The 115,343-nt window shown below is 51.0% G+C and carries 113 protein-coding genes, 2 tRNA genes, 2 pseudogenes, 1 riboswitch and 1 other annotated feature (2 of these 119 running past the window's edge); of the genes and pseudogenes, 43 read left to right on the top strand and 74 right to left on the bottom strand.

Features of this window, described 5'->3' with window-relative positions; genetic code table 11:
* The 3 genes and pseudogenes from OGY15_RS09760 to OGY15_RS09750 all read right to left on the bottom strand — a co-directional run.
* Positions 1-271, bottom strand: the 5' portion of a protein-coding gene (locus tag OGY15_RS09760) for a YcfL family putative periplasmic lipoprotein (protein ID WP_151220019.1). Its footprint begins 104 nt before the window's first position; the window shows 271 of its 375 coding nt (coding positions 1-271); it begins with the start codon at positions 269-271; its stop codon lies beyond the left edge, outside the window.
* Between the two features lie 2 nt (positions 272-273).
* A complete protein-coding gene (gene hinT / locus OGY15_RS09755; RefSeq protein WP_016156204.1) occupies positions 274-633 on the bottom strand; it encodes a purine nucleoside phosphoramidase in 360 nt (119 codons plus the stop codon).
* A 271-nt stretch (positions 634-904) separates the two neighbouring features.
* Positions 905-1,174, bottom strand: a pseudogene (locus tag OGY15_RS09750) (LysR substrate-binding domain-containing protein); the annotation flags it as partial.
* A gap of 26 nt (positions 1,175-1,200) precedes the next feature.
* Between OGY15_RS09750 and OGY15_RS09745 the strand changes: the two are divergent.
* Positions 1,201-1,899 (top strand): annotated as a pseudogene (locus OGY15_RS09745) (MFS transporter); the annotation flags it as partial.
* A gap of 43 nt (positions 1,900-1,942) precedes the next feature.
* Here OGY15_RS09745 and OGY15_RS09740 read toward each other — a convergent pair.
* Positions 1,943-2,018, bottom strand: a tRNA-Asn gene (locus tag OGY15_RS09740).
* 160 nt (positions 2,019-2,178) lie between these two features.
* On the opposite strand from OGY15_RS09740, the gene OGY15_RS09735 reads away from it, so the two are divergent.
* The 5 genes from OGY15_RS09735 to OGY15_RS09715 all read left to right on the top strand — a co-directional run bounded on the left by OGY15_RS09735 (position 2,179) and on the right by OGY15_RS09715 (position 7,505).
* A complete protein-coding gene (locus tag OGY15_RS09735; RefSeq protein ID WP_278237856.1) occupies positions 2,179-3,666 on the top strand; it encodes an EmmdR/YeeO family multidrug/toxin efflux MATE transporter in 1,488 nt (495 codons plus the stop codon).
* A gap of 99 nt (positions 3,667-3,765) precedes the next feature.
* Positions 3,766-3,841, top strand: a tRNA-Asn gene (locus OGY15_RS09730).
* 260 nt (positions 3,842-4,101) lie between these two features.
* Positions 4,102-5,139: an extracellular solute-binding protein gene (locus tag OGY15_RS09725; RefSeq protein ID WP_151219698.1), complete on the top strand. Its 1,038-nt coding sequence runs from the start codon at positions 4,102-4,104 to the stop codon at positions 5,137-5,139.
* Positions 5,123-6,811 (top strand): ABC transporter permease, encoded by a 1,689-nt coding sequence (locus OGY15_RS09720; RefSeq protein WP_278237854.1) that lies wholly within the window; start codon positions 5,123-5,125, stop codon positions 6,809-6,811. Before OGY15_RS09725 ends, OGY15_RS09720 begins: the two co-directional genes overlap by 17 nt.
* A 10-nt stretch (positions 6,812-6,821) precedes the next feature.
* Entirely contained in the window at positions 6,822-7,505 is a 684-nt protein-coding gene (locus OGY15_RS09715) for an ABC transporter ATP-binding protein (RefSeq protein WP_187252232.1), read from the top strand.
* A gap of 24 nt (positions 7,506-7,529) precedes the next feature.
* Here OGY15_RS09715 and ldtA read toward each other — a convergent pair whose 3' ends face one another.
* The 23 genes from ldtA to pduF form a co-directional block, all read right to left on the bottom strand.
* Positions 7,530-8,459: a L,D-transpeptidase gene (gene ldtA, locus OGY15_RS09710; protein ID WP_151219701.1), complete on the bottom strand. Its 930-nt coding sequence runs from the start codon at positions 8,457-8,459 to the stop codon at positions 7,530-7,532.
* Positions 8,460-8,575: 116 nt separating this feature from the next.
* Positions 8,576-9,640, bottom strand: coding sequence for a nicotinate-nucleotide--dimethylbenzimidazole phosphoribosyltransferase (gene cobT, locus OGY15_RS09705; RefSeq protein WP_151219702.1), 1,065 nt, complete (start codon positions 9,638-9,640; stop codon positions 8,576-8,578).
* Between the two features lie 24 nt (positions 9,641-9,664).
* Entirely contained in the window at positions 9,665-10,408 is a 744-nt protein-coding gene (cobS, locus tag OGY15_RS09700; RefSeq protein ID WP_151219703.1) for an adenosylcobinamide-GDP ribazoletransferase, read from the bottom strand.
* The gene (gene cobU / locus OGY15_RS09695) at positions 10,405-10,950 is read right to left on the bottom strand and encodes a bifunctional adenosylcobinamide kinase/adenosylcobinamide-phosphate guanylyltransferase (RefSeq protein ID WP_187252230.1); all 546 of its coding nucleotides are present in this window, start codon (positions 10,948-10,950) and stop codon (positions 10,405-10,407) included. The genes cobS and cobU overlap by 4 nt, the downstream gene beginning before the upstream one ends.
* The gene (locus OGY15_RS09690; protein WP_252837705.1) at positions 10,947-12,467 is read right to left on the bottom strand and encodes a cobyric acid synthase; all 1,521 of its coding nucleotides are present in this window, start codon (positions 12,465-12,467) and stop codon (positions 10,947-10,949) included. Before OGY15_RS09690 ends, cobU begins: the two co-directional genes overlap by 4 nt.
* Complete coding sequence (locus OGY15_RS09685) at positions 12,464-13,279, bottom strand: energy-coupling factor ABC transporter ATP-binding protein (protein WP_210904628.1); 816 nt, start codon at positions 13,277-13,279, stop codon at positions 12,464-12,466. Before OGY15_RS09685 ends, OGY15_RS09690 begins: the two co-directional genes overlap by 4 nt.
* An 8-nt stretch (positions 13,280-13,287) precedes the next feature.
* A complete protein-coding gene (locus tag OGY15_RS09680; protein WP_286539100.1) occupies positions 13,288-13,965 on the bottom strand; it encodes an energy-coupling factor ABC transporter transmembrane protein in 678 nt (225 codons plus the stop codon).
* The gene (locus OGY15_RS09675) at positions 13,952-14,233 is read right to left on the bottom strand and encodes an energy-coupling factor ABC transporter substrate-binding protein (protein ID WP_003030289.1); all 282 of its coding nucleotides are present in this window, start codon (positions 14,231-14,233) and stop codon (positions 13,952-13,954) included. Before OGY15_RS09675 ends, OGY15_RS09680 begins: the two co-directional genes overlap by 14 nt.
* 2 nt (positions 14,234-14,235) lie before the next feature.
* Entirely contained in the window at positions 14,236-14,973 is a 738-nt protein-coding gene (gene cbiM, locus OGY15_RS09670) for a cobalt ECF transporter S component CbiM (RefSeq protein ID WP_286538989.1), read from the bottom strand.
* Positions 14,970-15,683 carry a cobalt-factor II C(20)-methyltransferase gene (locus OGY15_RS09665; RefSeq protein WP_187252227.1) on the bottom strand — a complete coding sequence of 238 codons (714 nt, stop codon included), beginning with the start codon at positions 15,681-15,683 and terminating at the stop codon, positions 14,970-14,972. Before OGY15_RS09665 ends, cbiM begins: the two co-directional genes overlap by 4 nt.
* Positions 15,680-16,474 (bottom strand): sirohydrochlorin cobaltochelatase, encoded by a 795-nt coding sequence (cbiK, locus tag OGY15_RS09660; RefSeq protein ID WP_187258788.1) that lies wholly within the window; start codon positions 16,472-16,474, stop codon positions 15,680-15,682. Before cbiK ends, OGY15_RS09665 begins: the two co-directional genes overlap by 4 nt.
* Before the next feature lie 10 nt (positions 16,475-16,484).
* A complete protein-coding gene (locus OGY15_RS09655) occupies positions 16,485-17,270 on the bottom strand; it encodes a cobalt-precorrin-6A reductase (protein ID WP_286538988.1) in 786 nt (261 codons plus the stop codon).
* Entirely contained in the window at positions 17,267-17,992 is a 726-nt protein-coding gene (locus OGY15_RS09650; RefSeq protein WP_003030278.1) for a precorrin-3B C(17)-methyltransferase, read from the bottom strand. The genes OGY15_RS09655 and OGY15_RS09650 overlap by 4 nt, the downstream gene beginning before the upstream one ends.
* Positions 17,992-19,047 (bottom strand): cobalt-precorrin 5A hydrolase, encoded by a 1,056-nt coding sequence (gene cbiG, locus OGY15_RS09645; RefSeq protein ID WP_187252226.1) that lies wholly within the window; start codon positions 19,045-19,047, stop codon positions 17,992-17,994. The genes OGY15_RS09650 and cbiG overlap by 1 nt, the downstream gene beginning before the upstream one ends.
* Entirely contained in the window at positions 19,028-19,801 is a 774-nt protein-coding gene (locus OGY15_RS09640) for a cobalt-precorrin-4 methyltransferase (protein ID WP_151219709.1), read from the bottom strand. Before OGY15_RS09640 ends, cbiG begins: the two co-directional genes overlap by 20 nt.
* A complete protein-coding gene (locus OGY15_RS09635; RefSeq protein WP_286538987.1) occupies positions 19,794-20,363 on the bottom strand; it encodes a decarboxylating cobalt-precorrin-6B (C(15))-methyltransferase in 570 nt (189 codons plus the stop codon). Before OGY15_RS09635 ends, OGY15_RS09640 begins: the two co-directional genes overlap by 8 nt.
* Positions 20,353-20,958 carry a cobalt-precorrin-7 (C(5))-methyltransferase gene (locus tag OGY15_RS09630; protein ID WP_151219711.1) on the bottom strand — a complete coding sequence of 202 codons (606 nt, stop codon included), beginning with the start codon at positions 20,956-20,958 and terminating at the stop codon, positions 20,353-20,355. Before OGY15_RS09630 ends, OGY15_RS09635 begins: the two co-directional genes overlap by 11 nt.
* Positions 20,952-22,088 carry a cobalt-precorrin-5B (C(1))-methyltransferase CbiD gene (gene cbiD, locus OGY15_RS09625; RefSeq protein WP_151224675.1) on the bottom strand — a complete coding sequence of 379 codons (1,137 nt, stop codon included), beginning with the start codon at positions 22,086-22,088 and terminating at the stop codon, positions 20,952-20,954. Before cbiD ends, OGY15_RS09630 begins: the two co-directional genes overlap by 7 nt.
* Positions 22,085-22,717 carry a cobalt-precorrin-8 methylmutase gene (locus tag OGY15_RS09620; RefSeq protein WP_151219713.1) on the bottom strand — a complete coding sequence of 211 codons (633 nt, stop codon included), beginning with the start codon at positions 22,715-22,717 and terminating at the stop codon, positions 22,085-22,087. The genes cbiD and OGY15_RS09620 overlap by 4 nt, the downstream gene beginning before the upstream one ends.
* A gap of 10 nt (positions 22,718-22,727) precedes the next feature.
* Positions 22,728-23,687: an adenosylcobinamide-phosphate synthase CbiB gene (gene cbiB, locus OGY15_RS09615; RefSeq protein ID WP_278237849.1), complete on the bottom strand. Its 960-nt coding sequence runs from the start codon at positions 23,685-23,687 to the stop codon at positions 22,728-22,730.
* Positions 23,684-25,063, bottom strand: a complete 1,380-nt coding sequence (locus OGY15_RS09610; RefSeq protein WP_286538986.1) for a cobyrinic acid a,c-diamide synthase CobB — start codon at positions 25,061-25,063, stop codon at positions 23,684-23,686. Before OGY15_RS09610 ends, cbiB begins: the two co-directional genes overlap by 4 nt.
* Before the next feature lie 88 nt (positions 25,064-25,151).
* Positions 25,152-25,326, bottom strand: a riboswitch (cobalamin riboswitch).
* Positions 25,327-25,659: 333 nt separating this feature from the next.
* On the bottom strand, positions 25,660-26,571 hold the full coding sequence (gene pocR / locus OGY15_RS09605; RefSeq protein WP_286538985.1) for a transcriptional regulator PocR: 912 nt from the start codon (positions 26,569-26,571) through the stop codon (positions 25,660-25,662).
* Positions 26,572-26,771: 200 nt separating this feature from the next.
* Positions 26,772-27,581 carry a propanediol diffusion facilitator PduF gene (pduF, locus tag OGY15_RS09600; protein ID WP_286538984.1) on the bottom strand — a complete coding sequence of 270 codons (810 nt, stop codon included), beginning with the start codon at positions 27,579-27,581 and terminating at the stop codon, positions 26,772-26,774.
* A 525-nt stretch (positions 27,582-28,106) separates the two neighbouring features.
* Here pduF and pduA point away from each other — a divergent pair.
* The 21 genes from pduA (at position 28,107) to OGY15_RS09495 (ending at position 44,866) form a co-directional block, all read left to right on the top strand.
* A complete protein-coding gene (gene pduA / locus OGY15_RS09595) occupies positions 28,107-28,388 on the top strand; it encodes a propanediol utilization microcompartment protein PduA (protein ID WP_003030255.1) in 282 nt (93 codons plus the stop codon).
* The gene (pduB, locus tag OGY15_RS09590; RefSeq protein WP_151219718.1) at positions 28,388-29,200 is read left to right on the top strand and encodes a propanediol utilization microcompartment protein PduB; all 813 of its coding nucleotides are present in this window, start codon (positions 28,388-28,390) and stop codon (positions 29,198-29,200) included. The genes pduA and pduB overlap by 1 nt, the downstream gene beginning before the upstream one ends.
* Positions 29,201-29,218: 18 nt before the next feature.
* Positions 29,219-30,883, top strand: coding sequence for a propanediol dehydratase large subunit PduC (gene pduC / locus OGY15_RS09585; protein ID WP_003030249.1), 1,665 nt, complete (start codon positions 29,219-29,221; stop codon positions 30,881-30,883).
* A gap of 10 nt (positions 30,884-30,893) precedes the next feature.
* Positions 30,894-31,568 carry a propanediol dehydratase medium subunit PduD gene (pduD, locus tag OGY15_RS09580; RefSeq protein WP_187252222.1) on the top strand — a complete coding sequence of 225 codons (675 nt, stop codon included), beginning with the start codon at positions 30,894-30,896 and terminating at the stop codon, positions 31,566-31,568.
* 14 nt (positions 31,569-31,582) lie between these two features.
* Complete coding sequence (gene pduE, locus OGY15_RS09575; protein ID WP_151224677.1) at positions 31,583-32,101, top strand: propanediol dehydratase small subunit PduE; 519 nt, start codon at positions 31,583-31,585, stop codon at positions 32,099-32,101.
* Between the two features lie 15 nt (positions 32,102-32,116).
* The gene (locus tag OGY15_RS09570; RefSeq protein WP_151219719.1) at positions 32,117-33,949 is read left to right on the top strand and encodes a diol dehydratase reactivase subunit alpha; all 1,833 of its coding nucleotides are present in this window, start codon (positions 32,117-32,119) and stop codon (positions 33,947-33,949) included.
* Positions 33,939-34,289, top strand: coding sequence for a glycerol dehydratase reactivase beta/small subunit family protein (locus tag OGY15_RS09565; RefSeq protein WP_151219720.1), 351 nt, complete (start codon positions 33,939-33,941; stop codon positions 34,287-34,289). Before OGY15_RS09570 ends, OGY15_RS09565 begins: the two co-directional genes overlap by 11 nt.
* A 19-nt stretch (positions 34,290-34,308) precedes the next feature.
* Positions 34,309-34,584 carry a propanediol utilization microcompartment protein PduJ gene (gene pduJ / locus OGY15_RS09560; RefSeq protein WP_001057752.1) on the top strand — a complete coding sequence of 92 codons (276 nt, stop codon included), beginning with the start codon at positions 34,309-34,311 and terminating at the stop codon, positions 34,582-34,584.
* 24 nt (positions 34,585-34,608) lie between these two features.
* Entirely contained in the window at positions 34,609-35,073 is a 465-nt protein-coding gene (locus OGY15_RS09555) for a BMC domain-containing protein (protein ID WP_151219721.1), read from the top strand.
* Positions 35,073-35,705: a phosphate propanoyltransferase gene (locus tag OGY15_RS09550; protein WP_210904622.1), complete on the top strand. Its 633-nt coding sequence runs from the start codon at positions 35,073-35,075 to the stop codon at positions 35,703-35,705. The genes OGY15_RS09555 and OGY15_RS09550 overlap by 1 nt, the downstream gene beginning before the upstream one ends.
* Entirely contained in the window at positions 35,702-36,193 is a 492-nt protein-coding gene (pduM, locus tag OGY15_RS09545) for a microcompartment protein PduM (protein WP_151219722.1), read from the top strand. The genes OGY15_RS09550 and pduM overlap by 4 nt, the downstream gene beginning before the upstream one ends.
* 3 nt (positions 36,194-36,196) lie before the next feature.
* A complete protein-coding gene (locus OGY15_RS09540) occupies positions 36,197-36,472 on the top strand; it encodes a EutN/CcmL family microcompartment protein (RefSeq protein WP_252837710.1) in 276 nt (91 codons plus the stop codon).
* Between the two features lie 8 nt (positions 36,473-36,480).
* Positions 36,481-37,488, top strand: a complete 1,008-nt coding sequence (pduO, locus tag OGY15_RS09535) for a two-domain cob(I)yrinic acid a,c-diamide adenosyltransferase PduO (RefSeq protein WP_286538983.1) — start codon at positions 36,481-36,483, stop codon at positions 37,486-37,488.
* Complete coding sequence (gene pduP, locus OGY15_RS09530) at positions 37,485-38,870, top strand: aldehyde dehydrogenase family protein (protein ID WP_210904621.1); 1,386 nt, start codon at positions 37,485-37,487, stop codon at positions 38,868-38,870. The genes pduO and pduP overlap by 4 nt, the downstream gene beginning before the upstream one ends.
* A 10-nt stretch (positions 38,871-38,880) precedes the next feature.
* Positions 38,881-39,993: a 1-propanol dehydrogenase PduQ gene (locus tag OGY15_RS09525; RefSeq protein WP_210904620.1), complete on the top strand. Its 1,113-nt coding sequence runs from the start codon at positions 38,881-38,883 to the stop codon at positions 39,991-39,993.
* Positions 39,990-41,345: a cobalamin reductase PduS gene (gene pduS / locus OGY15_RS09520; protein ID WP_151219726.1), complete on the top strand. Its 1,356-nt coding sequence runs from the start codon at positions 39,990-39,992 to the stop codon at positions 41,343-41,345. Before OGY15_RS09525 ends, pduS begins: the two co-directional genes overlap by 4 nt.
* A 2-nt stretch (positions 41,346-41,347) precedes the next feature.
* A complete protein-coding gene (pduT, locus tag OGY15_RS09515; RefSeq protein WP_151224680.1) occupies positions 41,348-41,902 on the top strand; it encodes a propanediol utilization microcompartment protein PduT in 555 nt (184 codons plus the stop codon).
* Positions 41,902-42,252 (top strand): propanediol utilization microcompartment protein PduU, encoded by a 351-nt coding sequence (pduU, locus tag OGY15_RS09510; protein ID WP_032939586.1) that lies wholly within the window; start codon positions 41,902-41,904, stop codon positions 42,250-42,252. Before pduT ends, pduU begins: the two co-directional genes overlap by 1 nt.
* 3 nt (positions 42,253-42,255) lie before the next feature.
* Positions 42,256-42,708 carry a propanediol utilization protein PduV gene (gene pduV, locus OGY15_RS09505; protein WP_151224681.1) on the top strand — a complete coding sequence of 151 codons (453 nt, stop codon included), beginning with the start codon at positions 42,256-42,258 and terminating at the stop codon, positions 42,706-42,708.
* Positions 42,693-43,907: an acetate/propionate family kinase gene (locus OGY15_RS09500; RefSeq protein WP_151224682.1), complete on the top strand. Its 1,215-nt coding sequence runs from the start codon at positions 42,693-42,695 to the stop codon at positions 43,905-43,907. Before pduV ends, OGY15_RS09500 begins: the two co-directional genes overlap by 16 nt.
* Positions 43,908-43,999: 92 nt before the next feature.
* Positions 44,000-44,866 carry an L-threonine kinase gene (locus OGY15_RS09495; RefSeq protein WP_286538982.1) on the top strand — a complete coding sequence of 289 codons (867 nt, stop codon included), beginning with the start codon at positions 44,000-44,002 and terminating at the stop codon, positions 44,864-44,866.
* 40 nt (positions 44,867-44,906) lie between these two features.
* On the opposite strand, the gene OGY15_RS09490 is transcribed toward OGY15_RS09495, so the two are convergent.
* From OGY15_RS09490 to phsA, 7 genes are all read right to left on the bottom strand, one after another.
* Positions 44,907-45,242, bottom strand: coding sequence for a DUF496 family protein (locus OGY15_RS09490; protein ID WP_103771301.1), 336 nt, complete (start codon positions 45,240-45,242; stop codon positions 44,907-44,909).
* A gap of 237 nt (positions 45,243-45,479) precedes the next feature.
* Complete coding sequence (locus tag OGY15_RS09485) at positions 45,480-46,538, bottom strand: FUSC family protein (protein ID WP_210904618.1); 1,059 nt, start codon at positions 46,536-46,538, stop codon at positions 45,480-45,482.
* Between the two features lie 86 nt (positions 46,539-46,624).
* Complete coding sequence (gene sbmC, locus OGY15_RS09480) at positions 46,625-47,092, bottom strand: DNA gyrase inhibitor SbmC (protein ID WP_286538981.1); 468 nt, start codon at positions 47,090-47,092, stop codon at positions 46,625-46,627.
* 123 nt (positions 47,093-47,215) lie between these two features.
* Positions 47,216-48,388: a serine-type D-Ala-D-Ala carboxypeptidase DacD gene (gene dacD / locus OGY15_RS09475; protein WP_151219732.1), complete on the bottom strand. Its 1,173-nt coding sequence runs from the start codon at positions 48,386-48,388 to the stop codon at positions 47,216-47,218.
* 133 nt (positions 48,389-48,521) lie between these two features.
* Positions 48,522-49,295, bottom strand: a complete 774-nt coding sequence (gene phsC / locus OGY15_RS09470) for a thiosulfate reductase cytochrome B subunit (RefSeq protein WP_151219733.1) — start codon at positions 49,293-49,295, stop codon at positions 48,522-48,524.
* Positions 49,292-49,870, bottom strand: a complete 579-nt coding sequence (gene phsB / locus OGY15_RS09465; RefSeq protein WP_151219734.1) for a thiosulfate reductase electron transport protein PhsB — start codon at positions 49,868-49,870, stop codon at positions 49,292-49,294. Before phsB ends, phsC begins: the two co-directional genes overlap by 4 nt.
* A 14-nt stretch (positions 49,871-49,884) precedes the next feature.
* Positions 49,885-52,158 (bottom strand): thiosulfate reductase PhsA, encoded by a 2,274-nt coding sequence (gene phsA / locus OGY15_RS09460; protein WP_286538980.1) that lies wholly within the window; start codon positions 52,156-52,158, stop codon positions 49,885-49,887.
* Between the two features lie 398 nt (positions 52,159-52,556).
* Here phsA and sbcB point away from each other — a divergent pair, with 398 nt between their 5' ends.
* Complete coding sequence (gene sbcB, locus OGY15_RS09455; RefSeq protein WP_151224686.1) at positions 52,557-53,981, top strand: exodeoxyribonuclease I; 1,425 nt, start codon at positions 52,557-52,559, stop codon at positions 53,979-53,981.
* Between the two features lie 59 nt (positions 53,982-54,040).
* Here sbcB and plaP read toward each other — a convergent pair whose 3' ends face one another.
* From plaP to OGY15_RS09440, 4 genes are all read right to left on the bottom strand, one after another.
* Positions 54,041-55,402 carry a putrescine/proton symporter PlaP gene (plaP, locus tag OGY15_RS09450; protein ID WP_151219736.1) on the bottom strand — a complete coding sequence of 454 codons (1,362 nt, stop codon included), beginning with the start codon at positions 55,400-55,402 and terminating at the stop codon, positions 54,041-54,043.
* Complete coding sequence (gene yoeI / locus OGY15_RS24675; RefSeq protein ID WP_099045591.1) at positions 55,392-55,454, bottom strand: membrane protein YoeI; 63 nt, start codon at positions 55,452-55,454, stop codon at positions 55,392-55,394. The genes plaP and yoeI overlap by 11 nt, the downstream gene beginning before the upstream one ends.
* Before the next feature lie 217 nt (positions 55,455-55,671).
* Positions 55,672-56,601 (bottom strand): LysR family transcriptional regulator, encoded by a 930-nt coding sequence (locus tag OGY15_RS09445; protein ID WP_151219737.1) that lies wholly within the window; start codon positions 56,599-56,601, stop codon positions 55,672-55,674.
* Positions 56,602-56,641: 40 nt separating this feature from the next.
* Positions 56,642-57,466, bottom strand: coding sequence for an SDR family oxidoreductase (locus tag OGY15_RS09440; RefSeq protein WP_187252212.1), 825 nt, complete (start codon positions 57,464-57,466; stop codon positions 56,642-56,644).
* Positions 57,467-57,641: 175 nt separating this feature from the next.
* On the opposite strand from OGY15_RS09440, the gene hisL reads away from it, so the two are divergent.
* From hisL to hisIE, 9 genes are all read left to right on the top strand, one after another.
* On the top strand, positions 57,642-57,689 hold the full coding sequence (hisL, locus tag OGY15_RS09435) for a his operon leader peptide (RefSeq protein WP_100250077.1): 48 nt from the start codon (positions 57,642-57,644) through the stop codon (positions 57,687-57,689).
* Positions 57,665-57,787 (top strand) — a sequence feature (His leader region). Its footprint overlaps the gene before it by 25 nt.
* 44 nt (positions 57,788-57,831) lie before the next feature.
* Complete coding sequence (gene hisG / locus OGY15_RS09430; protein WP_003030161.1) at positions 57,832-58,731, top strand: ATP phosphoribosyltransferase; 900 nt, start codon at positions 57,832-57,834, stop codon at positions 58,729-58,731.
* A 5-nt stretch (positions 58,732-58,736) separates the two neighbouring features.
* On the top strand, positions 58,737-60,041 hold the full coding sequence (gene hisD / locus OGY15_RS09425) for a histidinol dehydrogenase (RefSeq protein ID WP_286538979.1): 1,305 nt from the start codon (positions 58,737-58,739) through the stop codon (positions 60,039-60,041).
* The gene (hisC, locus tag OGY15_RS09420; protein WP_151219738.1) at positions 60,038-61,117 is read left to right on the top strand and encodes a histidinol-phosphate transaminase; all 1,080 of its coding nucleotides are present in this window, start codon (positions 60,038-60,040) and stop codon (positions 61,115-61,117) included. Before hisD ends, hisC begins: the two co-directional genes overlap by 4 nt.
* Positions 61,114-62,181: a bifunctional histidinol-phosphatase/imidazoleglycerol-phosphate dehydratase HisB gene (hisB, locus tag OGY15_RS09415; RefSeq protein ID WP_151219739.1), complete on the top strand. Its 1,068-nt coding sequence runs from the start codon at positions 61,114-61,116 to the stop codon at positions 62,179-62,181. Before hisC ends, hisB begins: the two co-directional genes overlap by 4 nt.
* On the top strand, positions 62,181-62,771 hold the full coding sequence (hisH, locus tag OGY15_RS09410) for an imidazole glycerol phosphate synthase subunit HisH (protein ID WP_003844282.1): 591 nt from the start codon (positions 62,181-62,183) through the stop codon (positions 62,769-62,771). The genes hisB and hisH overlap by 1 nt, the downstream gene beginning before the upstream one ends.
* Positions 62,771-63,508: a 1-(5-phosphoribosyl)-5-[(5-phosphoribosylamino)methylideneamino]imidazole-4-carboxamide isomerase gene (gene hisA / locus OGY15_RS09405; protein ID WP_286538978.1), complete on the top strand. Its 738-nt coding sequence runs from the start codon at positions 62,771-62,773 to the stop codon at positions 63,506-63,508. Before hisH ends, hisA begins: the two co-directional genes overlap by 1 nt.
* Positions 63,490-64,266 (top strand): imidazole glycerol phosphate synthase subunit HisF, encoded by a 777-nt coding sequence (hisF, locus tag OGY15_RS09400; protein WP_151219741.1) that lies wholly within the window; start codon positions 63,490-63,492, stop codon positions 64,264-64,266. Before hisA ends, hisF begins: the two co-directional genes overlap by 19 nt.
* Positions 64,260-64,871: a bifunctional phosphoribosyl-AMP cyclohydrolase/phosphoribosyl-ATP diphosphatase HisIE gene (gene hisIE / locus OGY15_RS09395; RefSeq protein ID WP_286538977.1), complete on the top strand. Its 612-nt coding sequence runs from the start codon at positions 64,260-64,262 to the stop codon at positions 64,869-64,871. The genes hisF and hisIE overlap by 7 nt, the downstream gene beginning before the upstream one ends.
* 55 nt (positions 64,872-64,926) lie before the next feature.
* Here the strand turns inward: hisIE and wzzB are convergent, their stop codons facing one another.
* Positions 64,927-65,910 carry an LPS O-antigen chain length determinant protein WzzB gene (wzzB, locus tag OGY15_RS09390; RefSeq protein WP_286538976.1) on the bottom strand — a complete coding sequence of 328 codons (984 nt, stop codon included), beginning with the start codon at positions 65,908-65,910 and terminating at the stop codon, positions 64,927-64,929.
* Positions 65,911-66,308: 398 nt separating this feature from the next.
* Here wzzB and OGY15_RS09385 point away from each other — a divergent pair, with 398 nt between their 5' ends.
* Positions 66,309-67,313 (top strand): NAD-dependent epimerase, encoded by a 1,005-nt coding sequence (locus tag OGY15_RS09385; protein WP_286538975.1) that lies wholly within the window; start codon positions 66,309-66,311, stop codon positions 67,311-67,313.
* Positions 67,314-67,372: 59 nt separating this feature from the next.
* Here the strand turns inward: OGY15_RS09385 and ugd are convergent, their stop codons facing one another.
* The 30 genes from ugd to OGY15_RS09235 form a co-directional block, all read right to left on the bottom strand.
* On the bottom strand, positions 67,373-68,539 hold the full coding sequence (ugd, locus tag OGY15_RS09380) for a UDP-glucose 6-dehydrogenase (protein WP_286538974.1): 1,167 nt from the start codon (positions 68,537-68,539) through the stop codon (positions 67,373-67,375).
* A 205-nt stretch (positions 68,540-68,744) separates the two neighbouring features.
* Positions 68,745-70,151, bottom strand: a complete 1,407-nt coding sequence (gene gnd, locus OGY15_RS09375) for an NADP-dependent phosphogluconate dehydrogenase (protein WP_286538973.1) — start codon at positions 70,149-70,151, stop codon at positions 68,745-68,747.
* Positions 70,152-70,241: 90 nt separating this feature from the next.
* A complete protein-coding gene (locus tag OGY15_RS09370; protein ID WP_286538972.1) occupies positions 70,242-71,060 on the bottom strand; it encodes a glycosyltransferase in 819 nt (272 codons plus the stop codon).
* A gap of 3 nt (positions 71,061-71,063) precedes the next feature.
* Positions 71,064-72,326 carry a TolB-like translocation protein gene (locus tag OGY15_RS09365; protein ID WP_286538971.1) on the bottom strand — a complete coding sequence of 421 codons (1,263 nt, stop codon included), beginning with the start codon at positions 72,324-72,326 and terminating at the stop codon, positions 71,064-71,066.
* Between the two features lie 11 nt (positions 72,327-72,337).
* On the bottom strand, positions 72,338-73,234 hold the full coding sequence (locus tag OGY15_RS09360; protein ID WP_286538970.1) for a glycosyltransferase family 2 protein: 897 nt from the start codon (positions 73,232-73,234) through the stop codon (positions 72,338-72,340).
* A gap of 1 nt (position 73,235) precedes the next feature.
* A complete protein-coding gene (locus OGY15_RS09355; protein ID WP_286538969.1) occupies positions 73,236-73,985 on the bottom strand; it encodes a glycosyltransferase family 25 protein in 750 nt (249 codons plus the stop codon).
* Positions 73,978-75,168, bottom strand: a complete 1,191-nt coding sequence (locus OGY15_RS09350; RefSeq protein WP_286538968.1) for a hypothetical protein — start codon at positions 75,166-75,168, stop codon at positions 73,978-73,980. The genes OGY15_RS09355 and OGY15_RS09350 overlap by 8 nt, the downstream gene beginning before the upstream one ends.
* Positions 75,155-76,426, bottom strand: coding sequence for a polysaccharide biosynthesis protein (locus tag OGY15_RS09345; RefSeq protein ID WP_286538967.1), 1,272 nt, complete (start codon positions 76,424-76,426; stop codon positions 75,155-75,157). Before OGY15_RS09345 ends, OGY15_RS09350 begins: the two co-directional genes overlap by 14 nt.
* Before the next feature lie 313 nt (positions 76,427-76,739).
* Positions 76,740-77,633, bottom strand: a complete 894-nt coding sequence (gene galF, locus OGY15_RS09340; protein ID WP_286538966.1) for a GalU regulator GalF — start codon at positions 77,631-77,633, stop codon at positions 76,740-76,742.
* A 237-nt stretch (positions 77,634-77,870) separates the two neighbouring features.
* Complete coding sequence (locus OGY15_RS09335) at positions 77,871-78,866, bottom strand: SDR family oxidoreductase (protein WP_286538965.1); 996 nt, start codon at positions 78,864-78,866, stop codon at positions 77,871-77,873.
* Positions 78,867-79,014: 148 nt separating this feature from the next.
* Entirely contained in the window at positions 79,015-80,409 is a 1,395-nt protein-coding gene (wcaM, locus tag OGY15_RS09330) for a colanic acid biosynthesis protein WcaM (protein WP_286538964.1), read from the bottom strand.
* Positions 80,410-80,420: 11 nt separating this feature from the next.
* A complete protein-coding gene (wcaL, locus tag OGY15_RS09325; protein ID WP_286538963.1) occupies positions 80,421-81,641 on the bottom strand; it encodes a colanic acid biosynthesis glycosyltransferase WcaL in 1,221 nt (406 codons plus the stop codon).
* Positions 81,638-82,918, bottom strand: coding sequence for a colanic acid biosynthesis pyruvyl transferase WcaK (gene wcaK / locus OGY15_RS09320; protein WP_286538962.1), 1,281 nt, complete (start codon positions 82,916-82,918; stop codon positions 81,638-81,640). Before wcaK ends, wcaL begins: the two co-directional genes overlap by 4 nt.
* A gap of 23 nt (positions 82,919-82,941) precedes the next feature.
* Complete coding sequence (locus OGY15_RS09315) at positions 82,942-84,420, bottom strand: MOP flippase family protein (RefSeq protein WP_286538961.1); 1,479 nt, start codon at positions 84,418-84,420, stop codon at positions 82,942-82,944.
* 1 nt (position 84,421) lies between these two features.
* The gene (gene wcaJ, locus OGY15_RS09310; protein ID WP_252837733.1) at positions 84,422-85,816 is read right to left on the bottom strand and encodes an undecaprenyl-phosphate glucose phosphotransferase; all 1,395 of its coding nucleotides are present in this window, start codon (positions 85,814-85,816) and stop codon (positions 84,422-84,424) included.
* A gap of 53 nt (positions 85,817-85,869) precedes the next feature.
* A complete protein-coding gene (gene cpsG / locus OGY15_RS09305; RefSeq protein ID WP_286538960.1) occupies positions 85,870-87,240 on the bottom strand; it encodes a colanic acid biosynthesis phosphomannomutase CpsG in 1,371 nt (456 codons plus the stop codon).
* A 112-nt stretch (positions 87,241-87,352) separates the two neighbouring features.
* Complete coding sequence (gene cpsB, locus OGY15_RS09300; protein ID WP_187258743.1) at positions 87,353-88,789, bottom strand: mannose-1-phosphate guanyltransferase; 1,437 nt, start codon at positions 88,787-88,789, stop codon at positions 87,353-87,355.
* Positions 88,789-90,015 carry a colanic acid biosynthesis fucosyltransferase WcaI gene (gene wcaI, locus OGY15_RS09295; protein ID WP_252837736.1) on the bottom strand — a complete coding sequence of 409 codons (1,227 nt, stop codon included), beginning with the start codon at positions 90,013-90,015 and terminating at the stop codon, positions 88,789-88,791. Before wcaI ends, cpsB begins: the two co-directional genes overlap by 1 nt.
* Positions 90,012-90,491: a GDP-mannose mannosyl hydrolase gene (locus tag OGY15_RS09290; RefSeq protein ID WP_151219760.1), complete on the bottom strand. Its 480-nt coding sequence runs from the start codon at positions 90,489-90,491 to the stop codon at positions 90,012-90,014. Before OGY15_RS09290 ends, wcaI begins: the two co-directional genes overlap by 4 nt.
* 2 nt (positions 90,492-90,493) lie before the next feature.
* Complete coding sequence (gene fcl / locus OGY15_RS09285; protein WP_252837737.1) at positions 90,494-91,459, bottom strand: GDP-L-fucose synthase; 966 nt, start codon at positions 91,457-91,459, stop codon at positions 90,494-90,496.
* Positions 91,460-91,461: 2 nt separating this feature from the next.
* The gene (gene gmd / locus OGY15_RS09280) at positions 91,462-92,583 is read right to left on the bottom strand and encodes a GDP-mannose 4,6-dehydratase (protein WP_286538959.1); all 1,122 of its coding nucleotides are present in this window, start codon (positions 92,581-92,583) and stop codon (positions 91,462-91,464) included.
* 24 nt (positions 92,584-92,607) lie between these two features.
* Complete coding sequence (gene wcaF / locus OGY15_RS09275) at positions 92,608-93,162, bottom strand: colanic acid biosynthesis acetyltransferase WcaF (RefSeq protein WP_252837739.1); 555 nt, start codon at positions 93,160-93,162, stop codon at positions 92,608-92,610.
* Between the two features lie 9 nt (positions 93,163-93,171).
* On the bottom strand, positions 93,172-93,918 hold the full coding sequence (wcaE, locus tag OGY15_RS09270; RefSeq protein ID WP_187258738.1) for a colanic acid biosynthesis glycosyltransferase WcaE: 747 nt from the start codon (positions 93,916-93,918) through the stop codon (positions 93,172-93,174).
* Positions 93,919-93,923: 5 nt separating this feature from the next.
* Positions 93,924-95,141 carry a colanic acid polymerase WcaD gene (gene wcaD / locus OGY15_RS09265; RefSeq protein ID WP_278237827.1) on the bottom strand — a complete coding sequence of 406 codons (1,218 nt, stop codon included), beginning with the start codon at positions 95,139-95,141 and terminating at the stop codon, positions 93,924-93,926.
* Positions 95,116-96,333, bottom strand: a complete 1,218-nt coding sequence (wcaC, locus tag OGY15_RS09260) for a colanic acid biosynthesis glycosyltransferase WcaC (protein ID WP_151219764.1) — start codon at positions 96,331-96,333, stop codon at positions 95,116-95,118. The genes wcaD and wcaC overlap by 26 nt, the downstream gene beginning before the upstream one ends.
* A complete protein-coding gene (gene wcaB, locus OGY15_RS09255; protein WP_252837742.1) occupies positions 96,330-96,818 on the bottom strand; it encodes a colanic acid biosynthesis acetyltransferase WcaB in 489 nt (162 codons plus the stop codon). Before wcaB ends, wcaC begins: the two co-directional genes overlap by 4 nt.
* 2 nt (positions 96,819-96,820) lie before the next feature.
* On the bottom strand, positions 96,821-97,663 hold the full coding sequence (gene wcaA, locus OGY15_RS09250; RefSeq protein ID WP_151219765.1) for a colanic acid biosynthesis glycosyltransferase WcaA: 843 nt from the start codon (positions 97,661-97,663) through the stop codon (positions 96,821-96,823).
* Positions 97,664-97,740: 77 nt separating this feature from the next.
* On the bottom strand, positions 97,741-99,903 hold the full coding sequence (gene wzc, locus OGY15_RS09245; protein ID WP_286538958.1) for a tyrosine-protein kinase Wzc: 2,163 nt from the start codon (positions 99,901-99,903) through the stop codon (positions 97,741-97,743).
* Positions 99,900-100,349 carry a low molecular weight protein-tyrosine-phosphatase Wzb gene (wzb, locus tag OGY15_RS09240; protein WP_210904585.1) on the bottom strand — a complete coding sequence of 150 codons (450 nt, stop codon included), beginning with the start codon at positions 100,347-100,349 and terminating at the stop codon, positions 99,900-99,902. The genes wzc and wzb overlap by 4 nt, the downstream gene beginning before the upstream one ends.
* Positions 100,350-100,354: 5 nt before the next feature.
* Complete coding sequence (locus OGY15_RS09235; RefSeq protein ID WP_151219767.1) at positions 100,355-101,494, bottom strand: polysaccharide export protein; 1,140 nt, start codon at positions 101,492-101,494, stop codon at positions 100,355-100,357.
* A 655-nt stretch (positions 101,495-102,149) separates the two neighbouring features.
* On the opposite strand from OGY15_RS09235, the gene OGY15_RS09230 reads away from it, so the two are divergent.
* Complete coding sequence (locus OGY15_RS09230) at positions 102,150-103,733, top strand: TerC family protein (RefSeq protein WP_151219768.1); 1,584 nt, start codon at positions 102,150-102,152, stop codon at positions 103,731-103,733.
* A gap of 44 nt (positions 103,734-103,777) precedes the next feature.
* Here OGY15_RS09230 and asmA read toward each other — a convergent pair whose 3' ends face one another.
* The 3 genes from asmA to udk form a co-directional block, all read right to left on the bottom strand.
* Positions 103,778-105,628 (bottom strand): outer membrane assembly protein AsmA, encoded by a 1,851-nt coding sequence (asmA, locus tag OGY15_RS09225; protein WP_252837744.1) that lies wholly within the window; start codon positions 105,626-105,628, stop codon positions 103,778-103,780.
* Positions 105,629-105,654: 26 nt separating this feature from the next.
* Complete coding sequence (dcd, locus tag OGY15_RS09220) at positions 105,655-106,236, bottom strand: dCTP deaminase (RefSeq protein WP_003834269.1); 582 nt, start codon at positions 106,234-106,236, stop codon at positions 105,655-105,657.
* A 91-nt stretch (positions 106,237-106,327) separates the two neighbouring features.
* The gene (gene udk, locus OGY15_RS09215) at positions 106,328-106,969 is read right to left on the bottom strand and encodes a uridine kinase (protein ID WP_151219770.1); all 642 of its coding nucleotides are present in this window, start codon (positions 106,967-106,969) and stop codon (positions 106,328-106,330) included.
* 315 nt (positions 106,970-107,284) lie between these two features.
* Between udk and OGY15_RS09210 the strand changes: the two genes are divergently transcribed.
* Entirely contained in the window at positions 107,285-110,614 is a 3,330-nt protein-coding gene (locus OGY15_RS09210) for a diguanylate cyclase (protein ID WP_151219771.1), read from the top strand.
* Here the strand turns inward: OGY15_RS09210 and alkA are convergent.
* On the bottom strand, positions 110,582-111,451 hold the full coding sequence (alkA, locus tag OGY15_RS09205; protein WP_151224702.1) for a DNA-3-methyladenine glycosylase 2: 870 nt from the start codon (positions 111,449-111,451) through the stop codon (positions 110,582-110,584). The genes OGY15_RS09210 and alkA overlap by 33 nt on opposite strands.
* 136 nt (positions 111,452-111,587) lie before the next feature.
* On the opposite strand from alkA, the gene yegD reads away from it, so the two are divergent.
* Positions 111,588-112,940: a molecular chaperone gene (gene yegD, locus OGY15_RS09200; protein WP_187258730.1), complete on the top strand. Its 1,353-nt coding sequence runs from the start codon at positions 111,588-111,590 to the stop codon at positions 112,938-112,940.
* Between the two features lie 99 nt (positions 112,941-113,039).
* On the opposite strand, the gene OGY15_RS09195 is transcribed toward yegD, so the two are convergent.
* Complete coding sequence (locus OGY15_RS09195; protein WP_151219965.1) at positions 113,040-113,099, bottom strand: type I toxin-antitoxin system Ibs family toxin; 60 nt, start codon at positions 113,097-113,099, stop codon at positions 113,040-113,042.
* Between the two features lie 278 nt (positions 113,100-113,377).
* Here OGY15_RS09195 and OGY15_RS09190 point away from each other — a divergent pair, with 278 nt between their 5' ends.
* Together OGY15_RS09190 and OGY15_RS09185 are read left to right on the top strand one after the other, a co-directional pair.
* Positions 113,378-114,625 carry an MdtA/MuxA family multidrug efflux RND transporter periplasmic adaptor subunit gene (locus OGY15_RS09190; RefSeq protein WP_286538957.1) on the top strand — a complete coding sequence of 416 codons (1,248 nt, stop codon included), beginning with the start codon at positions 113,378-113,380 and terminating at the stop codon, positions 114,623-114,625.
* Positions 114,625-115,343: the 5' end (the start) of an MdtB/MuxB family multidrug efflux RND transporter permease subunit gene (locus tag OGY15_RS09185; RefSeq protein WP_210904581.1), read on the top strand. The gene runs 2,404 nt beyond the window's last position; the window shows 719 of its 3,123 coding nt (coding positions 1-719); its start codon is at positions 114,625-114,627; its stop codon lies beyond the right edge, outside the window. The genes OGY15_RS09190 and OGY15_RS09185 overlap by 1 nt, the downstream gene beginning before the upstream one ends.

Below are 115,343 nucleotides of genomic sequence, written 5' to 3'. Positions count from 1 at the left end.
CCAGAGGATGCATTTCCAGTCCTCTGGTGTCATACCAGTAAAACCGGTAATGAACGGTAACGGGCTCTTGTCTTTCGTTATAAAGTCGAGAGGATGCTGAGGCCTGAATATCAGACGTGGTTAACGTCGGCTGTTCCGCTGTAATGCCCGCCGCAAGAATCGTTGATTCCATCACCAGTGACTGTTCATCACTAACCGGAATTTCAGGATGTGTTCGACAGCCAGCCAGTAGCAGCAAGCTCAGTGAAAGTGCAATGCATCCTCTGGTCATGCTTACAGACCTTTATGCGCAAGCATTGGACCAAGCGCCCGGCCACCCAGCAGGTGCATATGAATGTGATACACCTCCTGACCACCATGACGATTGGTATTCATGATTAAACGGTACCCATCCGCAGCAATGCCTTCCTGCTCGGCTATTTTTGCCGCAACGGTAATCATGCGACCCAACGCCTGCTCGTGTTCCGCCGTCACATCATTGACGGTTGGGATCAATACGTTAGGAATGATGAGAATGTGCGTAGGTGCCTGAGGGGAAATATCACGAAACGCGGTGACCAGTTCATCCTGGTACACGATATCCGACGGAATTTCACGACGGATAATTTTGCTGAATATAGTTTCTTCTGCCACGACGTTTTCCTTTTTCATTAACAGCCCAAGCGTTATGCCATGCTACGCCGGGTAACTCTGCGAGTATAGAGTATGAGCGAGTTACTCACGCTCTTTCAACTTTAACCCTCGATTTTTTAAGCAAAAAGCCCTGTCACTGCTGTTCTTATAACCATTTCCCGTCGCTATTGCTTAAGCATAGTACTGAAATCCTATTTCATTTATACTCAAAGCGGTTTACACGTCAGGCATCAATGCGTGGCCGTTACCTTCTCGTCAGGGCGTATAACGGCTACATGACGATATCGGCCTCTCCGGCCACCGCCAGGCGCAAGAAATCGTCCCGCCGATGGTTTTTAATTTTGGGGTTCCATGCCACACCAATGTTCCAGCGAATTTGTTTTTCAGTGAGCATCAATAGTCTCGCTTCGGCAGGCAAAAAATGCCGGACACTTGTGGGTAAAAAGGCGACTCCGATCCCCCCGGCAACCAATGCCAATAGCGTAGTCATGTCATTTGTTACAGAGACCGGTTCAGCGCTAAGTTGGATGCTTTGTAGAAAGAGTGAGGTTTGTTCCGCAAGACATGGGCTTCATGCACCTGTTTTTAATTAGTGCTATTTCCTTAGCGATCACGCTGTCGGTATATCCACATATCATCAAAGATAAATCGATAAAAATAAAACGGTTAATCAAAGGAAAGCAGCCACATCGCTCATGCACGATCTACTTTATAGGCGTTATTGCCCTGCTCGCCATGATCCCGGAATGTGCTGTTGTGGACTGGTGGTCACGTTATTTATTGAAAAATCTCAATGCGACTACAGAAACGGCAAGCCTTTCCTTTGCCTGCTTTGCGGGAACAATGGCAATCTTTCGCTTCATGGGAGACTTTATTCGCAACCGCTTTAATGCCATTCTCGTGATGCGCTCATCCAGTCTGTTAGCTGGGCTTGGGCTGCTGACAGCCGCAATGGCTAGTCATCCCTGGCAAGCCACCGTTGCCTTCGCTATTGCCGGTATTGGCATAGCCAATCTGGTACCGATTGCTTTTTCCGCTGCGGGAAACCAGCCTGATATTTCGACCAACACGGGAATGAGCATCGTCACCACGATCGGTTATTTGGGTACGCTAATGGCCCCTGCACCTATAGGCCTGGTGGCTGAAATCACAGGTTTTCCTGCTGTATATACCGGGATGGCCGCCATGTTGGGCATGATTATGCTGCTTGCTCCCCTGATTAGGGTAAAGGCCAGCGAAAAATTTGATGCCAATTTGACGCGTTGAAAACAAAAAGCCTGCTTAGTTTCCTGAGCAGGCTTCTTAAATTTGGCTCCTCTGACTGGACTCGAACCAGTGACATACGGATTAACAGTCCGCCGTTCTACCGACTGAACTACAGAGGAATCGTTGTGGAGGCTTATCTTAGCGGCGAAAAAAATTTTGTCAAACCCCATTTCCTCGCATAAGTATCAATTGATGCTTCTCTCGACAGTTTGTTGCATTTCCAGACATTTTAAATGGAAAAAACTTTGCAGCTTTTTGGATTCTCCCTCATCATTTGAAATGAGGTTTCAACTTTCTTCTTTAAGGTCCACTTTGAACGTCTCCGCTGCCTTCCGCCAGGTTGCTTCCCGCACGCCCTGGTATACCAAACGCAAGAGTTATAAGGTTCTCTTTTGGCGTGAAATCACTCCGCTCGCGGTCCCCATTTTTCTGGAAAACACCTGTGTGCTGTTGATGGGCGTTCTGAGTACCTTCCTGGTGAGCTGGTTGGGAAAAGAAGCAATGGCTGGGGTTGGTCTCGCAGACAGTTTCAATATGGTTATTATGGCGTTTTTTGCCGCCATCGACCTGGGTACTACGGTAGTAGTAGCATTTAGCCTGGGAAAACGAGATCGCCGACGAGCCAGATCGGCTGCCAGACAATCGCTGGTGATCATGACGATTTTTGCTACCGTGCTGGCTGCGGTAATTCACTATTTTGGCAAACAGATTATTGACGTTGTCGCTGGTGAAGCAACGCCCGACGTTAAGGCTTTAGCGCTAACCTATCTGGAGCTGACGGTGCTCAGCTACCCGGCGGCAGCCATTGCGCTGATCGGTAGTGGCGCACTGCGTGGAGCTGGAAATACCAAAATACCGCTGTTGATTAATGGCGGCATGAATATTCTGAATATCATCATCAGCAGCATTCTGATCTATGGGATCTTTTCCTGGCAAGGACTGGGATTCGTGGGTGCGGGACTCGGACTGACCATTTCACGCTACATCGGTGCGTTCGCCATTATCTGGGTGCTGATGATTGGTTTTAATCCGGCGCTGCGGATTCCCTTCAAAAGCTATTTTAAGCCGCTTAATCTCGCCATTATCTGGGAGGTTATGGGAATTGGTATTCCGGCTAGTATCGAGTCAGTACTGTTTAATGGCGGTAAACTGCTAACACAGATGTTTGTCTCCGGCATGGGAACCAGCGTCATTGCGGGAAACTTCATTGCATTTTCTATTGCCGCGCTAATCAACCTGCCGGGGAATGCTTTAGGCTCCGCATCGACAATCATTACCGGCAGACGTCTGGGAAATGGTCAAATTGCACAGGCTGAAATCCAGTTACGCCATATCTTTTGGCTATCCACGATCGGCTTAACTGCTATCGCCTGGCTAACTGCGCCTTTCGCCGGCGTCATGGCCTCATTTTATACCCACGATCAGGATGTAAAAGAGGTCATAGTCGTCCTGATTTGGCTCAACGCAGCATTTATGCCGATATGGGCGGCTTCATGGGTGCTACCGTCAGGGTTTAAGGGCGCACGTGATGTACGTTTTGCCATGTGGGTATCGATGTTGGGCATGTGGGGCTGTCGTGTTGTGGCAGGATACACGTTGGGAATCGTATTAGGATGGGGGGTAGTCGGCGTTTGGTTAGGGATGTTCTTCGACTGGGCCGTACGCGCCGCATTATTTTACAGGCGTATGGTCACAGGCCGCTGGCTATGGAAATACCCGCGTCCCGAACAGGAAAAGTGCATAAAACAACCTGTTGCGTCTGAATAATCGGCGAAATGGGGAATATTTCGGCAAACGATTGAATTTATCGATTCAGGCTTTGACAACGCTGAGTGGTATCGCTAATATGCGCCTCGTTCACACGATTCCTCTGTAGTTCAGTCGGTAGAACGGCGGACTGTTAATCCGTATGTCACTGGTTCGAGTCCAGTCAGAGGAGCCAAATTTAAGAAGCCTGCTCAGGAAACTAAGCAGGCTTTTTGCATTTAAATCCGCCTTAAAACATCCCCTTTAAGCGGCCTGCCTGTCATAACATCCCCATTCCACGCCATATCACATCGTTGATTAAAGTTATGTAAATATAAATTATTTACACTTTGCAATGATTGTAAGTGTTAGTGATTATCATTTATTGTACGCAAGCCATAAGAACGAGCCCCTGCTCGGTTCACTGTATGTTCCAATTACTCTGGGATAAAAACGATGAATGCTCTACCTCGCACCGGACTGCGCCGAATCACGCTTGCCTCTGCCCTGATTTTCTCTGTTAGCCTGCCGGCTTTCGCTCAGGAAACATTAACGCTATACACCACCCGCGAACCGGGCCTGATCCAACCTTTACTTGATAGCTGGACTAACACCAGCGGTATCAAAGTGAGTACGGTCTACATCAAGGACGGTATGCTTGAGCGTGTTAAAGCTGAAGGCAAAAACTCCCCTGCCGACCTGCTGATGACCGTCGATGCCGGTAATCTCATTGACTTAGTGGAAGCGGGTGTTACCCAACCGGTAGAATCCGAAGCGCTAAAAACCGCCATACCTGCCAACCTGCGCGGTGCGGATAATCAGTGGTTTGCGCTTTCTATGCGCGCCCGCGTTCTGTATGCCGAGAAGTCGCTGCCAATCGATAACTGGCACTACGAACAACTCGCCAGCCCCGAGTACAAAGGTAAGGTTTGTATTCGTTCCGGTCAGCATCCGTACAATACGGCGCTGATCGCCGCGATGATTGCCCATCACGGTGAAGTCAAAACGGAAGAATGGCTGCGCGGCGTGAAGGCCAATCTGGCACGTAAAGCGACCGGCGGCGACCGTGACGTTGCTCGCGATATCCTCGGTGGAATATGTGATATTGGTCTGGCTAACTCCTATTACGTCGGCCATATGAAAAACGCCAAAGAAGGCAGCGATGCTCGTCAGTGGGGCGATGCCATTAAAGTTGTAAAACCTACCTTTGAAAATGGCGGAACGCACGTTAACATCAGCGGCGCTGCCGTAGCCCGCTATGCGCCAAATAAAGCCGATGCGGTTAAACTCTTGGAGTACCTGGTTTCCGCACCAGCTCAACAACAATATGCGAAAGCGAATTTTGAATATCCGGTACTGAAAGGCGTGACGCTTGACCCGGTTATCAGCGCCACAATTGGTGAAATCGACGTTGATAAAACGCCGCTAATCGAAATCGTGAAGTATCGTAAACAGGCTAGTCTGCTGGTAGATAAAGTTGGATTCGATCAATAAACCTCTGCAGGTTCCGACGTTACGCGGCCTGGTTTCCGGGCCGCAGTCATTATTAACGCCACTGCATCTTGGCGCGCTGTGCATAGCACTTGGCGTCCTGACCCCTATCGTTGCACTGATCTGGCAAGCCACTCAGGCCGATTTATCCCACTGGGATAATCTCATGACATATGTACTGCCTTCAGCGCTAAAAAACACCGTGCTGTTGCTGGCAGGTGTCGCGGTAATGGTCGGCGTCATTGGCGTAGGCAGCGCATGGGCGGTAACGGCATGGGATTTTCCTGGGCGCAAAATTCTCAGTTGGGCGCTGCTGTTGCCGCTGGCGATGCCGACCTACATCGTTGCCTTTGCCTGGCTCGATCTGCTGCACCCAATTGGCCCTCTGCAAACCTTTATTCGTTTCTTATTGGGCTTTGACAGCCCGAGACAGTTTCGCTTGCCCGATTTACGATCCCTTTTCGGCGCAATCCTTCTGCTCGGCTTAGTACTTTATCCTTACGTCTATCTGACAACCCGTGCCATGTTTATCAGCCAGCCGGCCCATTTACTGGAAGCCGCACGTACGTTGGGATGTAGCGCTACCGGAACCTTTTTTCGCGTTGTTCTTCCCATGGCTCGTCCGGCACTGGCCGTTGGGATCAGTCTGGCGCTGCTGGAAACGCTTAACGATATCGGCGCATCGGAATTCCTCGGAGTTCAAACGTTGACCGTTACCGTGTACACCACGTGGATCTCTCGCTCAGATTTATCAGCCGCTGCACAAATCGCCTGTATGATGCTGATGTTTATATTCTTGATTCTGACGTTGGAATTTTACGGCCGTAGAAAGCAGGGATTCAGCAGCAGGAGCCTGCGGGAAATTCAACCCACTCGCGTGCAGGGCTGGCGGGGCTGGCTACTTGGTATCGTTATTTCGCTGCCGGTTGTGCTGGGCTTTTTGGCCCCGGTCCTGTTTTTAATCTGGGAAAGCGCTAAACGCATAGGCGACGAGAACCCTGTTTCCTCCTCGTTACTGTCTGCATTACAAAATACGTTATCACTGGCAGCGGGAACCACGCTGGTGGTGGTTTGCGTCAGTATGTTAGTGGCCTGGAGCGCGCGTCATAGCGCCGCAGACAACACCATGCCAGGATTTCGTCGCGGCGTGATGCGTCTGGCCTCTTTAGGCTATGCGGTTCCCGGTACAATTCTGGCGATTGGGTTTTTAACCCCCGCCATGGCCGTCGACCGTTGGTTAGCAGATTTACTGGATGTTCGCGGCCTGCCGCTGATGTCTGCCGGGATCCTGCTGGTAATTTGCTGTGCCATGCGTTTTCAAGCGATTGCCATCGGCGCTCTGGACTCCGGCCTGGGACGTATTCCGCCATCCCTGGAACAGGCTTCGCGACTGTTGGGTGAGAATGGTATAGGGACATTTGCACGGGTTCATTTTCCATTGCTGCGCCCGGCGTTAGTGAGTAGCGCCCTGCTGGTTTTTGCCGATGCCATGAAAGAGCTGCCCACAACGCTGCTTTTACGACCAGTAAATTTCGAAACGCTGGCAACGTTGCTGTATGCAGAAGCTGCGCGTGGAACCTATGAAGAAGGTGCTATCGCCGCGCTAATGATTGTTTTAGCAGGTACGCTACCGGTTATTTTGTTGGTGCGTCACCAGATGACTCGCCGTGGTTAAGAGATCAACAATGTCAGAAATTGCATTACAACTCCGGGATGTGCATGTTGCCTACGGCAACAGCCAGCAATCGGTGCTGCACGGATTTTCAATGTCGGTACGTAAAGGGGAAATCGCCTGTCTGCTGGGCGCTTCAGGCTGCGGAAAAACCACGGTGTTACGCGCAGTTGCCGGATTTGAACGACTACGCAGCGGAGAGATTTTTGTGTCGCAGCGCCGCGTGGCTGGCCACGGTGTTCATCTGCCACCGGAAAAACGGCATGTCGGCATGGTCTTTCAGGAATACGCCTTATTCCCCCATTTGACGGCGCAGCAAAATGTGGCCTTTGGGTTGCGACGCATGCCGCGTGAAGAGCAAAAGTTCCGTGTGGAGGAGCTGTTAAAAATGGTGGAACTACACAGCCATGCCAGCCGGTATCCGCATGAACTTTCCGGCGGTCAGCAGCAGCGTATCGCGCTGGCACGGGCGCTGGCCCCGCATCCAGAAATCCTGTTGCTCGACGAACCTTTTTCCAGCCTTGATAAGCGTACACGTGAGCGTCTTGGCAACGAGGTGCGGGATATTTTGCGCGCGGCCGGGCAAACGGCACTGCTGGTTACCCACAGCGAACACGAAGCGCAGCTGATGGCAGACCATATTGGCGTGGTAAAAATGGGGCAGTATCAAATAAAAAAAGCGACCCATCCGACCTGAAGGTCACCAGGGTCGCCCTGAAAATTAATAATGTTTCTGTACCAGGCTGATGTTCACCGGCATACCGGAGCGTCTCTCCAGCGCCTGATTGCCGCGACTCACATCCACGTCATTCCCGCTAATGAAAGTGCGCAGCGCGGGAGTGACCGGCAAGGGAACCTTTCTGTCAGACTCGTATTCCGAACGGTTTCTTGACAAGGGTTCGTGCACTTCCACCCAGCGACTCCCGTCCGGCTCTACGCTGTATTTCACCGGTCGGTCTATCAGTTGCACACGCGTCCCTACCGGTACGGTATCAAACAGATATTTAATGTCGTCGTTACGCAAACGGATGCAACCCTGGCTTACCCGCAGACCAATACCGAAATTCGCATTTGTGCCATGAATGGCATAAAGCCTGCCGATATAAATCGCATACAACCCCATCGGGTTATCTGGCCCTGCAGGAACAAATGCCGGCAAACTTTCCCCGCGAGCCGCGTATTCACGTCGAGTATTAGGCGTCGGCGTCCAGCTCGGCGCTTCCTGCTTACGTTCTACCGCCGTCACCCAATTGCGCGGCGTTTCTCTGCCCGCCTGACCAATACCGATGGGCAAAACTTCAACCGTATTGCCGCCAGCGGGATAATAGTAAAGACGCATTTCTGCGACATTGATGACAATCCCCTCGCGTACGGTATCGGGTAATATCAATTGCTGTGGCACAACCAACGTTGAACCAGACTTAGGCAGAAAAACATCCACGCCGGGATTGGCTTCAAGCATGTTACTCAACCCCTGCCCGTACTGCGCGGCAAAGGCTTCCAGCGGTTGAGTATTGCCATCTGGAATAGTGATTGTCAGAGGGGTGCCCACCAGGCGACTGCCTTCTGGCGGCAGCGGATAACTCACTGCTTGTGATCCCTGACTCACAAGCAGTGCAAAAAGCGCAAAAATCAGTTTTACCCGACGCATTTTTTCCTTTCCTTCGTCGCAGCCGATATCCGGTAAGTATAGCTTTTTTATCTGTTTTAGGGAGTTACATCGAGTTGGCTGATGAAAACCCCGCACTCAAACGGGGTTACAGCTGGCTATGCTTCCTTCCCATCCGGAAGCACAATGTTGCTGGCGGCTAACTGCCCCATGTTACTGTACATGGCACAGGCGGCTTCAATAATTGGCATCGCCAGAGCGGCCCCGCTGCCTTCCCCCAAACGCATCCCCATATTGAGATACGGATCCAGTTCAAGATGCGCCAGCGCGGTGCGGGCGCCCTTCTCAGCGGAGAAATGTGACGGTATCAGATAGGGTTTAATCTGCGGCGCAATCTGGCAGGCTGCCAGCGCAGCAGAGTAAGAGAGAAAACCATCCAGCACAACTGGAAGGCCACAGGAGGCTGCCCCCAACATCACACCCGCCATGCCGACAAGATCAAACCCACCAACTTTAGCCAGTACATCAATACCGTCATTGCGATCCGGTTGATTGACGGCAATGGCTCGCCGCACAACGTCTACTTTATTGCCTACTCTTGAAAGCGGCAGGTTAGCGCCGATACCGACCACATTCTCGGCATCGCTTCCAGTCAGCACGCTGACGATTGCCGCCGCGGGTGTCGTGTTGGCCATACCAAGTTCACCGACCCCAAACAGCGTTACGCCGTCCCTGGCCAGTCCATGAGTATAACGGATAACTTCCAGCAGTAGCTCCTCGGCCTGTGAACGGCTCATTGCCGGGCCCTGAGCAATATTGCCGCAGCCGCGCGCCACGCGCATATTTACTACGCCAGGAATAGGTTCAGCATCAATACCGACATCAATCACATGTACCTTTGCCCCCGCCTGAGCAGCCAGCACGCAAACGCCGGTCGTCCCACGCGTCATATTAGCAGCCTGAATAGCCGTGACGATTTTAGGCGAAACGGCAACCCCTTCATCCCACACGCCGTGATCGGCGCACATCACCAGCATCGCTTTGCCATTCACATGCGGAACGCCCTTCAGGCCGGGCATTCCGGCCAATTGCACAGCGAGTGACTCGAGCCGACCAAGACTTCCCGGTGGCTTAAGCAAGCCATCGATATGCTGCTGTGCACGCAGCATCGCGGCACTATCAGGTGAAGGTATGGTGTGGAGTAAAGAGGTTAAAGTCTGCATAGGGGTTCCAGTATGTTGGCTGACTCAGAGCAGAGCCAGCAGGAAAATCAACTCGCCAAGTTCAATGGCTGCGCCCAGCGTATCGCCGGTTTGCCCACCCAACGTGCGTTTTAATAACTGCCCAAGAATGAAAATCGCCACTATCGTGACAACCAGTGCTGCTACGCCGTGCATACCGGGAAGCAGTACGGTGGCAAGGACTGCCGCAAATCCCAACGTAACGCAGGTTTGACGCCCGGAGACTTTGCCGATAAAGACATTGCCCAGCCCTTCTTCGCGAGCGTAACGATGTCGATACATCAGCAAAACAGCGGTACCCCGCCCGGCAACACAAGCCGCAGCAAGCGCCGCCAGCATCGGTGTGCCACGCAAAGCCAGTTCGCTCACCACCAGCACTTTCGCCAACAACACGAAAATCAACGCCAGTCCGCCGTGGGTTCCCAGGCGGCTGTCGCGCATGATTTCCAGCATCCGTTCGCGTCGACGGGCAGAGAAAATACCGTCACAGGTATCCGCCAGACCATCGAGATGAAAACCACCGGTCAGCAGCGCGAGGGTCAACACTGCAAACAGCGCCGCCAGGGGGATACCGCACCAGGCCTGCAGCGCCATAAAGACCAGTCCCGTTATCCCGCCCAGCACCACGCCAATAAGCGGAAACATCACAATGCCACGTGAATAGTGCTCGAAATCCAGTCCTTGCGACCAGCGAGCAGGAACGGGCAAGCGACTGATAAAAGAGAGCATTGCCCAGAACAACTTACTCATTTAATTTTGACTCCAATTCCTGATACCACCAGCCAGACCTCATCGGCTGCTGCTGCCAGTCGCTGATTCACACGTCCTGCAATATCGCGAAAATGCCGTGCCAGACGGTTCTCCGGAACAATCCCCATTCCTACCTCATTCGTGACCAGCACAACCTTTGCCGGGCATCGCTGACAGGCGGCAATCAGCGAACGGATCTCATCCTCGATCGACTGTTCCATCGCCGCGTAATCCCAGTTATCCGGATTGCTGTCACCGCCCAGCGCAAACAGCAGGTTGGTCACCATCGTGGTGATGCACTCCAGCAGAATGGCTTCTTGCGGATCGTTTGCAGCCGTTATCAGTTCATCGAGATGTTGCCAGCATTCGGCTGTACGCCAGTGCGCAGGGCGTCCATCGCGATGATGCTGAATTCGTGCCGCCATCTCCTCATCAAAGATCTGCGAAGTCGCGATATACAAAACGTTTGGAGAATCCGCGATCAGCGCTTCCGCATGTCGACTTTTACCGCTTCGCGCGCCGCCAGTAACCAGAATCATCATACTGGCTCCCGGTGTTGCTGCATGATGGTATAAATTTTCTCAATATCGATGTGTTGCCGCATCGCATCCGCCAGCAGATCAAACTGCTGCGATTTATATTGCGCGTAATGGAAGGTGGAATCCAGCGGTGCTAACCCTTTACGTACGCGCAGGCCATTAACCAGCGCCCGGGTAAATTCATCGCTGTCAAACAGACCGTGAAGATAAGTACCAAACGTCAGGCCATCCGGCGTAACCGCGCCGTCAGCCACGTTGCCACCGTCCTTGCACAGCGTCATCACCGCCCGGCATTCTTCAGTTAAGGTCGTTTCGCCCATGTGAATTTCATAACCACGAACGGATAACCCCGCCGCGCCCGCCAGCCAGTCAGGCAGCGAGGAGGACATTTTTCCCTCAACCAAAGTGGTAGTTTTGTGCTGGGCAAAATGCGTTACAGTATTGAGTAAGCCCAGCCCCGGCAGCGTGCCGAGTCCTGACTCCACTTCATCGATGATCGTATCGCCGAGCATTTGATAGCCACCGCAAATCCCCACCACCGGCACGTTGTTACTATGCAATTGCACGACACCGTGCGCCATCCCGCTCTCACGCAGCCACACCAGATCGCCCAGCGTATTTTTACTGCCCGGCAGAATCACCAGATCGGCCCCCGCCAGTTCTTCAGGCTGACGCACATAGCGCACACGTACATCCGGCTGTGCGGCAAGCGCATTGAAATCAGTAAAATTCGAAATGTGCGGTATTTGCACAACGGCGATGTCGATGTCGCGCTTATCAGTGCGCAAATATTTACCCTTTTGCAGCGCTACGCCATCTTCATCTTCCAGATCCACATCCAGCCATGGCATGACGCCCAGAACCGGCACTCCGGTCAGCGCTTCAATTTGCTCAATACCGGAATACAGCAACGCCACATCACCGCGAAATTTGTTGATGATCACCCCCTTGACCCTGGCGCGTTCATGATCGTGCAATAGCGCCAGTGTGCCGTAAATGGAGGCAAACACCCCGCCACGGTCGATATCCGCCACCAAAATGACAGGACATCGCGCCATTTCAGCCATACCCATATTGACGATATCGCGATCGCGCAGGTTAATCTCTGCCGGGCTTCCCGCCCCCTCCAGCACCAGCACATCGAACTCTTGCGCCAGACTGTTATAAACTGACAGGATTTGATCCCGCAGACGCGGTTTATACTCGTGGTAGCTCACCGCATCCATGTCGGTCGCGACTTTGCCCATCAGCACAACCTGCGCTTTACGGTCGCTGGTTGGTTTAAGCAGCACCGGATTCATACGCACATCTGGCGTAATCCCTGCAGCTTCGGCCTGAAAAATTTGTGCGCGCCCCATCTCCTTGCCTTCTGGCGTAATGCCAGAGTTCAGCGCCATGTTTTGCGATTTGAACGGCGCAGTACGCAGTCCATCCTGATAAAAAATTCGACACAGCCCGGCGACCAACACGCTTTTACCCACATCAGATGCCGTTCCCTGCAACATTATCGCCTGCGTCATGACGCCTCCTTCAGTGCGTTCTCTCGCATACAACTAAAAAATTCAGCCTCTGTTTTACACAGCGGGAAGCCCAGCTCTGTATGCAGCTTCACCAGCCAGGGCTGAGTTAATCCCGCTTGTTCAATCAGTTCCGTACGGGCGAAAACGTCCCCCGGCGTGCCGTGTGTTAGCACCTCGCCCCGGCGTAAAACGTAAACTGCATCACTGACTTCATAGATAAGATCGATATCATGGCTGGAGATAACCACGTGGTTGCCTTGCGCTACGATGCGTTTGATTATCTCAATCATCTGCGTACGGCCTGATGGGTCAAGCCCTGCTGTAGGCTCATCCAGCAACAGGTATTGCGCCTGCAACACCAACGCCCCGGCAATTGCCACACGTTTTTTTTGCCCGTGACTTAAACACTGAATCGGTTGATGGCGAAAATGCTGAGCATCGACCAGCGTCAGCGCATCTTCCACCCGGCGGGCGATTTCAGCTTCATCCACGCCAAGGTTGCGCAGGCTGAAAGCAATGTCACTGTCGATATCGGTGTAAAAGATTTGCTGATCGGGATCCTGAAATACAGTAGCCACCTGCTGACGCAGTGCCAGTAGGCCACGCTTGCTGTAATCCAACGGTTTGCCTTGCCACATCACTGCCCCTTGCTGCGGGCGCAGTAAGCCACTCAGATTCATAAATAGCGTGGATTTTCCGCAGCCATTGGCACCAACCAACCCCGTAACGGCATGCGTAGAAAAGTCCAGCGTTAGCCCCTTGAGGATCGGGTCATCCTGATAGCGAAACCAAAGCGCTGAGGTGGCAAGCATACTTTTCCTTACAGGTGAAAATCACCCTGATAAAGTTTGATATCCAGTGTGGTAGTCATTTGCTGGTAGCGGATCAACACGCGGGTAAACAGCAGTCCCACCAGCATCGCTAGCGAGCGATAGCCCAACGGCAAGCTACGATACCCAAAACGCAGCGTTTGTGCGCGATGAATAGCCAGCGCCTCGTCTAACAGGATAAAAATAAAGCGCCAGGTTAACAGGATCTGCTCAGTAAGCAGGCGAGGAACGTGCGCGCGTTTGAGTAAAATAATCAGCTGCGGAAACGGTAGATTCAGCACCAGCCAGAGCGTTGCCGCCAACGCAGCCAGGCTGCGCCAGAAGGTTTCATTGGCGGTGAAAAGTCCTGAGGCACTAACGCCCAACCAGTAGCTGCCAACGGGAATGCTGGCCAGCAGAGTCTGCGGATCGCGACTAAAACTAAACAGGATGGTCACTACCCCTATCGTCAGAAAACCAAACGGTAATGCCATCAAGCGGCACCAGCGCCAGAACGAAATGCGTAGCAGCCAGCAGCTCAGCGCGGCAATCAGTAACAGCTCGATACCCTGCCCCAACGGGGGCAGAGTAAACGCCAGAATCATCATCATTAGCCAGAGCAGAAATTTCCGCACCGGTGAGACATGAAACCAGCGGCTTTGATAGCTAAGCCTGTCAAGCCCGGTCATCACGACGTTGCCTGCCTTTGGTGTAACCCAGTATGTAGAAAATTACGGCTGCACCCAGCGATCCCTGGAGCGTAAACAACAGGCTTTCAATCTCACCGCTTGCCGGTTCATACAACGGCTGGAACCATGGCTCATAATGCGGGGCAATAGCCTGAATCTGACTCTCTGCTTCACCGTCTGAACCGCCGTATTCTCCACCGTGGTTGATAAAGAACGGCAGGATCACCAGCGCCACTACCATGCCCAATATAATCAGCGTCTTTTTCATCGTTAATGTCCTTGTGCGGTTATTAACTGGCGTTTGGTTAGCTGATCGTAAATCAGCACGGTGAGTAACCCTTCCGCAATCGCGATGGGGATTTGTGTCAGACAGAAAATCCCCATGAATTTAATGATTGAACCGGTAGCGCCAGCAGACGGGTCCGGGAACGCCACGCCCAGTTGCACTGAGGTGACGAAATAGGTGACAAGATCCGCCAACATCGCGCACAAGAAGACGCAAACATCACGACGCAGCCCCGCACGGCAGGCCATTTTCCACACCATGTAACCCGCTACCGGGCCAATCACCGCCATCGACATGCCGTTAGCGCCGAGCGTCGTCAAACCACCGTGCGCCAGCAGCAGTGCCTGGAACAGCAAAACGATCGCCCCGAGGATAGCTACTACACCTGGCCCGAACAGAATAACCGCCAGGCCTACGCCGGTAGGGTGTGAACAACTTCCGGTAACGGAAGGAATTTTCAGCGCCGACAGCACAAAAATAAAGGCGCCGCACAGTGCCAGTAAAACTTTCTGGTGGTTATCTTCCTGCACGATTTGGCGCAGGCGCACCAGCCCGTACCACAGGCAGGGTAAAAACAGCAGCCACCATGCCAGCGCCCACATCGGCGGCAGGAAACCTTCCATAATGTGCATCGCGAACGCTTGCTCAGGAACAATCATCAGTAATAGCGCCGCAGCCAACCCGCTGAAAGACAGCTGTTTTAGCTGTTGTTCAAGCTTCATTGTGCATACTCCCACTGTTTGTTGACCAGAATGGTCGAGAAATAAGGCAGCGGCTGATCGTCGCTCACCTCGTCGAGATGGCGCCAGCACTGCTCGCCCGGCAGCGTGGCTTCAGACATCATCAGCGCGTAGTCCAACAACCCCTCTTGCTGCAGCAACGCTTTGATGCGCGCAAAGCGACCGTAAACTTTCATCAGCACCAGGCTGTCATGCTGCTTTAACGCCTGCTGAATTTCAGCTTCCGGCGCGGTACAGGAGACCACTGCCAGCGATTGTTGCTCCATGGCGAGCGGAGTTTTCGCACGCGCGGCAATCGCAGCGAAAGAGGTCACGCCCGGGACAATTTCTAACCAGTCAGGCGAACCAATGCGCTGCAGTAAAAAGACCCAGGTGCTGAACAGCATGGCGTCACCGAGCGTAATAAAGCCTACCCTCTTCCCGGCTTCAACTTCCTGAACCAGCGCGCTTGCCACCTCATCCCAGACGGCCTCTTTTTCCGCGCTGTCGGCACTCATGGGAAAATGGCAGCAGCGAACCTCGGTCTGCTCGCCGATATACTCCCGTACAATCGACAGCGCCAGGCTATCGCCGCCTTTGCGTCCGGCGGGCGCATAGAGAATATCCAGCATCCCCAACGTGCGTGCAGCACGTACGGTGATCAGATCGGAAGCGCCAGGTCCGGTGCTTAATGCGTACAGTTTTCCGCTCATGCTGCTTCCTCCAGCGCCACATTAAGCGCCTGCTGTAAATGCGCCACAAACATCGCGCGAACCGCCGGGTTTTCCCCCAGTCCGCTGAGCCACGGCGTAGCCGGTATCCCTGCTGCGTTGAACAACGTTTTCCACGAATCGTCTTCGTCGGAGGCCATATCGTTAATCGCATGGTCACCGGCGACTAACATCAGCGGCATCAGATGTACCGCCGTGACGCCTTCCTGAGATAAACTTTCAATCAGCACATCCACTTCCGGGTAGCTTTCCACCGCCCCGACTCGCGCCGGGAAGCACTGCGCCGTCATCATGTGGTCAAGACAGGCATAGGCAGCAAAAGCGTGATGGCTTGCCCCGTGTCCCATAAACACCACTTTTTCTTTTTCACCCAGCGCCGGCATCTGCTGTTGCAACGCCAGCATCAACTGTGCGTAATCTTCAACGCTGCTCAAAAGCGGTACACCCAGCGTCAGGCGAGAAAACAGCGGGCGCATACTTTGTACTTCGCGGACAATTTTTTCGTATTCGTCGCCGTTGATGATGTGCAGCGACTGAATCGCGACATCCTGATACCCCTGCTCCGCCAGCTTTTGCAGCGCCTGCAGCGGTGTGTCGATTTCAATGCCGTCACGCTGTTTGAGCTTGCGGATTATCATCCCTGAGGTAAACGCCCGGAACAGGTCACGGTCAGGGCAACTGGCTGCGAGATCGCGCTCACAGGCCACAATATTTTTCTCACAGGTGTCGTGATAGCTGGTGCCAAAGCTGACCACCAGAAGCGCCTTTTTCATCTCTAACTCCTTAAGCAGCGGCCAGCCAGCGCGTTAAACGCGCCGCAAAGGCGGCCTGACTTTCCAGTAACTCTTCTCCCGTCACCAACGGTGCCGGACGTGTAATCACGATGCAGGGGATACCGGCATCCAGACAGGGTTGCACTTTTTCCTGATCCCCCCCTTCCGCGCCTGATGCCTTAGTAATCACCACATCAGCCTGACACTGTTGATAAAACGCAGCGTTGAACTCGGCGCTAAACGGCCCACACAGAGCAAAGATCTCACCGACGCCAAATCCCAGGTCCGCGCATTGCTGAATGACCTCAGGTACAGGCAGGACGCGCGCCAGCAGCGTTTTCTCTGGCAACTCTTTGCGCCAGATCGCCAGATCTTTACTGCCGGTCGTCAGCAGCACTCGTTCACCGAAACGCCGCGCAACCTCGCTGGCTTGCTGAATACTCTGTACGGTATACAGGTGCGAGTGGGTTAAACCGCTTAACTGTTCGGGGCGCTGATAGCGGCTCAGCAGTACGCCCGCCGCTTCGCAGGCATTCATGATGTTGCGACTCACCACCTCGGCGTAAGGATGCGAAGCATCAATCACCCAGCGCGTCCGATTTTCCTGCAGCCAGGCAATCATTTGCTCACGTTCCAGACGCCCGCAGCGCACCTGACCTTTGATGTCTCCCGCCAGTTGCTTTCCCGTCGGGGTCGCAACTGACAGGGTGTAGGCCACGTTTGCCGCATCCAGTTGCTGGCACAGCATGCGCGCATCGCTGGTGCCGCCCATGACCAGCACATCACCATAATTCACAGCACATAACCTCGGGGTGTGATCATCAGCCCGTCCTGAACATAGGTGGTTTTGTTGCCCACGATCACAAGACTGGTCATATCAACCGGCTCAAAATCCATTTCACCCAGCGTGGTCAGCCATTTTTCCTGCTTTTTACGTCCGGCCGACTTCACAATACCGACCGGCGTTTGTGCACTCTTGCTGGCAGATAACAGCTCAAATGCGCGCGCCAGATGTCCTTCGCGACCCCGACTGCGTGGGTTGTAGAAACAGATAACAAAATCGGCCTCACCGGCGGCAACGATGCGTTTTTCGATAACCGGCCACGGCGTTAACAGATCGCTTAAGCTGATGTGGCAGAAGTCGTGCATCAACGGCGCGCCCAGCAAAGAGGCGGCGGCAATACTGGCGGTCATACCTGGTATCAACCTGACCTCAACGTCCAGCTTTTGCTTGCTGACCAGTTCGAGTACCAGTCCGGCCATACCGTAAATCCCCGCGTCACCGCTGCTGATCAACGCCACATTGTGACCCGCCTGCGCCAGTTCGATCGCCGCCTGACAGCGTTCAATCTCTTTGCACATTCCGGTTTTGATCACCTGCTTGTCGCCTGTGAACGCTTTTACCAGGTGGGTGTAGGTTTTATAGCCAACGATGATTTCCGCTGCCTGCAATGCTTCAACAGCTTCCATGGTCATCATTGCCTGCGAGCCAGGGCCAATTCCAATTACGCTTAACATCAGTGTGAAACTCCCAAAGTGATAGTGACGCCCTGTTCTCGCAGGGTCTCGCCTAACAGTTGTCCGTGGCTAAGCAGCCAGGCTGCAGGACCGGAAACGCTTCCTGTGCCCACCGTTTTGCGCACAAACGATGAAGCCGGAAAACGGTGTTCATGCTCACGCAGCGCGTCAGCAGTAAAGGTTTCGAAAGGAACCCGACAGCACGAAGCTAATTGGATAAGTCCCTGTTCATTTTTTTTCAGCGTGATGCTGCCAATTGCTTTTAACGCCAGCGGATCGAGCTGCTGGGCTTCGAGTTGTCTGGCCAGCAGCGCAGCCAGCAGCGGAAACGGCGTATCGCGACGACAGCCAATTCCGGCGACAACCCGCTGCGGCACCAGCTTCCAGTGAGGAACCGGCAGGTCGGGTAAATTAGTGCGTAAGGTGATGCACACCAGCGCATCCAGTTCAGGAAGCGAGTTGAGATCGGATACCGTGATAAAACCGCGTCGATCGCAATGGCTGACATCCTGCGTCAGTTCGTCATCCCACCACAGGCCTACGCGCTTGTTACTAACCAGCATCTGATTGACGATCTTCACCGCCGAGCGGAAATCGCTCATCCGGGCATTCAACTGAAATGCCAGCGTATCCAGTGCCGCCATATCATTGACATCTGTCGCCGTGGTGATCACCGGGTCAGCGCCCAACATACCCGCCAGATAACGAGCCAGCGCATTCGCGCCCCCGGCGTGACCGGAGAGCAGGCTGATAACGTGCTGGGCACGTTCATCAATGACCACCACCGCCGGATCGCAAAATTTGTCGTTGACCAGCGGGGCCAGCACGCGCACCGCGATACCGGTCGCGCCGATAAAAATCAGCGCCGAATAATTTGCAAACGCTTCGCGGGCGGTATTGGCAAAGCCGTTTTCGAAGGGAATAAACCCCTCCTCCAGCAGCTTTTCACTGGTAAAACAGGTCACCGGCAGCATGGCCGCCAGACGCTTCGCCAGCACGACACCACCGGGCGTCAGGCAAAAAAGCGCAATGGATTCAGGCTTTACGGTATTCATGGCTAAAGTCCGCCGCATAGAGTTTGGAGTAGTGATACTCCGAGCCCAGGAAATTACCGACCAGAATGAGGGCCGTTTTGCGGATACCCGCATCGCGTACCTTGTCGCCAATATCCGCCAGCGTACCGCGCACAGTCTGGCTTTCCGGCCAGGTTGCTTTGTAGATCACCGCCACGGGCGTGGTCGCAGGATAACCGCCTTCAACAAGGCGTTCAGCCACCCGATGAATACGCTGGACGGACAGATAAATCGCCATTGACGTCTGGTGGCTGGCAAATGACTCCAGCTGTTCGCGCTCCGGTACCGGCGTGCGCCCTTCCAGACGTGTGATGATCAGGCTTTGTGAGACCTCTGGCACGGTATACTCAACGCCCAACTCCGCCGCCGCGCCGAGAAATGCGCTGACGCCAGGCACCACCTGCCAGTCAATCCCACGCTTGGTCAGTTCCTCGCCCTGCTCGCGCACGGAACCGTATAGCGAAACATCGCCGGTTTGCAGACGCACGACGGTCTTCCCTGCTTTCACGCCGGCCTCCATCAGGTCGAGGATCTGCTCCAGATGCAGTTCGGCGCTGTCGTGACATTCTGCGCCGGCAGGGCAATATTCCAGCAGTTCGGTGTTAATCAGCGATCCAGCGTAGATAACAACCTGCGCCTGCTGTAGCAACCGGTAACCTTTGAGGGTAATCAGCTCGCGATCGCCAGGACCTGCGCCGACAAACCACACGCTACGGGGATCAAAAATCTCAGACATGGTTTCCTTCCTTCTGACAGGCGATAACAAATACGGGGTTATTCGGTTTGAAATAATGACCATTGCCAAGCGAGGTAAGCGAGGAAACCTGTAGCTGCAGGCAATCCACGCCCTGTACGCCAAGATGGTCCAGATGTGCCAGCGCGATGTTGAGGTTTTCCTGGAGGATAAACGTCATCACCAGCCGCCCTGCGGGATGCAATTGACGCATTGACCAGTCAATCAGTTCGGTCAAATGGCCGCCGCTGCCACCCATAAAAATGGCATCGGCTTTTTCCGCGATAGTCATCGGCGCAACGCCGGGAAAAATATCGATGTTTGCGCAGGCAAAATGCTGACGGTTCTCATCCAGCAGCCTGAGCGCTGCCGGGTTACGTTCAATTGCTGTCACGCGTAATCCAGGGTATTGCAGCGCGGCTTCTATCGACACGCTGCCGGTTCCGGCACCAATATCAATCAGGTGACTGGCGCGGTATAATTCAAGTTTTGAGAGGGCAAGTGCGCGTACCGCTTCTTTGGTCATCGGCACTTTCTCTCCACGCAGAAACAGCTCATCTTTCATCAAGGATCACCACTGCATTCATGTCATAGTCGGCGTTAACTTCACTTACGGGCAGGAAATGGATCCGTTCGTTTTCCATCGCCAGGTTTTCGCCAATCACCATCCAGCGATGTCCCTTGCCTCGCGCTATCAGCTGTTGCGCAATTTCACGCGGGCCGCACAGCCCATCTGTCACCATCGCCACCTTGTTATGCCGCGCCAGTTCATCGAAACAGACGCTGCGACCATGGCTACTGGTCAGCCACATATCGTTCATATCAATACCGGACTGCGCACACAGATACTGCACCGCACTAATACCGGGAATAATGCGCACATTTTCAATACCAAAATGCGCCACCATGCGCGTTCCGATCCCATAGAACAGCGGATCGCCAGACGCCAGCACCACAACCTGTTGCGCCCGGTGCGTATTAATCCAGTCCAGCAGTTCCGGGATATTGGCACCGAGAACAAACTGTTCGCCGGTAAAATCCGCGAACTGCTGCAAATGCCGCTTACCGCCGACCAGAACATCAGCCGTTGCAACCGCTTCGCGTGCCGCAGGCGTCATCAAATGCAAACCGGCGGGTCCCATCCCCACAACGGTTAACATTGCATCTCCTCAGCAATCTCTGCGATCGGACGATTACAACCCAGCACCTGGTTATCAAAGGAGAACATGATGGCGTCGCAGGTCGGGGGATTTTTGGTAAAACGCAACGTTTGCAGGACGCGCATACAAATGCGCTTAGCCAGATGGTCATAAATGCGCTGAAAACCATACGCTTCTATGTGTTCCATCGCCGCCTCGGTGGTATCGCAGTCGCTGACCAGCGTCAGTAGTTCCAGCGGCGCGCCAAGTAACGCGAGATGGGCCACCAGCGTTTCCATACGCGCGTCGGCAATATGGCTATGGGTATGGAAAATGCCCGCCGCGATTTTGACAAGCTTGCCCGGATGTCCCACCAGCACGATTTGCCGGAACCCCAGACGTACAGCTTCTTCAATCATGTAGCCGACAAAGTTGCTCATGGTGACAACCACCTGGGTGTCAATCCCCATCTGCTCGCGCACAAAACGTTCGCCATGGTTTCCCGGTACCAGTACGACGCGTTCCAGCCCCGCCGCTCGCTTAATTTCCAGCTCCAGCGACAGCGAACGTTTCCAGCTCTCTTCCGACATCGGCGTGACGATCCCCGTGGTGCCGATAATCGAAATGCCACCCAGAATACCCAGGCGCGAGTTGTAGGTTTTTTGCGCCCGCTCTTCGCCTTCCGGCGCGAAAATCTCAATCTGTGCCCCTCGATTCGGGCCAATCGCCTCACGCACCGCTGACTCAATGGTCTGGCGAGGTGTGCGGTTAATCGCTGAACTGCCCACCGGCAGGCCGATCCCTTTGCGGGTTACCGTACCAACGCCTTCCCCGCCTTGAAGGGTTATCTCTTTACTCTCGTTTAACGTCACGCGCGCAAAAATCAGCATCCCATGTGTGGCGTCCACATCATCACCACCGTCTTTGCGAATAGCGGCTATCGCCTGCTGCCCTTCGATATGCGGCGACTCCACGTTCAGACACAACGTCACCCCGGAAGGCGTCACAATAGAAACCTGATGGATCAAGTGTTGGCGTAATACCATCAGCGCCGCCACTTTTGCCGCCGCCGTCGCGCAGGATCCGGTGGTATATCCTTTACGCAGTGCTTTACCGTTGTGCCACACCGGCGTATCGAAAGCCTCGCTCATCGCGCCCCCTGCATGTGATAAAGCATGGCATTGACGATAGCGGCAGCGACATTACTTCCCCCTTTACGGCCTAACGCGGCAATGGCGGGCAGACTGCTTTGGGTGAGCGCATCTTTCGACTCTTCGGCACCGACGAACCCTACCGGTACGCCAACCACACCACTGACGGCGACATCATGCTCCAGCAGGCGAAACAACGCTGTCGGCGCGTTACCAAACACAAACAGCTTTTCACCTTCTTCCTTCACTGCGATATCGACGGCCGCCATCGAGCGAGTAATGCCCTGCTCTTTGGCCGTCCGCACAACCCGTGGGTCGCTGATGTAGCAGCGGCATTCACCGCCAAATTTTGCCAGCAACGTTTTATTAATCCCGGACAGAGCCATCGTGGTATCGGTATAAATCACGCTTGAGCGGCTAAGCGCCGCACAAAACTGTTCCAGCACATCACTGGAAAACCACAGAATGTCCAGCCAGTCGAAATCCGCGGTTGTGTGAATGACCCGCTTGATAATGGCTTCATGTAACGGGCTGGCAAACTGATAGTCCGGGCGTGTTTCACGAATAATCTCGCCAATAATGTCGAAACTTTTGGCCTCAATCGCCTGGGGTTGCTGGATATATTGCATGGTGTTGTCCTCAGGCCACACCGACCAGCAGCCACCGCAGCGCAATAAACAGCGCCAGTGCCAGCGTCGATGCCACCCACATCAATCGAATCGTATGGGAAATGTCGTCTACCGAAATGTCGCGCTGCGCATCACCGATCCACGGTTTCTCAACGCGCTCGCCAAAGTAGTCATTAGGACCACCCAGACGAATGCCTAATGCCCCGGCCACGGATGCCTCCGACCACGCACAGTTTGGGCTGCTGTGGTTATAGCGATCGCGCCAGCCAATCTGCAAAGCTCGTGCGCCGTTCTGGCGGCATAAAAATGCTGCAGCGCTCAGCAGCAACCAGCTCAGTCTCGCGGGAATATAATTTGCGATATCATCCAGACGGGCGCTGACCATACCGATAGCTCGGTATTTTTCATGTTTGTAGCCCACCATGGAGTCAAGGGTGTTTACCGCTTTATAGGCCATCGCCAGGGGCGCACCACCGAGAAGCAGGAAGAACAGTGGCGCGATAATGCCGTCAACGGTATTCTCCGCTACGGTTTCCACTACACCGCGATTAATCTGCGGCGGTTGTAGTTGCGAGGTATCACGTCCCACAATCCATGACAGCTTTTCCCGACTGGCGGCCAGGTTACCGGCACGTAGCGGACGTTCTACATCCAGCGCGGCGTTTGCCAGGCAGCGCCCGGCCAGCACGGTGAAAATCATCCAGACCTCAACAACCCAACCAAACCAGGGATGAATTGATTGCGCCAGCGCCAGTATTCCCCAGGACACAGCCCAGGTCAGTCCAACCACTACAATCCACATCAGCGCGCCACCGATGCGTAACGCGCGGTCGCTATGGCAGTAACGCCGAACAACACGTTGCACGGCAGAAATCAGATTGCCAATCCAGCGCACCGGATGCGGCCAGTTCTGCGGATCGCCAATGATAAAATCGAGTAGCCAGGCAACACACCACGCGAGGATCGTCATAGCGCACTCCTCGCGGCTGCCAGCCAATGGTTAATCATCTGCGGGCGTTGAGCAAAATGAACGTGTAGATAGCTGGCGAAGGTATTTCCTGACTGCCAGCCACCAGACCAGGCTTGCAGCGTTTTGCCATCGCGAACTTTGCGACAGTTCATCACTGCTGACGTTTCAGGGGTAAAATCGGAGTAGTGGAATTCATGACCGCGCAGCACTTCGCCTTTGGCAGCTAATAATGTTTGCTGCGCGGCCTGCGCTTCACAGTAACCAAATCGGGTCAAACGTTTACCCATTTTGCTGTGGCCGGGAATAATATCCGCCATCAACCAGGTCTCGCCCTGACTGTCCTCAAGTGAACTACCGAGATACATCAGTCCCCCACACTCCGCGTAAATCGCGACGCCTCGTTGGTGCGCCGCCCGCAACTGTTCAAGCATCGGGACATTTCCGGCCAGCGCTGCAGCATGTAACTCAGGATATCCGCCTCCTAGCCAGATCATCTGACAGTCGGGTAAGCAGTTGTCGTGCAAGGGGCTAAAACGGACAATCTTAAGCCCCGTGCGCTCCAGCAGCGTAATATTGTCCGGATAGTAAAAGTTGAATGCTTCGTCATCGGCGATGGCAAGCGTTAGCCCTGCCCCTGCGTCTGCTGCCGGTAGCGCGGGCCATTCGCCAACAGGAAGGGTGTTTAACTGGCTTAATGCCAACAACGCGTCGATATCAAGGGTTTGCTCCAGCGTCGCGGCGAATGCCTGCCACGGTTGCTGGCTGATAACCGACTCGCGCGCGGTAACTAAACCCAGATGACGTTCAGGAAGCGCAATGCCGTCCACACGGGGAACGTAGCCTAAGACGGGTACGGCGCAGTAACGTTCGATCGCCACCTTCAGCAGTTGGTAATGTGTTTCGCTGTTGACCCGATTAACAATGACGCCTGCGATGTTCAGGGTTGGATCAAAATGCTGAAAGCCCATTACCGTTGCGGCGATCGAGGTGGAAACGGCTTTGCCATCAACCAATAAGATAACCGGACAGCCTAACTGTTTGGCCATCGCGGCAGTGCTGCAATAGTTTGGGTCGGTACCATAGCCGTCATACAGTCCCATGACACCTTCGATAACGGCGATATCCGCATGTTGCATCTGCTCGCGAAATAATGCGTTCAGCGTGGGAACGGGAAGCATGAAGCTATCAAGATTGCGGGAAGCGGTACCGCACACCGCGGTATGCCAGCCGGTATCAAGGTAATCAGGACCGACCTTGCAAGGCTGGACGCGTAATCCGCGCTTTTTCAACAAGCTCAACAAGCCCAGCGTCACCGTGGTTTTACCACAGCCGCTTCCGGTACCTGCAAGAACAAATGCGTGAAAATTGGCCGCCATACCCTGATCCTGTTCAGGGTGGTAGGGGTGTAGAGATACCCAGTCTCTCGACTGTATGCATCTGAACCACCCACTTCCCACCGAAGTTGTTGGTAGTCACTGACAGGCAGGTCTTCTGGCTTAGCGTCATCCTCACCCGCCCTTCCCAATCTTGCGATCAGTGGTCAATACGGGGTCGTCAGCATCACAGCAGCGGGGGCTGCGGGGGATTCTCACCCCCTTCCCTGCCACAAACGTGGCAAACCTGTCAGTTCAAGAGCCTGATTAATTAAGCTCTATGTTATGAGGTAAATTCACGACCTCATGACAATAATTCAATTTAATATCTTTCCGGGTTCATTCAGCCAATATTCTGGCCTTAACCCATTGACTTCATAAGTTCGTATTCTGAATGAAAATGTCGTTAAAGAATAAAGAAAGTCCTTCACACAGACACTGTATCTCATCACAAAAATAAAAACTGGTGCAGTTTATCCCTCTAATACTATTATTTTGTTGCGCTATGACAATTTATTGGCAGCTGTCATTATTTTTCATTTTATAATGATTGGCATAGCACCACATATCAAAAATCGGCAATAGCAAAATATTGCTATTTACGCAGACTCTCCGCGTGAAATGACATTTATTTGCTGGCGAAATGCCTGCGGCGTAACCTGATACGTTTGACGGAACACCTTGCAAAAATAGCTGGTTTGCGAAAAGCCTAAATTACGCGCAATGCTGGCTATACTCCAGTCACTGTGGCAAAGCAACTCTTTGGCACTTGCCATTCTCTGTTGGTTTACCCATGCGTTAAAACCGATACCCTGATATTTTTTGAACAATTTACTGAAATAGTAAGGGCTAAGGAAAACATGTGAGGCGACATCTTCCAGACGCAATTCGTCTGATAAATGCGCATCAATATAGCGCAGGGCTTTTTTCATCTTACTGTCATGCGGATTGGTACTGCGGTTAGTGCGTACCGGCTCTGACTGCTGTGGATTGTCTTTGATAACGACAAAATTAAGTTGTTTCTTAAGACAGTTTTCTACAATGAGTTTCAGCAGATCTGCTGAGGCGATGACTCGTGAATAGTCCATTTCCGGTACATTTCGAAATTCATTGACCAGTTCGGGATCAGCTTGCCAGCGGTCATCGACGTTGAGAATATCAACCAGACCAACGTCGTTACTTAAGCGTACCTGACTACAGAGCACAAACCCAACCAGGTGGCCGGCGATGACCAGAGGAATGGAAAAATCGGTAAGTCCGGCATGACAACGATAGATGCAGGGTTGATCGGATTTAGACGCTTCCAGCCCTCCGCAGCGGTCGCTCATACGACAACGGGTGCTGTGCTGAGGATGCTGGCGCATCAACTGGCAAAAAGGAGTGAAATTAAAGAGCTCAGAAATTTCATCACCGTGAATATTGACAACCACAACGGCCAGACTGGTGGCCTGTGCAAAATCCTGTGCGATTTTATTAATGAGTTCTGAGTTCAGGGCACTCGCAGAAATCATGATAAAACCTCTCAGTTAATTTATTGTTATAAAGAAACATATTATTCACACTCATTTTCATCCTGCCATTCTGAGCAATGATGAAAGTCATCAGCGAACATAACAAAAGTCTCCCATTGTTGGGAGACTTTTTCAGCGGTTCAGGAAACCGGATCACGAAAACAGTTTTTACCTTTCAAAAATAAGCTTTTTCCGTGAAGCTAGCTCTCATTTTCCTCCAGCTTACACGCATTACACGGTAAATTTTTGCCAATAAAATAACGATAAATTGCAGCACCCGCGCAGGCGCCGATGATGGGAGCCACAATCGGAACAATGAAGTATGGGATATCACGTCCGCCGGTCATCGCGACATCTCCCCATCCGGCCATCCAGGCAAACAATTTAGGACCAAAATCACGCGCCGGATTCATTGCAAATCCGGTAAGCGGGCCGGTGGATGCGCCGATAACAGCAACGAGAATACCAATCAGCAACGGCGCTAACGGCCCCCTGGGAACACCGTTACCGTCGTCGGTCAGCGCCATGATCATCCCCATCAGAATCGAGGTAATCACCACTTCAACCAGCGCGGCCTGCCAGACACTGAGCGCTGCGGCAGGATAAGTACTAAATATGCTGGCAAGCTGCAAGCTTTCAAGACTTCCGCGTATCATCTGGTGGGCTGATTCATACTCGGTAAACAGACTGCCATAGAGCAAATAAGCCAGCAGAGCGCCACCGAAGGCCCCCGCGACCTGAGCCACGGTATAAGGCAAAACCTTCCGCCCCGGAAAGCAGGCAAATAACCACAGAGCGATAGTAATAGCAGGATTGAGATGTGCACCAGAAATTCCGGCCGTCAGGTAAACTGCAAGCGAGATCCCCAGACCCCATATGATGCAGATCTCCCACAATCCCAGGCTGGCACCTGCGACTTTCAGGGCGCTCAGGCATCCAATTCCAAAAAACAAAAACAGCCCGGTACCCAAAAACTCAGCAATGCATTGCGCTTTTAGTGAATCGTTCATTGTGACACCTTCTAAGCAGAGTTCGTGTCTTTACCAGCGGACTCCTTGCTGGCAAGTAGAATACTTCGAGGCTTACTATAAAAAGCCATGTCGGCAAATTGTTGGCAATCTGCGGGCGATATGACTTTCAAAATCGTGTTGCGATAGCAAATTCTTGCGATCACTTTTATTAAACAAAGCCAGATGACGTGGAATTCCTCTATTACATGTACATTTTAAAAATAATAAAATATTGCCAATAGCATAATCTTGTTTTCAGATAACCGTCACAAATTCATTCCCCCCGCATAGCAAATGATATTTCACCTGTCACGTTAAAAAGTGTAAATATGGAATTAACATAGCCAAATAATCACATCAGCATTTCATAATATATTCAATAAAAACAACACCATAAAATAAATAACAGCAATTTTATATCACCAGAACCTCACTATTTTTTCACTCATACTTTCAAGTCAGCCATTCTTTTTCCTCGCTTCTTTTTATAGTCATGAACATCGGGACAACCCAGGCGAGGTCTTTATGCAACAAGAAGCGTTAGGAATGGTAGAAACCAAAGGCTTAACTGCAGCCATAGAGGCCGCAGATGCAATGGTGAAATCAGCCAATGTAATGCTGGTCGGCTACGAAAAAATTGGTTCGGGGCTGGTAACAGTCATTGTCCGCGGCGATGTCGGCGCTGTCAAAGCAGCAACAGATGCTGGTGCCGCCGCAGCCCGAAACGTGGGAGAAGTGAAAGCCGTACACGTCATTCCACGCCCTCATACCGATGTAGAAAAAATCTTACCGAAGGGAATTAGCTAATGAGCAGCAATGAGCTGGTTGAACAGATCATGGCGCAGGTGATTGCTCGCGTGGCGACGCCAGAACAGCAGGCTATCCCTGAAAATAATCCTCCAACACGAGAAACGGCTATGACAGAGAAAAGCTGCAGTTTAACGGAGTTTGTCGGTACCGCGATTGGCGACACAGTCGGTCTGGTAATCGCCAACGTAGATAGCGCCTTACTGGACGCGATGAAACTTGAAAAACGTTATCGATCTATTGGCATCCTTGGCGCACGTACAGGTGCGGGCCCGCACATCATGGCCGCCGATGAAGCGGTAAAAGCCACAAATACTGAAGTCGTCAGCATCGAGTTGCCACGTGATACCAAAGGCGGTGCAGGTCATGGGTCACTGATTATTCTCGGCGGCAACGATGTTTCCGACGTGAAACGCGGCATTGAAGTTGCACTGAAAGAGTTGGATCGCACCTTTGGCGACGTTTATGCCAACGAAGCCGGTCATATCGAGATGCAATACACCGCGCGCGCCAGCTATGCGCTGGAAAAAGCCTTTGGCGCACCGATTGGTCGAGCCTGCGGCATCATTGTCGGCGCACCAGCATCCGTGGGTGTCCTGATGGCTGATACGGCGCTGAAATCTGCCAACGTGGAAGTTGTGGCCTACAGCTCCCCAGCCCACGGCACCAGCTTCAGTAACGAAGCTATCCTGGTCATTTCAGGCGATTCCGGCGCGGTTCGCCAGGCCGTTATCTCCGCCCGCGAAATCGGTAAAACCGTACTCGGGACTCTCGGCTCAGAGCCGAAAAACGATCGTCCGTCCTACATCTGATATCAGTGAGGCTGATTCATGAGATCGAAAAGATTTGAAGCACTGGCGAAGCGCCCTGTGAATCAGGATGGCTTCGTTAAGGAGTGGATCGAGGAAGGCTTCATTGCGATGGAAAGCCCGAACGACCCCAAACCGTCGATTAAAATCGTCAACGGTACAGTCACTGAACTGGACGGCAAATCCGCCAGTGAATTTGACCTAATTGACCATTTTATTGCCCGCTATGGCATTAACCTGGCCCGCGCGGAAGAAGTTATGGCGATGGATTCGGTCAAACTGGCCAATATGCTTTGCGATCCTAACGTGAAGCGCAAAGATATTGTGCCGCTAACCACCGCAATGACACCGGCAAAAATTGTCGAAGTAGTGTCACATATGAACGTCGTTGAGATGATGATGGCCATGCAGAAAATGCGCGCTCGTCGTACCCCGTCTCAACAGGCACACGTCACTAACGTTAAAGATAACCCGGTGCAGATTGCCGCTGATGCCGCTGAAGGCGCATGGCGCGGGTTTGACGAACAGGAAACCACCGTTGCTGTTGCGCGTTATGCGCCATTTAACGCCATTGCACTGTTAGTCGGCTCACAGGTTGGGCGTCCTGGCGTGTTAACCCAGTGTTCACTGGAAGAAGCGACTGAACTGAAACTCGGCATGCTAGGCCACACCTGCTATGCAGAAACAATCTCCGTCTATGGTACAGAACCCGTCTTTACTGACGGCGACGACACGCCATGGTCGAAAGGCTTCCTCGCCTCTTCCTACGCCTCCCGCGGTCTGAAAATGCGCTTTACCTCCGGTTCTGGCTCAGAAGTTCAAATGGGTTATGCCGAAGGCAAATCGATGCTTTATCTGGAAGCCCGCTGTATTTACATCACCAAAGCTGCTGGCGTACAGGGTTTACAAAACGGTTCCGTAAGCTGCATCGGTGTGCCTTCCGCTGTACCGTCGGGTATCCGCGCCGTGCTGGCAGAAAACCTGATCTGTTCTTCTCTGGATCTGGAATGCGCCTCCAGTAACGACCAGACCTTTACCCACTCGGATATGCGCCGTACTGCGCGCCTGCTGATGCAGTTCCTGCCCGGGACTGACTTCATCTCTTCCGGGTATTCCGCAGTGCCCAACTACGACAACATGTTTGCGGGTTCTAACGAGGATGCCGAGGATTTTGACGACTACAACGTTCTTCAGCGCGATCTGAAGGTAGACGGTGGGTTGCGTCCTGTTCGTGAAGAAGACGTTATCGCCATTCGCAACAAAGCAGCGCGCGCGCTACAGGCCGTCTTTGCCGGAATGGGATTACCGCCTATTACCGATGAAGAAGTGGAAGCTGCAACCTACGCTCACGGTTCGAAAGATATGCCGGAGCGAAACATTGTTGAAGACATTAAGTTTGCGCAAGAGATCATCAATAAAAACCGTAACGGTCTGGAAGTGGTGAAAGCCCTTGCTCAGGGCGGGTTTACCGATGTCGCTCAGGACATGCTCAACATCCAGAAAGCCAAGTTAACCGGGGATTATCTGCATACCTCCGCCATTATCGTTGGCGACGGACAGGTGCTGTCCGCAGTAAATGACGTCAATGATTATGCCGGTCCGGCAACAGGTTATCGCTTGCAAGGCGAACGCTGGGAAGAGATCAAAAACATCCCTGGCGCACTTGATCCCAACGAACTTGGCTAAGGGGTGAAAAATGGAAATCAATGAAAAGCTGCTACGCCAGATAATTGAAGACGTACTGTCGGAAATGCAGACCAGCGACAAACCCGTCTCCTTCCGCTCAGCGACAGCGGCCAGCACACCACAGGCTGCTGCGGTACAAGGTGACAGTTTTCTGACTGAGATTGGCGAAGCCAAACAGGGCCAGCAGCAGGACGAAGTGATTATCGCCGTAGGGCCAGCGTTTGGTCTGTCACAAACCGTCAATATCGTGGGAATACCGCACAAAAATATCTTGCGCGAAGTGATTGCCGGTATTGAAGAAGAAGGCATTAAAGCGCGCGTTATCCGCTGCTTTAAATCCTCTGATGTGGCGTTTGTTGCCGTGGAGGGTAATCGTCTGAGTGGTTCTGGGATCTCTATCGGCATCCAGTCAAAAGGCACCACGGTTATTCACCAACAGGGATTACCACCGCTTTCTAACCTGGAGCTGTTCCCTCAGGCACCGCTTTTGACGCTGGAAACCTATCGTCAGATCGGTAAAAACGCCGCACGTTATGCCAAGCGTGAATCTCCGCAACCGGTCCCTACGCTGAATGATCAGATGGCCCGTCCTAAGTACCAGGCGAAATCAGCCATTCTGCACATTAAAGAGACCAAATACGTCGTGACGGGCAAGAACCCGCAGGAACTGCGCGTGGCGCTTTGATAAAGGATAACTCCATGAATACCGACGCAATTGAATCGATGGTTCGGGATGTACTGAGCCGGATGAACAGCCTGCAGGGAGAGTCCACGACTCCGGCCACGGCGAGTTCATCAGCACATACTGCGAAAGTCTCGGACTACCCTCTCGCGAATAAACATCCTGAGTGGGTAAAAACCGCGACCAACAAAACCCTGGATGAGTTCACGCTCGAAAATGTTCTGAGCAACAAAGTAACAGCGCAGGACATGCGCATTACCCCTGAAACGCTGCGCCTTCAGGCGGAAATCGCTAAAGATGCCGGACGTGACAGGCTGGCGATGAACTTCGAACGCGCCGCTGAGCTAACCGCCGTACCTGACGACCGCATTCTGGAGATCTACAACGCGCTGCGTCCGTACCGCTCAACGAAAGACGAGCTGATGGCCATCGCCGACGATCTCGAAAACCGTTATCAGGCAAAGATCTGCGCAGCTTTCGTTCGTGAAGCGGCAGCGCTGTACGTTGAGCGTAAAAAACTCAAAGGCGACGACTAACTCAGGGACAGGATCATGCGATATATAGCTGGCATTGACATAGGCAACTCATCCACGGAAGTCGCTCTGGCTACCCTGGATGATTCTGGCGCACTGAGCATCACTGCCAGCGCGCTGGCGGAAACCACCGGGATTAAGGGCACATTGCGTAATGTGTTTGGCATTCAGGAGGCACTTACGCTGGCGGCTAAAAACGCTGGAATCAATGTCAGCGATATTTCGCTTATCCGCATTAACGAGGCCACCCCGGTCATTGGCGACGTGGCGATGGAAACGATCACCGAAACCATCATCACTGAATCCACCATGATCGGCCATAACCCTAAAACGCCGGGCGGCGTCGGGCTAGGCGTGGGCATTACGATTACGCCGGAGGACCTGCTCAGTCGTCCGGCGGATACGCCCTATATTCTGGTAGTGTCATCAGCATTTGATTTCGCCGATGTTGCCACGATGATTAATGCCTCCGTCCGCGCCGGATACCAGTTAACTGGCGTTATTTTACAGCAGGACGATGGCGTGTTGGTCAGTAATCGTCTGACTCATCCCATGCCCATCGTAGATGAAGTACTTCATATCGACCGCATTCCGTTGGGGATGCTGGCCGCCATTGAGGTCGCGGTTCCGGGAAAGGTCATTGAAACCCTTTCTAATCCCTACGGGATTGCAACCGTCTTTGGCCTCAATGCCGACGAGACTAAAAACATTGTCCCGATGGCACGGGCACTGATCGGCAACCGTTCTGCCGTAGTCGTGAAAACACCGTCAGGTGATGTGAAAGCACGCGCCATTCCCGCTGGAAATCTGGAACTGCAATCGCAGGGACGTACCGTGCGCGTCGACGTGGCTGCAGGCGCTGAAGCGATTATGAAAGCGGTTGGCGAATGCCCGAAACTGGATAACGTCACCGGTGAAGCCGGTACCAATATTGGCGGCATGCTGGAGCATGTGCGCCAGACAATGGCTGAATTAACCAACAAACCCAGCCACGAAATTTTTATTCAGGATCTGCTGGCCGTTGATACCTCAGTACCCGTCAGCGTGACGGGGGGGCTTGCCGGTGAGTTCTCGCTGGAACAGGCTGTCGGCATTGCCTCCATGGTGAAATCAGACCGTTTGCAAATGGCGATGATTGCGCAGGAAATCACGCAGAAGCTCAACATTAACGTCCAGGTAGGCGGCGCCGAAGCCGAGGCAGCCATTTTGGGAGCCTTAACCACTCCGGGCACAACGCGACCACTGGCTATTCTGGACCTCGGTGCGGGTTCGACAGATGCCTCCATCATCAACCCGAAAGGCGAAATTATTGCCACGCATCTGGCAGGGGCAGGCGATATGGTCACGATGATCATTGCCCGTGAACTAGGGCTGGATGATCGTTATCTTGCAGAAGAGATTAAAAAGCACCCGCTGGCGAAAGTCGAAAGCTTGTTCCATCTTCGCCACGAAGATGGCAGCGTCCAGTTCTTTTCCACCCCGCTTCCGCCAACTGTTTTTGCCCGCGTGTGCGTTGTGAAACCCGATGAACTAGTGCCATTACCAGGGGATCTGGCACTAGAAAAAGTTCGCGCCATTCGCCGTAGCGCCAAGGAGCGCGTTTTCGTTACCAACGCGCTCAGAGCGCTGCGTCAGGTAAGTCCGACCGGGAACATTCGGGATATTCCCTTTGTCGTGCTGGTTGGCGGTTCATCCCTGGACTTCGAAGTTCCACAACTGGTCACCGATGCGCTGGCACATTACCGTCTGGTTGCCGGGCGCGGCAACATTCGTGGCACCGAAGGTCCGCGCAACGCGGTTGCGACAGGGTTGATTCTCTCCTGGTACAAGGCATTCGCTCATGGAAAGTAATCTGACCACGCCAGCCATCGTTATCTTCACTACTGCCGACTGCGCAGGCGTCTGGAATGACGTGTTGCTGGGTATTGAAGAAGAAGGGATCCCCTTTGTGATTCAGGAGAGCCATTCGACTGACGTTATCCACAACGCTTGGCTGGCTGCCTGCCAATCGCCATTGCTGGTTGGTATTGGCTGCAGTCACGAAAAACTGGTTGTGCACTACAAAAACTTACCTACATCAGCGCCACTTTTTACGCTGACGTATCAACAAAATAGCCACGATCGCCGCAGCATTGGTAATAACGCTGCGCGGCTGGTTAAAGGCATTCCTTTCCGCGAATGCCACTCATAACCCACAGGAGAAAAGCAGTATGAATAACGCACTGGGACTGGTTGAAACAAAAGGGCTTGTCGGCGCTATTGAAGCCGCTGATGCCATGGTGAAATCCGCAAACGTGCAGTTGGTTGGTTACGAAAAAATAGGCTCAGGCCTTATCACCGTTATGGTTCGCGGCGATGTCGGCGCAGTGAAAGCTGCCGTAGATGCAGGAAGCGCAGCAGCAAGCGCCGTTGGCGAGGTGAAATCCTGCCACGTTATCCCGCGTCCGCATAGCGACGTTGAAGCCATTTTACCTAAATCTGCATAAGTCGTAGCAACCAAGGAGCACAGCGTGAAGCAATCACTGGGATTACTTGAAGTTAGTGGTCTGGCATTAGCCATCAGTTGCGCGGACGTCATGGCGAAAGCCGCCTCCATCACGCTGGTGGGCCTCGAAAAAACCAACGGCTCAGGCTGGACGGTGATCAAGATAATCGGGGATGTGGCCTCCGTTCAGGCGGCCATTTCCACCGGGGTCAGTTTCGCTGAGCAACGTGACGGGCTGGTGGCTCACAAAGTCATATCCAGACCCGGGGAAGGTATTCTGCCACATAGCGTCACTCCGCAATCTGAACCAGCGCCGGAGCCCACACCAGTTGTACCGCAGGAAGAGATGTTTGTGGATCATGCAGAGCCTGAAACGCCGCAAGAAGCAGAGTTGATTAGCTGCAATCTGTGTCTTGACCCTGCCTGCCCTCGTCAAAAGGGCGAGCCGCGCACTCTTTGTCTGCACTCAGGTAAACGAGGTGAAGCGTAATGGATAAACAGCAACTGGAGACAACGGTCACTAAAGTCCTGGATGAAATGCGCGAGCGCCCTATTCCGCTGGGGATCTCTAATCGTCACATTCATCTTTGCGCTGAAGATTATGGCCGCTTGTTTCCTAATCAGCCCATTAGCGAGAAAAAGGGGCTGTTGCAACCAGGACAATATGCGGCAGAGCAGACTGTCACGTTAGTTGGACCAAAAGGTCAGTTAAAAAATGTGCGCTTACTCGGCCCACTGCGCAGCAAAAGTCAGGTCGAAATTTCTCGTACCGACGCTCGCACGTTGGGAATTGCTGCCCCACTGCGAATGTCGGGCAATATCGAAGGCACGCCAGGCATTCGCCTTGTTAGTCCATTTGCTGAGCTGGATATCGCATCCGGGGTGATCGTCGCCCAACGGCATATCCATATGTCGCCGCTCGATGCCCTGATACTGCGAGTTACCCATGGAGATAAAGTTTCTGTTGCCATTAATGGCGACGAACGTCGACTGATTTTCGATAACGTCGCCGTACGTGTTTCGCCGGATATGCGCCTTGAGATGCATATCGATACAGACGAAGCCAATGCCGCAGGCGCTGATAATCCACAGGCATTTGCCACACTGGTGACCTCACGATGAACAACGAACTGCTGCAACGCATTATCGAGGAGGTTGTTTCCCGATTAAAGAAACGCGCGGAAAGCACGATCTCCCTTAGCGTCGCGCAGTTACGGGAAATCGATCCACGGACATTATGCTGCCAATACTCGTCGCTCCATCTCCTGCAGGCCGACCTGCCCTTACTGGAGCAAATTGCCGATGGCTGCCAAGCCAACATGTCGGTGGTAACGATCCACGAAGCACTGGCATGCGGGGTCCGTGTGAAAATTTCGTTGCAACACCGGTTGTTACCCGCAATCCCCGTGAAAAAGCTCGCGCGTCTGCCACTGGAGTTCAGTGACGAGCTGGGGCGAATCATCGTGTTGCATCCTGAAAAGCTTCTCAGCTACGCCGACGTCGCCCAATTGAAGGGCGGCGTACTGGTACTACGCCGTCGATGTGTCGTGACGGCTCTGGCTCAGGAAGCGGTCGGTACGCGAAAAGTCCAATTAATTAAGCAGGAGTGAGCTATGCATCTGGCCCGGGTTACAGGCGTTGTGGTTTCCACGCAAAAATCTCCATCACTGGTGGGAAAAAAACTGTTGCTGGTACGTCGGGTGAGTGCTGACGGAGAGCTTCCCGCATCCCCTGTGAGTGGAGATGAAGTCGCCGTTGATTCTGTCGGCGCAGGAACTGGAGAACTGGTGTTACTCAGCAGCGGCTCCAGCGCCAGACACGTTTTTACCGGCCCTAATGAGGCCATCGATCTGGCTATCGTCGGCATTGTCGACACGCTTTCTCGTTAGGAGGAACTATGGCGATTTATACCCGCACTGGCGATGCCGGCACAACAGCTCTCTTTACCGGACAACGCGTGAGTAAAACGCATCCGCGCGTCGAGGCTTACGGTACGCTGGATGAACTTAATGCGGCACTCAGCCTGTGCGTTTGCGCGGCGAAAAACCCGCAGCACCGCCAGTTACTTGAAAATATTCAACTGCAGCTTTTCTGGTTTAGCGCCGAACTGGCAAGCGAGAGCGAACAGCCAACGCCAGAACAGCGCTACATCAGCTCAGAAGAAATTGCGGCGCTGGAAACCGCCATTGATACCGCAATGGGGAGAGTACCGCCCCTACGCAGCTTTATTTTACCTGGCCGTAGTGAGGCCGCCAGCCGTCTGCACTTTGCCCGCACGCTGGCTCGTCGCGCAGAGCGGAGACTGGTCGAACTCTCCACTGGGATCTCCGTCAGACACGTGCTGATGCGTTATATCAATCGCCTGTCTGACTGCTTATATGCGCTCGCACGAGCAGAAGATCACGACGCCCATCAAAACGACATTATTCAGAAAGTGTCGGAGCGCTATCTTGCAGCCATCCGTCGTTCAGCCAACAGGGAGCCGACTATGTCACTGTCTTTTCAGGAGCTCCACCAACTGACTCGCGCTGCGGTGGCGAGAGCAGAAGAAATTCAGGTTCCGGTCGTCATTTGCATTGTTGATGCGAACGGAACTCAAACGGTGACCTGGCGCATGCCTGACGCATTGCTCGTCAGTAGCGAACTGGCACCGAAAAAAGCCTGGACCGCCGTGGCGATGAAAACCGCCACGCACGAGCTGACATCAGCAGTGCAGCCGGGCGCTGCGCTTTACGGTCTGGAAAGCCATATGCAGGGAAAAGTCGTCACTTTCGGTGGCGGGTACGCGTTATGGCGCGAGGGTTTACTCCTTGGGGGTCTTGGCATCAGCGGGGGAAGCGTTGAGCAGGATATGGATATTGCAGAAATGGCCATTGCGGCGATTAACGTGAGAACACATCAATGAATACTTCAGAACTTGAAACGCTTATTCGTAACATTTTGAGTGAACAACTCGCCCCGGCAAAAGCAGGAGTTAAGGGTAATGGAATTTACCCTTCCGTTGACGAAGCGATTGATGCCGCGCATCAGGCTTTTCTGCGTTATCAGCAATGTCCATTGAAAACCCGCAGCGCCATCATTAATGCCCTGCGAGAAGAACTGACGCCTCACCTGGCTTCACTGGCTGCCGAGAGTGCTGCCGAAACCGGAATGGGTAACAAAGAGGATAAATTCCTCAAAAACAAAGCTGCGCTGGACAACACCCCGGGTATCGAAGATCTCACTACCACGGCGCTAACTGGCGACGGCGGCATGGTGTTATTTGAGTATTCACCGTTTGGCGTGATTGGCTCCGTTGCCCCAAGTACTAACCCGACAGAAACCATTATTAACAACAGCATCAGTATGCTGGCTGCGGGAAACAGCGTTTATTTTAGCCCGCATCCGGGTGCTAAAGCGGTTTCACTGAAGCTAATTGCCATGATTGAAGATATTGCCTTCCGCTGCTGTGGGATCCGGAATCTTGTCGTCACGGTCACAGAACCCACTTTTGAAGCTACCCAGCAAATGATGGCGCACCCTAAAATCGCAGTTCTGGCGATTACCGGTGGCCCTGGCATTGTTGCTATGGGCATGAAAAGCGGGAAAAAAGTCATTGGCGCAGGCGCAGGTAATCCGCCCTGCATTGTTGATGAAACAGCCGACCTGGTTAAGGCGGCGGAAGATATCATCAACGGCGCATCCTTTGATTACAATCTCCCCTGCATTGCTGAGAAGAGCCTGATCGTTGTTGATGCCGTTGCCGAACGCCTGGTTCAACAAATGCAGTCATTTGGCGCGATGCTTCTCAATAGCGAAGAGGTAGACAAACTGCGCACAGCTTGTCTGCCAGAAGGCATGGCCAATAAAAAGCTGGTCGGGAAAAGCCCAGCTAGTTTACTGGAAGCCGCTGGAATACCGGTTCCTGCAAAAGCACCGCGATTATTGATAGGTATCGTCAAGGCTGACGACCCGTGGGTTACCAGCGAGCAACTGATGCCAATGCTCCCCGTCGTTACGGTGAGCGATTTTGACAGTGCGTTAACGTTGGCCCTGAAGGTTGAAGAGGGACTGCATCACACCGCCATTATGCACTCACAAAATGTGTCCCGTTTGAATCTTGCCGCGCGCACGCTTCAGACCTCCATTTTTGTGAAAAATGGTCCTTCTTACGCCGGGATTGGCGTGGGTGGAGAAGGCTTTACCACCTTCACCATCGCGACCCCAACCGGTGAAGGAACGACATCTGCGCGCACCTTCGCACGCTCTCGTCGTTGCGTGCTAACAAACGGTTTTTCTATTCGCTAATGGAGCCGTTATGAAACACTTTTCACTGCAAACTCGATTGTACAGCGGCCAGGGAAGTCTGGATGTGCTCAAGCGCTTTACAAATAAGCATATCTGGATTATTTGCGATGGTTTTCTCGCGCGTTCTCCCCTGATTGAAAAGCTGCGCGACGCTCTGCCAGCGGATAACCGCATCAGCATTTTCAGCGATATCACTCCCGATCCCACCATTAGCACGGTAGTGCAAGGGATTGCGCAAATGCAGTCCCTGCGACCGGACGTGGTGATTGGTTTTGGTGGAGGCTCAGCTCTTGATGCCGCAAAAGCCATCGTCTGGTTCAGCCGACAGTTCGGTATCGAAATTGAAACCTGTGTCGCAATCCCTACTACCAGCGGCACGGGATCGGAGGTGACCAGCGCCTGCGTGATTAGCGATCCGGACAAAGGCATTAAGTATCCATTATTCAATAATGCGCTTTACCCGGACATGGCCATCCTCGATCCGACGCTGGTCGTCAGCGTACCGCCAGCCATCACCGCGAATACCGGCATGGACGTGTTAACACACGCGCTGGAAGCTTACGTATCCACGAAGGCCAGCGACTTTACCGACGCGCTGGCTGAGAAAGCGGCACAAATCGTCTTCCAGTACCTGCCTGTCGCCGTCAGCAAAGGTGACTGCCTGGCAACCAGAGGAAAAATGCATAACGCGTCAACGCTCGCGGGAATGGCATTTAGTCAGGCTGGACTGGGTATCAATCATGCGATTGCCCATCAGTTGGGCGGCCAGTTTCATCTGCCCCACGGACTCGCCAATGCGCTGCTGCTGACCCATGTCATTCATTTTAATGCACGCGATCCCCGGGCCGTAAAGCGCTATGCCCGTTTCGCTAAAGCCTGCCACTTATGCCCGAATAACGCGAACGATACGGCGGCACTGAACGCACTGATTCATCATATCGAGCTACTCAAAAAACAGTGTGCGTTACCTTCATTGAATGACGCGCTTAAAGACGGAAAGCAAATCTGGTCACAACGTATACCGTCGATGGTTCAGGCCGCGCTGGCTGACGTCACGCTGCAAACCAATCCTCGTGTTGCTGACGCTAATGCCATGCAGGAACTGCTTGAGGAATTATTATGAAGACAGCCATGACGGCAGAGTCCACGCTTTATGATGCACAGACAATTCGCGAACGCGTTCGCGCAGCGGGTGTTGTCGGGGCTGGAGGCGCGGGCTTTCCTGCTCACGTAAAATTACAGGCGCAGGTCGATACTTTTCTGGTCAATGCAGCAGAATGTGAGCCGATGCTGAAAGTTGACCAGCAATTGATGGCCGTCCAGGCTGAGCGGCTTATCCGCGGCGTTCAATATGCCATGACGGCTACCGGCGCCAGTGGCGGTATTATTGCGCTCAAAGAGAAATACCAGAAGGCTATCAATGCGTTAACGCCCCTTCTGCCTGCCAGCATCCGCTTACATATTTTGCCTGATGTCTACCCGGCAGGTGACGAGGTTCTGACCATCTGGATGGCAACAGGTCGGAGAGTTCCACCTGCCGCGTTGCCGGTCAGCGTCGGCGTGGTGGTCAATAACGTCCAGACCGTGCTCAACATCGCCAGAGCGGTGGAGCAGCAATACCCCGTTACCCGTCGTACTCTGACCGTTAACGGCGCGGTCGCCAGACCAATCACTCTCACCGTCCCAGTCGGCATGTCTTTACGTGACGTTCTGGCACTGGCCGGTGGTTCAACCGTCGACGACCCCGGCTTTATTAACGGTGGTCCGATGATGGGCGGCCTGATTACCTCTCTGGATACCCCTGTCAGCAAGACCACCGGGGGCCTGCTGGTTTTGCCAAAATCTCATGCGTTGATTCAGCGGCGGATGCAGGATGAACGTACCGTGCTTTCCGTCGCAAAAACCGTTTGCGAACAGTGCCGTTTGTGTACGGATTTGTGCCCAAGGCACTTGATTGGCCATGAGTTGTCACCTCACCTGCTGGTTCGCGCAGTTAATTATCAGCAGGCAGCCACACCGCAGTTGCTGCTCACGGCGCTGACCTGCTCAGAATGCAATGTATGTGAAAGCGTCGCCTGTCCGGTTGGAATTTCGCCGATGCGAATCAACCGCATGCTTAAACGCGAGCTACGGGCGCTCAACCATCGTTATGAAGGACCGCTAAATCCTGAGGATGAAATGGCGAAGTACCGGCTGATCCCGGTTAAACGCCTTGTGGCTAAGTTGGGCCTTAGCGACTGGTATCAGGATGCACCACTGGCTGAAACTGATTTTCCCACAGATAAAACGACGCTGTTGCTGCGCCAGCATATTGGTGCCAGCGCCATTCCATGTGTACAGCAAGGCGAACGCGTTGTTCGCGGTCAATGCGTGGCCGATGTGCCGTCCGGTGCATTAGGCGCGCCTGTCCACGCCAGTATTGACGGTATTGTCAGCGAAATTACTGAACAATCCATCACGGTCATAAGAGGTTAATCATGTCTCAGGCTATAGGGATTTTAGAACTCACCAGCATTGCCAAAGGAATGGAAGCTGGTGATGCCATGTTAAAAAGCGCGAATGTGAATTTGCTGGTAAGCAAAACCATCTGTCCGGGAAAATTTCTGCTCATGCTCGGGGGTGACGTAGGTGCAGTTCAGCAGGCGATAGCCACTGGCACTTCTCTTGCTGGTGATATGCTCGTTGACAGTCTGGTACTGCCTAACATTCACCCCAGCGTACTTCCTGCGATTAGTGGATTAAACAGCGTGGATAAGCGCCAGGCCGTAGGCATTGTTGAAACATGGAGCGTTGCGGCCTGCATCTGCGCCGCCGACCGTGCGGTTAAAGCCTCCAACGTCACGCTGGTACGTGTTCATATGGCATTTGGTATTGGCGGCAAGTGCTACATGGTTGTCGCAGGCGACGTGTCTGATGTGAATAACGCAGTGACGGTTGCCAGTGAAAGCGCGGGTGAAAAAGGTCTGCTGGTTTACCGCTCGGTCATCCCTCGCCCACATGAAAGCATGTGGCGACAAATGGTGGAAGGATAATGGAAAGACAACCCACCACGGATCGTATGATTCAGGAATATGTTCCTGGCAAGCAGGTCACGTTGGCGCATCTCATCGCCAATCCTGGTAAGGATTTGTTCAAGAAACTGGGACTACAGGATTCAGTCTCCGCCATCGGTATTCTGACGATTACCCCTAGCGAAGCCTCCATTATCGCCTGTGATATCGCCACAAAGTCCGGGGCGGTAGAGATTGGTTTTCTCGACCGTTTTACTGGCGCAGTGGTACTGACGGGCGATGTTTCCGCCGTTGAGTATGCGCTGAAGCAGGTAACCCGCACGCTGGGTGAAATGATGCGTTTTACCGCGTGTCCCATCACCCGGACGTAACTCATGAAACGCATAATGCTAATTGGTCCCAGTCAATGCGGTAAAACATCACTCACGCAGTGCATGCGGGGAGAGGTGCTTCACTATCAGAAGACCCAGGCCATAGTCTGGTCTCCCACAACAATAGACACACCAGGTGAATATCTCGAAAACCGCTGCCTGTATAGCGCGCTGCTGGCCAGCGCCTGTGAAGCAGACATCATCGCGCTTGTTCTCAATGCTGACGCGCCGTGGTCACCTTTTTCTCCAGGTTTTACGGGGCCAATGAACCGACCCGTTATCGGCCTCGTCACCAAAGCCGATTTAGCCAGCCCACAGCGTATTTCTCTCGTGGAGAGTTGGCTGGTTCAGGCTGGCGCGCAAAAAGTTTTCGTCACCAGCGCACTGGAGAACACCGGGGTCAATGAGATGTTCATTTTTCTGAATGCAAAGGAACCGTCATGTCTCACAAAATAATGGCCATTAACGCGGGCAGCTCCTCACTTAAGTTTCAGTTACTGGCGATGCCGCAGGGTGAAATGATCTGCCAGGGGCTTATTGAGCGAATTGGGATGTCAGATGCGCAGATCACCTTAAAAACACCAGCGCAAAAATGGCAGGAGACATTGCCCGTTGCCGATCATCGTGAAGCTGTAATGCTGCTACTGGAAAACCTTATCAGCCACAATATAATCAGCAGCCTCGATGAGATCGACGGCGTTGGTCATCGCGTTGCGCACGGCGGAGAATCTTTTAAAGATTCGGCGCGGGTAACCGATGAAACGCTGAAGGAAATCGAACGCCTTGCGGAACTGGCACCACTGCATAATCCGGTGAATGCGTTGGGGATTGCAGTATTTCGCCAGCTACTGCCAAACACACCGGCCGTTGCCGTTTTTGACACCGCTTTTCATCAGACTCTTGATGAACCCTCTTTCATCTATCCCCTGCCCTGGCGCTACTACGCTGAGTTGGGTATTCGACGTTATGGTTTTCATGGTACCAGTCACAAATACGTCAGCGCTCAGCTTGCTGAAAAGCTGGGGGTACCGCTCAGCGCCTTGCGCGTTGTTTGTTGTCATCTTGGCAACGGCAGCAGCATCTGCGCTATTAAAGGCGGGCAATCGGTTAATACCTCAATGGGCTTTACGCCGCAGTCTGGTGTCATGATGGGCACGCGAAGTGGTGATATTGATCCATCCATTTTGCCGTGGATTGCCCTGCGTGAAGGTAAAACACCGCAGCAGCTCAACCAATTGCTTAACAATGAGTCTGGATTGCTCGGCGTTTCTGGTGTTTCACCCGACTACCGTGACGTTGAACATGCCGCAGATACGGGCAATCACCAGGCAGCACTGGCGTTAACACTTTTTGCCGAGCGGATTCGCGCCACTATCGGCAGCTATATTATGCAGATGGGCGGGCTGGATGCGTTGGTGTTCACCGGAGGAATTGGCGAGAACTCAGCGCGGGCGCGCGCTGCAATTTGTCACAACCTGAATTTCTTAGGTCTGGCCGTTGATGAAGAAAAAAATCAGCGTAACGCCACCTTTATTCAAACGGAAAATGCGCTGGTTAAAGTGGCGGTAATTAATACCAACGAAGAGCTGATGATAGCGCAAGACGTGATGCGTTTAGCGATTTCAGAAACTGTGACCTTGGGCATTCCCGCTTAATATTGCGACGCGGCAAATTGCGGCAAATCATGGTAATAGCACGATCGCCATGACACTATGCGCCGAGGATTACCGATCATAAAGGTGAAGACGTGGCTGTTGCGCAATGTCCCGCATCGTGCGGAGAACTAATCCAGGGCTGGATTCTGGGCAGTGAGAAACTGGTCTCCTGCCCGGTCGAATGGTATAGCACCATTGAGGTCAGTTCAGGTTCACCGCTGACAGATGAACGCCCACTTTCCCGGGCGATGGTTGACAGGTTGTTGCAGTACTGGCAATACCCGGCGCATATGAGTCAGGATATCCGTATTGATGTTCAGTCAACCATTCCTGTCGCTAAAGGGATGGCCAGCAGTACTGCGGATATTGCCGCCACGGCTATCGCCACGGCGCATTATCTGGGCCATCAGCTAAACGAACAAACACTGGCGCAGCTGTGCGTTTCGCTGGAGCCAACCGACAGCACCGTTTTTCGTAAGCTAACCCTTTTCGACCATAACGACGCTTCCACGCAAATTGGCTGTGAATCACAGCCTCAGCTTGATCTGCTGGTTCTCGAAAGTCCGGAAACATTACGTACCGCGGATTATCACCGTATTCCGCGGCATTCCGGCTTGCAGGCGGGAGCAGCGGCCCTCAGGCGGGCATGGGATAAAGTACAGGAAGCCTGTGTCAGTCAAAATCCTTACCGGTTGGGTGAAGCCGCTACCCTTAGCGCAATCGCCAGCCAGTTGCTGTTGCCGAAACCGGATTTTGATTCACTATTAGCGCTGGTTGAAGAATGTGATTTATACGGTGTCAACGTCGCGCACAGCGGCAGTGTGGTCGGGCTGATGCTGGACAGAACGCGCCATGACGTGGATTACATTAAGTGGATGCTGGCGCAGAAAAAGCTAACGGTTCACTGGCCGCAACAGCATTTGTTGCGAATGGTAACTGGCGGGGTCGAACTGCAATAAGGGTCGCCGCACCGCAGCGACCCGGACAAGCTTAAAATCGTTACTCGGCTTTCGCTTCGGTGTTTTTCACTTCACCCATAGCTTTCAGCTTTTTAGAGATATCGCGACGCTCTTTAGAGATCTCGGCATTTTTGATGATGTAGTCATCAACACGATCTTCATAATCGCTTTTCATACTGGCGATAATGCCCTGAATAGCTTCCACGCTCATACCAGGCTTGATGTAGTCGCTCAGGTTGTCCAACAGCAGGACGCGTTTCTGGTTGTCACGGATCTTTTTCTCAACGTCCTGGATTTCACGTTGCAGTTTGTTTTTACGACGGAACAGACGAACAAATTCCAGCACGTCCTGGAAAGAAGGCTTGGTAGTTTCCATTTTTACACCCCTGATAATGTGAGATTCGGATTCGTTAAAACAACGGCTAAAGTGGGTCAACATTACTTTCATGCCCGCCATACTTCAAGTTGCATCTGCATCGACAATGCCTGGTTGAAACCTGAATTATCGAGGGTAACGCCATTACAGTTACCAATGGTTTTAGCCTTTTCAGTATCATACCTCTTATCTTTGCTGAATCGAAGCAGCAGTAGAACCGATCCCCTCATCTGCTCTTTATTTGCGCAACGCGCGGCAAATTAAATGAGAGAGTAACTCCAGTTGTCGCGCCATTTCCATGTTCAACCAAACGTAGCCGTGGATGGGCGTTTCTGCGACATTATCGCCTTTATGCTCGGCAATCAGCTGGCGCAGTTCAGCCACGGTGTCATTGAGCTTTTCTGTGTTAGCAAGCACCGGTTGCGGATTACCTTCATACAAAGCGTGAGTTATCGTCAGTAGCGCCTGTTGCGTCCTGAGCTGAGTTTCTCGCAGAGTATGCGCGTTTAACATGACAAAGTGGCTGGTTCGACTGGCCCAAAGCGCATTGATTTGCAACTCAAGCATGCAAACGAGGTTGCGATTAACGGTCTGAATAGCCTCAAAGATGGATTTTTGAATGCGGGTTTCTTTACTGGCAGGAACGATGAGCCCACGCATTTTGACCACGTCGGTCAATAGCTGCTGTAAATGCTTCTCCAGCCTTGGCTGCTCAAGCAGATTAGGGGAGAGCGCGGCCTGATACACCCGATTGTACCCCGTTACACAATGTGCCAGTTGGATACGCCAGTGGATAAATGCCCTTTGCGGCCAGATACCGGTAAACAGCATCGCCAGAAACGATCCCAGAATCACGTCGCCACCGCGCCATAACGCCGTATTCATATCCCCGGCGGGCGCGCCTACTACGACAGCAAGCGTTATGCCAATCAGCAGCGCCTGATACGGCCTTTTACCCAGTGCCAGCCAGCCGCAGAGAAACATCGCCACCGCGCACCATATCAACATAAGCGGAAGCGAGAAGAGTTCCAGACGCAGAGCCACCAACCCAAGCACCGACCCGAGGATCGTTCCGCCTATACGCTCAAAAGCCCTGGGAACGACGTTACCCCAAAAAGAAATTGGCCCCATAATCACCACCAGCGTGATCAGAGGCCATGTACCTTCAGGAATGTTCAACAGGCGAACCAACAGAAAAGTAAGGAGAAACGCCAACGCAATGCGAATACCGTGCACCACACGATAATGACGATACAAACGAATTTCAAAAGGACTCAGTGACTTATCTGCACGCACTCATGCACTCCGTCAGGGAATAGCAAAGAAGCGAATTGTACCTGTTTTTTTAGTAATAACATCATCCTGATTTACACTAAATACAGCTATTTCGACTGGACTGGGACGTACATTTCAATATCCCAGTAACCGTCCTCCATACCATTGTTCAAATAAACTTCAAAACAAGGTTTAGCGGCTATCGAATAAGTCGTATCCTGCATTAAACGCTCAAAGAACTGGTACCACGGCGTCGCAAAATCGTGATTTTGGACGCGCGCTACGGCAACAGCGTAGTCGCCCCCAGCCAGTTCGGTGAGGATCACGCCTTCGCTGTTTTCTGGAATTACAAAACCTTCAGGTACAGAAACGACGGTATCGCAGCGCAGTTTTTCAGCTGGAACAACATCAGGGTTGTCGTAATACACGGCAATCCACTCCAACGGAACAATCTGTTTACCGTCGACCCACTTCATTAACTGCTCAAAGCCTTGTTTAACTGTTTGTTCCCACGGTCCAACCATATGAAAACCGGCAATCATGCGTTTTTCGACCTGCTTTATCTCGTACTCCATACAACCTCCACCGTTATACTGTGTTTATATACAGTATATTTTTTAGGTATGTCGGCCACAAGCAAATAGTGATTATTATGTGAGCAGATTCGCACTCTTGCCAGTCTGACGCATCAGGAAAAACTACGCCTTATGATGGAAATAATCGCTCAGACGCGAGAAAACGCCGCCTTCGTTAACGGACTCCAGCGTCACCAGAGGCCAATGCGCCACCAGCTTATCCCGATCGTAGAGTTCAATTTCACCCACACGTTGATGCGCAGCGATTGGAGCGACCAGTTCTTTCTTATCAAGAACATATTTTGCTTTGATATTAGGAACTTCTGCTTTGGGTAGGGCCATCCAGAAATCCTGCTCGGTACCAAGGCTGATCTTTTCTTTATCGCCATACCAGATCCGCTCAGTACCAACCTGCTTACCACTGCGTAATACCTGTACCGTATCGAAGTTGTGTTGCCCCCATTGCAGCAGTTTACGCGCCTGGTCTTCGCGCCCTTTTGCACTTTCCGCGCCCATCACTACCGCAATCAAGCGGCGCTGCCCATCAACGGCGGAAGCAATCAGATTAAATCCGGCGCCGGACGTATGCCCTGTCTTCAGTCCATCAACGTTCATGGTTTTATCCCACAACAAGCCGTTACGGTTTTGCTGCGTGATTCCATTCCAGGTAAGGCTTTTCTCACTGTACATATGGTAGAAATCTGGTTCCCCGTGGATGATGGCGCGTGACAGCACGGCCAGGTCGTACGCCGAGCTATGCTGACCCGGTGCATCCAGACCATGTACCGTTTCAAAATGGGTGTCCTGCAGGTTAAGCTTTTGCGCATAGTTGTTCATCATCGCGACAAACTGTGGCTGTCCCCCGGCGATGTAATCCGCCAGTGCCACACAGGCATCATTACCAGAATCTACAATTAATCCCCGGCTGAGGTCGCGTACCGAAACGCGATCCCCTGCTTTAAGGAACATCAAAGATGAACCCACAAATACCGGATTATCCTTTGCCCAGGCATCGCGCCCGACGGTCACAATATCTCCCGGACTAATACGCTTGCTGTCGATGGCGCGATCAACAACATAGCCGGTCATCAGCTTAGTCAGACTGGCAGGATTTCGCTGCTGGTGTTCGTTACCGGCTGTCAGAATTTGGCCCGTGGTGTAATCCATTAATACCCACGCTCCGGCATTAATTGCAGGAGGCTGTGGTGAAAAGCTCACGACCCCGGTCGCGTACGCGGGCGAAAAACTCATCGCAAAGAGTGAAGCGGCAACAAACAAACGGCGTTTCAACAGCATGTCCTCAGAAAATGGAAAAATAGCCGTTCTTTTTACGGAAGTTCTGTCGAACAAACTTGGATAAATTGCAAGAAAATGTGACATAAGGCACATTTTCTTGCTATCAGGAAAGGATTTCAGAGATATATATCAGTTAGAACGAGCCTTTACGCGGCGCGGTCTCTGCGTGATGACTGCGATGACGATGATAGCCATCGATCATACTGCGGAAAATTTGCCCTGGCGTGTCACCCAACGTACACAGATAAATATGCGCGCAGATGAACAATAAGCCCACAATTGCTAACGCCATATGCAGCACCAGCATCACCGGCCCCGCCCCGATCACCTGCGGGTAGAGGCATAACAACCCGGTAATAATCAGCAGCGGAACCAGCGCGTACATGATGGCCAGGTAGGCCAACTGCTGCAGCGGGTTGAATTTATCCTCTGCCGTTGCGGCAAACGGATGCGGTTCACCTTTCATGATGCCATACAGATAAAAGCGTGTTTGCAGCAGGCAGCGTGATATCAACCCGTTAAACTTCACGCGATAATGACAACCGTTGCCGCTGGTTGCGTTTATTAACACAAAGCCAATCCAGAATGCCAGCAATGCAAAGCCACACCAGGTATGTACCTGCACCATCAATGCCACCGGTCCGACAGAGAAGTGGCCAAACATACCGCTCAGCAGAAGCAGGATAAAGAGCAGCGCGTTGCCCCAGTGCCAACGGCGGACCGCCAGCGAATAGAGATAGTCCCGATGTTCTTCCCCAGTTGCCGTTTTGGGTGCCAACATTCGACGTAACAGCGCGTGCGTGACCAGACCTGCAATCATCAACACAATAACTACGCCTGCGTAAATAAGCCACAGCGGCCAGTAGTCCGGCGTATAGTGAAGCTCTGCTCCCCAGATAGAATTCATACATTACCCTCCTGATGGATCTCTTTACGCCGATAGACACTTACCGGGCCACTACGCGTATCCTGCTGGCGATAAACCTCTTTTTGATTTATCCAGTGCTGAATTTCCGGGTCATCGCGACGGCCAAACTTCAGCGCATCCGTCGGACAAACAGAAACGCAGGCAGGTGACTGACCACTTTCCAGGCGAGTATCTGCGCAGAAGTTACATTTGTCGGCAATTCCTGTTTGCGGGTTAAGGTAACGAACATGGAACGGACAAGCGGCAACACAGTAGTCGCAGCCAATACAGCGAGACTTATCCACTTGCACTATGCCATTTTCATCACGAAATGAAGCTCCGGTCGGACAGACGCTGACGCACGGAGCATCTTCACAATGCTGGCAAGAAACACGAACAAACTGGAAGTGGGACAGGACCTCAGGTTCATGTTCGGGTGAACGGATCTGCACCTGTAAGCGGCTATATCCTTCCGGTACGTCATTGAGTACTTTGCAAGCGACCGTACACGCCTGACAACCAATACAGCGTTTCTCGTCATGCAGCATGACATAAGGGTTTGTTGCTTGATTCATGATGTTCTCCTTTCTCATGCCCGACGAAGCGTAACGCCAGCGGTGTGCACCACCGTACCGGAAACCGGACTGGTAACATGTGGCAGCAAATTACCGCAGTGTATACCGTGCGTCGTCGCCGCTGTTTTGGCTCCCGCCTTGGCGCCAAATCCCATATAAACAAACAGCGTATCGGGCCGAATTCCGGCGGTGACCAGCGCTTTACCTTTTTCTTTACCGGTCGCATTCTCCAGCCAAATCTCATCACCGCTTTTAATGCCTTTTTCACGAGCTGTTTGCGGGTGGATCCACACTGCGTTGTCCCACATCAACTCGCTAAGCAGTGGCACATATTGCGTCGCGCCGTTGGTGTGAACCGCCACTTTCCCTTGAATGAAATAGAGTTCATTGTCGCCTTTGAGCGCAAAATCGCGGACTCGCGGAATGCCGTAGCCAGGCAGAAGCGCTTCCAGCTCTTCAGAGTAGAGTTCAATTTTGCCAGATGGGGATTTAAAGCGCAGTTGCTCACCATAGGTCCCGTCGCTGTCAACCGCCACCGCCCCCGGATAACGCGCCACAAACTGACGCACCGCTTCAGGTTCACGTAGCAGCAGCGGAACACCCCACTCCCGATATCCTTTCTCACGCAGTTCAGCAGACAGCGCATGATCGCCATTAAGCTGGTACAACTGCCGTGTCTGCATGTCCTGCCAGGGGTAGAACTGCCCAAGGCCTAATTGCACAGCCAGTTCTTTCCAGATTTGCCAACTCGGACGCGCATCACCTATAGGCTCTACAACCTGCTGACGCAAGGCATACGCTGGATTCAGGCCCGACATGTCAGAGATTTCTTCATCGCGTTCAAGGTAGGTGCATTCGGGTAACAGATAGTCAGCATATGCCGCGCTTTCGCTTAAATAGACATCGCAACTCACCACCAGATCGAGTTGTTCAACGGTTTTGACCAGATCAGGTCGGCAGGTCACGGTCTGGAAAGGATTATGGCGGGACATGATCCAGCCTTTCACCGGATAAGGAGTCTGGTTTAACACGGCGTCGATAATGCTTTGCACCACGCCACCGCCCGCCGCGATGTACTTGAATTGCGGAGCAACCAGATCGATGCGCTGGGCCGTGGGTTTGGGTAATTTGGCATCGGGTTTTGCCAGCACTGGAGCAACCTTCTCACCGGCAAGTTTATTGTAGGTCGCCGCGGCTTTTCTCTGGTACAAGCCCCCCTCACGCTCAACATTTCCCAGCAACGCATTAAGGCTGAAAATCATACGTCGCATATCAATTTCTTCTTGTGAAAACGTCGCACGATGGCCCGGACTAACGATAGCATGCGGCGCGCAGGCAGCCATTTCCCGGGTGACCCGAACAATGACATCAGCAGGAACATCAGCTTGCTTTTGCGCCCATTCCGGCGTGGCCTCTTGTACCGCTTCTGCCAGTTGGTCAAACCCAGTGGTGTAGCGCGCAACGAAATCCGCGTCATACAGTTTTTCGTTGATCATGACGTGACACATGGCCATCAGCACCGGTAAGTCACCGCCCGGCTTGAGCGCATGCCATTCATCCGCCTTGCTGGAGAAGACCGACAGTCGGGGATCGAAGCTGACCATTTTTGCGCCCTTTTCCTGCGCGGCCATCAATTCATGCGTTTCGGCAACCTCAATTCCTTCATAGAGGTTGTGACCAAAAGAGACCATATAACGGGTATTGGCGATATCCATGGCCAAATCGCCGCCCATCATCACTTTGGCGGCAATCGATTTTCCGGCCGGGCATGTCGACGCGTGCGTAAAGGTGTTTGGCGATCCGAAAGCCGTCGCCAGGTGAAATAAATGCCCTGAAAGCGAACCGGATTTAGAAGAAAACACGACGCCCTGAGGACCATGCTGTGTTTTTATTGCCGTCATTTTTTCGGCAATTTCTTTGTAAGCCTGTTGCCAGCTAATAACCTGCCATTCTCCGCTCCCGCGAGGTCCTGTGCGTTTCATGGGTTTAACAATACGGTGCGGGTCGTTGACCAGACTAACACCGCTGCCTCCGCGCGCGCAGACACGCGTGCCTTGTTGAGGCGCATTAGGATTCCCTTGAATAAAAACCGTTTTGTTATTAATCACCTGTGCCTGTATCGGGCAACGATAAGAACACATTTCACACAAACTTGGCGTCAGGGATGTTTTCCCCTTAATGCGCTCCGGAGAATTTCGCGCCAGTGCGCCTGGCGGAAAACTTCCTATCGCGCAGGCAGAGCAACCTATACCTACTCCTCGCAAAAAATTACGCCGACTAATGCTCATATAACCTCCTGTTATTAGATATATCCAATGATTATATGGCGTTTAAATTATTAATTTTTAACCTCACTCACATTTTATTACAATGTTGGTCAGCTAATCGGACAAAATAAAACCCCTTGTTTACAAAAGAATTTTAAAATCCCCAGAATCCAACAAATCAGCGAAAAATAACAATAACAGTTCTCATTTATATTATTTAGCAGCTAATAACTTTCAGAAAATTTATTCCAGTAATTTCCTTTAATAGTGCAAAACTTATTAATCAATTCTATTAAAATCCTGTTCACCTCAATTTTATTGCGTACACCATTCAGCATCGATAATCGCATTGCTGATTACCTTGCTCTTTTTTGGTATTCTTAGATGAGCGCTAAATTGATCCCGGACATAACCAAACAATGAATGACGGCAAGCAGCACCCGACTTTTCTCTTCCACGATTACGAGACCTTTGGTACTCATCCGGCACTGGACAGACCCGCGCAATTTGCGGCTATCCGCACAGATAGCGATTTCAACATTATCGGCGAACCTGAAGTCTTTTATTGCAAACCCGCAGACGACTATCTGCCGCAGCCTGAGGCAGTGTTGATTACCGGCATTACGCCGCAGGAAGCACGGGAAAAGGGAGAGAATGAAGCCGCTTTTGCAGCGCGCATCCACACTCTGTTCACCGTGCCGAAAACTTGTATTCTCGGCTATAACAACGTGCGCTTCGACGATGAGGTGACGCGTAACATCCTGTATCGCAATTTCTACGATCCCTATGCCTGGAGCTGGCAGAACGACAATTCGCGCTGGGATCTCCTGGACGTGATGCGCGCCTGCTATGCCCTGCGTCCTGAAGGCATTAACTGGCCGGAAAACGACGATGGCTTACCCAGCTTTCGCCTGGAGCATTTGACCAAAGCTAATGGTATCGAGCATGCGAATGCTCACGATGCGATGGCCGACGTGTATGCCACGATTGCAATGGCGCAATTAGTTAAATCACGTCAGCCGCGTTTGTTTGAATATCTCTTCAGCCATCGCAATAAGCACAAGCTGGCCGCACTGATTGATGTCCCGCAAATGAAGCCGCTGGTTCATGTTTCAGGAATGTTCGGCGCGTGGCGCGGCAATACCAGTTGGGTAGCGCCATTGGCCTGGCACCCGGAGAATCGCAACGCGGTGATTATGGTTGACCTAGCCGGTGATATTTCACCGCTACTTGACCTGGACAGCGACGCGCTGCGTGAACGGCTCTACACGGCGAAGGCAGATCTGGGTGATAACCCAGCCGTACCGGTTAAACTGGTGCACATCAACAAGTGCCCAGTACTGGCCCAGGCGAATACGCTGCGCCCGGAAGATGCCGATCGACTGGGCATTAACCGCCAGCATTGTCTTGATAATCTCAAAGTTCTGCGCGAAAACCCGCAGGTACGCGACAAAGTAGTGGCTATCTTTGCCGAGGCGGAACCCTTTGCGCCATCCGATAACGTAGACGCCCAGCTGTATAACGGTTTTTTCAGCGATGCCGACCGCGCAGCGATGAAAATCGTTCTGGAAACAGAACCGCGTAATTTACCGGCTCTGGATATCTCTTTTGTCGATAAACGCATTGAAAAGTTGCTGTTTAACTACCGTGCCCGTAACTTCCCCGGAACACTGGATGAAGCCGAGCAGCAGCGCTGGCTGGACCATCGTCGTCAGGTGTTCACGCCGGAGTTTTTACAAAATTACGCCAATGAATTGCAGTTGCTGAGCCAGCAATATGCCGATAACAAAGAAAAACTGATGCTACTGAAATCACTCTGGCAGTATGCGCAAGAGATTGTGTAAATCCCACGTATAAAAAAACGGAGAACATGTCTCCGTTTTTTTTCAGATAAACGCCGTGATTACGCGATATCTTCGTCGTACTGCGGTACCGGGTTGCGGAAGCTTTTGGTCACGCAGGCCAGATAGATCAGACCAATAGCGGCCCAAATCAGGCCCAGAACCATTGAACTCTCTTCCAGGTTTACCCACAGCGCGCCAACGGTCAGCGCACCGCACATTGGCAGGAACAGATACTGGAAGTGGTCTTTCAGCGTCTTGTTACGCTTCTCACGGATCCAGAACTGGGAGATCACCGACAGGTTAACGAAGGTAAACGCCACCAACGCACCAAAGTTAATCAGCGCAGTCGCCATCACCAGGTCGAAGTTGATTGCCAACAGAGCAATCGCACCAACCAGAATGATGTTCATGGACGGAGTACGCCATTTCGGGTGTACGTAACCGAAGAAACTTTTCGGGAATACACCGTCACGACCCATCACGTACATCAGACGCGCTACGCCTGCATGTGCCGCCATACCGGACGCCAGTACGGTAATGGTAGAGAAAATCAGCGCACCAACCTGGAAGAACTTACCAGCAACGTACAGCATGATTTCCGGCTGCGAAGCGTCTGGATCCTTGAAGCGCGAGATGTCCGGGAAGTACAGCTGCAACAGATAAGTGGAGACGATAAAGATCAGGCCACCAATCAGCGCGGTCAGGAAAATCGCACGCGGGATCACGCGTTCAGCGTCTTTGGTTTCTTCTGACAGGTTGCTGATACCGTCAAAACCGGTGAACGAGAAGCACAGAATAGTCGCACCCGTGATCATCGGGATCACATGCGCATCACCTGACCAGAACGGACGGCTGCTCGCCAGCGTACCAGCACCTTCACCTTCGAACACGCCATAAATGACCATGCCGAGGATCACCGCAATTAGCACCACCTGCAACAACACGATGACGGTGTTGAAATTAGCAACGGATTTAAGGCTGCGCAGGTTAAAGGCGGTCATAAAGGCCACCAGCGCCACCACGAATATCCATGACGGTATCGACGGCACCAGAGCTTCAAAATAGATTTTCGCCAACAGAATGTTGATCATCGGTGCGAACAGGTAGTCCAGCAGTGATGACCATCCCACCATAAAGCCAACGGTCGGGCTAATGGATTTCTGGGCGTAAGTGTAGGCAGAGCCTGCAGACGGATAGCGACGCACCAGTTTACCGTAGCTCAGAGCGGTAAAGAGGATGGCTATCAGTGCAAAGGCGTAAGCTGTCGGGACGTGACCATCGGTCATTCCTGATACGATACCGAATGTATCGAACAGCGTCATCGGCTGCATATAGGCAAGGCCCATCATGACAACCGGAACCAGCGTAAGCGTTTTACGTAATTCCACGCGAGAGGTGTTTGGAGTAGCGTTATGCGACATGGTTATCCCCCATTACGGCGAAAACCGTCGCGTAAGCAAAAAATTGCCCCATTTTTTGTTAATCCTCAGCGACAACAACTGTCGATTTTTAAGTAAGTATCTATCCGGTACGAAGCCCGGCCTCTTTTATGAATGATTGGTTTGATGCAAAAAAATAACCGACGCGTATGAAAACGTCGGTTAATGTCATTTTTTGCAAGCGGCGTATTTTGCACTAATTTGGAGAGAAATAACAAGAGATTGAAGCCACTACAAAAGAATATTTTTTCTTAACCGCTTGATTTATCAGCAGCCGCTTTAACGTACACCCCAGCGATCGCACTATTTGCTAAAATCTCATCCCGCCACCAGGCACTAGCCAACCCGGCGGTCTGTTCATTCCAACCGATCCACACGGGCTCAAAGATATTTTGCGCGACCACTTTTTTCTCAATCAGCGCGCCACTCTCCAAAAAACGCTGCGCCAGATAGCGCGGAATATAGCCACATCCCAGGCCGCTGATTTGCAGTTCCAGCTTGGTTTTAAAGTCAAAAACGGTAATGGCTTCCTGATCGTCCAGCACCTGCGAGCCCGAGGCGTTGGCATGTTGCGTATTGTCGCCCACCACAATGGCGCGAAAACGCCGAATGGTGCGACGATTTAACGGCTCCTGCTCCTGCGCCAGCGGATGATGCGGCGCAACCACGAACACCTGTTCCAGAATCCCTAGTCGCGCAAAACCAAACTCGCTCGCGGAAGGCGGTTCATGCATGGCACCGACAATAATATCCGCCCGCCCCTGTGTGAGGGCTTCCCATGAGCCACCCAGCACGCCGTTGATAAATTTCAGGCGCGTCACACTGTGGTGTTGATAGAAAGATTCGATGAGCGGGGCCAGAAGTGAAAAGGGAAACGTATCATCTACGCCAATGACCAGTTCATTCTCCCAACCTTCGTGCAGTTTAATCGCCTGCTTTTCAAGTTCACGGACGGTGTGCAACACCTCCCGTCCCTTTTCCAGTAGCATCTGCCCTGTGCGGGTGAACCTGGCCCGATGTCCGCTGCGATCGAGTAGCTGAATATTAAGATCACTTTCCAGCTTATGGACGGTATAGCTAAGCGCTGACGGCGTCTTGAACAATTTTGCCGACGCCGCTGCGAAGCTGCCCTCTTTTTCTAACGCATCGAGGATGATAAGAACGTCCAGCAGTGGTTTCATACTCGCCCCCTTGCGGTATCAGCGGCACTCTGCTGGTCTGTCACTCCATCGGCATCACCAGCGGGTCGGGATACTGGTACTCAAACCCAAGCTCATTACAAATCCGGTTGCCATCAATGACTTTACCTTTACCGTTATCCTCACTGCCGCGAAATTCCGGCGGCTCCATCCCCAACTGACGAGCCATCTGCGGATAGAACACGTTACGCGCCGGATGCATAGGCGCACATATATTATAGATGTGTCCCCCTTTAGGCGCTTGCAGCAGTAATGTGATAGCAGAAACCACATCATCCAGATGCACCAGATTGACCCCATGGTGCCCATCTGGCGCAGTCTTGCCAGCAAAAAAACGACCGGGATGTCTCCCCGGGCCGACAAGCCCGGCCAGGCGCAAGATATCCACCGACGTGCCAGGTAAATTGTGCAGCCAGTCTTCAAGTTCTTTCAGAACACGACCGCTCGCCGTGACCGGGTTACGCGACGTCCCTTCTTTCACGGTACCCTGCACATCGCCATAGACCGATGTCGAACTGGTAAAAATAATTCTCGGGATACGGTACGCCAGCGCACTGTCGACCAGCTCCTGCATAGCCTGAAGGTAAAAGGCCTCGCCAGGACCGCTACGACGCGCAGGCAGCGTAATCACCAGCGCATCAACGTCCATCAGTGCGTCGAGATCGTCTGCCTCGCAGACCAGTTCAGGCTCAAGGCGCAGCAAATAGCTCTCGATACCGCTCATGCGGGCCGCCTCCACCCCATCTAATGTGGTTTTGCTGCCGGTAACCTGCCAGCCTCTCGCCGCCAGCGACATGGCTAACGGCATGCCTAACCAACCTAAACCGACAATTGCGACCTTTTTCATGCCTTCTCTCCTGACTTTTGGCCTATAACGCAAGGCTACGCTAGCCCACGACGACTGACAATTCATAGTATCAATATGAAATGAATTAATGATCAAAAAAAAGCCCTTGCTTTCCGTAGCTAAAGTGGTTTAGGTTAAAAGACATCAAATGAATAAACATTCATCGAGAAAATTTATGACACGCGCTCAATTTAAACACCATCATCACCATCATCCTGACTAGTCTTTCAGGCGATGTGTGCTGGGAGACATTTAAATCTTCCAGCGGTGCATGAGCGTATGAGAAAGCCCCCGGAAGATTTCTTCCGGGGGCTTTTTTTTGTGCGTGACCCAACTGATTCAGACAGGATAACGAGGAATAAAGAATGTTAGACAACACCCGTTTACGCATAGCTATGCAGAAATCTGGCCGCTTAAGCGATGATTCACGCGAATTACTGGCCCGTTGCGGCATTAAAATTAATCTTCACACCCAGCGCCTGATTGCGATGGCGGAGAACATGCCGATTGATATTCTGCGCGTACGTGATGACGATATCCCGGGTCTGGTGATGGATGGCGTTGTTGACCTCGGCATCATCGGGGAAAACGTTCTCGAAGAGGAATTGCTCAACCGCCGGGCACAAGGTGAAGATCCTCGCTATTTTACCCTGCGTCGTCTGGACTTCGGCGGCTGCCGTCTTTCGCTGGCAACCCCGGTTGATGAAGCCTGGGATGGCCCAGCTGCGCTGAACGGTAAACGTATCGCGACCTCTTACCCACACCTGCTCAAACGTTATCTCGATCAAAAAGGGGTGTCGTTTAAATCCTGTCTGCTAAACGGTTCAGTCGAAGTCGCCCCCCGCGCAGGCCTGGCTGATGCGATTTGCGATCTGGTGTCAACCGGCGCGACGCTTGAGGCCAACGGTCTGCGTGAAGTGGAAGTCATTTACCGCTCTAAAGCCTGCCTGATTCAGCGTGATGGCGAAATGGCCGACGCCAAGCAACAGCTAATCGACAAATTGCTGACCCGTATTCAGGGCGTTATTCAGGCTCGTGAATCGAAATACATCATGATGCACGCGCCGAGCGAGCGTCTGGATGAAGTTATCGCTCTGCTGCCTGGCGCTGAGCGCCCAACCATTCTGCCACTGGCCGGTGATCAGCAGCGCGTTGCCATGCACATGGTCAGCAGCGAAACTCTGTTCTGGGAAACGATGGAAAAACTGAAAGCGCTCGGTGCCAGCTCAATTCTGGTGCTGCCAATTGAGAAGATGATGGAGTGATAGCCATGAGCTTCAATACCCTGATTGACTGGAATAGCTGTAGCCCCGAGCAGCAACGAGAGCTGCTGATGCGTCCGGCGATTTCCGCTTCTGACAGCATCAGCCGCACGGTGGTCGAGATCCTTGAAAACGTCAAAAACAACGGCGACCAGGCACTGCGAGAATACAGCGCGAAGTTTGATAAAACCGAGGTCGGCGCGCTACGCGTCACCGAGGAAGAAATTCAGCAGGCCAGCAATCGCCTGAGCGACGAACTGAAGCAAGCCATGCAAGCGGCGGTGCGTAATATTGATGCCTTCCACACCGCGCAGATCCTGCCGCCGGTGGATATCGAAACTCAGCCTGGCGTTCGCTGCCAGCAGGTGACTCGTCCCATCGCCTCCGTGGGTCTGTATATTCCCGGCGGTTCTGCGCCGCTGTTTTCTACGGTGCTGATGCTGGCAACCCCGGCGCGCATCGCGGGCTGCAAAAAAGTAGTGCTGTGCTCGCCGCCGCCGATTGCCGATGAAATCCTTTATGCCGCGCAGCTGTGTGGCGTAAAAGAGGTATTTAACGTCGGCGGTGCGCAGGCCGTTGCCGCGCTGGCGCTGGGTACCGAATCCATTCCTAAGGTCGATAAAATCTTTGGGCCGGGCAATGCGTATGTGACCGAAGCCAAACGCCAGGTCAGCCAACGTCTTGACGGCGCGGCCATCGACATGCCTGCTGGCCCGTCCGAAGTGCTGGTTATCGCTGACAGCGGCGCGACGCCGGATTTTGTCGCCTCCGACCTGCTTTCTCAGGCTGAACACGGCCCCGACTCACAAGTGATCCTGCTGACGCCCGACGCGACGCTTGCCGAAGGTGTTGCCGAAGCCGTTGAACGCCAGCTGGCTGAGCTTTCCCGCGCCGACACCGCACGTCAGGCGCTCGCCGCCAGCCGACTGATTATCGCCAAAGATCTTGAACAGTGCGTGGCCATTTCTAACGCCTACGGTCCGGAGCACCTGATTATTCAGACCCGTAACGCGCGTGAACTGGTTGATGATATCACCAGCGCCGGTTCGGTGTTCCTCGGCGACTGGTCGCCAGAATCTGCAGGCGACTATGCTTCCGGCACCAACCACGTTTTACCGACCTACGGCTATACCGCAACCTGCTCAAGCCTGGGGCTGGCAGATTTCCAGAAACGGATGACCGTGCAGGAATTAACCCCTCAAGGTTTCTCTGCCCTGGCCTCAACTATTGAAACACTGGCCGCTGCTGAGCGCCTGACAGCCCACAAAAATGCCGTTACCCTGCGCGTTAACGCCCTGAAGGAGCAAGCATGAGTACTGACAACTTTCTCAGCGTCACTGATTTAGCCCGAAAGAATGTTCGCGAGTTAACGCCCTATCAGTCTGCCCGTCGTCTTGGCGGTAACGGCGACGTCTGGCTCAACGCCAATGAATACCCAACCGCCGTTGAGTTCCGGCTCACTCAGCAGACACTAAACCGATATCCGGAATGTCAACCGAAAGCTGTAATTGAGAATTACGCGCAGTATGCCGGCGTCAAACCGGAACAGGTGTTGGTCAGCCGCGGTGCAGATGAAGGGATCGAACTGTTGGTACGCGCGTTTTGCGAACCCGGTAAAGATGCCATTCTCTACTGTCCGCCGACTTACGGCATGTACAGCGTCAGCGCTGAAACGATTGGTGTTGAATGCCGCACCGTCCCGACCCTTGATAACTGGCAACTGGATTTGCAAGGCATCGCGGACAAGCTTGATGGCGTGAAGGTGGTCTACGTATGCAGCCCCAATAACCCAACGGGTCAGCTGATTAACCCACAGGATCTGCGTTCACTGCTCGAAATGGCGCAGGGAAAAGCCATTGTGGTCGCTGATGAAGCCTATATTGAATTTTGTCCGCAGGCCACGCTGGCAGGATGGCTGGCTGAGTATCCACATCTGGTGGTACTGCGAACCCTGTCCAAAGCGTTTGCGCTCGCCGGTTTACGCTGTGGGTTTACGCTGGCGAATGAAGAGGTTATCAATCTGTTGTTAAAGGTGATTGCCCCCTACCCGCTCTCTACGCCAGTAGCGGATATCGCCGCCCAGGCACTGACGCCGCAGGGGATTTCCGCCATGCGCCAACGCGTAGAACAGATCCTGGAAGAACGTCAGTACCTGGTGGAAAACCTGAAAACAATTCGCTGTGTAGAGCAGGTTTTCGAGTCTGAAACCAACTATGTTCTGGCGCGCTTCACTGCCTCAAGCAGCGTATTTAAATCTTTGTGGGATCAGGGCATTATCTTACGAGATCAGAATAAACAACCTTCGTTAAGCGGCTGCCTGCGAATAACTGTTGGAACCCGTGAAGAGAGCCAGCGCGTCATTGACGCTTTACGTGCGGAGCAAGTATGAGCCAGAAGTATCTTTTTATTGACCGTGATGGAACCCTGATTTCCGAACCGCCAAGTGACTTTCAGGTCGATCGCTTTGACAAGCTCGCCTTCGAGCCGGACGTCGTTCCCGTTTTGCTCAAGCTGCAAAAAGCCGGCTTTAAGCTGGTAATGATTACGAACCAGGATGGGCTTGGCACGCAAAGTTTCCCGCAGGCCGATTTTGACGGTCCGCATAACCTGATGATGCAAATATTCACCTCTCAGGGCGTCGCATTTGATGAGGTGCTTATCTGTCCGCACCTGCCAGCGGACGAGTGCGATTGCCGTAAGCCAAAAGTGAAGCTGGTCGAGCAGTATCTGGTTGAGCAAGCTATGGACGTCGCAAACAGCTATGTGATTGGCGACCGGGCGACCGATATTCAGCTCGCCGAAAACATGGGCATTCGCGGATTACGCTATCACCCCGATACCCTGAACTGGGCGATGATCGGCGAGCAGTTGACCAAACGTGACCGCTACGCGCACGTTGAGCGTAATACCAAAGAAACGCAGATTGACGTCAAAGTCTGGCTGGACCGCGAAGGTCAAAGCAAAATCAACACAGGCGTGGGATTCTTTGACCATATGCTGGATCAAATCGCCACCCACGGCGGTTTTCGCATGGAGATAGCCGTTAAGGGCGATCTGTATATTGACGATCACCACACCGTAGAAGATACCGGTCTGGCGCTGGGTGAAGCCTTAAAACTGGCATTAGGCGATAAACGCGGTATCAACCGTTTTGGTTTTGTGCTGCCGATGGACGAGTGCCTGGCACGTTGCGCACTGGATATCTCCGGGCGTCCGCACCTGGAATATCGCGCAGAGTTTACCTATCAGCGCGTTGGCGATCTGAGTACAGAGATGATCGAACACTTCTTCCGTTCACTCTCTTACACCATGGGCGTCACCTTGCACCTGAAAACCAAAGGGAAAAATGACCACCACAGAGTGGAAAGTCTGTTTAAAGCCTTTGGTCGTACGTTGCGTCAGGCGATTCGCGTCGAAGGCGACACACTGCCCTCCTCAAAAGGAGTGCTGTAATGGACGTAGTGATCCTTGATACCGGCTGCGCCAACCTGCACTCAGTAAAATCCGCCGTCGCGCGCCATGGATACGACCCGGTTGTCAGCCGCGACCCTGACGTGGTGCTGCGAGCCGATAAGCTGTTTCTGCCAGGCGTCGGTACCGCCCAGGCGGCGATGGACCAGTTGCACGAGCGTGAACTGATTGAGCTGATCAAAGCCTGTACGCAACCGGTGCTGGGGATCTGCTTAGGCATGCAACTGCTTGGCCGTCGCAGCGAAGAGAGTAACGGCGTATCCCTGCTGGGCATTATTGAGCAAGACGTCCCGAAGATGACCGATTTCGGTCTGCCGCTGCCGCATATGGGCTGGAATCGCGTCTATCCTCAGGCGGGAAATCGTCTGTTCCAGGGCATTGAAGATGGTGCGTATTTCTACTTTGTACACAGCTATGCTATGCCGGTGAACCCGTGGACCATCGCCCAGTGTCATTACGGCGAGCCGTTTACCGCGGCAGTACAAAAGGACAATTTCTTTGGCGTGCAGTTCCACCCTGAACGTTCGGGCGCGGCTGGAGCGCAGTTGCTGAAAAACTTTCTGGAGATGTAATGATTATTCCGGCATTAGATTTAATCGACGGCACGGTAGTGCGTCTTCATCAGGGCGATTACTCAACGCAACGTGATTACGGCAACGATCCTCTCCCCCGTTTGCAGGATTACGCCGCCCAGGGTGCTGAGGTACTGCATCTTGTTGATTTAACCGGTGCAAAAGACCCTGCGCAGCGCCAGATCCCGCTGATTAAAACGCTGGTCGCTGGTGTCAACGTTCCGGTGCAGGTTGGCGGCGGCGTACGTACCGAAGCGGATGTTGAAGCGCTGCTTGACGCTGGCGTCGCGCGCGTAGTGGTGGGTTCGACGGCGGTAAAATCTCCCGAAGTCGTCAAGAGCTGGTTTTCCCGTTTTGGCGCCGACGCGCTGGTGCTGGCGCTGGACGTTCGAATTGACGAGCGCGGTAATAAACAGGTAGCAGTCAGCGGCTGGCAGGAGGATTCCGGAGTTTCTCTGGAAAAACTGGTTGAGACCTATTTACCCGTCGGCCTGAAACACGTGCTGTGCACCGATATTTCCCGTGACGGTACGCTGGCTGGCTCAAACGTCGCGCTTTATGAAGAAGTGTGTGCCAAATATCCACAGGTGGCGTTTCAGTCATCTGGGGGTATTGGTGGCATTGATGACGTAGCCGCCCTGCGCGGAACCGGCGTACGCGGCGTGATCGTCGGACGCGCGCTGCTGGAAGGTAAGTTCACCGTTGAGGAGGCCATCCAATGCTGGCAAAACGCATAATTCCTTGCCTGGACGTCCGTGATGGGCAGGTCGTAAAAGGCGTACAGTTCCGCAATCATGAGATTATTGGCGACATTGTCCCGCTGGCAAAACGCTATGCGGATGAAGGTGCTGATGAACTGGTGTTTTACGATATCACCGCCTCCAGCGATGGTCGTGTAGTGGATAAAAGCTGGGTATCACGCGTGGCGGAAGTGATCGATATTCCGTTCTGCGTTGCCGGCGGGATTAAGTCCATCGACGATGCGGCGCGCATCCTCTCCTTCGGGGCGGATAAAATCTCCATCAACTCCCCGGCGCTGGCCGAACCGGAGCTTATCACTCGTCTGGCTGACCGCTTTGGCGTGCAGTGTATCGTGGTAGGCATTGATACGTGGTATGACGCCGAAACCGGCAAATATCACGTTAATCAGTATACCGGAGATGAAAGCCGTACCCGCGTCACGCAATGGGAAACGCTGGACTGGGTGCAGGAAGTACAGAAGCGCGGCGCGGGTGAAATCGTCCTGAACATGATGAATCAGGACGGCGTACGCAACGGCTACGACCTGGATCAACTGAAAAAAGTGCGCGATGTGTGCCACGTACCGTTGATTGCCTCTGGCGGCGCGGGCACCATGGAACACTTCCTTGAGGCTTTCCGGGACGCCGACGTTGACGGCGCGCTTGCCGCCTCCGTCTTCCACAAACAAATTATCAATATTGGCGAATTAAAAGCGTACCTGGCAACACAGGGCGTGGAGATCAGGATATGTTAACGAAGCAACAATGCCGCGAGCTGGACTGGGAAAAAACCGACGGGCTGATGCCGGTAGTAGTGCAGCATGTGGTTTCCGGCGAAGTGCTGATGCTGGGTTATATGAACCCGGAAGCGCTGGAAAAAACGCTCGAAAGTGGCAAAGTGACCTTTTTCTCGCGGACCAAGCAGCGCCTGTGGACCAAAGGAGAGACCTCAGGTCACTTCCTGAATGTGGTGAGCATTGCGCCTGACTGCGACAACGACACCCTGCTCGTCCTGGTTAATCCGATTGGCCCGACCTGCCATAAAGGGACGTCAAGTTGCTTTGGCGATGCCAGCCACCAGTGGCTGTTCCTGTATCAACTGGAGCAACTGCTTGCCGAACGTAAAACCGCAGATCCGGCAAGTTCTTACACTGCGAAGTTGTATGCCAGCGGTACCAAACGCATTGCGCAGAAAGTCGGCGAAGAAGGCGTAGAAACCGCACTGGCAGCGACCGTAAACGACCGCTTCGAGCTGACAAATGAAGCCTCTGATCTGATGTATCACCTACTGGTTTTACTGCAGGATCAGGACCTTGACCTGACGACGGTGATTGAGAATTTACGCAAAAGACATCAGTAACTTGTGGATGTAAAAAAACCGGGCAAGCCCGGTTTTTTTTTATGGAGATGAACGCTTACTCTGCTTTGCCTTTGTAGCTGCGCAGCGCATTTCGCCCCAACACCACGCCAGCCCCAATCATCCCGCCGAGCAGAACCGCCAGCACCAGGGTAATCGCTTTTTTCGGACTGTCACGACGAATCGGCAACGTTGGTTTCAATACATAGCGATAGGCGTGTAACTCAGCCCCATCAAGCTTAAGATTTTCGATATCCAACAGCTTTTGCTTGGTCTGAAAGTAGTTGTCAGACAATATCAACGGACGCGTAGATTCGTGCTCAATCATAGACTTCAGGGCATCACTCCCCAACAGCAGCATGCTGTCCTGCGTCACATCCTGAGTTTGCTGAATTTGCGGCTTAGTCACACCCGCCTGCAGTGCATACCGCAGCGCTTCCTGGATTTGCTTGATACGCAAATCTTTTTGCTCCTGAGCAACCACTTCCTGAGTTTTCAAGGAGTCCTGAAGCGTAGTTGTTTGCAATTTGATGTTATCAACCAGGTCAAGTTCTAGTTCTTTGGCAACCTTTTCATCTGTTTGTTGAATGTATTCAGCCAGCTGGCGCTGAGCTTCTTCTGGGGAAGCGCCAACATAAGAGACAGCCAACGGCAATGGTTGCCCTTTGACGGACTGCTCAATCGACAGTTTTTCAGGCTTTTCCTGATTATCCAGCGTTTCCGCCAATGCAGAAAATGACGTGCTAAAACGGCCAATCACGTTTGCCTGCAACTCAGTAACCTTAGGAGCGCTGACACCATACAACACGTTGAGTGCGTTGTTATACGTGGCAATCTGTCCGACATCCGGTTGAGTGATAATTGCTGTAGAGGTCCATTTCTCCTTAGCAACCGCTAAATAACCGACAGCACAGGCAATAGCAATAACGATAGCAACAATAATCGTCAATTTCCCACGCCACAGCTGTATCAATAAATCAATCAGATCAATCTGTTCCGGATCGTTACTGCGCCCGGACATGTTGTTATCACTTACAGACATAGAAACCCTAGATAAGGAAAGACTTAAACTGGAATTAGTTTAGCTATAAACTGAGGCAATGCCATAGGATTAATGATAAAAAAATTAAATTGTTTGAGGGATTTTGATTGGTATTTCAATCACTACTGAAAATCGATACGATTAAATAAGAGTGTCAATACCCAAAGAACATCTTCATGTGCAAAAAACCATCAATAATCAGATTTCATCCCCGCTAATCGTTATACTTTACAATTCATTTTATTGATTTCATATCGTGAATATTTTCAGTTTGACCAGTAAAATTGGTAAGTGTAAAAAAGATAACGATTAGCTTTTTCGCCATCTGGCGGTATCATTCCGCTTTTAGTAGCAACTGATGGTACTTGGCTATACTTTAGCCGAACAGAGGAATTAGAATGAACTATTTAGTTACTGGTGCCGCTGGCTTCATCGGCTTCCACGTTAGCAAACGCCTCCTTGAGGCTGGCCATCAAGTAGTCGGTATTGATAATCTGAACGATTACTACGACGTCAGTCTTAAACAAGCTCGTCTGGAATTACTGGCGCAGCCTGGTTTCCAGTTTCAAAATATTGATTTAGCCGACCGCGAAGGCATGACTGAACTCTTCGCATCCGGGCATTTTGAACGAGTCATTCATCTTGCTGCCCAGGCGGGCGTGCGCTATTCACTCGAAAACCCGCATGCCTATGCAGACTCAAATCTCACAGGCTTTCTGAACATACTGGAAGGGTGTCGCCATAATAAAATTCAGCATTTACTCTATGCTTCATCCAGTTCAGTTTACGGCCTGAATCGCAAAATGCCTTTTTCAACGGATGATTCCGTCGATCACCCCGTATCCCTGTATGCAGCAACCAAAAAAGCCAACGAACTGATGGCTCATACTTACTCCCACCTGTACGGATTGCCTACAACCGGGCTGCGCTTCTTTACCGTGTACGGCCCTTGGGGGCGTCCGGATATGGCGTTATTCAAATTCACCAAAGCGATGCTGGAAGGGAAAAGTATTGACGTCTATAACTACGGCAAAATGAAGCGCGATTTCACCTATATTGATGATATCGCAGAAGCAATCATTCGCCTGCAGGATGTTATTCCTGAGCCCAACGGGAAGTGGACTGTCGAAAGCGGTTCCCCGGCAACCAGCTCCGCGCCGTATCGCGTCTACAATATCGGCAATAGTTCACCGGTTGAGCTAATGGACTATATCCAGGCTTTGGAAGATGCTCTGGGTATTGAAGCGAAGAAAAACATGCTACCGCTTCAGCCTGGAGATGTACTGGAAACCAGCGCAGATACTAAAGCACTGTATGATGTTATTGGTTTTAAACCTGAAACGTCAGTCAAAGATGGGGTGAGGAACTTTGTTGACTGGTACCGTGATTTCTACAAAGTTTAATTACGGACCAATTTAGAATAAAAAGGCCTTTAATAAGGCCTTTTATATGAAGAGTAAGATTAATCGCTACCAAAAAGATCGCGTGTATACACTTTTTCGGCAACATCAGATAATTCTGACGTCATGCGGTTAGAAATAATAATATCTGCCTCATTTTTGAACGTATGAAGATCACGAACGACCCGAGAGTGGAAAAACTCATCTTCCTCCATCACAGGTTCATAAATAATAACGGGCACACCCTTGGCTTTAATACGCTTCATGATTCCCTGAATAGAGGATGCCCGGAAGTTATCGGAACCACTTTTCATGATCAAACGGTACACGCCAACCACTTTAGGTTTGCGCGCAAGGATAGAATCGGCAATAAAGTCTTTGCGCGTACGGTTAGCATCCACAATTGCAGAAATGAGATTATTAGGCACCGACTGGTAGTTCGCAAGCAACTGTTTAGTATCTTTCGGCAAGCAATATCCGCCGTAGCCGAATGACGGATTATTATAATGGTTGCCAATACGTGGATCCAGACAAACACCCTCTATAATTTGTCGGGCATTTAGACCTAAGCTTTCAGCGTAGCTGTCCAACTCATTAAAATATGCTACACGCATAGCTAGATAAGTATTAGCAAAAAGCTTTATCGCTTCGGCTTCAGTAGAGTCTGTAAATAAAGTTGGAATATTTTGTTTTACTGCGCCTTCCTGCAATAACTCTGCGAATCGAGTAGCACGTGCTGAACACTCCCCAATCACAATACGTGAGGGATGAAGATTATCATAAAGCGCTTTCCCTTCTCGCAAAAACTCAGGCGAGAAAATGATATTATCTGTGCCCAAACGTTCTTTAATTGACTGGGTAAAACCAACCGGGATGGTTGATTTAATAATCATCACTGCTTGAGGATTCACTTCCAACACATCACGGATGACTGATTCCACGCTGGAAGTATTAAAATAGTTGGTTTTAGGATCGTAATCAGTCGGAGTAGCGATAATGACATAATCGGCATTTTTGTAAGCATCTTGCTTGTCGGTTGTTGCGCGAAAATTAAGATCTTTCGTTGATAGGTACTCTTCTATTTCTTTGTCAGCAATGGGTGATTGCTTCCTGTTAAGCATATCCACTTTAGACTGCACAATGTCCAGCGCGACCACTTCGTGATTTTGGGCAATCAAAATCCCATTTGAAAGTCCCACATAACCTGTTCCTGAAATAGTTATTTTCATTAGCTCTGACTTCTTTTGGTTAAGCATTAAAGAGTGAAAAAATCACCATCGTTAGACCCAACGTTACCGTATTGGATCAATGTGAACACATTATATCGCGATTTAGTGCAGCTATGCCTACCAGACTTGACCGAATGCATTTTTTGTCCATTAAAAAGCCCGGAGGAACGCTCCGGGCCTGGATTTACAGCAGGGATAAATCAGATTAATCCAGCCATTCGGTGTGGAACACACCTTCTTTATCGGTACGTTTATACGTATGCGCGCCGAAGTAGTCACGCTGTGCCTGGATCAGGTTAGCTGGCAACACCGCAGAACGGTAGCTGTCGTAGTACGCCACTGCAGCGGAGAAGGTCGGTACCGGAATACCGTTTTGCACAGCGTAAGCCACAACGTCACGCAGCGCTTGCTGATACTCATCAGCGATATTTTTGAAGTACGGAGCCAGCAGCAGGTTGGCGATACCTTTGTTTTCAGCATAGGCGTCGGTGATTTTCTGCAGGAACTGCGCACGAATGATGCAACCCGCGCGGAAGATCTTCGCGATTTCACCGTAGTTGAGATCCCAGTTGTATTCGTCAGATGCAGCACGCAACTGAGAGAAGCCCTGCGCGTAAGAGACGATTTTACCCAGATACAGTGCGCGACGGACTTTCTCAACGAACTCTGCTTTATCACCAGCCAGTTTAGCCTGCGGGCCCGAGAGAACTTTAGATGCCGCCACGCGCTGGTCTTTCAGAGAAGAGATGTAGCGCGCGAAGACGGACTCGGTGATCAGCGACAGCGGTTCGCCCAGATCCAGAGAGCTCTGGCTGGTCCATTTACCGGTGCCTTTGTTCGCGGCTTCGTCGAGAATCACATCAACCAGATATTTACCCTCTTCATCTTTTTTGGTGAAGATATCTTTGGTGATGTCGATCAGGTAGCTGCTCAGCTCACCTTCGTTCCACTCGGTGAAGGTGGCTGCCAGCTCTTCGTTAGACAGGTTCAGGCCGCCTTTCAGCAGAGAATAAGCTTCAGCAATCAGTTGCATATCGCCGTATTCGATACCGTTGTGCACCATCTTCACATAGTGGCCTGCACCATCCGCACCAATATAGGTCACGCACGGTTCGCCATCTTCAGCAACCGCAGCAATCTTAGTCAGGATAGGTGCAACCAGTTCGTAGGCTTCTTTCTGGCCACCAGGCATGATGGATGGGCCTTTCAGGGCGCCCTCTTCACCGCCGGAAACACCGGTACCGATGAAGTTGAAGCCTTCAGCAGACAATTCGCGGTTACGACGAATGGTATCCTGGAAGAAGGTATTTCCGCCATCAATGATGATGTCGCCTTTATCCAGATACGGTTTCAGGGAATCGATGGCAGCATCGGTGCCAGCGCCCGCTTTCACCATTAACAGGATACGACGTGGGGTTTCAAGAGACTCGACGAACTCTTTCACCGTGTAATAAGGTACCAGTTTCTTACCCGGGTTCTCGGCAACAACTTCTTCAGTTTTTTCGCGTGAGCGGTTGAAGATGGAGACGGTATAACCACGGCTTTCGATGTTGAGCGCCAGGTTGCGCCCCATCACTGCCATACCGACGACGCCGATCTGTTGCTTGGACATTGTTTACTCCTGTCTTAGATTCTGACGAAATTACCACGTTGGTAATAATCATTTACCGCCAAATTTAACATATTAAGGACTAATACTACATTATCTAAATTTTGAATAAAGAATTTTTTTGATCCAGTTAGGAGCTAATCTTACAGTACATTTAATTATTACATTACTGAACAAATCAAAGTAACTAAGCAGTCCTATCTTTTTCTGAAAAATTAGCAATCGCAACTCATTCCTTAAATATTTGAATCCTCTTCGATTCATCATACCATCTCCAGTCCTCATATTAACGAGCACATGAGAAGAATTATGAAATACATATCCCTTAGTCAATATCATAGACCAAAGAGCAAAATCTTGTGCTCTTTCAAATAGAGGGTACCCACCGACACTTAGAATTATGTCTTTTCGAAATACTGCGGAAGGATGACTAATAGGATTTCTTCGCCTTGCAAAACGACAAATATCTTCATGCTCTATAGGGACAATCCTAGTCCCAATTTTATTCTCCATTTTCATATCATACTCGTCAACTTGCGAGCCTAATACCGCTATATTTTTATTAGAGCTTAAATAGGATATCTGTTCTGAAAAACGCATTGGCAATGCTATATCATCACTATCCATTCTGGCCACTAATGGATATTTACAGTATTTAAGCCCTTCATTAAGGGCATAAGCCAGCCCCATATTACTAGGCAATGAAACGACATCAAGGCAGGGAATTAACTTGGAAAAATATGCAATCACATCATTTAATTCATCACCTAACATACCATCTTTTACTATAACAATCTGATCTGGACGTAAATATTGATCTATCCAAATACTTTTTAATGCCTGACTTAAGTTTACAGATAGCTCTTTACTATATACTGACATTAATACCGTAAAATTCTCAGCACTACTCATAATTTATTTCTTATTTAGTTCAATTAATATAAGTTGTCTTTTCCCGGAATGAGCGCTATCTATAGCAATTTTTTTTCCATCAGGAGACCATCTTGGATGAAGGTCACATCTGCCAACACCATCAAAGGCCCAAGGTGATAGAAAATCTCCTATTTTAGTTAATTTTGATGTATACATATCGAAGAGAAGAAGACTCCTCATTCTATCTCTACCAGGATAAGTATCCGTAATAATCATTGAGCCTTCTTTATTAAATGATGGGTGCCCATCGCCGAAATTATTAATATTGGAATCATCAGGTAGTGTCTCAATTTGTTGTTTCTCAATGTCAACCAAGTGATATTTATCGCCAAACTGCTCACTTCTCGCCCAAGCTACAAATTGTTTATCATTCCGCCACTGATAATGAGATACCATTCGATCATCAAATATAATTCTCATGTCCCTTTTCTTTATATTGAGAAGAATTAATCTAGAAAACTTCCCATGCTTGGTTATCCAACGATGCATAAAAATAACATGTTCACCATTAGGAGAGAAAATAGCATGGTTAACTTTGTGTCTCGCATTATTCATGCTATCAGTGATATTTAGCCCTATTATGTCCCTTAATGAAATTAAGAATAATAGTTTTTTTTCTGCAAGATCATAAATAAAAAGCCCATCAGAATCTATATCAGTAGGATACTTGAAGTTATTTGCCTCTACCGAATAACCATAATCAGGTCTAAGTTGTTGCAAAGTTATATAGTTGAGCGAACACATAAGAAAATTTGATGAAACTGATTGCACAGGATATGGATGAGTTTCCTTATAAACCCATTCCCCTTTATCAAATATAAATACTTTTGATACAAGGTTATTATTCTCTAAAAAATTACAAATAAATGAAGGTTCTTCAGTATTAAGCCAAGTAGCCAAAGCCCCTTGTTGCCAATTCCATGTTAGCGTTTCACTAACTTCTACAATGCTATCATTGCGAAGATCCCAAATACATATTACCATTTTTCCATTACGAATTTGATTAAGTAACACTAAGTTACTATTTTTATGCCAACATGTTCTGTCATAATAACCAAAAAATGATGTTTTCGAAGTTGGGGGCGTACGTAATTTATAGTTAGAATAAAGTTTATATCTATATTTTTTCTTATAAACTAAATAATTAATCCTTTGATATATGTTTTTTATTGAACTTCTTAAATGTGGAGTTGATTGTAAAATTTTCCCAATCATTCTTTCAAAAACATTATACTGCAGAGACATTTTTTACTCCGTTATTTTTGTTTGCTTCGCATCCAAAACAAAATGCGAGGGCTAAATAAAACAATAAATAGAGAAATGAAAACTTTTAAATTAAAATTAAAATTTAATGATAACAAATACAATTTAATAGCGGTAAATCGTGACTTTGTTAGTAATGATTTGTATGCCAACGTAGAATAAATCCAAGAAAACACTTTATCTTTATTATAAGCAAAAACATCTGGATATTTTTTTATGATTTTCCGCGTCGCATTAATATTATTAGCAACCACCTTTGATACTGTATTTGCAGTTGAGGTGTAATTACAAATAGTCAATTCATCGCTAATAAATAGAATTTTTGAATGGGCTTTAATTATTCTTATGTTAAGATCATAATCTTCTAAAGCTTCCAAAGCCGGATCATACATTCCAATATCAATGAAAAAATCTCGCTTTATTGTTAATAATGGAGCACCACCTAACGAATTAAACATAGAAATATTTTTTTTATAGTTATCCGGATTAGGCATTGTTTTATAACTGATATTCTCATCTTTTAGATTAATTAATGCAGCATTGATAATTACTTCTGCATTTGGGTTTGAACAAATTTTTGTTCTAAGAACAGATATTTTATCATTTCTAAATTCATCATCATCGTCTAAAAAACATATCCATTCTGTATCAGCTAACTGAGCGCCCTTATTACGTGAGCTTGCAGCTCCGATATTGTTTGAATTATTAATTATACTCACATCAAATTTAGATTGGGTAAAATCTTTAAGTTTAATAGATTTATCAGGATCATCATTAACAACAATTAGTTTAAAACTTGTATCTGTTTGTTCATTTAAACTATTGACTAATTTTTTAAGGCTATCAAAGCGCTTGTAGGTTGGAACTATTATGGTTATATTTACTTTCATATTACATACCAAGTTTATAAAAATTTCTCAAATAACAATATATTGTTTTAAAAAAAGAAATTAGCTTTATTTTCTTTTTTTGCCTACCTTGCCTTTCTAATTCAATTGAACTGTCTGATAAGTCAGTTGGATGATCTATCATGTCACTAATAAAAATATGTTTAATAATTTTATCTTTCTTAAGAGTTAACCAATCATCAGCTATAAAAAATTCATTGTTAAATTTTTCAACCAGCTTTTTTGCAACATTATTATTTATCATATAACAGCAAGTTCTAAAAATATACTTTTCACTTTTAATTGCTTTTTCTAAAAAAAATGTTTTATTTAACTCAATTTTATTAAAAAAACTCGTTTGTTGCATTTTCTTCGATAAGAGTCCATTTTGACCACCAAGTATGTATAAATTATCCTTATCAAATTGATAAATTTTGTTTTTTATTAATGTTAGGAAATCGACTTTAACATTAACATCATCCTCTAAAATAATAGCCCATTCTATTTTATTCTTTATTATATCTAAGTAAACTTTTTGATGACTTAAAGAACAGCCTATTTCATTTGGTCCAACTAACCTTTTATATCTATAAATTGCTTTTTTATTATAATTATCAATTATCAATGCATCTAACAAATTGCCTTCAACTGCATCTATAATTTCAAATGGAATGTTTAATTTTTTTAACTGATTGCTCAAGTTAGTTCTTCGTGCATTATCTTTTTTTAATGATACAATATATATTTTAATCATTATGTATTTTCTTTTTATTTAAGGCGTAAAATAATGTTATGATAAATATCCAAAAAACATAGTGCGTAAAAGATATTTTTGTTAACCCTACGATCATAAATGGAATCAGCAATGACTTCCTTCTCTTTAAAATAAAGAGAAAAAATACCAACAATGGTAAAATAGCACTAACACCAAAAGTAACCACTAAATATACAAATAAACCAGAGTCATTTTCGGCCCCCATCAATCTTGGTCCATTATTCAGATTATGAGTTAAAATGTAAAGTTCCTTTTCCAAACCAAATATATTAGGGCCAAACCAATATATAATACCTTCACGCTCACTGAAGATATAATGAATTAAACCTAATCGCATCCCTCCTCTCTCTTGAAACTTCATTACAGTATCGGCTATAATACGAAATATTTCATTATAAAATATGAAAAACGTTCCGCATAAAATCACAGAAACAATAATTATCGCCAATGATTTAAATTTGCTATTTAGCACTGTTGTGTATAATAAATATACTATGGCTATGTTTGCATATATTATTGAAGCAGTCGAAAATGTCAAAATTGCAGACAACAATGAAATATAATCAAAATAATCATTGCCTTTATTTAATTGAGAAGCAAGAATTGATTTTGCTAACACTAATGTAACGATAACGGCAGCATATGTTGATGGTTCCACATACAAACCAGTGAAACGAATCTGAGCAAAAGAAGCGGAATCTAAGTAATTCTCAAAACGGCTTGCCTCTCCCGTAAATGGCTTAACAAAATCTATGTATTTCCCTGTTGTATAAAAAGTAATGCATTGTATTGCAATTAGTAAGACATGAACTACAATCACAATCTTAATTGCACTATAAAACTCTTGGTGTAAGTTGTTATCTGCAACTATTTTTGAATATAATACAATAAAAACCACCAATGCAATATAAGAAAAATAATTTCCCCAAAACGCTTCAACTTTCTCAGAGTGAGCATACCAAAAACCATAGATATTAAAATACACTGCTGATGCAGTTATTACCGCCCCCCCTACTATCAAGAATAGTATGTTTTTATAAGTATATTTTTTTGGGTTTATTAAAAATATAATCAAAAGAGCCGGTATGAATTTCGCATTACCATGGTTAACCAAGGATGCAAAAAAAAATGTCATTATGATTAACAGTTTATAAAATATCATTCTGATACTTCTCTTGAATATATGATTTCATTTTTATTCGATATAAAATCAAAAACAGAAACTGTACAAATGCCATTACATAAAAAAAGTTTGTTAGAGAAAGTATATCTATTAACACTACCACCAGACATGGTGTGATTAGATAGTTAAATACAGTTAATATATATAGAGGTTCATCTTTATACATTCTCAAATAAATCAATATTAGTTCCTGTAAATGAATAAAGAAACGAAATACAACCAGTGCCATTAACGAATCCAATGATAAAAACCTTGAAAATAATGTATTTGGCCATAGCCATATAATAGATATAATAGCCATACATCCCAGAAAGAAACCTGCGACACTCAAAAAAACACATTGCGAAACAATTTTTCTAACCTCTAGGAGAGCATTTTTACTTATCAAGTTACCTAGCAATGATCTTTTTGTTTGTAATATTGATAGCATTGCTAATGATATTGCTCCAAAAATAGTATTAGATGCCCCGTATTTTCCGGCCAAATCTACAGAAACAAACTTATAAAAATATATTGTGAAGAAATTCCAGTATAAATACCCTGTTATCCAAACCAGTGATAATTTCAGTTGGAATTTAACAATCCCCTTTATGATGTTTTTAACATTAGCTTCTTCACTTGTAATAAATGAATAATAATAGCCATATATATTTGATCGAAAAATAAACATTGGTGTTGCGAATAAAAAAAACTGCGCTATACCTAAAGAGTATAATTTAAAGCCTGCAAACAAAGCTAATAGAAGTGAAATAGAATATAGGATAGCGCTAATGAATTTCGCAAAATATACTTTTTCATACCCCCCCCCCCCCTCTTCAATTATGTATATAAATGTTGAAAAAACATTAATACATACACCAATTGAAAATAATGCCCATGGATGACTCCAAATTTGACTATCTGTATTAGAAAAAACCCATTTAGAGTAAAAAAAGAAGACTATATATAGTAACAGAGATATTACCAAGTAAAATACAAAAGCAATTTTAGAATATGTTGATTTCTTATCTTTTTCTGCAGCCATAAATTGAATGAGGCATGTCGAGACCCCCATTTCAAGAACCCATTGAATCGAGGATATTGATATAAAGGTATAGTAAATACTTTGCTCAATTACAGTAAACCTTGAAGCAATTAATATTATTGCTAAAGGTCCAGTAAAAAATTTGAAGCCTAACGATAATATCGAAAATAAAGAAGACTTATGTGTTATTAATATATTACTGATGAGTTTCAATGTTCTTGCCTGCACTTATCACGCTACCGCCCCTGGCTTTACAGCTACCAGCGCACTGCATGTATGTCTAAGTTTTGATGAGCGTTACCCACCCTCGTTAACCCCGAAAAATCAAACGATAATTGTCTTACCAATCAGCTCTGGAAACAAGGAAAACTCTGGATAACTTTGACTAAAATCCTATCGCCAACTAGTTGTTATTCTTAATATTTATGAAGCAACAACGGTAGAAAGATTCGCAACAAATTATTTTGACCACAAATCTTCACTACCGTTATAATTTTCTTATTGAGCGTTACATTCGGCCAGATCTTTATTCACACAATAACTTCTCAATACCTTTACGGAACTTCGGTCCTTCTTTCAGGTTACGCAACCCGTACTTCACAAACGCCTGCATATATCCCATTTTTTTGCCGCAGTCATAGCTATCGCCAGTCATCAGCATCGCGTCAACCGACTGTTTTTTCGCCAGCTCTGCAATGGCATCAGTCAACTGGATACGCCCCCAGGCACCGGGTTGTGTATGCTCTAATTCGGCCCAAATATCAGCAGAAAGCACGTAGCGCCCTACCGCCATCAGATCGGAATCCAGCGTCTGCGGTTGGTCAGGTTTTTCAATAAATTCAACGATACGGCTGACTTTACCTTCGTTGTCCAAAGATTCTTTAGTCTGAATAACCGAGTACTCGGACAGATCCCCACCCATCCGCTTAGCCAGTACTTGGCTGCGCCCGGTTTCGTTAAAACGAGCAACCATGGCAGCCAGGTTGTAGCGCAGGGGATCTGCACTCGCATTATCAAGAACAACATCAGGAAGCACCACGACGAACGGGTTGTCCCCAACAATTGGGCGAGCACAAAGAATGGAATGACCCAGCCCCAGCAGCTGTGCCTGACGAACGTTCATAATAGTCACGCCGGGAGGACAAATAGACTGAACCTCGGCTAATAGCTGACGCTTAACACGCTGCTCAAGCAGCGATTCGAGTTCGTAAGAGGTGTCGAAGTGGTTCTCAACGGCGTTCTTAGACGCATGAGTCACCAGAACAATTTCTTTGATACCTGCAGCTACAACTTCGTCGACAATGTATTGAATCATCGGCTTGTCTACGATCGGTAGCATCTCTTTAGGGATTGCCTTCGTGGCTGGCAACATATGCATCCCCAGGCCCGCTACCGGGATAACTGCTTTCAAATTAGTCATTCTCTCTCCTACCTCTTAACGGCTGATAAAGTATAGACTTTAGCCGTACGTTAGCCAGTATTGCTGGCTCCATCCTTAACACGAAATAACTGGGTTAAGGTAAACCGAATGCAAACTCTACACTTCACCAGCACCGAGGTGAACTCGGATTCTTCGGAAACGAGCTAATCTCGTCAATTTTATAACATTTCCGAAAAATCGTAGTTAACTAAGCCCCAGACACACTACAAACACCAATCACTCAGAGACAAACGTAATGTCATCTTTCTTATCGTGCAAAAATTCGTATTTTAAAGTGCGATCCAGTCCCTGGGACAATGTGTAAGGAGCGACAAAACCAGAGGAATGGACTTTTGTTGCATCAAACTGTGTTGTGGCACAGAACTTCTTCACGCGCACAGAGCTGACGGCATATTTTTTGCCTGTCACTTTACCCAGAATATCAAAGCAATAACCACCTAACATGCCTAAAGCGTAAGGTAAGTGTGCTGAGGGGATTTTTTTACTTAAGCTCTGTTCAACTTCTGTAACCAGTTGATTCATATTGAGATCAGGTTTATCAACGTAATTATAAACCTCATAACCAGCTGTCACATTCTTCAGTTTATACTTGATAAACTCAACAATATTGCCTACATAAGCCATTGATTTATAATTCGTACCAGCTCCAACCATCATAAACTTACCGCCAGCTATCTGCTTCAGCAGATTATAAACGTTGCCGCGGTTGCGCTCGCCAAAGATAACCGTCGGGCGGATAATGGTCAGCGAACGTTCATTTGGAGCTTTAGCATGCCATTCACGCAGGACCTCTTCCGCTTGCCACTTGCTTTTACCATAGTGGTTGAAGGGATCGTGAGGATGATTTTCATCAGGGTTGATCTTGTTCAGGCCATAGACCGCAACAGAGCTAGTGAAAATAATGTTTTTAACATCATTTTTTTCCATAGCAGCCAATACATTGCGTGTCCCCTGAACATTCACATCATAGTAGAGTGAAGTAGGACTGACATCATCACGGTGTTCAGCCGCTAACAAAACGACTGTGTCATAGCCTGAAAGCGCCTGATCCAAAATTTGTTGATCGCGAACATCGCCGATTTGCGTGATTTGCGGATAGAAATGACTCTGCTGTTTATCCAGATTCTTAATATCAAAATCCGCAACAGTCGTCTCCAGGAGTCTGGTCCCCACAAATCCAGAGGCACCGATGAGCAAAACTTTATCGTTCATAAATCACTTTGTCTGTTCGTAACACAAGAAACATATGATAAAGATGAGCGTCTTCCCTGAGTAGTCAATGCTGCCCAGTCCCAGCTTTAACAGTAATTGTGTGATTATAATCTTTTAGCCAATGATATCCAGTAAGATTATAGTGGGGTTACCTCTCCTCCCCCGGTAGTCGAAAATTCACCGCTTCGACATTCACCACCTGATGGTTTATACGGTCGATGTCAACTGAACTTTTCCCTGCTTCGTTTACTGCATGAACATTGGCCAGCGAGAGCAGTGTGTCCTGTTTAGCCATAAACTTACCGCGCACATCCTGGCGTAGGTCGAAGTGCATCTTAAGCGCGGGACCCGTAGCTGATTGCTGCATCACCTTGATATTTCGTAAAAAAAGGTGCTGTGGTTGGTTGTGCAACTCAAGCGTGGCATGTTTCATCTCCACATTGGTGATGGCCACGAATGACGTTGCATTACCAGAAGAGATCTGAATGCCGCGTAATTTGTATTCACGTTTGGTGTTATCGAGATGAATATTATTCAGCTTAAAGTTTTGTGGAATGGATAAATATCGCCCTTTGATAACGCCGTAACCAATAAGCATACCTGCGCTATTCTCCATATTTACATTATCAATGACGAAATTATCGCATCCATAAATCGCGACCGTCGCATTGTCAATGCCCGCTTTCTTACTATAATCCGGAGTGATATTTCGCGCGGTAATATTACGAATGATAAAATGCTTGCCGTTCTCCACATGGACTAACTGTCGACAGTCGGTACCAGTGATGTTCGCCACAACAAAGTTTTTTACCGCCAGTTCATCGGGGTAGGTATTGTCATAGGTACTACCCGCCAGCCCGATGCCGATGCCCCAGTTCACGTTGCCGTTGGTACAATTGATACGTTCGATGACATGATCAGAAATAAGGATGTTGCTGTCGTTGATCGCCACATTCCACTCAATGGCATCGCCTTGTAGATCGCTAAAACGGCTGTTCGTGATCTTTACGCCGTCCATTCGGTTATGAAAACCCTGACGCAAAATCCCATAGTTAGCGCGCGTGACAGTAATATCATCGATAATCAGATTACGCATCAGCCTTGAGGTTTTACCGCCGATATAGATTTGCGTCACTGGACCGAAACCACTCATGGCTATTCCTTTTATTACACAGTCCGAACCGCGTACATCCAGGGTAACGTTCCTCAGGCTCCCGTCCTGCTCGCCCACAACTTTGCATCCATCCTGCAGAACAAAGCGCCCACGGCCATTGCCACTTATTCTCCCTTGTAAGAATAGCGTTTTGCCAGGGGGAATAACGACAGCAGTATTGAGATCCTTACATTCAAGGCCTTTTGATACGACGACCGTTTGTCCTTCTTTGAACGCCTGCCTGAAAGAGGCCACCCAATCCTTCGGGTTGTAATCCTGAATGTTGACGCTGCCCGGTGATTCAAGCGCCCGGACAACGGGAATATGCAGCACGACAAGCGCAGAGCCTGCCGTCAACAAAGTACGGCGTGAGAGTTTTTTCTCTGACATACAACCTCGATTTACATCGTTTGCAGCAGACTGGCCAACTGTTTGTTGATCACTACCTGATTAAATTCAGTTTCAATTTTTTCTCGCGCGCACTGCACAATCGGCTGCACCTGCTCACTGTCGAGCAGACTGAATGCCGCTAAACGCTCTGCCAGTGCCTGCGCGTCGTTTTCCGGTGCCAGCCAGCCTGACTTACCTGACTCAACCAGCTCAGGGATCCCGCTGTGAACGGTGGAAATCACCGGAATGCCCACGGCCATCGCCTCCATCAGCGCCACCGGGATCCCCTCCATATCGCCATCCCTTCCGGTGATTGAGGGCAGCAAAAAGACATCCGCCTGTTCAAGCATTTCCTTCACCTGATGACTGGGTTTAAAGCCAGACATCTCTACCACATCATCGAGCTGATATTGCTCGATCAGCGTCCGCAACCGACGCTCCCACGGGCCAATCCCCAGAATGCGATAGCGAAATGAGATGCCCTGCTCTTTCAACTGACGGCAGGCTTCAATGGCGACGTGCAGCCCTTTTTTCTCGGTTAACCGGGCAACAGAGATAATCTCCAGCGGTGCAGCTGGCGATTTCAACTGACGTGGCGTAAAGCGTGTCATATCGATTCCCATACGCGAGACGGCAATTTTTTGCGGCGGGCAGCCCATGTTTTTTAACCGTCCGGCCCAGAGATTGCTGATGGGCAACATCAAATCACCGCGTTGAAACAGCTGCTGATATTCGGGGGTATAGCGGGCAAGCACCTCCCGATGAGAGATATCAATGCCATGAAACACCGTGGCGATTTTGCCGCTTATCACGCCAAGCTCACGCAATTTCGCCGCCGTTACGCCTGCAGGTCCAAAATGCGCGATAAAGACATCCGCCGCAAACGCTTGCGGGTTCCTGCCGCATATGGCGGCCAAAATCAGGTTGCGCGCCTCATCGCCATAGCGTGAAACATTGAGCGCTTTCCAGGTGGCTACGCGGGTAATACCATGCAGGGCTGTCGCCGCCCTGGATTTAAGCTTCGCCAGCTTGCTTTGTGGTTCATTCAGTAACCAGTGTGTTTTTTCAGCCAAACGATAGGTAGTAAATGAGGCATGGGTATTTTCAAGATCGCCCTTGTGTAAGGCGACAATCTCCACGTCGTAGCCCATATCAATAAATGCGGTAATCTGATTGAGGACAAAGGTCTCAGAGGAGAGCGGAAATTTAAGCAAGAAAAAGCCAATCTTCATTTCTCCTCCTCAATACGCGTTAAAACCGACTGCACCATACGCACTCCGCGTTCGCGTTCACGCGTCACAGCATCGCCGAGTCGTAGGTTCAGTTCAGGTAACTGTCCAAGAGTATCGGCTACTTTCCCTTCAAGACTGCCATCAAGCAGATGGCGAATATCGACAGCCATCTCTGGTAACCCAAGCTGTTGCATGATCCCGGCCGATTTATGCTCGTAGTTAATGGCGATGGCTGGCGTCATAAAATTCATTGAGATGATGGCAGAGTGCAAACGGGTCCCCACTGTCAGATCGCATGCCCCGAGAATTTTCCCCATTTCAAGGTCGTTAAGTTCATCCATCACCACGTGATAACGGGCCGGGTCTTTCACATACTGACGCAGGTTTAACGCCACCATGCGGTCATCTTTGTTGTAACTATCAATCCCGGTGCAGGTTGACAGTGCTATCACCTGGTAACCTTCATCGAGGATCCGATTCACGACACCGGCAAAAGCTTGTTCATAAGCCTGTTGCGTGGTTCCCAGACGCTTATCAAATGGCGCCAGCTCACGCAGAGTAATGGCAACGGTCTTCTGTTTTGCCGCCATCTGTAACCAGTGCTGGACGGCATAGCCTGGCTCAAAATCCTCATGATGGTTGTCGACCAGCCATGCCGTATCCACGCCGGATTCGACTTTATCTGTGGTTATTGCGCTGCGCTTCATCAGATCAAGACTGACGGATTCACGCAAAATCAGCGCATTACAGTGACCAAAAACGTAGTTCGCTAGCTGATTAAACTGCTCATCCTGGAATGGCCCCACGCTGTGACCAATCATGTACAGCGGTTTTTTCGCCATAAACGAACACAACGCATGTTCAAACTGCGGCACGCCATACAGATCGACAAAAAACGATCCGCCGACCTGGATAATGGCGTCGTAGCGCGACAGCAGGCGAACAAAATCGGTAAACCCCTGAGCGATAGCAATATTGCGCAAATTACCGGAGTCGGTGACACGCGAGAGCAGCACCTGATGCTGATAGCGACGACGCAGCACTTTCTTCACGCGTCCCATGACGCCCGCAGCGCGATTGTGCTGCTTCATCTGCGAATACAGCGGGTCACCCATCACAGGGCGGTTTAGCAACCATGAGGAGCTCACCGGGTAACGGCTCATCACATCCACTTCAGTCTCGGGACGCAACGTGTTAATGGCATCCAGCAAACCGCGCAGAATCGCGCTATCCCCTCGGTTACCGCAGGTATGGTTGCCTAAAATTAGTAATTTCATTATGACCTCTTAAAACGTTGTTCTTATCCCGCACGGAGCAAGGTTTTCATTTTTTCATTGCGACAGAGCAGACGTTTTATCTCCACCACCAGCTGATGGCGCGACAGCACAATCATTAGCGCAAACACCACTGCTCCTGCCGCTATCTGGATCCCCAGCAGCGCGCTTAATGGCACCTGGTTGCGCAGGGTTAAGCCCAACGCATAGCTCACCACAACGGTTGGTAAGGAGAGATACAACGGCAGCCACAGGCTGAGCATGTATTGACGGTAGCTGGAGCCAAGAACAGGTTTGATCATCACGAAGTAGCTGAGGATCGTATTAATCACCTGGACCAGCAAAAAGCCCAGCGTCACGCCAATCGCCCCCGCCAGATGACCGCCAATGAAAATGGCCGGAATAAACAGAAAGGTTTTGAATACATTGAATTTGAAGCTGATATCGACCCGGGCTTTTGCCATTAAGAGCGATCCTATTGGATTCCCTACCGAACGCAGCAACCCCACAATGCACAACAGTTGCAGGACCGGAATAATACCGTTCCACTTCTCGCCAAATATCAACGGCACGACATTGTTCGATACCACCATTAATCCCAGCAGTACCGGGAAATTGATAATCCCCACCACCGACAACAGCTTGTAAAAATTCACCCGCAGCTTTTCGCTATCGTCCTGAATTTTGGCAAACGCCGGAAACAGGACGCGGGTAATAATCGGATTCAGTTTGATCGGCGGGACAACCGCCACGTTCCACGCAAGATTGAATCCCCCCGCAACACCTGCGCCCAACGTTCTGGCTAGCACCAGCGTGGAAAGGTTGGTATTGATATAATTAATGATGCTGTCTGCCGTCAGCCACGCGCCAAAACGCAGATTTGACGAAACGGAAGCCAGCGAAAAATGCAGCCCAGGGCGGTAAATCTTACGGCCAAAATAGCCGAACAACAGCGTACGTAGCGCACTGTTCACCAGATACCCGAGAATGGCCGTCAGCGCGAGCGGCCAGAAATGAGCGCTCACCACGGTAAAGGTAAAACCGGCCAGCACCGAACTGGTTTCAATCATGCCAATTTTGTTGAAGGCCAGTTCTTTTTGCATCAGCGCGCGAAACTGCTGCCCGTGGGGTATCACCACAAACGCCAGTGATAACGCTTTGATGAGCGGCGCCAGTTCGGGATTATTGAGCACGCTGGCAATCGTCTCGCTAAGCAGAAACATCACCGCACATACCACAATACCCAGCCCAACGTTAAGCCAGTACAGCGTCGTCAGCTCAAGATAGCCGATTTCTTTGCGCTGAATAATTGAGTTGGCGATGCCAAAATCCGACAGCGTATCGGCCAGCGCTATGATCACCAGCGACACGGTTAACAACCCGAACTGGTGGTTATCAATAATTCGCGCCAGGACGGTCATCTGAATAAGTCCGAGTCCAATAATGATCACCGTGGCAATCGCCGACCACTTTGCGCCATTAAGCGTTTTTTCTCGTAAGCTCATGTTAATACGCCGCTTTGTTAACAAAGCCTTTGAATATCGTCAGAAAAACAATTTTGATATCAAACCACACGCTCCACTCGCGAATGTATTCGAGGTCAAACTCCACACGTTTTTCCATTTTTTCCAGCGTATCGGTTTCACCGCGCCAGCCGTTGATTTGCGCCCAGCCGGTAATACCCGGTTTCACCTTATGGCGTAACATGTACCCTTCGATCAGCTGGCGATACTGCTCGTTATGCGCCACCGCATGCGGGCGTGGCCCGACGATAGACATCCCTCCCGTCAGCACGTTAATAAACTGCGGTAACTCATCCAGCGACGTCCGGCGCAGAAAATTCCCCACCGGCGTCACGCGTGGATCGTTTTGCGTCGCCTGCGTTACCACCGCGTCGTTCTCCATCACTTTCATCGAGCGAAACTTCCAGACTTTGATCGGCTTCCCGTCCATGCCATAGCGGGTCTGGCGGAAAATCACCGGTCCTTTGGAGGTCAGTTTTACCAGTAGCGCGATGCCACACAGCACCGGGGAAATCAGCAGCAGGATCAGCGAGGCCAGCACGATATCTTCCGCGCGCTTCAACAGACGATTAATTCCCGAAAGCGGCGTGTCATACAGTGGCACCACCGGAATGCCGCTCATCTCTTCAATCCGTGAATGCAAAATGTTGAAAGTAAAGACATCAGGAATGAGGATCACCGAGCAGGTGGTGTCGGCCAGATCGCGCACCAGTTTTTTCACACTGGCCCCCTCGCTCATCGACATAGCGATATAAACGTTATGAATGCGTGAGGCTTTGGCGTCATCCACCAGTTGTTGCAGATTACCGGCCCAGTCGCGGGAGTTTTTCCCAGGGATTGGATCGTGATAGACACCCGCTACTTCAAATCCCAACCAGGGTTCATGACGAAAGCTGTCCAGCAGCATTTGTCCGGCGGGCAGCTCGCCTGCTACCGCCACCCGGCGAGTGTTGTAACCGCGGTTACGTAGCCATCCTGCACCGTAGCGAATAAATGACCGGCTTAACACCAGGCCAACGCTTGAAAGCAGATACCATGCCAGCCAGACGGCGAAGCGGTTATCGAAATCGTTGTTGAAGGCGATCAGACCTGCGCAAAAAATCAGACTCAGCGTCCAGTTTTGCAGCAACAGCACCAGCTCAGTGGATATTTTGACGCCGCGCCAGGAGCGGTAAAAATCTGTTATCCCCCCGAGCATCTGAAAAACCACCAGCGTGATCAACGCCACCAGCAGGTGCATGTACAGGAAAGGCAAACCGCTTAATTCGCAGATTATCCACAACCCGCCAAACATGATGGTGATATCTGAAAAGCGTTGCACCATCGAAATTAACGACGCATTGGTTTTGGCGCGTTCGCGCTTTTTTAGATGTGTCATCGTGGTTCCTGTTAGTCACCCTTTGCCCACATCGGGCAAAGGAAGCACCGGCATTACTGATTCAGCAACGCCAGAAGAGTGCGCGTTCGCGCTTCCATCAACGGAATATCTCCGCGCGATTCCACGTTCAGGCGCACTACCGGTTCAGTATTGGAAGAACGTAAGTTGAAGCGCCAGTCGACAAACGCCATGCTGATACCGTCCGTTCTGTCCACCGTCAGCGCCTCACGGGAAAAGTGTTGCTCCACGCGAGCTATCGCTGCCGCCGGCTCTGCCAGTGTACTGTTTATCTCTCCGCTTGCCGGGTAGGCCACCATACGGTCGCGAACCAGTTCGCCGAGCGAAAGTCCCTTCAGACACAGCAGTTCAGCCACCAGCAGCCACGGGATCATGCCGCTGTCGCAGTAGGCAAAATCGCGGAAATAGTGATGCGCGCTCATTTCGCCGCCATAAATGGCATCTTCGTGACGCATCCGCTCTTTGATAAACGCGTGCCCGGTTTTTGACATCACCGGTTTACCGCCTGCCGCCGTCACCACGTCCACGGTGTTCCAGGAAAGACGCGGGTCGTGGATAATTTTCGCCCCCGGATTCTTCTCCAGGAACGCTTCCGCCAGCAGGCCGACAATGTAGTACCCTTCAATAAACTGACCGTTTTCATCGAACAGGAAGCAGCGGTCAAAATCACCGTCAAAGGCAATCCCCATATCCGCGCCGTATTCGATCACCGCATTGCGCGTATCTGCCCGGCACTCCGGCAGCAGAGGATTGGGAATACCGTTGGGAAATTTGCCATCCGGCGTGTTGTGAATTTTGATGAACTCGACCGGCACGCCCAGCGCCTTAAAACGGGCCTCAATGGCGTCAACTACCGGACCTGCCGCGCCGTTGCCGGAATTGAGCACCAGCCTCATCGGTTTCAGGTTGCCGGTATTGATGTAACCCAGCAGATGGTCAATGTAGGCATCACGGGTAGTAATGCGCTGGTAGCGGCCACGTTTCGCCTCATCAACCGCCGGGAAGTCATTTAATTCCGCCAGGCGCTGCACGTCACGCAGACCGGTATCACCGCTGATGGGCCGTGCCCCTTCCCGCACCAGCTTCATCCCGTTGTAATCCATCGGATTATGGCTGGCGGTCACTTCAATTCCGCCGTCAATACCCAGGTGAAAGGTGGCGAAATAAATCTCTTCGGTGCCCGACATGCCGATATCCAGCACATCCACCCCCGCATCCTGGAGGCCTTTCGCCAGCGCCAGCTTTAGCGCCTCGCTGGTCAGGCGCACATCGCCGCCCAGAACAATCGTTTTTGGCTTCAGGAATTCGCCGTAAGCGCGACCAATACGCCACGCAATCTCTTCATTTAACTCTTCGCCCAGTTGGCCGCGGATGTCATACGCTTTAAAACAGGTCAGTTTTGTCATGATTTACCCTTTTTCAGGCAACAGGAGGCCCTGACTCTTAATGAGCCTTTTTAATGAGTGTTAAACGCATTGCCCGGTGCGCATCAGCGCATCAGACATCAGGCATCAGGCATCAGGCGCGCCCGTATCTGTCCGCAAACCGCACCACGTCATCCTCATCGAGGTAAGATCCGGAGCGTACTTCAATCAGATCGAGCGGGATTTTCCCGGGGTTCTCCAGACAGTGGGTCGCCCCCAGCGGAATATAGACAGACTCGTTTTCAGCGAGCAGCTTGATGTCATCATTAATTGTCACTTTCGCGGTACCTGCCACCACCACCCAGTGTTCAGCCCGGTGATGATGCATCTGCACGGACAATCCCTCGCCAGGCTTAACGGTAATTCGCTTCACCTGGTAACGGTCTCCGGCATCAATAGAGTCGTACTTGCCCCATGGACGATAAACTTCACGGTGAATATGGTGCTCGTGGCGTCCGTCAGCTTTAATTTGCTCCACCACTTTTTTGACATCCTGTACCGCGTTGCGATCGGCTATCAGCACCGCATCTTTGGTCTGCACCACCACCAGATCTTTCACTCCGACGGTGGTTACCAGGCCGGATTCGGCATACACGTAACTGTTTTCCGTTTTGTGACTAATGACGTCACCATGATGCACATTGCCTTCAGCAGTATGGGCACTGATTTCCCACAGCGATGACCAGGAGCCAACATCGCTCCAGCCTGCGTTCATGGGCATCACCACCGCATCCGCCGTACGTTCCATTACCGCATAGTCCACAGACTCTTCCGGACAGGCGAGAAACGCCTGTTCATCAACGCGGATAAAATCGAGATCGGGGTCGACCGTACTCATGGCATTCACACAAGCCTCAAGAATGTCGGGGCGGTACTTTTCCAGTTCTTCCAGGTAACGTCCGGCGCGGAACAAGAACATACCGCTGTTCCAGTAGTAATCACCGCTCGCCACGTAAGCCTGCGCGGTTTCCAGATTGGGCTTTTCAACAAACTGCGCCACTTCGAACGCCACGGCGTCGGTATTCGTTGGCGAAACCTCGCCACGGCGGATATAGCCATAGCCCGTTTCCGGCTGGTCCGGCACGATACCAAACGTCACCAGCTTACCCGCACTGGCATAGGGCATCGCATTGCGAACCGCCTCGCGAAATGCCTCTTCGTCGGCAATCATGTGATCGGCCGCCAATACCAGCAGCAGCGGATCGTCCTCCGGACACTGACGTTTTGCCGCCAGTGCGGCCAGCGCTATCGCCGGTGCCGTGTTACGTCCGGCGGGTTCGAGAATAATGTTCTCAGTCAGCTTGTGCAGTTGCCGTAGCTGTTCCGCGACGATGAAACGGTGTTGTTCATTACAGATAACCACCGGGCTTTCACACTCCACGCCGTTCAGACGACAGATCGTTGTCTGCAACATGGTGAGATCGCCTTTCAGACACAGGAACTGCTTTGGATACAGCACGCGGGACAGCGGCCATAAACGGCTACCCGAGCCACCGGCCATCACCACTGGAAAGAGTTTGCTTTGACTCATCATGAACCCCGAATATCAGCAATAAATTGGCTTAGCACGTTATCTTTATCCAGCGTGCGTTCGGCATAGTCACGTGCCACCGTATTGACTTTTGGCATCATCAACGCCTGTTGAATACCGCAAACCAGCGCGTTTACCGATTCCGGCTCCACGCATACTGCGATGCCTGGAACAATGTTACAGAGCTGCCCCAGCTCTGTTTCTGGCTCGGCGGTAATCACCGCGTTACCACCAACAGCGAGGATATTGGTCAGTTTGGAGGGCAATACGGCATCTGCCGCACCGCGCTTTTGCACGACAAGATGGCAATCCGCAATCTTGAGCAACGCTGGCAGCGCGTCATAAGATTGCAGCGGAAAAAACAGCACATTGTTCAGGCCACGTTCACGGACCATACTCTCCAGTCGCGCTTTACCCCCGCCCTGCCCAACAATCACAAATAGCCAGGGTTGCTCACTCAACTGGGCCGCCGCGTCGATGACGCTCTCAAGCCCCTGCTTTTCACCGATATTGCCCGAGTAGAGAATGATTTTTTGATCCGCGGGCAATCCCAGTTTCCGGCGCAACGCCAAAGCATCGGCGTCGGTCACGTCACGAAAGCGCGCCACTTCCGACCAGTTCGGAAAGAAAATAACCTTGCGTGGCGCAACGCCTTTTTCCATGGCTTTGCGCATCATGGAACGGGAAATCGTCGAAATATTGTCCACGTTGTGCAAACCACTGCGTTCAAACATGCTGGCCAATTTCGCCACCATACCGCGCTTACCTTTGCCTGCCATGCCAAGTCCCAACATGGCATCGACTTCGTAATCCTGAATGTGCAGCAGCGTGCGCGCGCCGCTGAGTTTTGCCAGCAAGCGCATCCCCGGCGTACAAAACAGCGTCGGCACCACGCCGATGATGCGATCCGGCTTCCAGCGACGTTGCGCCAGCAGCGGGAAGAAACTGCTCAGGGCGAAACTGCCCAAATGCAGCAGGCGCTTGAGCGTTGAGGGTTGCTCAGGCACATACAGCGGACAACGCCAGACGAGGGCGTCGCCCTCTTCACGACGATAGCGCCAGGATGAATAGCGACCATTAACTTTCCATTGCGGATAATAAGGTGGTGCGGTGATCACCCGCACGTCATGACCTTGTTGCGCCATCCACTGCACCATTTCACCGGTGTACTTGCCGATGCCGGTCAGCTCTGGTGAATAGTTGATGCCATACACGAGGATCCTCATAGCCCGGGTACTCCGGCCTGACTCTTCTCACAGAAGTAAGCCCGGCTATTGTCGTGCACATCCTCATTGACCAGAATCTCTGTCGCCGCCAGCCAGCGGTAGGCATCATGTTGTGCATCAGGCAGTTGCAGGTCGTTTTCTGATACGCGCAGACGAAATCCCAGCACGATGTAATGCGTTGAGAAATCATCCCCGGAAAAGTTGTCGTCATAGAAGTGCTGCCAGACACCATAAAACTCAGCGGCGGACAGCGGTAGACGCAACCCCAACTCAGCTTCAGTCAGCCGTTCAAAAGCCGCATGTAGCGATTCATCTTTTTGCACCCGACCGCCGGGCACGAACCAGTAGCCCTGCGCCGGACGATTGAGACGCTTACCGAGCAGAAACTCTCCCTCGGCGTTTTCCACGATCAAGTCGATAGAAATCAGCGGGGTTGAACGTACGACGGTGGCAAAATCCTCATGACGTAAAAACATGCTTACCCCCGATAACGCTGCTGGTTTTCAAGGAACCACTGCCAGGTGCTGGCAAGCCCTGCCTCAAGTGATAACTCGTGATACCAGCCCAACTGATGCAAACGCGTAACGTCGAGTAATTTGCGCGGCGTCCCGTCCGGTTTGCTGGCGTCAAACACCACGCGCCCCTTGTAACCCACTACCTTTGCAATGGTCTGGGCCAGTTCACGGATGGTGCAGTCCACGCCGGTACCCACATTGATATGCGACAGCATCGGCTGGGTATATTCCTGCCAGACTTCATGAGCCAGCTCCATCACATGGATACTGGCCGCCGCCATATCATCCACATGCAGAAACTCGCGCATCGGCGTGCCGCTTCCCCACACCACCACATCCGGCGCATTTTGCTCGCAGGCTTCGTGAAAGCGGCGCAGCAGCGCCGGGATCACATGCGAATTGCTTGGATGAAAATTGTCATGCGGCCCGTACAGATTGGTCGGCATCACCGAGCGATAATCACGGCCATACTGACGGTTATACGATTCACACAGCTTGATGCCGGCTATTTTGGCAATCGCATACGGTTCGTTGGTCGGCTCCAGTTGCCCCTGCAAGAGTTCGCTTTCGGCTATTGGCTGGGAGGCATGTTTGGGATAAATGCAGGATGACCCGAGAAACAGCAGTTTATTCACGTTATGCAGGTGCGCCGCATGAATGATGTTGCTCTCAATCATCATGTTTTCGTAAATAAAATCAGCAGGATAAGTATTATTGGCTACAATCCCGCCCACTTTTGCCGCCGCCAGATACACCTGGTCAATGCGCTCAGTGGCAAAGAACGCCTGTACTGCACTGGCGTCCAGCAGGTTAAGTTCATCGCGGGTACGCAGCACCAGTTCGACATTATCTCGTTGGGCCAGCTGTCTTACGATGGCGGACCCCACCATCCCGCGATGGCCCGCCACAAAAATACGTTGTGTCTTCATCCTTAGTACTCCAGCGCGATGGCGACCTCGTAACCGTGCGACTTCAGCAGAGAGTGTTTCTTCGCCGCCTCAAGATCGTTGGCAACCATTTCCGAGATCATCTGGCGCAGGGTGATTTCCGGTTTCCAGCCCAGTTTTTCATGTGCTTTGGCCGGATCGCCCAGCAGCGTTTCAACTTCAGCTGGACGGAAATAGCGCGGGTCGACGGCAATCATTACGTCGCCTGGCTTCACGCCCGGCGCATCGTGTCCGGTCACGGAAACCACGATGCCTTTTTCATTCACGCCCTCGCCTTCAAAGCGCAATTTAATCCCTAACTGAGCAGCAGCCATTTCCACAAACTGGCGCACGGAGTACTGCACGCCGGTGGCAATCACGAAATCTTCCGGCTTTTCCTGCTGCAGCATCATCCACTGCATCCTGACGTAATCTTTGGCATGCCCCCAGTCACGCAGCGAATCCATGTTGCCCAGGTACAGGCAAGACTCCAGCCCCTGAGCGATGTTGGCGATAGCACGGGTGATTTTGCGCGTAACGAAAGTTTCGCCGCGGCGCGGAGATTCGTGGTTAAACAGAATGCCGTTACAGGCAAACATTCCGTAAGATTCGCGGTAGTTAACGGTAATCCAGTAGGCGTAGAGCTTAGCTACCGCATACGGCGAACGTGGGTAGAACGGTGTGCTCTCTTTCTGCGGGATTTCCTGCACCAGGCCGTAGAGTTCTGAGGTGGAGGCCTGATAGAAACGGGTCTTCTTTTCCAGACCAAGGAAGCGGATAGCCTCCAGCAAACGCAACGTACCTATTGCATCGACGTCCGCGGTGTATTCCGGTGAGTCAAACGACACCGCGACATGACTCATGGCGCCCAGGTTATAGACCTCATCCGGTTGGACCTCTTTTAAAATACGGGTCAGGTTGGATGAATCCGTCAAATCGCCATAGTGCAGATGAAATTTGGGATTGCCTGAATGCGGATCCTGGTAGATGTGGTCCACACGTTCAGTGTTGAATGATGAAGCGCGACGCTTAATGCCGTGCACTTCATACCCTTTTTCCAGCAGGAATTCTGCCAGGTAAGAACCATCCTGCCCGGTTACGCCAGTGATGAGAGCGACTTTTGACATGTTATTACCTCTTAAATGATCCCCTCAGGGAGTAACTTTCTCGACGCGTTCGCGCGTGACTACTGCGGGATTTCCCCGACAAACGACATTTGCTGGCAGCGATTTAAATACGCTGCTGCGTGCTCCAACGACGGTGCCCTCGCCAATCGTCACGCCTGGCGCGACAAAGACATCTGTCGCCAGCCAGCATTTATCGCCAACCACAATCGGTGTGGCGTTAATATCAAAATATTGGCTGGCGTAATCATGACTTCCGGTACATAAATAACTTTTTTGCGAAATAACCGCGTGTGCGCCAATCGTAATATTACCCAACGTATATAAAACCGCGTCATCACCCACCCAGGCATAATCTCCCAGGGTTAATTTCCACGGATAAGTAATTTTTACTGAAGGTCGAATAACTACGTTTTTTCCTATTTTCGCACCGAACATTCGTAATAAAAACGCACGCCAGCGATACATTACCTGGGGTGACCAGCGAAACAGTGTTGCCTGTACCGCCCACCATAATTGCACTTTAATAGCGCCGCCACCGCGAAAACCTTTCGGCACGCTGAAGCCGCTTAAATCCTGCATAATGTGACCTTACGTTTTGCCATATAATGTTTTTGTTTTACCGGTTGTACGCAGCCGTAAATATTCAGAAACCCCAGTCAAAAAACCTGGCATATGTAATATCTGCCGCTGAACTTTTTTTGCATCGCGGCATAATTCCAGATTATTCGTCGTTGACACTCCGCCCATCGAAAACTCCGACACCAGCCCGTCCAGTTTTTTGAAAGCGTAACCAGATTTATATAGTCTGGCAGCCAGCGCGTAATCGGACGATATTTTATATTGCAAATCATAACGCCAGACATTCAGTCCAGAGAGCGGAAAAAAGATGGCCTGATGGCTGGCAGGCAGGCTGTGATAAATATACCAACCCGGCTTTGCCCGGCGCTTAATTTTGTTGCCATTGCCAAAATCCAGCAACGCGTCGCCGATAACCATGGCTTTATCACTCTGCGTTTTTAACTGGCGGATGAACTGAGCCGCATCGGCATGCAGAATATCCCCGGAATTGAGGAACAGCGCAAAGCGCCCGCACGCCATCGCAATGCCTTTGTTCATCGCATCATAAATGCCGTTATCCGGTTCGCTGACAAACCGTAACCGGTGTTCTCCACCGAGACCTTCAAGAAACGCCGACGTACCGTCAGAGGAGCCGCCATCAACAACAATCCACTCAAAACTGATATCGCTCGCCTGCGCCAAATGTGCCAGCGACGCATGTGTTTTGACGATCCCTTCCAGATTACGAAAGGCGACGGTAATAATACTGAGCAGCATGTGATTTACCTCGCGATGTTCAGCGCCTTGCGCAAAATAAACGGACAGACAATTAAAAATGCGTATTCCGGACTAAATACCGACCCTGTAAAAAACAGCGACAGCGGCGTAAACAGATAAAGCTGCACCCGGTAATTCGGATTATCGCCAAAAGCATTTATCATCATCTTCATGACTTTCCCCATGTACCACAGGGCTAATATCACCGCAAACCATGAAAAATAAATAATCAACAGATACAAACCATTGTCTATTGTTTTACCAACATCTGCACCGTTAAAAATTCCGAATGACGCAACATATTCATAAAGTGAGCCAAATCTCACTACCCCATCAACATTCAGTAACGAATAACCGACCATAACTAATGGCCCTACGATACGATAATACGATGATGATCCTTCGGTCCCTAAATCGCTAAGCCGCGTGGCGATGTATGGAAAAGCAAATATCACACCAACAACAAACACGCTCAATGAGATTATCGCCAGCGGTAGCTTCTTTTTTATCGCATCTTTATTCAGGTACTGGAATGCCCACTCCAGGAGATAGAACAAAATAAACGTCATCACCCCTGAAAATGAACCCGATAATATTATCCCTGCCAGAATCATAGCATCAGACTTAGGGGTTTTGATACCAAACTGTTTGATACTGAGCCAAATTGAGATTAACGCCAGAGCGAAGAATGCCGGTTCGAAATAAAGCGCAGTGGTGCGCTTCCCGCCAAACTTAATAAAGTTCAGAACATAACTGTTACTGTAAATAAGATATTTCGAAATAGCTTCCATTAAGCTGCTGCCGCCGCTAAGAATGATCTGCGCCATTTCAACTGCAGCTAACCCCACCACCAGTCCCAGTACCAGCCAAAAAAAACGCAAAATCTTAATGTAGTTATGCGGCGAAATCGTTTTGAAGCGAATACTCCATACCATGCCAATAATCACCACGGTATAGATAAACAGCATAGCGGACGTCACATACTTACTGGCATCCAGTGACTGACCAAACAAATAGTTAAATACCGTCAGCCCGCCCCCCAAACCCAGCGCTATCATTAGCTTTTTAATATTGATGCGTTCAACAAACAGCAACAGCAGAACAGGTAAGAATGTGACGAGGGTTATCGGGAAGCTCTCGCCAAGCTGAGCAAGTTTGACGTTAACCAGCAGATAAAGCAGCGGTAGCACCAGATAGCTACAGATTCTGATAGAACGAGACATATTCCTCCAGCATCTGTTGCCCACTGTATGCCACCCGGCTGCGCTGGCTAAATTCGGCAAGCGACGTGTTAAAGACTGCCTGCGCAATGTCTGATTTTTTCAGTTGCACCAGTTGCAAAACGTCTGATTCACTGAACGTTTTGCCGCCCGATTTTTCCAGCACTTCCCGCGCGGCATCGCTGTGCGTGGCAATCACCGGTACGCCGATGGACAGCGCTTCGCACAGAATCAGCGGGTAGTTATCAACGCGAGAACTGAACACCAGGCCGTCCATCTCGTTAAGCGCGCTCATCAACGTTCGTTTATCGCTTTCAAACCCGTGGTTGATGACGTTATCCCCGACAAATGGCGAAAATTTGCCAAAAGTATGCAGTTCAACTTTGTCGCCGAGCGCGATAATCTCCCGCACCAGCTGTTGACGGGTTTTCCCGTCATAGCGCAGATCATGAGCCACCACGGCAATTTTCGGTCGACCGCTCTCCTCATGCTTAGCGGGAAGCTCGGCAAGAATGGCTTCAGTTGCCACATCGATGCCGTTGTTAATAATACGGCAGCACCCTACGCCATACAGGCTGTTGAATGCGTCGGCCACATGTTGACTGGGCGAGATAAACTGGCAGCCCAGCGCCAGCATGGCGCGAAACATCTGTCGCTTACCGGGCAACTGCTGATGGGCTTTATCGATTTTTACCGGCGGATAGTTGCTGAGCGTTGGGCATTTCTGGCAGCCCGTTTTCCAGCTTTCACAGCCATCTGTAAATGCACAGCGCCCGGTCACGCTCCAGTGATCGTGTAGCGTCCAGACGAAGGTGATATCTGGTTTGTGCACCTTCACTTTTTGGCAAAAGGTGACCACTTCTTCCAGATTCAACCAGTAGCTGTGCAACACATGAAAATGCAGTACCAGCGGGCCGGTAGTGCAAGTAACCGTACGGTATAACTTGTCGAGATTGCCAAACATATCGCGATTGGCGAAACGGAACAGCGCAATATTTGCCGCCGAGGTCAGACGTGGCGTATGTTTGATAACCTGCGGGTAATTCGCGTGGCTGGCGCTTTTCTTGCCCCCTTTGCCATAGCCGTAGATAAAACGCGACGACAGTCCTTTCTTCAGCGCTCTCAGATGCAAATCCAACGCCACCCCTGCTGCCCCGCCTTCTGCGAGTCGCACATTAAACTGTAATATCTTCATTTTATTACCTTCACTCGTGCCTTCTCGCCCACGACCAGCGCATTGTCCGGAATGCTATCCACCACCACGCTGCCAGCGCCAATCGTCACGTTATCGCCAATCGTAATATCACCGAGCAGAGTGACGCAGGCCCCCAGTTCAACGCCATTGCCGATGACCGGACAGGACTGGTCGTTGCCACCAGAATTGCCGATAGTGACGCCGTGGCGCACGGTGAAGTCATCCCCCGCCACCACGTGTTTATTGATCACCAACCCATAACCATGGTGGATGGTGAAACGACGACCAATAGACGCAGCAGCCTGAATCTCATATCCAAACAGACATTCCGTGATCAGGCGATATAGCACCAGCACTGGTGCGGCCCACAGGTTGTTCAGGACATTTTTTTTACGCCATACAGAGCAAAAATGGGCAATCCGATAGGCCACCACCATACAGCAGGGACGCAGACTCCAGCTGTTGGCGCGTAAATCTTCCAGCATACTTAGCGCCCTCGCAGTCCGTCGGCCAGACGCTTACTGTTGCGAACGGAAAGCAGCGTCAGCAGCGTCCGCCAGTTCATCCGTTTGTTGCGGATCTGATAGAGAGTAAACAGCTGATATTTCTTGCTGGCCCGGTCAAATTTGCCTTTGTGTTTGCGGTAAAACTGAAAGTAGCCGGAGAATTTTTTCGGCGATGAAGTAATACGCATTTCACCGTGATTGACATGCAGGATCTGCGTTGCCTCTTTAACCTTCCATGGTTTGCCATACGCCACCACCATGCGCAGGAAGATGTCGTAATCCTGCGCCGCTTTTAGCGTGGTATCGAACAGGCAGGCTTTAAATCGCCAGGCCCAGGTAAACACCTGATTGCCAATGATATTGCGCTTGTAAAATTTACGGCGTGAATAGCCGGATTTCGGATAGATCGGCAGGCTGGTCGGCTGAGAATACACTTCGCCTTCACAGACATAATCATTGGCATACAGAAACGCCCGCGTGACCAGATGATGACGATAGTTGAGAAAGACGCTCAGGCGGTTCGGCGTCCATTCGTCATCATCATCAATCCCCGTAATATATTGCCCGCTGGCCTGCATGATGGCTTGATTACGTACCGCGCAGGCCCCGGAGTTGGTGGCATTGTGCGTGTAAGACACGCGCGGATCGCTGAGTTCCTCAACAAACTGCTGCAGTTGCTCATACGAGGAAGAGCAATCATCTACAATGATCATCTCCCAGTGAGGATAGTCCTGGCGCAATACTGATTTAATCGCCCGGATGGCCAGCTGCTGACGATTCCAGGTTGGCATATAAATTGAAATGAGTGGGTTGTCTGTCGTCATTTTCGTTTCCCAAATAAAGTTGCCTGATGGCGCTGCGCTTATCAGGCCTACATTTGATATGCGTTACTGTGCGTTATCTATTTCGCATCCGACGTGTACTCGTATTCGTAGTAACCGTAATCCTGATATCCGCTGGCGCGGCGGAAAATAGAGTTAAGGATCACCCCTTTCACCTGAATGCCGTTTTGCTCAAAGCGACTCAAGCTGGTTTCCACCTCTTTCAACGTGTTGACCGCGTAACGTGCCACCATCAACGTGGTTCCGACGTGACGCCCCACGATAGCCGCATCGGTCACCGCCAGAATTGGCGGGGTATCAATCAGCACCAGGTCATAGTGTGAGCTGGCCCAGGCAATCAGTTCGCCAAAGCGCTCGCTCATCAGTAGCTCAGAAGGATTGGGAGGGATTTGCCCGCGCGGGATCAGATCGAAATGCGCAATGGCTGTCGGTTTCGCGCTGGTTGAGATATCCCCTTTGCCAATGAGGATCTCAGACAGGCCGTTGACATTATTGGTCCCCAGCAGTTCGTGGGTATAGCCTTTGCGCATGTCGCAGTCGATCAATAGCACGCGTTTGTTAGTCTGGCTAATAACTGCCGCCAGGTTAGCGCAGACAAACGTTTTCCCAATCGACGGGCTGACGCCGGTAAGCATCAAAACATTGTTACGCGCCTGCATCATGGCAAAATGCAGGCTGGTGCGCAGGCTGCGGATCGCTTCGATGGCGAGATCCGTCGGATTCCCCACCGCCAGCAACTGGCTTTGCTTGTAACGTTTCACACCTTTAATGGTTTGCACGTTATCACGCGCTTTTTGCCATTCAGACAGCGGAATACTGGCATATACGCTGATGCCGTGTTCTTCCAGCGCCTGGGGGCTTTCAATACCGCGATTAAACAGCGACCGTAGCAGGACGCCCACCACAGAAAGCATCAAGCCGAGAATGATACTGCCGAGGATAATCAACGCCGTTTTCGGCTTCAGTACACCGGGTTGAGCAATCGCCGGATCGACAATGCGCACATCTCCGACCGTACTGGCTTCGGTAATCTTTAGTTCTTGTTGCTTGTTCAGCAACTGCATATAGACCTGCTGACCAGACTCCACGTCACGCGTCAGGCGAACAATCTCCTGCTGCGTTTTCGGCATCGCCGTTACGCGCCCGTTTAGCTTGCTTTTCTCATCTTCCAGCGCCTGGCGTTTTTCCAGCAGCGTACGATACGCCGGGTGCGCTTTGGTGAACAACTTGGAAATCTCCGCTTCTTTGAAGGTCAGCTCATTGAGCTGAGCATCAATGTTCACCATCGAATCCAGCACCGCTTTGGCTTCCAGCGGCAAATCCACAGAGTCTTTGTCCTGACGAAAAGCGTTCAGCTTGTTTTCGGCAACATCCAGCCGGTTACGTACCTCAGGCAACTGTCTGGCCAGAAAAGCCAGACTTTTAGCGGCTTCTTCAGACTTACGCTCTACGTTTTGTTGCAGATAGTTGCGGGTAATACTGTCGAGGATCCGACGGATTTGCTCACGGTCTTCGCCGGTAAAGGTCAGGCTCAATACGCCGGTATCTTTGCCGGTTTCTGTCACCATCAGATTATTTTGCAAGGTGTTGATCATGCCCAGCGTGGAGAATTTAGTGACGGTAAAACGACTCTCAGGGCTGGCATGAATAGCCCCGACCAGCATCGTCACACCGTCTTGCTTCAGCATCTGCCCAACCCGTCCCTGAGCGCTAAAGCCCTCGTCACTCACCAGCTGATAGCGTTTGTCATCCAGTACGCTGAGCGTGAAGGTCTGTCCGTTCATTGCCTTTGGCAGCGTAAAGGTGGTCACATTAACCGTTTCGTTCTGGCGACCCATTAACCTTTCCCAACCAGCGCCAAATATGGGGAATGTTTCTTTGGTAACACCGATATCCAGATTGAGATCGTCTACCGTTTTCCCCAGCACCAGTCTTGACTGGATGAGCTGAATTTCCGCTTCCGAGGCCGGAGGTTTGTTCGACAGCGCAGAGCCAATATCCTGCACCAGTGAATTTCCGGTATTTTGCTCAATTTGCACCAGCGCGTCCGCACTGTAGATGGGTGTAGCAAACAGCGTGTAAACTGCGGCACACAACGCAAAAACCGCAGTAATGCCAAGCACCCACCAACGGGCTTCTACCACCGTTGCGACCAGACGACCAATATCGATTTCATCATTGCCCGTTACCGGCGCTGCAGACTGTTTAACTTTTTCTGTCATTGTTTTCCCTGCTCTGCGTTCAGTGCCTGAGCCCATTGGCGGGCAGACCGTTCAAGTAAGGCGTACACCGCGTCAAACGCGTCACGACTTTTACGATACGGATCGGGAATTTCGCGCTCACTGTCCCAGTGACCAAAGAGCATCACTTTTCCCCGCATCTCCGGTACCATTTCGCACAGGGCTGAGATATGCCGTTTTTCCATGGTCAGGATCAGGTCATACTCCCGGCACATTCGTCCCGAGATCTGCCGGGCACAATGATTTTCCAGTGACAGGTTGTGCGCCTGTGCTACGCTAATCGCGCGCGGATCCGCACCTTTCCCCACCAGCGCCCCGAGGCCAGCAGAAGAGACCGTCAACGCCGGGTGAAATTGCCTTAACAAGCGCTCCGCCGTCGGAGAGCGGCAAATGTTCCCCACACAGACAACTAAGATTTTGTTAAACATGATGATTACCAGTTGTGAAGGTCGCTGGCCGTGTCCGTCATATAGCGAACACCGCTAATAGTCGGCAGCAACTGATTGATCAAACGGTTCCAGCGAGCAACCGGCGCGGTAGTGACATACACCACATCGTATGGCTGGAGTCGGAATGACGTCGCCATTACCAGCGATGTCGCATCGGACATATCAAGCTGATAAATATTGGCGATCTTGCCGTTGTTTCCACCCTCACCTTTAAGTGGACGAATAACGAAAATACCGCTGGCGTTGGAAGTGGTCAGATCGATACCTTCCGCGTTGCCGAGCGCTTCGGTGAGCGTCATGCCGCTGAAGTCCATTTTGAGGGTGCTCTGTTTTTTCACTTCTCCCATCACGAAGACTTTCAAATCGTCATTACGCGGGACAAACAGAATGTCGCCAGGATAAAGCAGACGGTTCTGGCTCAGGTCGCCATTTTGCATCAGCGCTTGCAGTGAAATGCGTTGTTCCTTCCCGTTATGCGTCAATACAACGTTGCGCCAGTCTGCCGCCTCGGTAAGACCACCTGCGGCGTTAATGGCATCGAGAACGGTAAGTGGCACGTTGGTGATGGCCTGCTGGCCAGATTTGTTTACCTGCCCAGAGACATAAGCCTTCTGCGAGCGGAAAGCGGCGATATTAACGTCCACCTGCGGGTCAGCAATGTACTTCGCTAAGCGCCCGGTAATATCACTACGAATTTCGGCCAACGTCTTTCCGACTACCCTGACTTTGCCGATGTAGGGGTAAAACATGGTGCCATCAGGCTGCACCCAGTTGCCGGTATCGCTTGAGCTACGGTACTGTCCGGCTGGCGTGGTAAGTTCAGGGTGATCCCAGACGGTCACATTCAGAACATCACCCGGGCCGACCCGATACTGATACTCAGCAATCTCCTGGTCCAAAGACATATTAGGCTGCGCAACATTAGGTCGGGGACGTAATTGTTCGACCAGTCGAGGGGTGAGCGGGTAAACATTCACCATGCGATCGATATCAAAATCAGCGTCCTGCTGTTTAATCACATCTTTGCCCATCGTAGACATATTGCTGCCCGGTAGTACGGTACAACCGTTTATCAAGATTACCGATACCAATACTGGCATCAATTTAAGTTTGGATTTCATCATTGATTATTTATCACTTTGGCAGAGTAATTATCACGTGCGATCTAAATAGCGACCTCGCCTGTACGTATTTACCTTGCCGTTAATTGAAATGAAATTTAACTGGCATCAGTCCTAAAAAAATGAATTCATCTGCGAGCTCTTGACAAAATAATTTAGGCTTGTCTCAGGCGACCAGACACGCTACCGCCCCTGGCTTTATTAGCTACCAATGCACTGATTAATTTTAATTTTCACCTTCTCCTTTATTTTCATCACATTCAGAACGACAACACATCGGGAATAGCGTCGCTGGTTGATGAAGATATATTTACCTTTTGATTATTACCGGAGGAATTGTTACAGCTAAGCGAAAGTCAGGCAAGATAACAAACCATCAACAACTTGCTTTTAAGATTAATATTAAGCGCTGTACTTTTATATTTTTAGGATTTTATTGATGTTGACAACGCAGCTATTAAAATACCTTACCTGCGATATTTCCTAAATATATCCGGATTAACAAAATAGTTTCCTGTAGTGACATCAGGGCTATTATCTCGTGTCTAACCTGATATCGCCGACAGAGAAATCCCTGCCCCGCCATTGCATTTTTCGCCAGTTTTACCCATGATCGAATTGTGACAATTGTCATACAACTATGGGTATAGCATTTACTATGGAATGGATTGCCGATCCGTCAATCTGGGCCGGACTCGTCACGTTAATCGTGATCGAACTTGTTCTTGGCATTGATAATCTTGTTTTTATTGCCATCCTCGCGGAGAAACTGCCTCCTGCCCAGCGGGATAAGGCGCGTATTACCGGGCTACTGCTGGCGATGGTCATGCGCCTGCTGCTGCTGGCATCGATATCCTGGCTGGTGACGCTGACCACGCCGCTGTTCAGCATTCGCGACCTGAGCTTCAGCGCGCGCGATCTGATCATGCTGTTCGGTGGTTTCTTCCTGCTGTTTAAAGCCACCATGGAACTCAACGAACGGCTGGAAGGGAAAGACAGCGATAACCCCACCCAGCGTAAAGGCGCTAAATTCTGGGGTGTCGTCGCGCAAATCGTCGTACTGGACGCTATCTTCTCCCTGGACTCCGTCATTACCGCGGTTGGGATGGTCGATCACCTGGCAGTGATGATGGCTGCGGTGATTATTGCCATCAGCCTGATGGTGCTGGCGAGCAAGTCGCTGACGCGCTTTGTCAACAGCCATCCAACTATCGTTATTCTGTGCCTGAGCTTCTTGCTGATGATTGGTTTCAGCCTGGTCGCCGAAGGATTTGGCTTCCATATCCCGAAAGGTTACCTGTACGCCGCCATCGGTTTCTCGGTCATGATTGAAGCACTGAACCAATTGGCTATCTTTAACCGTCGTCGCTTCCTGTCAGCTAACCATACCTTGCGCCAACGTACTGCTGAGGCGGTAATGCGACTCTTAAGCGGGCAAAAAGAAGACGCTGAGCTGGATGCTGAAACCTCAGCGATGCTGGCGGATCATCATGAAGGTCAGATTTTTGCCCCGCAGGAACGGCGGATGATAGAACGTGTGCTGAACCTTAATCAGCGAACCGTCAGCAGCATCATGACCTCGCGCCATGATATTGAACATATCGACCTCAATGCGCCGGAAACAGAAGTCCGCGCTTTGCTGGAAAAAAACCAGCATACGCGTCTGGTGGTCACCGGTGAAGACGAGCAGGAAGAGCTGCTGGGCGTGGTGCATGTCATCGACCTGCTGCAGCAGTCCCTGCGCGGTGAACCGCTTGATTTACGCGTCTTGATTCGTCAGCCGCTGGTGTTCCCGGAAACGCTGCCGCTGCTTCCGGCGCTCGAGCAGTTTCGTAACGCCCGGACGCACTTCGCTTTTGTTGCCGATGAATTTGGTTCCGTCGAGGGGATTGTGACACTCAGTGACGTAATGGAAACCATCGCCGGTAATCTGCCGAACGAGGTTGAGGAGATTGATGCCCGCCACGACATTCAGAAAAATGCTGATGGTTCATGGACCGCTAACGGTCATATGCCGTTGGAAGATCTGGTGCAGTACGTACCTATTCCGTTAGATGAAAAACGTGAGTATCACACCATTGCCGGGCTGTTAATGGAGTATTTGCAGCGCATCCCGAAAACCGGGGAGGAAGTTCAGGTTGGCAACTACCGACTGAGAACTCTGCAGGTGGAAAATCATCGCGTGCAAAAAGTCCAGCTGATACCGCTACACAGTGAAGAAGAGATGGATTACGAAGTGTAAGTCACAAGCCGGATGGGGCATCAGCCGCCATCCGGCAATTTGAATCAGAGTTTATCCAGCAATTTTTTAACATCTTTACCGTTGCGGGAGTCTTTATTACGATCGGCCCAGTCGTTGAGGCGACGTTTCGCTTCATCCTGCAAATGCTTCCGCAATAGCTGGTCGACCTGCAGACTATAATTAAGCGCTTGCCACTGGCCGTACACCCTGAGAGGAACCGGGGTGGCTTTCAGGAAGTTAATCAACTTACTTTCGCCTTCCCAACCGCCCAGCACGCGAATGTTAAACAGCGTGTCGCAATTCTGCTTCACCAGATCCAGCGTTCCCTTGCCGGTCAGCGCCAGCATAGCGGACTCGCCGGCCATGTTATCCAGCGTTACCTCGCCGTTATCCAGCGTCATATCGGTCACGAAGTGATCCAGCCGGGTCACGTTCTCCATATTTTGCTGGGCTTTAGCATCTCCACCGCTACGCTCAACGGCCTGCTGTATCATCTGCTGGAAGTTCATCCCTTCCATTCGCGTATCGTTCATTTCGACACGGGCCTGCCCTTGCCAGCTGTGACGAAACGCCTGAGCATCAATATCTGAGCCAGAGAAATCACCTGTCAGAGAAAGTTTACCCGTGAGAGCGATTGGGTAATCGAAGGCTTTCAGGATTGCGCCAATTTCGACACCGTCGAGGCGCGGATGGAAGACCGCTCGCGGCTGTCCTTTTCTGGCATCCAGCGTGCCCGGAAGCGACACCAGCCCACCGTCACTTTTCCCTTGCAGCTGCGCAACGTTTAATAAACCGAACTGGTTGTCTATTTTTGCCGAGACATTGTCAAACGCCATTTTCCGCCACAGCACTTTGTCCGCTTGCAAAGTGATGTCTGCCGCAAATCCCTTGAGACCTTGATAAGAAACAGCATCAACCTGCGAAGCAATGACAGGGCGCGCCAGCGTCGACTGACTCTGACCTTGCTGTACCTCACCGTTCTTCGTCACGGGATCACGTTGCACGAGTAGATTGTCCAGATTGAGCTGACTAAATTTCAGGTCAACGGTCCATTCTGGTTTATCCAACAATGTCACCTGAACTTGCCCAGCGAGAGAGCTGTCGTTAGCAGTCAAATGAATCTGGTTAAACGTGAGCTGTTTTTTCTCTTCCTGCCACTGCGCCTGAAGCTGTCCCTGACCGTTAATCCCCTGCGGCGGTAGATCGGCCCCTTGCAGTTGCCAGCTTATCTGCGCAATATTCGCGGATAAGTTATGCGGATAATCGGAAGCATCAACAGTACCGTTGAAGGATAACGCGAGGTCACGCTGATCGCGGTTCACGCGCCCGGAGAAATCAAACGTGCCGCGGTGCTGGTTATCTTGTTCCATCTCCAGCCGGATATCACGAACCGTGACCTGCTCATCGTCCTCATGCTGGAATACCAGAACGCTATCAGCAACGCGCAGACGGGCGATATCAAAGGACCATCCTTTGTCTTCAGCCATGTCGGGCAACGTATTGTCTTTTGGAGCCACGGGTGCATCTTTTCCACGCACCGCCTCAGTTTGCGGGGTCAGTTGGATCACCGCGCCCTTGAGCATCACCTGCTTAACGCTGAGCTGATGGCTCAGCAACGGCCACAACGCGACGTCAAGACGCATATTATCGGCACGAACCAGAGGCTCGCTGGCACCTTCCGCCGTTAGCACCATGCGCCCTGAGAGGATACTCAACTGAGGCCATACGTGCCAACGCAGAGGACCATCCAACTGCAGTTGATATCCGCTACGCGCAGCAACCTGCTTGACCATATACGCGCGGAAATCATTCGGATTCACCAACAGTACTAACGCAGAAAAACCGGCCACCAGCACGACCAGTAGGATCATCAGCGTCGTCAGAAATCGTCTCATGCTATCCCCAATGGACTGAAAAACACTCAGTCTTTATCGATCCGGCTGGCAACGGCGCCCTGCTGATCGCGATACTTCGCGTCCTGACGACGGTTGTAGGGTCGCGCCGCCGGACCGGAAAGCGGTTCGAAACTTAATGCGCCAATCGGCATGCCAGGACGCAGGGCCAGCGGTAATTTTCCGGAGTTGTAAAATTCCAGCACGATGCAGCCTGACCAGCCCGGATCGATGCGGTGCGCGGTGACGTGTACCATCAGTCCCAGACGTGCCAGCGAAGAACGGCCATCTAACCAGCCGACAAGATCGGAAGGCAGCGTAACGGATTCGAACGTCACGGCCAGCGCCAGTTCTCCCGGGTGCAGGAAAAACGCCTCGCCGTCTTTGAGGACGATTTCATCACTCATCACGCGATCCAGCGCGGCGCTGACTTCATCTTTTGGTCCACTCAAATCGATATACGCCGCCGTATGACCCCGGAACGTACGGAATTTGTTGCCAAGACGCACATCTACCGTGGCGCCATTGATTCGCTCGACAGGAGGGCGGGGAGTGATCGACAGGCGACCTTCATCCAACCAGGCTTCAATATCTCGGTCACATAAACGCATGGCACTTTCTCCTTTCGTGCTTCAAACCCTTAATGCCAGGTGCGTTAAGGGCGAACCAGGTTATCACTGAACGGTACACAATTCGCTGAACTTATTCAAAGAACTGACTAATTTTAGCCTTCAGAATATCGATGGCGATGCGGTTTTTCCCCCCGCGCGGCACAATGATGTCGGCGTATTGTTTTGAAGGCTCAATAAATTGCAGGAACATTGGGCGGACGGTTTTCTGGTATTGCGCCATTACCGAATCCATTGAACGACCACGTTCGTTCACATCCCGCTTGATACGGCGCATCAGGCAAATATCCAATGGCGTATCAACGAAAATAGAGAAGTTCATCTCTTCACGCAAACGCGCATCCGTCAGCAGCAGAATGCCTTCCAGAATAATCACTTTCTTGGGTTCAATATGAATAGTGTCCTGCGTACGCGTGTGCTCGACATAGCTGTACACGGGCAGTTCAATAGCACAACCACGTTTCAACGTTTGCAGATGTTGAAACAGCAGGCTGTGGTCCATCGCATTCGGATGGTCATAGTTAGTTTTAACACGTTCTTCCATCGACAGATGGCTTTGATCTTTGTAATAGCTGTCTTCGGGAATAACGCCAATATGTTCGTCACCGACTTGTTCACGCAATTCGCGATAAAGAGTACTGGCAATAAGACTCTTGCCGGAAGCCGATGCGCCGGCAATGCCGATAATGACGCACTGATGGGACTGATCAGTCATAAATTTAGCGACCTGATTAACCTGGATGTAAGGAAGGGCGGCGTCGAAACGCCAAACGCGGCAATTATAGGGATTTCAGCGGCGCGATGCCAGCCCAGCCTGCACCAATGCCGTCCCTGTCGCAAATTAAAATGGTCAGTTTTAAAGCAGGTGCTTTATTTATTCCCATAGCTTAGGAATTAATAGCTTGAGAGTGTTAATTTATGAGCTGCTGGCGTATAAATTGTAAATTATTTGTACTAGCATAATCCCAGATTAAATGTGATGCCTCCGGCGTCTCTACTGGGCGTCATCGGCTATTTGGGTAGAGTGGTAATGAGTAAACAATCCCAACATGTTTTAGTTACATTACCTCATCCTCTACTGCGCCTGGCCAGTTTAGGTCTGGTGGCGTTCATCTTTACGCTGTTCTCGCTCGAACTATCACGTTTCGGCGCACAGCTGGCACCGCTGTGGTTCCCAACCTCAATCATGATGGTGGCCTTTTACCGTCATGCAGGAAAAATGTGGCCGGGGATCGCACTGGCCTGCTCTTTGGGTAACATCGGCGCTTCTTTACTCTTCTTCCCCAGTGAGTCGCTGAATTTCACCTTCACGGCGATTAACATTATTGAGGCTGTCGTTGGCGCAATGCTCTTGCGTAAACTTTTACCCTGGTACAATCCTTTACAAAATCTTAACGACTGGGCGCGCCTGGCATTTGGCAGCGCGGTTGTTCCGCCGCTGCTGGGCGGCATATTAATGTGGATGTTGCTGCCGAAGGAAACTACGTTAAATACCTTTCTCATTTGGGTACTGTCAGAATCCATCGGTGCGCTGGCGCTGGTGCCGCTGGGTTTACTGTTTAAACCACATTATTTGTTGCGCCATCGCAACCCACGTTTACTGTTTGAGACCCTGATTACACTGTTGGTGACCTTAACGCTCAGTTGGCTGTCAATGATGTACATTCCATGGCCGTTTACCTGCGTTATTGTCCTGCTGATGTGGAGCGCCGTGCGTCTGCCGCGAATGGAGGCGTTTTTAATATTCCTCAGCACCGTGATGATGGTTTCGCTGATGTTGGCCGCCGACCCTTCGCTGCTCTACACCCCCAAACTGAACATGTTTACCAGCATTCCCTGGCTGCCGTTTTTAATGATCCTGCTGCCAGCCAATATGATGACCATGGTGATGTACGCATTTCGGGCTGAACGTAAACATATCTCAGAAAGCGAATTACGCTTTCGCAACGCGATGGAATATTCCGCGATTGGCATGGCGCTGGTCGGTACCGAGGGGCAGTGGCTGCAGGCCAATAAAGCCTTGTGCCAGTTTCTGGGCTATAGCCAGGAGGAGCTACGTTCACTCACCTTCCAGCAATTAACCTGGCCGGAAGATTTGAATAATGACCTCGAACAGTTGGACATGCTGGCACGCGGGGAAATCAACAGCTATTCCATGGAAAAACGCTATTACACCCGCGCGGGCGAGGTTGTCTGGGCCTTGCTGGCGGTGTCACTGGTACGTCATAGCGACAATACCCCACTCTACTTTATCGCCCAGGTTGAAGACATTAACGATCTCAAGCATACCGAGTGGATTAATAAACGGCTGATGGAGCGCATTACTCTCGCGAATGAGGCCGGTGGGATCGGCATTTGGGAATGGGAACTGCAGCCTGATGTGATCAGTTGGGATAAGCGTATGTTCGATCTGTATGAAGTTCCCCCACATATCAAACCCAGTTGGCAAGTCTGGTATCAATGCCTCGTGCCTGAAGATCGCGAGCACGCCGAAAATGTGATTCGAGATTCGCTGGCCGCGCGGGTTCCGTTTAAGCTTGAGTTTCGTATCACGGTGAAAGATGGCGTACGGCATATCCGTTCGTTGGCCAACCGGGTGCTGAATAAAGACGGTGAAGTCGAACGCTTGCTTGGCATCAATATGGATATGACCGAAGTGAAGCAGCTTAACGAAGCGTTGTATCAGGAAAAAGAGCGCCTGCACATTACGCTTGATTCCATTGGCGAAGCCGTGATTTGTATTGATGTCGATATGAACGTGACCTTTATGAATCCGGTCGCTGAGAAAATGAGCGGTTGGCAGCAGGAAAGCGCGATCGGCATGCCACTCCTGACGGTACTGCGTATTACCTTCGGTGATAACGGCCCGCTGATGGAAAATATCTACAGTGCCGACATGTCCCGCACCGCAATTGAGCAGGAAGTGGTGCTGCATTGTCGCAATGGCAACAGTTATGACATTCAGTACAGCATCACGCCCCTTAGCACCCTGGATGGCGGCAGCATTGGCTCGGTGCTGGTCATACAGGATGTCACCGAGTCGCGTAAAATGCTGCGCCAGCTTAGCTACAGCGCTTCGCATGACGATCTGACGCAGTTGGCCAATCGAGTCAGCTTTGAAAACCATCTTAAACAGTTGCTGCATACAGTACACGACGCACGCCAACATCATGTGCTGGTTTTTATCGATCTCGATCGTTTTAAAGCAGTGAACGACAGCGCAGGTCATGCCGCGGGCGATGCCTTGCTTCGCGAACTCTCTTCACTGATGCTGAGCATGCTGCGATCCAGCGATATGCTGGCGCGCCTTGGCGGCGACGAGTTTGGTCTGTTGCTGCCAGATTGCAATATCGAAAGCGCCCGCTTTATCTCAGGCCGCATCATTAGCGCCATTAACGATTACCACTTCATGTGGGAAGGCCGCTTGCACCGCATTGGCGCCAGTGCGGGGATTACATTGATTGATGAGAAAAACCATGTTGCGACCGAGGTTATGTCTCAGGCGGATATCGCCTGCTACGCGGCGAAAAACAGCGGGCGCGGACGAGTCTGCGTCTATGAACCCCAGCAAAGTCAGGCCCATGCCACGCGTAGCCAACTGTCATTGGATGAACAAAGACACTCCATCACCCATAACCCCATGCTGATGATCGCCAGGGGCGTGGCCTCCCCGCGTATACCAGAGACGTTTAGCTTCTGGCTTGTTTCATTACGTTTAGGCACCGAGGAAGGCGAACTGATTGAAGAGCATTCTTTCCGTACCGGACTGGTCGATCCCGCATTGAATCAAGCCCTCGACCGCCGGGTATTCCGCGAATTCTTCCAGAACGCTGCTCCGGCAGTCGCCAGCAAGGGGCTCAGTATTGCCCTGCCCCTTTCCGCCGCAGGTTTGCTCAATTCAGAACTTGTTGATGAGCTACTGGAACAATTGCAACGCAGCCCGCTACCGCCACGGTTGTTGCACCTGACCGTTCCAGCCATCGTCATCAAAACAAATCCTACGTTGGCAGTATCCGTCCTGCATCGGCTACGTCAGTTCGGCTGTCGAATTGTGTTAAGTCAGGTTGGCCGTGATTTAGAGCTTTTTGACAATCTGAAATATCACATGGTTGATTACCTGTTGCTCGACAGCGAGCTAAGCGCCAGCGCCCACGGTGACCTGATTGACGAAATGTGGGTGTCCATTATCCAGGGCCATGCCCAGCGCCTCGACATTAAAACCATCGCTGGCCCGGTGCAACTACCGCTTATCATGGATACGCTCTCTGGCATCGGTATCGATATGATTTATGGTGACATTATTGCCGACGCCCAACCTATAGATCTGCTACTGAATACCAGTAATTTCGCTATCAACTGACGGCTGCCAGCCATCTGTATACCAGATATGCAAGAGCGCGTAGGAGCGCCAGGGTATCCAGCGCTCTGCATACCGTCGGATCTGGGCTGGCGTCATACCAGGAAATCGCTGTTTAATCAGATAATCATCCGGCAGAAATACATCCTTCGCCTGCCAACCACGCAGCGCGAAATAATTGGCGGTCCAGCGCCCTATCCCGGGAAACGTTTGTAGTTGCTTAACGCCTTGCTCAATATCGTCAGGCGCGGCTGTCAGCAGCGTTCCTTCAAGCGTTGCGCGAGCCAGGTAAATCAACGCTTCAGCGCGTTTGAGTGGCATACCTAACGCTTTAAGATGCAATGGTTCAGCTTTAGCTAACGCTTCAGGCGTAGGAAAACAAACGTACCCGGGAGCATCCTCCAGCATATCCCCATAAGCAAGCGCGACTTTCGCCGTCAGTTTTGCCGCCATCGCCACGCTGACTAACTGCCCTAAAATCGCCCGTACGCCTTGCTCAAAAACATCGACACATCCCGGCAGACGCAGTCCCGGACGCGCCGCACCGAGACTTCCTAGCGCGCTGGTGATTTGTTGTGGACAGCAGTTCAGATCGAACAGGCGCGTTATTTTTTCCAGGCACACGGAGGAGACCGGCTGTAATCCCTGGCTCAACGTCACCTGTAGCGCGTTGGCCTGCAGATCCGCGACGACGCGTACCAGACCACAATGCCCTTCAACGGAGAGGCTTCTGACATAACTCAGTTCACCTACAGTTTCGACACCTTCAACCGCACGGGCGGCAAGAAACCCCAGCATCCAGGGCCAGTCATAAGGCGGTTGCCAGCTCAGCGTGAACATTCAGTTTTCCTTTTTACGCAAACCTACAGCATAAACGGTATTCAACCGATACGCCTTGCTTTCATATTCCAGTTGTCGGGGCGTCAACATTTCGTTAAAGTCACGCCCCTTCTTCACTGGCATGGGGATTTTTACGGTGTTTATTGGTTTTGACTACGGTACGGCAAACTGTTCAGTGGCCGTTATGCGTGACGGGCAGCCACACCTGCTCAAAATGGAAAATAACAGCACGCTGCTGCCTTCAATGCTGTGCGCGCCAACGCGTGAAGCAGTCAGCGAGTGGTTGTATCGTCATCACGACGTCCCAACAACGGACGATGAAACGCAGGCGCTGCTTCGCCGGGCAATGCGCTTTAACCGCGAAGAAGACATCGACGTTAACGTCAACAGCGTGCAGTTCGGTCTGTCGTCGCTGGGTCAGTATATTGCAGACCCGGAAGAGGTGTACTTTGTTAAATCACCAAAATCATTTTTGGGTGCCAACGGTCTGAAGCCGCAGCAGGTTGCGCTGTTTGAGGATCTGGTCTGCGCGATGATGCTGCACATACGCAACCAGGCGCAAAATCAGTTGCCGGAAGCGATCACCCAGGCCGTTATTGGTCGCCCCATCAACTTCCAGGGGTTAGGTGGCGATGATGCCAACGCTCAGGCGCAAGGAATTCTTGAACGTGCGGCCAAACGCGCCGGTTTTCAGGATGTCGTCTTCCAGTACGAGCCGGTCGCGGCTGGGCTGGATTTCGAAGCCACGCTACTGGAAGAAAAACGTGTGTTAGTGGTGGATATTGGCGGGGGTACGACCGACTGTTCACTGCTGCTGATGGGGCCGCAATGGCATCAGCGCGCCGATCGCGAAAATAGCCTGCTGGGACACAGTGGCTGTCGCGTAGGCGGGAACGATCTGGACATCGCGCTGGCGTTTAAACACCTGATGCCGCTGCTCGGCATGGGGGGAGAAACGGAAAAAGGTATCGCCTTACCTATTCTTCCCTGGTGGAATGCGGTCGCGATCAACGATGTTCCCGCGCAAAGTGATTTCTACAGTAGCGCCAACGGTCGCTTGCTCAACGATCTTGTCCGCGACGCGAGAGAAGCCGATAAAGTCGCACTGTTGCTTAAAGTCTGGCGCGAGCGTCTGAGCTACCGCCTGGTGCGCAGCGCAGAAGAGAGCAAAATTGCGCTTTCCGACCAGACTATCGTTACAGCGGCGATCCCGTTTATCAGCGACACGCTGGCAACCGATATCAGTCAGCACGGTCTGGAAACTGCACTTAATCAACCCCTGGCGCGTATTCTGGAGCAGGTGCAACTGGCGCTGGAAAACGCACAGGAAAAACCGGACGTGATTTACCTGACCGGCGGCAGCGCGCGTTCGCCGTTGATCAAAAAGGCTCTCACCGAGCAGCTTCCTGGGATCCCTATCGCGGGCGGCGATGATTTCGGCTCCGTCACCGCCGGACTGGCCCGCTGGGCTGACGTTGTTTTCCGCTAAGCGGCTCGCAGGCTTAAAGGTACGCGTATTGACGTCATCGTTACTGTGTCTTATTTTCAGGAGTGAGGGTTAGGGAGGGTTTCCCCTCCCCCTGGTTTCTTAGTAAGCCGCGAAGCTAATGACGAAGAGTATCACCAGTATGATGACCTGCTTCATCATAACCCTTTCCTTATTTTGGTCCCTTCCTCGGGAGGGGCTTTCCCGTTACAGCGTCCCGCTGAAATCTCTGGCTTACCTCCTTTTGCCTTGGCTGCACTCTAACGCACAATGACGCATTCGCTATTTTCACCGCAGATTGTTGCGTAACGCCTCGCAAAGCCGCGTCGGCATTCAGACGAATCCAGACAGTGTTTCATAATTCCTCCATCTTTCACCCTTGTTCACTGGCTAAACTAGTATCATTCCGCGAATCGTTTCAGGATGAGAAACTCATAAGAATGAAAGGCAGTAATAAATCCCGCTGGGTGATAGCAATCGCGATCGTCGTGGCTTCCATCGCCGCAATCTGGTTCTGGCAAAGCCGCAGCGCTTCCCGGGAAACCGCACCGGGCGCGACCAAACCAGCGCAGCAAACGCCAGGGTCAGGACGGCGTGGAATGCGTTCCGGACCGTTAGCTCCCGTTCAGGCTGCCACCGCCACCGAGGAAGCCGTTCCGCGTTACCTGACAGGGCTGGGAACCATTACTGCCGCCAATACCGCCACGGTACGTAGCCGGGTGGACGGACAGCTCATCGCCTTACATTTCGAAGAAGGGCAGCAGGTAAAAGCTGGCGATCTGCTGGCTGAGATAGACCCCAGTCAGTTCAAAGTCGCTCTGGCTCAGGCGCAGGGGCAACTGGCAAAAGATAAAGCCACGCTGGCGAATGCCCGTCGCGATCTTGCCCGCTATCAACAGTTGGTTAAAACCAATCTGGTCTCCCGCCAGGAGCTGGACGCCCAGCAGGCGCTGGTCAATGAGACGTTAGGGACGATTAAAGCGGATGAGGCCAGCGTCGCCAGCGCCCAACTGCAGCTCGACTGGAGCCGGATAACCGCCCCTGTCGATGGTCGCGTCGGTCTGAAACAGGTCGATGTGGGTAACCAAATATCCAGCGGCGATACCACCGGGATTGTCGTCATTACGCAAACGCATCCCATCGACCTGATATTCACCTTGCCTGAAAACGACATCGCCACCGTGTTGCGGGCACAAAAATCGGGGGAGCCGCTCAAAGTCGAAGCCTGGGACCGAACCAATTCACAAAAACTGAGTGAAGGCGTCCTGCTCAGTCTCGACAATCAGATTGATGCCACTACAGGAACCATCAAAGTTAAAGCCCGTTTTAACAATCAGGATGATGCGTTATTCCCTAACCAGTTCGTCAACGCCCGCATGCTGGTCGACACGCAGCAAAATGCCGTGGTGATCCCAACAGCCGCCCTGCAGATGGGCAACGAAGGCCACTTTGTCTGGGTGCTGAACAGCGATAATAAAGTGAGCAAACATCTGGTTAAACCGGGTATTCAGGATAGCCAAAAAGTGGTAATCGCCGCGGGGTTGTCCGCAGGTGATCGGGTCGTAACTGACGGTATTGACCGCCTTACGGAAGGCGCAAAAGTCGAAGTCGTTGAGGCGCATGACGCCTTAGCGACGGACGAGAAAACTGCGCCACGCGGATACGGCAAAAAAGGAGCCGATTCCTGATGCAGGCGTTACCTCCGGACAATACAGGCGGACCATCGCGCCTGTTCATTCTGCGCCCCGTCGCCACCACGTTGCTGATGGTCGCGATTTTACTGGCCGGTATTATCGGTTATCGCTTCCTGCCGATCGCCGCCTTGCCGGAAGTTGATTACCCAACAATTCAGGTCGTTACGCTCTACCCCGGCGCCAGCCCGGACGTCATGACCTCGGCGGTCACCGCACCGCTTGAACGTCAGTTCGGACAGATGTCTGGCTTGAAGCAGATGTCCTCGCAAAGCTCCGGCGGCGCATCGGTCGTCACGTTGCAGTTTCAACTGACGCTCCCGTTAGATGTTGCCGAGCAGGAAGTTCAGGCTGCGATTAACGCCGCCACTAATTTACTGCCGAACGACCTGCCCAACCCACCGGTTTACAGCAAGGTAAACCCGGCAGATCCACCAATCATGACGCTGGCGGTCACTTCCAGCGCCATGCCGATGACGCAGGTGGAAGATATGGTCGAAACCCGCGTCGCGCAGAAAATCTCTCAGGTTTCCGGCGTTGGTCTGGTAACCCTTTCCGGTGGACAACGTCCGGCGGTCCGCGTGAAGCTTAACGCTCAGGCCATTGCCGCCCTCGGTCTGACCAGCGAAACTATCCGTACGGCCATCACCGGAGCCAACGTTAATTCAGCGAAAGGGAGTCTTGATGGCCCAACGCGTGCCGTCACGCTTTCAGC

Source organism: Citrobacter sp. Cu231 (genome assembly GCF_030332265.1).
GTDB lineage: Bacteria > Pseudomonadota > Gammaproteobacteria > Enterobacterales > Enterobacteriaceae > Citrobacter > Citrobacter meridianamericanus.
This window is presented reverse-complemented; position numbering and strand designations above follow the sequence as displayed.

Excerpts from the sequence above, each read along its gene's own strand:
- pduA (WP_003030255.1), top strand. The coding sequence starts at position 28,107 with ATGCAACAAGAAGCGTTAGGAATGGTAGAAACCAAAGGCTTAACTGCA.
- wcaD (WP_278237827.1), bottom strand. The coding sequence starts at position 95,141 with ATGTCTCGTTCTATCAGAATCTGTAGCTATCTGGTGCTACCGCTGCTT.
- OGY15_RS09235 (WP_151219767.1), bottom strand. The coding sequence starts at position 101,494 with ATGATGAAATCCAAACTTAAATTGATGCCAGTATTGGTATCGGTAATC.
- OGY15_RS09335 (WP_286538965.1), bottom strand. The coding sequence starts at position 78,866 with ATGAACGATAAAGTTTTGCTCATCGGTGCCTCTGGATTTGTGGGGACC.
- fcl (WP_252837737.1), bottom strand. The coding sequence starts at position 91,459 with ATGAAGACACAACGTATTTTTGTGGCGGGCCATCGCGGGATGGTGGGG.
- OGY15_RS09735 (WP_278237856.1), top strand. The coding sequence starts at position 2,179 with ATGAGGTTTCAACTTTCTTCTTTAAGGTCCACTTTGAACGTCTCCGCT.
- pduM (WP_151219722.1), top strand. The coding sequence starts at position 35,702 with ATGAACAACGAACTGCTGCAACGCATTATCGAGGAGGTTGTTTCCCGA.
- OGY15_RS09540 (WP_252837710.1), top strand. The coding sequence starts at position 36,197 with ATGCATCTGGCCCGGGTTACAGGCGTTGTGGTTTCCACGCAAAAATCT.
- ugd (WP_286538974.1), bottom strand. The coding sequence starts at position 68,539 with ATGAAAATAACTATTTCAGGAACAGGTTATGTGGGACTTTCAAATGGG.
- hisIE (WP_286538977.1), top strand. The coding sequence starts at position 64,260 with ATGTTAACGAAGCAACAATGCCGCGAGCTGGACTGGGAAAAAACCGAC.
- hisB (WP_151219739.1), top strand. The coding sequence starts at position 61,114 with ATGAGCCAGAAGTATCTTTTTATTGACCGTGATGGAACCCTGATTTCC.
- hisA (WP_286538978.1), top strand. The coding sequence starts at position 62,771 with ATGATTATTCCGGCATTAGATTTAATCGACGGCACGGTAGTGCGTCTT.
- cbiK (WP_187258788.1), bottom strand. The coding sequence starts at position 16,474 with ATGAAAAAGGCGCTTCTGGTGGTCAGCTTTGGCACCAGCTATCACGAC.
- galF (WP_286538966.1), bottom strand. The coding sequence starts at position 77,633 with ATGACTAATTTGAAAGCAGTTATCCCGGTAGCGGGCCTGGGGATGCAT.
- wcaF (WP_252837739.1), bottom strand. The coding sequence starts at position 93,162 with ATGCAGGATTTAAGCGGCTTCAGCGTGCCGAAAGGTTTTCGCGGTGGC.
- pduU (WP_032939586.1), top strand. The coding sequence starts at position 41,902 with ATGGAAAGACAACCCACCACGGATCGTATGATTCAGGAATATGTTCCT.
- OGY15_RS09445 (WP_151219737.1), bottom strand. The coding sequence starts at position 56,601 with ATGAAACCACTGCTGGACGTTCTTATCATCCTCGATGCGTTAGAAAAA.
- pduC (WP_003030249.1), top strand. The coding sequence starts at position 29,219 with ATGAGATCGAAAAGATTTGAAGCACTGGCGAAGCGCCCTGTGAATCAG.
- phsB (WP_151219734.1), bottom strand. The coding sequence starts at position 49,870 with ATGAATCAAGCAACAAACCCTTATGTCATGCTGCATGACGAGAAACGC.
- pduT (WP_151224680.1), top strand. The coding sequence starts at position 41,348 with ATGTCTCAGGCTATAGGGATTTTAGAACTCACCAGCATTGCCAAAGGA.
- OGY15_RS09680 (WP_286539100.1), bottom strand. The coding sequence starts at position 13,965 with ATGACCGGGCTTGACAGGCTTAGCTATCAAAGCCGCTGGTTTCATGTC.
- dcd (WP_003834269.1), bottom strand. The coding sequence starts at position 106,236 with ATGCGTTTATGTGACCGAGATATTGAAGCCTGGTTGGATGAAGGTCGC.
- asmA (WP_252837744.1), bottom strand. The coding sequence starts at position 105,628 with ATGAGACGATTTCTGACGACGCTGATGATCCTACTGGTCGTGCTGGTG.
- wzzB (WP_286538976.1), bottom strand. The coding sequence starts at position 65,910 with ATGTCTGTAAGTGATAACAACATGTCCGGGCGCAGTAACGATCCGGAA.
- cobS (WP_151219703.1), bottom strand. The coding sequence starts at position 10,408 with ATGAGTAAGTTGTTCTGGGCAATGCTCTCTTTTATCAGTCGCTTGCCC.
- OGY15_RS09690 (WP_252837705.1), bottom strand. The coding sequence starts at position 12,467 with ATGACGCAGGCGATAATGTTGCAGGGAACGGCATCTGATGTGGGTAAA.
- phsA (WP_286538980.1), bottom strand. The coding sequence starts at position 52,158 with ATGAGCATTAGTCGGCGTAATTTTTTGCGAGGAGTAGGTATAGGTTGC.
- OGY15_RS09385 (WP_286538975.1), top strand. The coding sequence starts at position 66,309 with ATGAACTATTTAGTTACTGGTGCCGCTGGCTTCATCGGCTTCCACGTT.
- wcaK (WP_286538962.1), bottom strand. The coding sequence starts at position 82,918 with ATGAAATTACTAATTTTAGGCAACCATACCTGCGGTAACCGAGGGGAT.
- OGY15_RS09370 (WP_286538972.1), bottom strand. The coding sequence starts at position 71,060 with ATGAGTAGTGCTGAGAATTTTACGGTATTAATGTCAGTATATAGTAAA.
- OGY15_RS09490 (WP_103771301.1), bottom strand. The coding sequence starts at position 45,242 with ATGGAAACTACCAAGCCTTCTTTCCAGGACGTGCTGGAATTTGTTCGT.
- cobU (WP_187252230.1), bottom strand. The coding sequence starts at position 10,950 with ATGATGATTCTGGTTACTGGCGGCGCGCGAAGCGGTAAAAGTCGACAT.
- hisG (WP_003030161.1), top strand. The coding sequence starts at position 57,832 with ATGTTAGACAACACCCGTTTACGCATAGCTATGCAGAAATCTGGCCGC.
- wcaE (WP_187258738.1), bottom strand. The coding sequence starts at position 93,918 with ATGCTGCTCAGTATTATTACCGTCGCCTTTCGTAATCTGGAAGGGATC.
- pocR (WP_286538985.1), bottom strand. The coding sequence starts at position 26,571 with ATGATTTCTGCGAGTGCCCTGAACTCAGAACTCATTAATAAAATCGCA.
- gmd (WP_286538959.1), bottom strand. The coding sequence starts at position 92,583 with ATGTCAAAAGTCGCTCTCATCACTGGCGTAACCGGGCAGGATGGTTCT.
- OGY15_RS09360 (WP_286538970.1), bottom strand. The coding sequence starts at position 73,234 with ATGAAAGTAAATATAACCATAATAGTTCCAACCTACAAGCGCTTTGAT.
- gnd (WP_286538973.1), bottom strand. The coding sequence starts at position 70,151 with ATGTCCAAGCAACAGATCGGCGTCGTCGGTATGGCAGTGATGGGGCGC.
- OGY15_RS09630 (WP_151219711.1), bottom strand. The coding sequence starts at position 20,958 with ATGTTAACCGTTGTGGGGATGGGACCCGCCGGTTTGCATTTGATGACG.
- OGY15_RS09635 (WP_286538987.1), bottom strand. The coding sequence starts at position 20,363 with ATGAAAGATGAGCTGTTTCTGCGTGGAGAGAAAGTGCCGATGACCAAA.
- pduD (WP_187252222.1), top strand. The coding sequence starts at position 30,894 with ATGGAAATCAATGAAAAGCTGCTACGCCAGATAATTGAAGACGTACTG.
- alkA (WP_151224702.1), bottom strand. The coding sequence starts at position 111,451 with ATGTTCACGCTGAGCTGGCAACCGCCTTATGACTGGCCCTGGATGCTG.
- wcaA (WP_151219765.1), bottom strand. The coding sequence starts at position 97,663 with ATGACGACAGACAACCCACTCATTTCAATTTATATGCCAACCTGGAAT.
- OGY15_RS09230 (WP_151219768.1), top strand. The coding sequence starts at position 102,150 with ATGGAATGGATTGCCGATCCGTCAATCTGGGCCGGACTCGTCACGTTA.
- wcaI (WP_252837736.1), bottom strand. The coding sequence starts at position 90,015 with ATGAGGATCCTCGTGTATGGCATCAACTATTCACCAGAGCTGACCGGC.
- wcaJ (WP_252837733.1), bottom strand. The coding sequence starts at position 85,816 with ATGACACATCTAAAAAAGCGCGAACGCGCCAAAACCAATGCGTCGTTA.
- OGY15_RS09565 (WP_151219720.1), top strand. The coding sequence starts at position 33,939 with ATGGAAAGTAATCTGACCACGCCAGCCATCGTTATCTTCACTACTGCC.
- pduF (WP_286538984.1), bottom strand. The coding sequence starts at position 27,581 with ATGAACGATTCACTAAAAGCGCAATGCATTGCTGAGTTTTTGGGTACC.
- ldtA (WP_151219701.1), bottom strand. The coding sequence starts at position 8,459 with ATGCGTCGGGTAAAACTGATTTTTGCGCTTTTTGCACTGCTTGTGAGT.
- cbiB (WP_278237849.1), bottom strand. The coding sequence starts at position 23,687 with ATGACGATCCTCGCGTGGTGTGTTGCCTGGCTACTCGATTTTATCATT.
- dacD (WP_151219732.1), bottom strand. The coding sequence starts at position 48,388 with ATGCTGTTGAAACGCCGTTTGTTTGTTGCCGCTTCACTCTTTGCGATG.
- wcaM (WP_286538964.1), bottom strand. The coding sequence starts at position 80,409 with ATGTCAGAGAAAAAACTCTCACGCCGTACTTTGTTGACGGCAGGCTCT.
- pduO (WP_286538983.1), top strand. The coding sequence starts at position 36,481 with ATGGCGATTTATACCCGCACTGGCGATGCCGGCACAACAGCTCTCTTT.
- OGY15_RS09500 (WP_151224682.1), top strand. The coding sequence starts at position 42,693 with ATGTCTCACAAAATAATGGCCATTAACGCGGGCAGCTCCTCACTTAAG.
- OGY15_RS09675 (WP_003030289.1), bottom strand. The coding sequence starts at position 14,233 with ATGAAAAAGACGCTGATTATATTGGGCATGGTAGTGGCGCTGGTGATC.
- OGY15_RS09550 (WP_210904622.1), top strand. The coding sequence starts at position 35,073 with ATGGATAAACAGCAACTGGAGACAACGGTCACTAAAGTCCTGGATGAA.
- OGY15_RS09650 (WP_003030278.1), bottom strand. The coding sequence starts at position 17,992 with ATGTTAAGCGTAATTGGAATTGGCCCTGGCTCGCAGGCAATGATGACC.
- cobT (WP_151219702.1), bottom strand. The coding sequence starts at position 9,640 with ATGCAGACTTTAACCTCTTTACTCCACACCATACCTTCACCTGATAGT.
- OGY15_RS09640 (WP_151219709.1), bottom strand. The coding sequence starts at position 19,801 with ATGTCTGAGATTTTTGATCCCCGTAGCGTGTGGTTTGTCGGCGCAGGT.
- hisC (WP_151219738.1), top strand. The coding sequence starts at position 60,038 with ATGAGTACTGACAACTTTCTCAGCGTCACTGATTTAGCCCGAAAGAAT.
- OGY15_RS09355 (WP_286538969.1), bottom strand. The coding sequence starts at position 73,985 with ATGATTAAAATATATATTGTATCATTAAAAAAAGATAATGCACGAAGA.
- OGY15_RS09665 (WP_187252227.1), bottom strand. The coding sequence starts at position 15,683 with ATGAGCGGAAAACTGTACGCATTAAGCACCGGACCTGGCGCTTCCGAT.
- pduE (WP_151224677.1), top strand. The coding sequence starts at position 31,583 with ATGAATACCGACGCAATTGAATCGATGGTTCGGGATGTACTGAGCCGG.
- OGY15_RS09365 (WP_286538971.1), bottom strand. The coding sequence starts at position 72,326 with ATGTCTCTGCAGTATAATGTTTTTGAAAGAATGATTGGGAAAATTTTA.
- plaP (WP_151219736.1), bottom strand. The coding sequence starts at position 55,402 with ATGTCGCATAACGCTACTCCAAACACCTCTCGCGTGGAATTACGTAAA.
- OGY15_RS09725 (WP_151219698.1), top strand. The coding sequence starts at position 4,102 with ATGAATGCTCTACCTCGCACCGGACTGCGCCGAATCACGCTTGCCTCT.
- cbiG (WP_187252226.1), bottom strand. The coding sequence starts at position 19,047 with ATGAATACCGTAAAGCCTGAATCCATTGCGCTTTTTTGCCTGACGCCC.
- cpsG (WP_286538960.1), bottom strand. The coding sequence starts at position 87,240 with ATGACAAAACTGACCTGTTTTAAAGCGTATGACATCCGCGGCCAACTG.
- wcaC (WP_151219764.1), bottom strand. The coding sequence starts at position 96,333 with ATGAAGATATTACAGTTTAATGTGCGACTCGCAGAAGGCGGGGCAGCA.
- hisF (WP_151219741.1), top strand. The coding sequence starts at position 63,490 with ATGCTGGCAAAACGCATAATTCCTTGCCTGGACGTCCGTGATGGGCAG.
- pduS (WP_151219726.1), top strand. The coding sequence starts at position 39,990 with ATGAAGACAGCCATGACGGCAGAGTCCACGCTTTATGATGCACAGACA.
- phsC (WP_151219733.1), bottom strand. The coding sequence starts at position 49,295 with ATGAATTCTATCTGGGGAGCAGAGCTTCACTATACGCCGGACTACTGG.
- cbiD (WP_151224675.1), bottom strand. The coding sequence starts at position 22,088 with ATGAGCGAGGCTTTCGATACGCCGGTGTGGCACAACGGTAAAGCACTG.
- wzb (WP_210904585.1), bottom strand. The coding sequence starts at position 100,349 with ATGTTTAACAAAATCTTAGTTGTCTGTGTGGGGAACATTTGCCGCTCT.
- udk (WP_151219770.1), bottom strand. The coding sequence starts at position 106,969 with ATGACTGATCAGTCCCATCAGTGCGTCATTATCGGCATTGCCGGCGCA.
- OGY15_RS09715 (WP_187252232.1), top strand. The coding sequence starts at position 6,822 with ATGTCAGAAATTGCATTACAACTCCGGGATGTGCATGTTGCCTACGGC.
- OGY15_RS09620 (WP_151219713.1), bottom strand. The coding sequence starts at position 22,717 with ATGCAATATATCCAGCAACCCCAGGCGATTGAGGCCAAAAGTTTCGAC.
- cbiM (WP_286538989.1), bottom strand. The coding sequence starts at position 14,973 with ATGAAGCTTGAACAACAGCTAAAACAGCTGTCTTTCAGCGGGTTGGCT.
- pduJ (WP_001057752.1), top strand. The coding sequence starts at position 34,309 with ATGAATAACGCACTGGGACTGGTTGAAACAAAAGGGCTTGTCGGCGCT.
- hisD (WP_286538979.1), top strand. The coding sequence starts at position 58,737 with ATGAGCTTCAATACCCTGATTGACTGGAATAGCTGTAGCCCCGAGCAG.
- hisH (WP_003844282.1), top strand. The coding sequence starts at position 62,181 with ATGGACGTAGTGATCCTTGATACCGGCTGCGCCAACCTGCACTCAGTA.
- OGY15_RS09190 (WP_286538957.1), top strand. The coding sequence starts at position 113,378 with ATGAAAGGCAGTAATAAATCCCGCTGGGTGATAGCAATCGCGATCGTC.
- pduB (WP_151219718.1), top strand. The coding sequence starts at position 28,388 with ATGAGCAGCAATGAGCTGGTTGAACAGATCATGGCGCAGGTGATTGCT.
- OGY15_RS09610 (WP_286538986.1), bottom strand. The coding sequence starts at position 25,063 with ATGGCGGCCAATTTTCACGCATTTGTTCTTGCAGGTACCGGAAGCGGC.
- OGY15_RS09570 (WP_151219719.1), top strand. The coding sequence starts at position 32,117 with ATGCGATATATAGCTGGCATTGACATAGGCAACTCATCCACGGAAGTC.
- OGY15_RS09440 (WP_187252212.1), bottom strand. The coding sequence starts at position 57,466 with ATGAAAAAGGTCGCAATTGTCGGTTTAGGTTGGTTAGGCATGCCGTTA.
- wcaL (WP_286538963.1), bottom strand. The coding sequence starts at position 81,641 with ATGAAGATTGGCTTTTTCTTGCTTAAATTTCCGCTCTCCTCTGAGACC.
- cpsB (WP_187258743.1), bottom strand. The coding sequence starts at position 88,789 with ATGAGTCAAAGCAAACTCTTTCCAGTGGTGATGGCCGGTGGCTCGGGT.
- OGY15_RS09350 (WP_286538968.1), bottom strand. The coding sequence starts at position 75,168 with ATGATATTTTATAAACTGTTAATCATAATGACATTTTTTTTTGCATCC.
- OGY15_RS09210 (WP_151219771.1), top strand. The coding sequence starts at position 107,285 with ATGAGTAAACAATCCCAACATGTTTTAGTTACATTACCTCATCCTCTA.
- OGY15_RS09525 (WP_210904620.1), top strand. The coding sequence starts at position 38,881 with ATGAAACACTTTTCACTGCAAACTCGATTGTACAGCGGCCAGGGAAGT.
- sbmC (WP_286538981.1), bottom strand. The coding sequence starts at position 47,092 with ATGGAGTACGAGATAAAGCAGGTCGAAAAACGCATGATTGCCGGTTTT.
- pduV (WP_151224681.1), top strand. The coding sequence starts at position 42,256 with ATGAAACGCATAATGCTAATTGGTCCCAGTCAATGCGGTAAAACATCA.
- pduP (WP_210904621.1), top strand. The coding sequence starts at position 37,485 with ATGAATACTTCAGAACTTGAAACGCTTATTCGTAACATTTTGAGTGAA.
- wcaB (WP_252837742.1), bottom strand. The coding sequence starts at position 96,818 with ATGCTGGAAGATTTACGCGCCAACAGCTGGAGTCTGCGTCCCTGCTGT.
- OGY15_RS09685 (WP_210904628.1), bottom strand. The coding sequence starts at position 13,279 with ATGCTTGCCACCTCAGCGCTTTGGTTTCGCTATCAGGATGACCCGATC.
- OGY15_RS09315 (WP_286538961.1), bottom strand. The coding sequence starts at position 84,420 with ATGAGCTTACGAGAAAAAACGCTTAATGGCGCAAAGTGGTCGGCGATT.
- wzc (WP_286538958.1), bottom strand. The coding sequence starts at position 99,903 with ATGACAGAAAAAGTTAAACAGTCTGCAGCGCCGGTAACGGGCAATGAT.
- OGY15_RS09290 (WP_151219760.1), bottom strand. The coding sequence starts at position 90,491 with ATGTTTTTACGTCATGAGGATTTTGCCACCGTCGTACGTTCAACCCCG.
- sbcB (WP_151224686.1), top strand. The coding sequence starts at position 52,557 with ATGAATGACGGCAAGCAGCACCCGACTTTTCTCTTCCACGATTACGAG.